At 33.9% G+C, this 115,343-nt stretch carries 106 protein-coding genes and 1 tRNA gene (2 of these 107 running past the window's edge); 65 read left to right on the forward strand and 42 right to left on the reverse strand.

Annotated elements, in window-relative coordinates:
* The 10 genes from EV144_RS09800 to EV144_RS09845 all read right to left on the reverse strand — a co-directional run.
* Positions 1 to 808, reverse strand: partial view of an AraC family transcriptional regulator gene (locus EV144_RS09800; RefSeq protein ID WP_208326846.1) — the 5' portion only. It extends 161 nt beyond the left edge of the window; 808 of the gene's 969 nt are visible here — the first part of the coding sequence; its start codon is at positions 806 to 808; its stop codon lies off the left edge, out of view.
* Between the two features lie 123 nt (positions 809 to 931).
* Positions 932 to 1,510: a DUF4136 domain-containing protein gene (locus EV144_RS09805; RefSeq protein ID WP_134148373.1), complete on the reverse strand. Its 579-nt coding sequence runs from the start codon at positions 1,508 to 1,510 to the stop codon at positions 932 to 934.
* A 260-nt stretch (positions 1,511 to 1,770) separates the two neighbouring features.
* Positions 1,771 to 3,171 (reverse strand): DUF2252 domain-containing protein, encoded by a 1,401-nt coding sequence (locus EV144_RS09810; RefSeq protein ID WP_134148375.1) that lies wholly within the window; start codon positions 3,169 to 3,171, stop codon positions 1,771 to 1,773.
* Between the two features lie 21 nt (positions 3,172 to 3,192).
* On the reverse strand, positions 3,193 to 4,023 hold the full coding sequence (locus tag EV144_RS09815) for a hypothetical protein (RefSeq protein ID WP_134148376.1): 831 nt from the start codon (positions 4,021 to 4,023) through the stop codon (positions 3,193 to 3,195).
* A 273-nt stretch (positions 4,024 to 4,296) separates the two neighbouring features.
* Positions 4,297 to 5,622 carry a DUF1214 domain-containing protein gene (locus tag EV144_RS09820; protein ID WP_134148378.1) on the reverse strand — a complete coding sequence of 442 codons (1,326 nt, stop codon included), beginning with the start codon at positions 5,620 to 5,622 and terminating at the stop codon, positions 4,297 to 4,299.
* A gap of 309 nt (positions 5,623 to 5,931) precedes the next feature.
* Complete coding sequence (pyk, locus tag EV144_RS09825; protein WP_134148379.1) at positions 5,932 to 7,365, reverse strand: pyruvate kinase; 1,434 nt, start codon at positions 7,363 to 7,365, stop codon at positions 5,932 to 5,934.
* A 5-nt stretch (positions 7,366 to 7,370) separates the two neighbouring features.
* Complete coding sequence (locus tag EV144_RS09830; RefSeq protein ID WP_134148381.1) at positions 7,371 to 7,859, reverse strand: IPExxxVDY family protein; 489 nt, start codon at positions 7,857 to 7,859, stop codon at positions 7,371 to 7,373.
* Between the two features lie 125 nt (positions 7,860 to 7,984).
* Positions 7,985 to 8,725 carry a ribonuclease III gene (gene rnc, locus EV144_RS09835; RefSeq protein WP_134148383.1) on the reverse strand — a complete coding sequence of 247 codons (741 nt, stop codon included), beginning with the start codon at positions 8,723 to 8,725 and terminating at the stop codon, positions 7,985 to 7,987.
* 9 nt (positions 8,726 to 8,734) lie between these two features.
* Positions 8,735 to 9,988, reverse strand: coding sequence for a beta-ketoacyl-ACP synthase II (fabF, locus tag EV144_RS09840; RefSeq protein WP_134148385.1), 1,254 nt, complete (start codon positions 9,986 to 9,988; stop codon positions 8,735 to 8,737).
* A gap of 246 nt (positions 9,989 to 10,234) precedes the next feature.
* Positions 10,235 to 10,471 (reverse strand): acyl carrier protein, encoded by a 237-nt coding sequence (locus tag EV144_RS09845; protein WP_007137004.1) that lies wholly within the window; start codon positions 10,469 to 10,471, stop codon positions 10,235 to 10,237.
* Positions 10,472 to 10,646: 175 nt separating this feature from the next.
* On the opposite strand from EV144_RS09845, the gene purN reads away from it, so the two are divergent.
* Together purN and rnhA are read left to right on the forward strand one after the other, a co-directional pair.
* Positions 10,647 to 11,216 (forward strand): phosphoribosylglycinamide formyltransferase, encoded by a 570-nt coding sequence (gene purN / locus EV144_RS09850; protein ID WP_134148386.1) that lies wholly within the window; start codon positions 10,647 to 10,649, stop codon positions 11,214 to 11,216.
* Positions 11,217 to 11,323: 107 nt separating this feature from the next.
* Positions 11,324 to 11,797 carry a ribonuclease HI gene (gene rnhA / locus EV144_RS09855; RefSeq protein WP_134148388.1) on the forward strand — a complete coding sequence of 158 codons (474 nt, stop codon included), beginning with the start codon at positions 11,324 to 11,326 and terminating at the stop codon, positions 11,795 to 11,797.
* Positions 11,798 to 11,858: 61 nt separating this feature from the next.
* Here the strand turns inward: rnhA and EV144_RS09860 are convergent, their stop codons facing one another.
* Positions 11,859 to 12,206 (reverse strand): DUF6249 domain-containing protein, encoded by a 348-nt coding sequence (locus EV144_RS09860; protein ID WP_134148389.1) that lies wholly within the window; start codon positions 12,204 to 12,206, stop codon positions 11,859 to 11,861.
* Positions 12,207 to 12,444: 238 nt separating this feature from the next.
* Between EV144_RS09860 and EV144_RS09865 the strand changes: the two genes are divergently transcribed.
* The 6 genes from EV144_RS09865 (at position 12,445) to EV144_RS09890 (ending at position 17,153) form a co-directional block, all read left to right on the forward strand.
* Positions 12,445 to 13,032, forward strand: a complete 588-nt coding sequence (locus tag EV144_RS09865) for an RNA polymerase sigma factor (RefSeq protein ID WP_134148390.1) — start codon at positions 12,445 to 12,447, stop codon at positions 13,030 to 13,032.
* Positions 13,016 to 13,411: a hypothetical protein gene (locus tag EV144_RS09870; RefSeq protein WP_134148391.1), complete on the forward strand. Its 396-nt coding sequence runs from the start codon at positions 13,016 to 13,018 to the stop codon at positions 13,409 to 13,411. The genes EV144_RS09865 and EV144_RS09870 overlap by 17 nt, the downstream gene beginning before the upstream one ends.
* A gap of 70 nt (positions 13,412 to 13,481) precedes the next feature.
* Complete coding sequence (locus tag EV144_RS09875; protein WP_134148393.1) at positions 13,482 to 13,736, forward strand: hypothetical protein; 255 nt, start codon at positions 13,482 to 13,484, stop codon at positions 13,734 to 13,736.
* A gap of 36 nt (positions 13,737 to 13,772) precedes the next feature.
* Positions 13,773 to 14,036: a type II toxin-antitoxin system RelE/ParE family toxin gene (locus EV144_RS09880; RefSeq protein WP_262712228.1), complete on the forward strand. Its 264-nt coding sequence runs from the start codon at positions 13,773 to 13,775 to the stop codon at positions 14,034 to 14,036.
* A gap of 212 nt (positions 14,037 to 14,248) precedes the next feature.
* Positions 14,249 to 15,172: a PfkB family carbohydrate kinase gene (locus tag EV144_RS09885; RefSeq protein ID WP_134148396.1), complete on the forward strand. Its 924-nt coding sequence runs from the start codon at positions 14,249 to 14,251 to the stop codon at positions 15,170 to 15,172.
* 82 nt (positions 15,173 to 15,254) lie between these two features.
* On the forward strand, positions 15,255 to 17,153 hold the full coding sequence (locus tag EV144_RS09890) for an amidophosphoribosyltransferase (RefSeq protein ID WP_134148398.1): 1,899 nt from the start codon (positions 15,255 to 15,257) through the stop codon (positions 17,151 to 17,153).
* A gap of 657 nt (positions 17,154 to 17,810) precedes the next feature.
* Here EV144_RS09890 and EV144_RS09895 read toward each other — a convergent pair.
* From EV144_RS09895 to EV144_RS09910, 4 genes are all read right to left on the reverse strand, one after another.
* Positions 17,811 to 18,422 carry a superoxide dismutase gene (locus tag EV144_RS09895; protein WP_134148399.1) on the reverse strand — a complete coding sequence of 204 codons (612 nt, stop codon included), beginning with the start codon at positions 18,420 to 18,422 and terminating at the stop codon, positions 17,811 to 17,813.
* Positions 18,423 to 18,559: 137 nt separating this feature from the next.
* Entirely contained in the window at positions 18,560 to 19,186 is a 627-nt protein-coding gene (gene pth, locus EV144_RS09900) for an aminoacyl-tRNA hydrolase (RefSeq protein WP_134148400.1), read from the reverse strand.
* A 323-nt stretch (positions 19,187 to 19,509) separates the two neighbouring features.
* Positions 19,510 to 20,121 carry a 50S ribosomal protein L25/general stress protein Ctc gene (locus EV144_RS09905; protein ID WP_134148401.1) on the reverse strand — a complete coding sequence of 204 codons (612 nt, stop codon included), beginning with the start codon at positions 20,119 to 20,121 and terminating at the stop codon, positions 19,510 to 19,512.
* A gap of 72 nt (positions 20,122 to 20,193) precedes the next feature.
* Positions 20,194 to 21,135 (reverse strand): ribose-phosphate pyrophosphokinase, encoded by a 942-nt coding sequence (locus EV144_RS09910; RefSeq protein WP_134148402.1) that lies wholly within the window; start codon positions 21,133 to 21,135, stop codon positions 20,194 to 20,196.
* 220 nt (positions 21,136 to 21,355) lie between these two features.
* Between EV144_RS09910 and EV144_RS09915 the strand changes: the two genes are divergently transcribed.
* Positions 21,356 to 21,435, forward strand: a tRNA-Leu gene (locus EV144_RS09915).
* Between the two features lie 431 nt (positions 21,436 to 21,866).
* A complete protein-coding gene (locus EV144_RS09920) occupies positions 21,867 to 22,997 on the forward strand; it encodes an acyltransferase family protein (RefSeq protein WP_134148404.1) in 1,131 nt (376 codons plus the stop codon).
* A 55-nt stretch (positions 22,998 to 23,052) separates the two neighbouring features.
* Here the strand turns inward: EV144_RS09920 and EV144_RS09925 are convergent, their stop codons facing one another.
* The 12 genes from EV144_RS09925 to EV144_RS09980 form a co-directional block, all read right to left on the reverse strand.
* A complete protein-coding gene (locus EV144_RS09925) occupies positions 23,053 to 23,511 on the reverse strand; it encodes an OsmC family protein (protein ID WP_134148406.1) in 459 nt (152 codons plus the stop codon).
* A 254-nt stretch (positions 23,512 to 23,765) separates the two neighbouring features.
* Positions 23,766 to 24,953, reverse strand: coding sequence for an aldose epimerase family protein (locus tag EV144_RS09930; protein WP_134148408.1), 1,188 nt, complete (start codon positions 24,951 to 24,953; stop codon positions 23,766 to 23,768).
* 92 nt (positions 24,954 to 25,045) lie between these two features.
* Entirely contained in the window at positions 25,046 to 26,554 is a 1,509-nt protein-coding gene (gene araA / locus EV144_RS09935; RefSeq protein ID WP_134148410.1) for an L-arabinose isomerase, read from the reverse strand.
* 157 nt (positions 26,555 to 26,711) lie between these two features.
* Positions 26,712 to 27,413 (reverse strand): L-ribulose-5-phosphate 4-epimerase, encoded by a 702-nt coding sequence (locus EV144_RS09940; protein ID WP_134148412.1) that lies wholly within the window; start codon positions 27,411 to 27,413, stop codon positions 26,712 to 26,714.
* Positions 27,397 to 29,088, reverse strand: a complete 1,692-nt coding sequence (locus tag EV144_RS09945; protein ID WP_134148414.1) for a ribulokinase — start codon at positions 29,086 to 29,088, stop codon at positions 27,397 to 27,399. The genes EV144_RS09940 and EV144_RS09945 overlap by 17 nt, the downstream gene beginning before the upstream one ends.
* Before the next feature lie 171 nt (positions 29,089 to 29,259).
* A complete protein-coding gene (locus tag EV144_RS09950) occupies positions 29,260 to 31,245 on the reverse strand; it encodes an alpha-L-arabinofuranosidase C-terminal domain-containing protein (RefSeq protein ID WP_134148415.1) in 1,986 nt (661 codons plus the stop codon).
* 160 nt (positions 31,246 to 31,405) lie between these two features.
* A complete protein-coding gene (locus EV144_RS09955; RefSeq protein ID WP_134148417.1) occupies positions 31,406 to 33,385 on the reverse strand; it encodes a glycoside hydrolase family 127 protein in 1,980 nt (659 codons plus the stop codon).
* Positions 33,386 to 33,398: 13 nt separating this feature from the next.
* Complete coding sequence (locus tag EV144_RS09960) at positions 33,399 to 34,379, reverse strand: arabinan endo-1,5-alpha-L-arabinosidase (RefSeq protein ID WP_243854648.1); 981 nt, start codon at positions 34,377 to 34,379, stop codon at positions 33,399 to 33,401.
* 143 nt (positions 34,380 to 34,522) lie between these two features.
* Entirely contained in the window at positions 34,523 to 36,145 is a 1,623-nt protein-coding gene (locus EV144_RS09965; RefSeq protein ID WP_134148418.1) for an arabinan endo-1,5-alpha-L-arabinosidase, read from the reverse strand.
* Between the two features lie 11 nt (positions 36,146 to 36,156).
* Complete coding sequence (locus tag EV144_RS09970) at positions 36,157 to 37,704, reverse strand: alpha-N-arabinofuranosidase (protein WP_134148419.1); 1,548 nt, start codon at positions 37,702 to 37,704, stop codon at positions 36,157 to 36,159.
* Between the two features lie 89 nt (positions 37,705 to 37,793).
* Complete coding sequence (locus EV144_RS09975) at positions 37,794 to 39,353, reverse strand: RagB/SusD family nutrient uptake outer membrane protein (RefSeq protein ID WP_134148421.1); 1,560 nt, start codon at positions 39,351 to 39,353, stop codon at positions 37,794 to 37,796.
* Positions 39,354 to 39,383: 30 nt separating this feature from the next.
* Positions 39,384 to 42,440 carry a SusC/RagA family TonB-linked outer membrane protein gene (locus EV144_RS09980; RefSeq protein WP_134148422.1) on the reverse strand — a complete coding sequence of 1,019 codons (3,057 nt, stop codon included), beginning with the start codon at positions 42,438 to 42,440 and terminating at the stop codon, positions 39,384 to 39,386.
* A 568-nt stretch (positions 42,441 to 43,008) separates the two neighbouring features.
* Between EV144_RS09980 and EV144_RS09985 the strand changes: the two genes are divergently transcribed.
* Positions 43,009 to 43,698: an NUDIX hydrolase gene (locus EV144_RS09985; RefSeq protein ID WP_134148424.1), complete on the forward strand. Its 690-nt coding sequence runs from the start codon at positions 43,009 to 43,011 to the stop codon at positions 43,696 to 43,698.
* Positions 43,699 to 44,167: 469 nt separating this feature from the next.
* Here EV144_RS09985 and EV144_RS09990 read toward each other — a convergent pair whose 3' ends face one another.
* The gene (locus tag EV144_RS09990) at positions 44,168 to 45,166 is read right to left on the reverse strand and encodes a GntR family transcriptional regulator (RefSeq protein WP_134148425.1); all 999 of its coding nucleotides are present in this window, start codon (positions 45,164 to 45,166) and stop codon (positions 44,168 to 44,170) included.
* Between the two features lie 101 nt (positions 45,167 to 45,267).
* Here EV144_RS09990 and EV144_RS09995 point away from each other — a divergent pair, with 101 nt between their 5' ends.
* The 5 genes from EV144_RS09995 to EV144_RS10015 all read left to right on the forward strand — a co-directional run bounded on the left by EV144_RS09995 (position 45,268) and on the right by EV144_RS10015 (position 51,619).
* Positions 45,268 to 46,323: an aldose epimerase family protein gene (locus tag EV144_RS09995; protein WP_134148426.1), complete on the forward strand. Its 1,056-nt coding sequence runs from the start codon at positions 45,268 to 45,270 to the stop codon at positions 46,321 to 46,323.
* Between the two features lie 36 nt (positions 46,324 to 46,359).
* A complete protein-coding gene (gene galK, locus EV144_RS10000) occupies positions 46,360 to 47,520 on the forward strand; it encodes a galactokinase (RefSeq protein WP_134148428.1) in 1,161 nt (386 codons plus the stop codon).
* A 16-nt stretch (positions 47,521 to 47,536) separates the two neighbouring features.
* Entirely contained in the window at positions 47,537 to 48,598 is a 1,062-nt protein-coding gene (locus tag EV144_RS10005; RefSeq protein WP_134148429.1) for a UDP-glucose--hexose-1-phosphate uridylyltransferase, read from the forward strand.
* A gap of 276 nt (positions 48,599 to 48,874) precedes the next feature.
* The gene (locus tag EV144_RS10010; RefSeq protein WP_134148430.1) at positions 48,875 to 50,560 is read left to right on the forward strand and encodes a sodium/sugar symporter; all 1,686 of its coding nucleotides are present in this window, start codon (positions 48,875 to 48,877) and stop codon (positions 50,558 to 50,560) included.
* A 279-nt stretch (positions 50,561 to 50,839) separates the two neighbouring features.
* Positions 50,840 to 51,619 carry an SDR family oxidoreductase gene (locus tag EV144_RS10015; RefSeq protein ID WP_134148431.1) on the forward strand — a complete coding sequence of 260 codons (780 nt, stop codon included), beginning with the start codon at positions 50,840 to 50,842 and terminating at the stop codon, positions 51,617 to 51,619.
* Between the two features lie 212 nt (positions 51,620 to 51,831).
* Here the strand turns inward: EV144_RS10015 and EV144_RS10020 are convergent, their stop codons facing one another.
* The gene (locus EV144_RS10020; protein ID WP_134148432.1) at positions 51,832 to 52,701 is read right to left on the reverse strand and encodes an AraC family transcriptional regulator; all 870 of its coding nucleotides are present in this window, start codon (positions 52,699 to 52,701) and stop codon (positions 51,832 to 51,834) included.
* 170 nt (positions 52,702 to 52,871) lie between these two features.
* On the opposite strand from EV144_RS10020, the gene EV144_RS10025 reads away from it, so the two are divergent.
* From EV144_RS10025 to EV144_RS10090, 14 genes are all read left to right on the forward strand, one after another.
* Positions 52,872 to 54,527, forward strand: coding sequence for a UxaA family hydrolase (locus tag EV144_RS10025; RefSeq protein WP_134148433.1), 1,656 nt, complete (start codon positions 52,872 to 52,874; stop codon positions 54,525 to 54,527).
* A gap of 41 nt (positions 54,528 to 54,568) precedes the next feature.
* On the forward strand, positions 54,569 to 55,333 hold the full coding sequence (locus EV144_RS10030; protein ID WP_134148434.1) for an SDR family NAD(P)-dependent oxidoreductase: 765 nt from the start codon (positions 54,569 to 54,571) through the stop codon (positions 55,331 to 55,333).
* A 106-nt stretch (positions 55,334 to 55,439) separates the two neighbouring features.
* Complete coding sequence (locus EV144_RS10035; RefSeq protein ID WP_134148435.1) at positions 55,440 to 56,300, forward strand: fumarylacetoacetate hydrolase family protein; 861 nt, start codon at positions 55,440 to 55,442, stop codon at positions 56,298 to 56,300.
* Positions 56,301 to 56,313: 13 nt separating this feature from the next.
* Positions 56,314 to 56,649 (forward strand): L-rhamnose mutarotase, encoded by a 336-nt coding sequence (locus EV144_RS10040; RefSeq protein WP_134148436.1) that lies wholly within the window; start codon positions 56,314 to 56,316, stop codon positions 56,647 to 56,649.
* Between the two features lie 193 nt (positions 56,650 to 56,842).
* Positions 56,843 to 58,084 carry a hypothetical protein gene (locus EV144_RS10045; protein WP_134148437.1) on the forward strand — a complete coding sequence of 414 codons (1,242 nt, stop codon included), beginning with the start codon at positions 56,843 to 56,845 and terminating at the stop codon, positions 58,082 to 58,084.
* A 4-nt stretch (positions 58,085 to 58,088) separates the two neighbouring features.
* Positions 58,089 to 58,586, forward strand: a complete 498-nt coding sequence (locus EV144_RS10050; protein WP_134148439.1) for a DUF4280 domain-containing protein — start codon at positions 58,089 to 58,091, stop codon at positions 58,584 to 58,586.
* An 11-nt stretch (positions 58,587 to 58,597) separates the two neighbouring features.
* Positions 58,598 to 60,451 (forward strand): hypothetical protein, encoded by a 1,854-nt coding sequence (locus EV144_RS10055; RefSeq protein ID WP_134148440.1) that lies wholly within the window; start codon positions 58,598 to 58,600, stop codon positions 60,449 to 60,451.
* Complete coding sequence (locus EV144_RS10060; protein WP_134148442.1) at positions 60,357 to 61,184, forward strand: hypothetical protein; 828 nt, start codon at positions 60,357 to 60,359, stop codon at positions 61,182 to 61,184. Before EV144_RS10055 ends, EV144_RS10060 begins: the two co-directional genes overlap by 95 nt.
* Positions 61,153 to 62,193 carry a hypothetical protein gene (locus EV144_RS10065; protein ID WP_134148443.1) on the forward strand — a complete coding sequence of 347 codons (1,041 nt, stop codon included), beginning with the start codon at positions 61,153 to 61,155 and terminating at the stop codon, positions 62,191 to 62,193. Before EV144_RS10060 ends, EV144_RS10065 begins: the two co-directional genes overlap by 32 nt.
* A gap of 138 nt (positions 62,194 to 62,331) precedes the next feature.
* Positions 62,332 to 62,640, forward strand: coding sequence for a hypothetical protein (locus tag EV144_RS10070; RefSeq protein ID WP_134148444.1), 309 nt, complete (start codon positions 62,332 to 62,334; stop codon positions 62,638 to 62,640).
* Positions 62,641 to 62,750: 110 nt separating this feature from the next.
* A complete protein-coding gene (locus tag EV144_RS10075; RefSeq protein ID WP_134148446.1) occupies positions 62,751 to 63,692 on the forward strand; it encodes a hypothetical protein in 942 nt (313 codons plus the stop codon).
* A gap of 2 nt (positions 63,693 to 63,694) precedes the next feature.
* Positions 63,695 to 63,988 carry a hypothetical protein gene (locus tag EV144_RS10080; protein WP_134148448.1) on the forward strand — a complete coding sequence of 98 codons (294 nt, stop codon included), beginning with the start codon at positions 63,695 to 63,697 and terminating at the stop codon, positions 63,986 to 63,988.
* A gap of 11 nt (positions 63,989 to 63,999) precedes the next feature.
* Positions 64,000 to 65,094 carry a hypothetical protein gene (locus tag EV144_RS10085; protein ID WP_134148450.1) on the forward strand — a complete coding sequence of 365 codons (1,095 nt, stop codon included), beginning with the start codon at positions 64,000 to 64,002 and terminating at the stop codon, positions 65,092 to 65,094.
* A gap of 460 nt (positions 65,095 to 65,554) precedes the next feature.
* Positions 65,555 to 66,160 (forward strand): hypothetical protein, encoded by a 606-nt coding sequence (locus EV144_RS10090; protein WP_134148452.1) that lies wholly within the window; start codon positions 65,555 to 65,557, stop codon positions 66,158 to 66,160.
* A 19-nt stretch (positions 66,161 to 66,179) separates the two neighbouring features.
* On the opposite strand, the gene EV144_RS10095 is transcribed toward EV144_RS10090, so the two are convergent.
* Positions 66,180 to 67,430, reverse strand: coding sequence for an NAD(P)/FAD-dependent oxidoreductase (locus EV144_RS10095; RefSeq protein ID WP_134148453.1), 1,251 nt, complete (start codon positions 67,428 to 67,430; stop codon positions 66,180 to 66,182).
* A gap of 101 nt (positions 67,431 to 67,531) precedes the next feature.
* On the opposite strand from EV144_RS10095, the gene hutH reads away from it, so the two are divergent.
* The 34 genes from hutH to dusB all read left to right on the forward strand — a co-directional run bounded on the left by hutH (position 67,532) and on the right by dusB (position 101,754).
* Positions 67,532 to 69,052, forward strand: coding sequence for a histidine ammonia-lyase (hutH, locus tag EV144_RS10100; protein ID WP_134148455.1), 1,521 nt, complete (start codon positions 67,532 to 67,534; stop codon positions 69,050 to 69,052).
* Between the two features lie 94 nt (positions 69,053 to 69,146).
* Positions 69,147 to 70,370 (forward strand): WG repeat-containing protein, encoded by a 1,224-nt coding sequence (locus tag EV144_RS10105; RefSeq protein WP_134148456.1) that lies wholly within the window; start codon positions 69,147 to 69,149, stop codon positions 70,368 to 70,370.
* A 25-nt stretch (positions 70,371 to 70,395) separates the two neighbouring features.
* Complete coding sequence (gene fabG / locus EV144_RS10110) at positions 70,396 to 71,127, forward strand: 3-oxoacyl-ACP reductase FabG (protein ID WP_134148458.1); 732 nt, start codon at positions 70,396 to 70,398, stop codon at positions 71,125 to 71,127.
* A gap of 172 nt (positions 71,128 to 71,299) precedes the next feature.
* Positions 71,300 to 72,523: a beta-ketoacyl-[acyl-carrier-protein] synthase family protein gene (locus EV144_RS10115; RefSeq protein ID WP_134148460.1), complete on the forward strand. Its 1,224-nt coding sequence runs from the start codon at positions 71,300 to 71,302 to the stop codon at positions 72,521 to 72,523.
* A gap of 4 nt (positions 72,524 to 72,527) precedes the next feature.
* Positions 72,528 to 72,782 (forward strand): acyl carrier protein, encoded by a 255-nt coding sequence (locus tag EV144_RS10120; RefSeq protein WP_134148462.1) that lies wholly within the window; start codon positions 72,528 to 72,530, stop codon positions 72,780 to 72,782.
* Positions 72,782 to 73,669, forward strand: coding sequence for a lipid A biosynthesis acyltransferase (locus EV144_RS10125; protein ID WP_134148463.1), 888 nt, complete (start codon positions 72,782 to 72,784; stop codon positions 73,667 to 73,669). Before EV144_RS10120 ends, EV144_RS10125 begins: the two co-directional genes overlap by 1 nt.
* Before the next feature lie 65 nt (positions 73,670 to 73,734).
* Positions 73,735 to 75,417, forward strand: a complete 1,683-nt coding sequence (locus EV144_RS10130; protein WP_134148465.1) for a phytoene desaturase family protein — start codon at positions 73,735 to 73,737, stop codon at positions 75,415 to 75,417.
* A complete protein-coding gene (locus EV144_RS10135; protein ID WP_134148467.1) occupies positions 75,418 to 76,320 on the forward strand; it encodes a dialkylrecorsinol condensing enzyme DarA in 903 nt (300 codons plus the stop codon). It abuts the gene before it with no gap.
* Between the two features lie 14 nt (positions 76,321 to 76,334).
* Positions 76,335 to 77,468: a beta-ketoacyl-ACP synthase III gene (locus EV144_RS10140; protein WP_134148469.1), complete on the forward strand. Its 1,134-nt coding sequence runs from the start codon at positions 76,335 to 76,337 to the stop codon at positions 77,466 to 77,468.
* The gene (locus tag EV144_RS10145; RefSeq protein WP_134148471.1) at positions 77,468 to 77,899 is read left to right on the forward strand and encodes a hypothetical protein; all 432 of its coding nucleotides are present in this window, start codon (positions 77,468 to 77,470) and stop codon (positions 77,897 to 77,899) included. The genes EV144_RS10140 and EV144_RS10145 overlap by 1 nt, the downstream gene beginning before the upstream one ends.
* Before the next feature lie 8 nt (positions 77,900 to 77,907).
* Positions 77,908 to 78,375, forward strand: coding sequence for an ABC transporter permease (locus EV144_RS10150; RefSeq protein ID WP_134148927.1), 468 nt, complete (start codon positions 77,908 to 77,910; stop codon positions 78,373 to 78,375).
* A gap of 22 nt (positions 78,376 to 78,397) precedes the next feature.
* Positions 78,398 to 78,802 (forward strand): hypothetical protein, encoded by a 405-nt coding sequence (locus tag EV144_RS10155; protein ID WP_134148473.1) that lies wholly within the window; start codon positions 78,398 to 78,400, stop codon positions 78,800 to 78,802.
* Positions 78,802 to 79,800 carry a BtrH N-terminal domain-containing protein gene (locus EV144_RS10160; RefSeq protein WP_134148475.1) on the forward strand — a complete coding sequence of 333 codons (999 nt, stop codon included), beginning with the start codon at positions 78,802 to 78,804 and terminating at the stop codon, positions 79,798 to 79,800. Before EV144_RS10155 ends, EV144_RS10160 begins: the two co-directional genes overlap by 1 nt.
* 60 nt (positions 79,801 to 79,860) lie before the next feature.
* Complete coding sequence (locus EV144_RS10165; protein ID WP_166670556.1) at positions 79,861 to 80,559, forward strand: ABC transporter ATP-binding protein; 699 nt, start codon at positions 79,861 to 79,863, stop codon at positions 80,557 to 80,559.
* Complete coding sequence (locus EV144_RS10170; protein ID WP_166670557.1) at positions 80,549 to 81,832, forward strand: ABC transporter permease; 1,284 nt, start codon at positions 80,549 to 80,551, stop codon at positions 81,830 to 81,832. Before EV144_RS10165 ends, EV144_RS10170 begins: the two co-directional genes overlap by 11 nt.
* Positions 81,807 to 82,256 carry an acyl-CoA thioesterase gene (locus EV144_RS10175; RefSeq protein ID WP_134148478.1) on the forward strand — a complete coding sequence of 150 codons (450 nt, stop codon included), beginning with the start codon at positions 81,807 to 81,809 and terminating at the stop codon, positions 82,254 to 82,256. The genes EV144_RS10170 and EV144_RS10175 overlap by 26 nt, the downstream gene beginning before the upstream one ends.
* A 193-nt stretch (positions 82,257 to 82,449) precedes the next feature.
* Positions 82,450 to 83,601: a beta-ketoacyl synthase N-terminal-like domain-containing protein gene (locus tag EV144_RS10180; protein WP_134148931.1), complete on the forward strand. Its 1,152-nt coding sequence runs from the start codon at positions 82,450 to 82,452 to the stop codon at positions 83,599 to 83,601.
* 16 nt (positions 83,602 to 83,617) lie between these two features.
* Complete coding sequence (locus tag EV144_RS10185; protein ID WP_134148480.1) at positions 83,618 to 84,232, forward strand: hypothetical protein; 615 nt, start codon at positions 83,618 to 83,620, stop codon at positions 84,230 to 84,232.
* A gap of 23 nt (positions 84,233 to 84,255) precedes the next feature.
* Positions 84,256 to 84,873 carry a 3-oxoacyl-ACP synthase gene (locus tag EV144_RS10190; RefSeq protein ID WP_134148481.1) on the forward strand — a complete coding sequence of 206 codons (618 nt, stop codon included), beginning with the start codon at positions 84,256 to 84,258 and terminating at the stop codon, positions 84,871 to 84,873.
* A 2-nt stretch (positions 84,874 to 84,875) separates the two neighbouring features.
* Positions 84,876 to 85,133, forward strand: a complete 258-nt coding sequence (locus EV144_RS10195) for a phosphopantetheine-binding protein (RefSeq protein ID WP_134148483.1) — start codon at positions 84,876 to 84,878, stop codon at positions 85,131 to 85,133.
* A gap of 138 nt (positions 85,134 to 85,271) precedes the next feature.
* Complete coding sequence (locus EV144_RS10200; protein ID WP_134148485.1) at positions 85,272 to 86,471, forward strand: beta-ketoacyl-[acyl-carrier-protein] synthase family protein; 1,200 nt, start codon at positions 85,272 to 85,274, stop codon at positions 86,469 to 86,471.
* Positions 86,471 to 87,535, forward strand: coding sequence for a beta-ketoacyl synthase N-terminal-like domain-containing protein (locus EV144_RS10205; RefSeq protein ID WP_134148487.1), 1,065 nt, complete (start codon positions 86,471 to 86,473; stop codon positions 87,533 to 87,535). Before EV144_RS10200 ends, EV144_RS10205 begins: the two co-directional genes overlap by 1 nt.
* Before the next feature lie 92 nt (positions 87,536 to 87,627).
* A complete protein-coding gene (locus EV144_RS10210; protein ID WP_243854649.1) occupies positions 87,628 to 88,308 on the forward strand; it encodes a polysaccharide deacetylase family protein in 681 nt (226 codons plus the stop codon).
* Positions 88,298 to 88,927 (forward strand): outer membrane lipoprotein carrier protein LolA, encoded by a 630-nt coding sequence (locus EV144_RS10215; protein WP_134148490.1) that lies wholly within the window; start codon positions 88,298 to 88,300, stop codon positions 88,925 to 88,927. Before EV144_RS10210 ends, EV144_RS10215 begins: the two co-directional genes overlap by 11 nt.
* Positions 88,893 to 89,528 carry a hypothetical protein gene (locus EV144_RS10220; RefSeq protein ID WP_134148492.1) on the forward strand — a complete coding sequence of 212 codons (636 nt, stop codon included), beginning with the start codon at positions 88,893 to 88,895 and terminating at the stop codon, positions 89,526 to 89,528. The genes EV144_RS10215 and EV144_RS10220 overlap by 35 nt, the downstream gene beginning before the upstream one ends.
* A 37-nt stretch (positions 89,529 to 89,565) precedes the next feature.
* Positions 89,566 to 90,177 carry a porin family protein gene (locus EV144_RS10225; RefSeq protein ID WP_134148494.1) on the forward strand — a complete coding sequence of 204 codons (612 nt, stop codon included), beginning with the start codon at positions 89,566 to 89,568 and terminating at the stop codon, positions 90,175 to 90,177.
* Positions 90,178 to 90,183: 6 nt separating this feature from the next.
* Complete coding sequence (locus EV144_RS10230; RefSeq protein ID WP_134148496.1) at positions 90,184 to 90,555, forward strand: 3-hydroxyacyl-ACP dehydratase; 372 nt, start codon at positions 90,184 to 90,186, stop codon at positions 90,553 to 90,555.
* A gap of 2 nt (positions 90,556 to 90,557) precedes the next feature.
* The gene (locus EV144_RS10235) at positions 90,558 to 91,043 is read left to right on the forward strand and encodes a hypothetical protein (RefSeq protein ID WP_134148498.1); all 486 of its coding nucleotides are present in this window, start codon (positions 90,558 to 90,560) and stop codon (positions 91,041 to 91,043) included.
* Positions 91,044 to 91,062: 19 nt separating this feature from the next.
* Positions 91,063 to 92,253, forward strand: coding sequence for a DUF2062 domain-containing protein (locus EV144_RS10240; RefSeq protein ID WP_134148500.1), 1,191 nt, complete (start codon positions 91,063 to 91,065; stop codon positions 92,251 to 92,253).
* 187 nt (positions 92,254 to 92,440) lie between these two features.
* Entirely contained in the window at positions 92,441 to 96,121 is a 3,681-nt protein-coding gene (locus tag EV144_RS10245) for a 1-acyl-sn-glycerol-3-phosphate acyltransferase (RefSeq protein ID WP_134148502.1), read from the forward strand.
* Positions 96,122 to 97,639, forward strand: coding sequence for a phytoene desaturase family protein (locus EV144_RS10250; protein WP_134148504.1), 1,518 nt, complete (start codon positions 96,122 to 96,124; stop codon positions 97,637 to 97,639). It abuts the gene before it with no gap.
* A 6-nt stretch (positions 97,640 to 97,645) separates the two neighbouring features.
* Positions 97,646 to 99,307, forward strand: coding sequence for a C45 family autoproteolytic acyltransferase/hydolase (locus EV144_RS10255; protein WP_134148933.1), 1,662 nt, complete (start codon positions 97,646 to 97,648; stop codon positions 99,305 to 99,307).
* 2 nt (positions 99,308 to 99,309) lie between these two features.
* The gene (locus tag EV144_RS10260) at positions 99,310 to 100,596 is read left to right on the forward strand and encodes a phenylacetate--CoA ligase family protein (protein ID WP_134148935.1); all 1,287 of its coding nucleotides are present in this window, start codon (positions 99,310 to 99,312) and stop codon (positions 100,594 to 100,596) included.
* A gap of 165 nt (positions 100,597 to 100,761) precedes the next feature.
* Positions 100,762 to 101,754, forward strand: a complete 993-nt coding sequence (gene dusB / locus EV144_RS10265) for a tRNA dihydrouridine synthase DusB (RefSeq protein WP_134148506.1) — start codon at positions 100,762 to 100,764, stop codon at positions 101,752 to 101,754.
* Positions 101,755 to 101,863: 109 nt separating this feature from the next.
* Here the strand turns inward: dusB and EV144_RS10270 are convergent, their stop codons facing one another.
* The 4 genes from EV144_RS10270 to rbfA all read right to left on the reverse strand — a co-directional run bounded on the left by EV144_RS10270 (position 101,864) and on the right by rbfA (position 105,824).
* Positions 101,864 to 102,466, reverse strand: a complete 603-nt coding sequence (locus EV144_RS10270; protein WP_134148508.1) for an N-acetylmuramoyl-L-alanine amidase — start codon at positions 102,464 to 102,466, stop codon at positions 101,864 to 101,866.
* A gap of 167 nt (positions 102,467 to 102,633) precedes the next feature.
* Positions 102,634 to 104,061, reverse strand: a complete 1,428-nt coding sequence (locus EV144_RS10275) for an MATE family efflux transporter (RefSeq protein ID WP_134148510.1) — start codon at positions 104,059 to 104,061, stop codon at positions 102,634 to 102,636.
* Positions 104,062 to 104,230: 169 nt separating this feature from the next.
* Positions 104,231 to 105,430, reverse strand: coding sequence for an ABC transporter permease (locus tag EV144_RS10280; protein ID WP_134148512.1), 1,200 nt, complete (start codon positions 105,428 to 105,430; stop codon positions 104,231 to 104,233).
* A 1-nt stretch (position 105,431) separates the two neighbouring features.
* Positions 105,432 to 105,824 (reverse strand): 30S ribosome-binding factor RbfA, encoded by a 393-nt coding sequence (gene rbfA, locus EV144_RS10285; protein WP_035686980.1) that lies wholly within the window; start codon positions 105,822 to 105,824, stop codon positions 105,432 to 105,434.
* 229 nt (positions 105,825 to 106,053) lie between these two features.
* Between rbfA and EV144_RS10290 the strand changes: the two genes are divergently transcribed.
* The gene (locus tag EV144_RS10290; protein ID WP_134148514.1) at positions 106,054 to 106,473 is read left to right on the forward strand and encodes a CBS domain-containing protein; all 420 of its coding nucleotides are present in this window, start codon (positions 106,054 to 106,056) and stop codon (positions 106,471 to 106,473) included.
* Between the two features lie 42 nt (positions 106,474 to 106,515).
* On the opposite strand, the gene EV144_RS10295 is transcribed toward EV144_RS10290, so the two are convergent.
* From EV144_RS10295 to EV144_RS10330, 8 genes are all read right to left on the reverse strand, one after another.
* On the reverse strand, positions 106,516 to 107,769 hold the full coding sequence (locus tag EV144_RS10295) for a murein hydrolase activator EnvC family protein (protein WP_134148516.1): 1,254 nt from the start codon (positions 107,767 to 107,769) through the stop codon (positions 106,516 to 106,518).
* Between the two features lie 23 nt (positions 107,770 to 107,792).
* Positions 107,793 to 108,575 (reverse strand): DUF4292 domain-containing protein, encoded by a 783-nt coding sequence (locus tag EV144_RS10300; RefSeq protein WP_134148518.1) that lies wholly within the window; start codon positions 108,573 to 108,575, stop codon positions 107,793 to 107,795.
* 14 nt (positions 108,576 to 108,589) lie between these two features.
* On the reverse strand, positions 108,590 to 109,942 hold the full coding sequence (locus tag EV144_RS10305; protein WP_134148520.1) for a tetratricopeptide repeat protein: 1,353 nt from the start codon (positions 109,940 to 109,942) through the stop codon (positions 108,590 to 108,592).
* A gap of 45 nt (positions 109,943 to 109,987) precedes the next feature.
* The gene (locus EV144_RS10310) at positions 109,988 to 111,004 is read right to left on the reverse strand and encodes a sugar phosphate nucleotidyltransferase (protein ID WP_134148522.1); all 1,017 of its coding nucleotides are present in this window, start codon (positions 111,002 to 111,004) and stop codon (positions 109,988 to 109,990) included.
* A gap of 86 nt (positions 111,005 to 111,090) precedes the next feature.
* Positions 111,091 to 111,525 (reverse strand): dUTP diphosphatase, encoded by a 435-nt coding sequence (gene dut, locus EV144_RS10315; protein ID WP_134148524.1) that lies wholly within the window; start codon positions 111,523 to 111,525, stop codon positions 111,091 to 111,093.
* A gap of 31 nt (positions 111,526 to 111,556) precedes the next feature.
* The gene (locus EV144_RS10320; RefSeq protein ID WP_134148525.1) at positions 111,557 to 113,017 is read right to left on the reverse strand and encodes a lipopolysaccharide biosynthesis protein; all 1,461 of its coding nucleotides are present in this window, start codon (positions 113,015 to 113,017) and stop codon (positions 111,557 to 111,559) included.
* 92 nt (positions 113,018 to 113,109) lie between these two features.
* Entirely contained in the window at positions 113,110 to 114,627 is a 1,518-nt protein-coding gene (locus tag EV144_RS10325) for an AAA family ATPase (RefSeq protein ID WP_134148527.1), read from the reverse strand.
* Positions 114,628 to 114,636: 9 nt separating this feature from the next.
* Positions 114,637 to 115,343, reverse strand: partial view of an ATP-binding cassette domain-containing protein gene (locus EV144_RS10330; protein ID WP_134148529.1) — the 3' portion only. The gene runs 124 nt beyond the window's last position; only the last 707 of its 831 coding nucleotides appear in the window; its start codon lies off the right edge, out of view; its stop codon occupies positions 114,637 to 114,639.

Below are 115,343 nucleotides of genomic sequence, written 5' to 3' on the forward strand. Positions count from 1 at the left end.
GATAATCTTCTTTTTTCTCTGCTCTAATTTCATTTACGAGAGGCTGATTATTTTTAATTTCATTAATCTGAATGGTAGCATCCTGAAGAAAATCAAAAGTTTCTTCTTCGTCATGAAAAATCTGAGGCTTGAAATAAAGCCATCCTACAGCAAAAAACAAGACAAAGGAAATTAGGAAATAACACGAAAGATCTACAATATCTGTTTCCCTCAATAAAAAATGATAAACGAATAAGGCTGAAAACAAAAACAGCACCATCAAATTGTAAACCTTTATCCAGTTTATTACTTTCATTCTATGAAACTGACTTCCTTTAAATTTTTTTAAATCATAGTTTAAAATCAGCATTGTCTGGCAGAAGATGTAAAACAGCCAGATTGTAAGCATTAAAATTGAAAAAGGATTTTTCGTTTTGGTTTCTATATAAGATATCAATTCAATATTTACATAACGGCCTGCATATACAATCAAGGTCATTATAAAATAAACAGCAAAAGGCAGAAAATGCAGTCTGTCGTATTTTCTGATTTTATTTTCTGAAGATAAAATGTCCCGTACATACAAATAAGAACAAGGTGCCGCTAAAAAAATAAAGGATTTTGTTATGATAAAAAAATCAGGGAAGTTTTTGACAATTTTTGATGCCAAATAAAAGTTATAGAGACTCACAATGGAAAGACTCATTAAAAACAATCCTAAAAAAAAGCTCTTAGAATAATTTTTCCTTGAAAACACTACTCTAAATGAAGCTGCAAAGCCAGCAATTGCTGCTACAAAAAAGAAAAACGAAAGTAGTATAGCCATCATGTTCTACGTTTAATTCATTTGTACTATCTCTTAAAGTGATTTAGAAAGGGGGGCTTTCTTTATTTTAAAGCACTGTTTGTCTCTGATTAAAACAAACAGGCTTTTTTGTAAGTGAGTTAAATGCTATTTTTTGGCCATGCCAGGCGGAAAGCCTTCCAGAATTTTTTTCACAGCGCCATTGATAAATTCATCGGGATTATCTGGTTTGCTATCTATTTGAGAATTACCTATTCCCTGCCAAATCATTTTTTGTGTTTTTGTAGACACAATATCGATTACCAGAGAACCGTCGACATAATCGTAGGTATCAACAGTTGTATTGGCAGTGCCCATCATAGCGCCTCCGCCCCAATAACCATAAGGACGATACATACCACCGTATCCATAAAAATTGGTATTGGCACTTACTGATGTTTTGTTTTTTAGAATAGTAACAGCATTTACTTTTAAATCCGGATTATTGGATTCTGTAAAGCCTTTGGCGATCATTTCGGTACGAATTGCTTTTGTAATTCGATCCGCATTTAATTGACTAATTTGACCTTCCTGAGCTTTTAAATCATAAACAGCAAACGTTTTAAATTCGCTGAAACTAATGCCGTGATCATAGTCGTTTGTAACTTTTACAGTAGGGGAACAACTGTAAAAAAGACCCAATAAAAATATTAGGATAAGGCGAAGATTTGTTTTTTTAATATTCATGTTTTGATATTTAAATTGTTAACTCGAATCTATTAAAATCTTGAAAATCCTGCTTGAACGAAAAGTTATAGAACGGTGCTTGTAGAATGCCAATGTGTTAAATAACAAACATTTAGTATTACACCAAAGATAAAATAATTTCTTTAATTATTTTGCTAAAGTGCAAAAATTCTTACTTATGCTTTATGCGCTATTATTTTTGTTAATTATTACGTTTGATTGTAAACTACTTAACTATTTTATCCTTCTTTTGTAAAAAATCAGATTTCGTTTGAAACAGGTATTCTTTGTTCTTTCACAGCTTTAAGCATTTTATTATAATCTTCTTCATTTTGGTCGGCATATAAAAGAGAAAATTTAGCAATGGCATCTGCAAATTCATCTCCTTTTCCTATATATCCGGATAAAACAGAAGCATCGCCCGTGCGTGCGTGGGCTCGTGCCAATGCCCAGCCGCATGCTTTTGCGTAATCTTTAAGGTTTTCTTCTTTCATTATTTCCAGAACTGGTTTTACTTTGGCATCACGAAGCTGACGCATATAAAAGAATTTATCTGTTCTGCCGTCTGTCCAGCCTAAAAGCATATCAGAAGCCGACTGCATTAGTTTTTGTCCCATAACAATACGTTCGCCCTGATGTTTGTATTTGCTTTTTGTTTTTACAAAAGGTTCTAAAACACTATGTCTGGCTTCTTTAAACTGTAAAAAAATTGGCTCTCCCGTTGCCGACATTAACAAGCTGATACCGCATAATGTACCTACGCTTCCTACTCCTACAACTTTCATAACTAAATCATGAAGCGAATACCGCTGTAGTAAAATCTGCTTGTCTTCTGATAATGATTTGATGTAACGCTGGTGCACAATTTCTGCTTCTTTCATTAATTCTTCTCCTTCAGTTCCTAAGGGATGATAAATTAATGGTGGTTCATCTTTTATGCGGGCGCGTTTTCCTTCCTGATACGTTAATTTGGCAAACTCCTTTTCGTGTGCCGTATATTCTGCTGCTTTTTTTAATCGTTTTTGTTGAAATTCTTTTAGCTCTTCGTCTGAGCCTAGTTCTATCAATTGGGCTAAATCAATATGGGCATACCAAATTTGAAGTGCAGATAGTTTGCTATATTCGTATAAATGTCTTTTATAACTGTCTGCTGCATGCCAGGCCAATTCTTTACAGATTTTTTCGGAAAAATTTCTCCATTTTCCGGCAATGGCAAAACTAGCGGCAAGTCTTTTTAAATCCCATTCCCATGGTCCGGGAAATGTTTCATCAAAATCATTAATATCAAAAACTAATTTTCTTTCTGGTGTGGCAAAACCTCCAAAATTCATTAAATGACAATCGCCGCAAATCTGAATTTCAAGTCCCGTACTTGGCGTTTCTGCCAAATCCGAAGCCATTATAGATGCTGCTCCTCTAAAAAAAGCAAAAGGCGATTCCATCATTCTGCTGTAGCGGATAGGCAGTAAACTTTCGACTCTGCCAACACTGGTTTCTATCAAAATTTCTATCGGATCTTGTCGGTCTTCTTTTGGTTTCCATTCACAATGACTAAAACGCGAAGTTGTTTTACGTAATGCTTTTCCTTTGGCATATCGTTCTTCTTTTGACGTGTGAGAGTCAAATATATTTTCGTTTTTTTCTGTGAAGGATTCAGCCATGATTTTATTTATTGTTGAAAATCATTTTTCTGGAAAAACAAAAGCAACTGTAGCCCGTAATCCCCAATCTGGTTTTAATTGATCTGGACCGACTATCGGTATAAGCGGTGATAATGAAAGCTGTACCACTTGTTTTCCTAATTTTGTAATACCTCCGATAGAAGGATTTAAAGAGATCATTGTCGTTCTGCCTTCCCAGTTTTGAGTTATTTCTGCATTTATTCCTAAACTCGCGCCGCTTTTGTAACTATGAGAAAGAAAGATCTGTGTGTAAAACTGGTTAAAATCTGCACGATCTTCATTTCCTGCTATCGACCAAATCTGATTGGCAATAAAACCTATCGTTAATCCTTTTCCCTGATGCATTACTATTGCACTCGGACCAATTCCGAATTTTTCGGTTCCTAAAAACTTCTCTGTAGCCGTAGGAACTAAAAACGCCGGACCAATTCCTAAAATTATTTTTTTTGTTTTGGGTGCAAAAAAGGCTGTAATTGTAGCATCACTTAAACCAAATTCGTGTGTATTGTCACCTGTAATATCTCTTTGATCTACAATTGGAATAACATATCTGGTAATTAGGTTGAGATTGTCTGTTAATTTAAAAGGAATTACCGGTTGAAAATTGATGGTATATTTTGAGCCGTTAAACAGTCCGATGCCATAATTTATATTATTCTGAAATGGCACACTAATAAGAGTTGCAACAGGATTGGCGAGTTTATCTGCAAGCTCTTGTGCACTTGCCCCAGATTTTGCTGGTTCTTCCTGAGCCACAGCAAAAAAACTGAAAAGAAAACAAATTATGCTGCAAAACAATTTAATTCCGGCATATCGTTTTTTGTTTTTCATGATCGTTTAATTTAAGGATTCTGCAGTCTTGAAATCAAAATGCAACAGTTCTCAAAAAATTGAAAAACTGTTACATTTCAATCCTTACTAATTCAAAATTATTTGTCTGCGAAAACTTTTTCAATCGTTGCTATTTAAACATACTATAGTTTTTAGAAGCCTTGTTTGATGAAGCATTATAGTTTACTGATAGCTAAATTCCAAAATAGTTGGTATGATTTACAAGTGATTGAAGAATTATCTTTTTAAGATGAGAATTTGTTTTAAAATGAATTATTTCTCTACAATTTCCGGAGGAAAATATTCCCCGCTCGAAACATCAGCTGTTGGTCCGTAAAACCGAAGCGTAAGATTATATTTTACATTTTCTATTGTCGGTAACCAATTCGATTTTGAATATTCAGCTAAAGGTTTTGGTGCAAATACCAATGTTAATGATCCGTCAGTGTTATATTTTAAGCCCGATTGATTGTTTAATAAATAACGTTTCATAGGATTCGGCAGAACCTGATATTTGGTTCCATCAACAGCAATAATAGACCAGAAATATTTTGATTTCTCTTTTGGAAGTGCTTCTTTCGGAAAAGTTAAGACATATGTTTTATTTCCGTCAAGACCAACTTTTGCATAGTAAATCGCCTCTTTTCCACTATTTGCCCAAATACCTACAATGTTTACAACGGTTCGCAATTGATAATCATTTCCATAATTACCAACTACAGGCGGACGCGTCCATCCATTTTTTGTCAATCCCAAATTTTGTATTCTTTTAAAAATTGCAGGCTGTGCAATTTCTTTAATGGCTTTGTCTATTTCAACTTTTCCTTTGTCGTCACTTTTCAGTAAATTTTCTACGGCTTTTACTTTTTCCTGCAAAGGTTCCATTCCTTCGTTAATATCAGTTTCAGAATTTAGTAAAGCCGTTGCATTTTCAAATAGTTCGGCACCTGGAAATTTTAAACTTTCAAAAAGCGGTACTTTTATTGGGGTTTCAATTTTTGGCTGTCCTTGCAGCGTTAACTTAAATTGTTTTTGAATTTTTATCGCTTCCTGAATATTTGCTCCTAATTCTACACGAGCCAAAACACGCGAAAGTTTACAAGGCAGATCAATTCTTAAAGCTCCTTCGGGAATTTTCGGGTTACTGCCTTTTAAACATAAAGCAAACTTACCGTAAGGTTGTTGCGGATAGTTTCGTTCGTTAATATTTAAGATCGTTTCTCCCCAGCCATTGAGCATGTGCCACGTATAATACCGCCCTGTAATTTTCGGAATTTCCAACAAAACACAAGTATTTTCATCAACGGCAACCCAGGCTTCGGTGTAGGCAACATCCAGATTAGGATTTGCCCATGCAACCCCGCCCGGAGTACGATAAATTAATTTATTCCACTGAAAACCTTCTTTTTCGAAATCAAGACGTAATTGTTTTAACACTAAGTCACGGCCTAGTAAATACGTATAAGCATCTGCGATATCTTTTTGAGTAACCGTTGCTGTTGTGTCTGCTTTAACCGTCGAATTATTTTCTTTTTGTTTTTCTTTACCTCCGCAGGCTGTAAGAAGTAAAAAAGAGAATATTAAAATCTTTGTTTTCATATTATTACTTTTTATGGTTTTGAATTGAAATTAGTTTAGATAACATCAATATTTTTACGGGATCTGAAAGAAGAATTTTCTTGTTTTTTTAGTAAATTGTTTCAAAATTAGCCAATAAATAAATGGTCATTTGCATTTATTGGTCTTTATATGGTTTCATTTTATAAAATGAAACATTAAAAAATATAATTTTTAATGTTTTAAACTACATTCTTTAAAGTTTGGGATGATGTTAAAAAAAATAATCAAATCGAGCCATAAAAAAAGCCATTCTTTCGAATGGCTTTAAAATATTGTTTTTTTGAAAAACTACTCTATTTCAGAAACTCTCATGGTATTTACCATTCCTTTCTCTTTAATTGGCATTGCAGCAAGGTTGATTAAGTAATCACCTTTTACAGCATATCCTTTTTCTACAGCAATTTTATTTACATCTGTTACAGTATCGTCTGTACTATTTTCATTATCATAGAAGAAAGATTTAACTCCCCATAATAAATTCAATTGTGTTAAGATTCTTCTGTTTGAAGTAAATACTAAAATATGTGCAGAAGATGGTCTCCAAGCCGAAATCTGGAAAGCAGTATAACCACTGTTTGTTAAAGTACAGATAGCTTTTGCGCTGATTTCATTTGCCAATAAAGCGGCTTGGTGACAAACTGTTTTAGTAACAAAACGTTTTGTTTTAATTTGTGGCGTGTTTTGAGGCACTTGAATAAGCGGAGAATCTTCTACAGCTTCGCAAATTTGTGTCATTCTCTGAATAACTTGTACCGGATAATTTCCTGTTGCAGTTTCTCCAGACAACATTACAGCATCAGCTCCATCCATTACTGAGTTAGCAACGTCATTTACTTCTGCTCTTGTTGGAGTTAAGCTAGTGATCATTGTTTCCATCATTTGTGTTGCAACGATAACCGGGATTCTAGCAATTTTTGCTCTGCGAATTAAGTCTTTTTGAACCAATGGTACTTCGTGTGCAGGAAGTTCAACTCCTAAATCTCCACGTGCAACCATTAATGCGTCACAATATGCTATAATTTTATCCATGTTCTCAAGAGCTTCCGGCATTTCAATTTTAGCAACGATTGGAATTTTATATTCAGAATGTTTAGCGATCAATTCTTGTAAATCTTGTAAATCGCGAGGTGTTTTTACAAACGAAAGTGCGATCCAGTCTACTTTTTGCTCAATTGCAAAAATTGCATCAGCAATATCTTTTTCAGTCAAAGCTGGTAAAGAAATTTTAGTGTTCGGAAGATTAACCCCTTTTTTAGATTTTAATTCTCCACCTTGAATTACTTTAGCAACAACTTCTGTTTTTTTATCTGTCGAAACAATTTCGAAAATCAATTTACCATCATCAAGCAAAATACGCTCTCCCGGATTAACATCATTTGGAAAATTTTGATATTTCATGAATACTTTTTGAGCATTTCCGATAATATCTTCAGCAGTTGTAAAAGTGATTTCGTCACCGTCATGCACTACTGTTCCTTCTTCCATTACACCAACTCTAAGTTTTGGTCCCTGCAAATCTCCTAAAATTGCTGTTGTGTAACCAAACTCTTCGTTTAGACCTCTAATGATATTGATTTTTTCTTTTACGCCTTCGTAATCTGCATGAGAAAAATTTACTCTAAATACATTAACTCCGGCCTCGATCATATCCTTGATAATCTCTCTTGTACCACATGCAGGCCCAAGTGTAGCTACAATTTTGGTTTTTTTGTTTGTTAACATTTTTTTTAAAAAATTAGATTGTTTTTTGATTTTATTTTATCAGTATCAACAGCATAAATAGCTGCAATACTCTCTATGGTATTTAATTTTTGTTGAATTTCTGAAAACCCAAAAGCCTCGTCGCCATTGTCAATTTTCAGGAAAAAATCTACTTTTTTGAATTCAGGCAGTAAATGAATTGTTGTAGAAACCTCACTTGTTCCATTAGAAAACAAATTCTGAGAATCATTCTTACTCACAGAAATGATTTCGTTTTTATTCTGAATTAAATTCCATGAAATTGCCTTTTCGGAATCATAATAATAGAATCTTGAAAAATTTGCCTCGCCTTCTTTAGTTTGAGCATGGATCTCGTTTTTGCTCTTACTTAAGTTTATCGGAAGGTTTTTATTGATAAAATAGGCCAGTCTATAATCTTCTAATGAAGTATGAATTGCCATTAAATAATAATCAATTTCGTCAAATTCGTCTAAATCCAATCTATGAATAGCCATTTCATGAAAAATCAAGGTGTAAATATAGTATTTCTAACGGAGCATCAATATATATGATAGGGTTGTTTTTGTTAACTTATAAACGAAAACGTTATAGCTTTAAGTTAGTTACAGCATTTTTGTAGCTATTTCTTGTCTATTTTCTCCTGAAATGCAAAATAAGCTCTTTGAGATGCTTTCTCTTCGGCCTTCTTTTTTGAAGTTGCTCTTGCTCTTGCAATTACTTTATCGTCTATACTTAGTTTTACACCAAATAAACGCTGCCCGTCAATTCCGTTATCTTCAAAAATATCATAATGGAAAACTCTTTTTTCCTTCTGACACCATTCGATAACCAAACTTTTATAACTAATTACTTTTCCCTCAAGTCTTGCTATATCAACATAAGGTGTAATTACTCTTTTTTGAATAAATCTTTCGCAGAATGGGTAGCCTTTATCTAAATAAATTGCCCCAATAAGTGATTCGAAAATATTTCCATGAATGTTTTCTCCAAAATGCTGAATTGGCACTTTGCTCTCTACAAAACGAACTAAATTTAGGTCTTTACCTAATTCGTTCAAATGTTCACGGCTTACAATTTTAGAACGCATTTTGGTTAAATAACCTTCATCGCCATTTGGTGCTTTGTTAAATAAATGTGCTGCAATTACGGCACTTAACATTGCATCTCCTAAAAATTCTAATCTTTCGTAGTTAATTGGATGCCCGTCCTGATCTAGTTTATTAGAAGAACGATGCGTAAATGCTTTCTTATAAAAACTAATATTTACAGGCTGAAAACCAAGTATTTTCTGAATAGTGTCAAAAAAAATCCCGTCTTCTAGAGAACGGGATTTAGAAAATATTTTTTTGATAATATTCATATACAGAAATTAGTCAACTAATTTTTTGAACAATACGCAGGCATTGTGTCCACCAAAACCAAAAGTGTTACTCATAGCAACATTTACCTCTCTTTTCTGAGGTTTGTTTAAGGTAAGATTTAATGCTGGATCGATGTTTTCATCTACTACACTATGGTTAATCGTTGGAGGAACAATACCGTGCTTCATCGCTAAAATCGAAGCAATAGCTTCAATAGCTCCAGCTGCACCAAGTAAGTGTCCTGTCATTGATTTTGTAGAATTGATGTTTATATTTTTTGCGTGATCTCCAAAAACTGCACTAATTGCTTTTAATTCTGCTACGTCTCCTAATGGAGTAGAAGTTCCGTGAGTATTGATATGATCAATATCTTCCGGATTCATTCCTGCATCTCTTAATGTATTTTTCATTACTGCAATAACTCCAATTCCTTCCGGATGTGGTGCAGTTAGGTGGTAAGCATCAGACGACATTCCGCCACCGCCAATTTCGCAGTAAATTTTTGCGCCACGGGCTTTAGCATGTTCGTAATCTTCAAGAACCAAAGCTCCTGCTCCTTCTCCTAAAACGAAACCATCTCTGGTTGCATCAAAAGGTCTTGAAGCTGTTTCTGGACTGTCGTTTCTTGTAGACAAAGCATGCATAGAGTTAAAACCTCCCATACCCGCAATTGTAATTGCTGCTTCTGAACCACCAGATACGATAACATCACACATTCCTAAACGAATGTAGTTGAAAGCATCAATTAAAGCATTTGCAGAAGATGCACATGCAGAAACCGTAGTATAATTTGGACCCATATAACCATTACGCATCGAAATGTGCGCAGGTGCTATATCGGCAATCATTTTAGGGATAAAAAACGGATTGAATTTTGGAGTTCCGTCACCTTTAGCATAATAAATTACTTCTTCCTGAAAAGTTTCTAAACCTCCAATTCCAGCGCCCCAGATAACACCAACTCTTTGTTTATCGATATTATCATCTGTAAGTCCGGCATCTTTAATAGCCTCATCACTTGCAGCAACTGCGTATTGAGCGAATTTATCTAATCTTCGAGACTCTTTACGATCCATAAAATCTTCAATATTGAAGTTTTTTACTTCACAGGCAAACTTCGTTTTATGCTTCTCTGTATCATAATACGTGATAGGAGCGGCTCCGCTAACCCCATTCACAAGTGCATCCCAATATTCCTGGATATTATTCCCGATAGGAGTAAGTGCACCTAATCCTGTTACAACAACTCGCCTTAATGCCATAAATGTGTATTTTGTACTTTAAACAAATAAAACCCACGCTTTCTTAAATTGTATTGTTTACTTAAGAGCTATGGGCATTACAATATAAATATATCTTTTTGATTGAATGTCAATCTAAATTTAAATTTTAAAAAAATAATAACACCCAGTTTTTAATAAATTCAAATTTCAAAAAACAAATTCCAAAAAAATTGGAGTTTGGAATTTCAAAAAATTGGGATTTTTTAAAAACCGGGTGTGATATTATTATTTTTTAGCTTCTTCGATATAAGAAATAGCTTGACCAACAGTAGCAATGTTTTCTGCTTGATCGTCTGGAATTTGAATATCAAATTCTTTTTCGAATTCCATAATAAGCTCAACAGTGTCTAATGAGTCAGCTCCTAAATCATTAGTGAAGCTTGCTTCTGTTACAACTTCGTTTTCGTCAACACCTAATTTGTCTACGATAATCGCTTTTACTCTTGATGCAATGTCTGACATAATCTTTAATTTTAGAATTTAATTTGTTGGCAAAAATAAAAAACTTTATTTTAAAACCATGATTTAGTTTATAAATGTGACACTAATTTATAAAATTAATTTCAAGAAAGCCCTTTTAATACTATTTATTTTCGATTTTTATTCCGTTTTTTGCATTCTAAAAATAACCTCTATTATGAAAAAAATTATTGTTTTTGCCTCAGGATCAGGAACTAATGCAGAAAACATTATAAAATATTTTGCCCAAACAAAAATTGCAAACGTCGTTTCTGTTTTTACCAATAATGCTTCGGCAAAAGTTATCGAAAGAGCAAAAAATCATCAAATTTCAGTTGAAATCTTCTCAAAAAATGAACTTTTAGAGCGAAACGTATTACAAAAAATAGAAAAAATCGACCCGGATCTGATTGTACTGGCTGGTTTCTTACTCAAATTTCCAGATAACATAATTGAAAAATACCCTAATAAGATCATTAACATCCATCCTGCCCTTTTACCAAATTATGGAGGTAAAGGAATGTATGGCATGCACATACATAGAGCGATAGTAAATAATAAAGAGAAGGAAACCGGAATCTCTATTCATTATGTAAACGAACATTATGATGAAGGTGGTATTATTTTCCAGAAAAATATAGCGCTTACAGAAGAAGACACGCCGGAAACAGTGGCTGAAAAGATTCATGAATTGGAACAAAAGTACTTTCCGGAGATTATTGAGAAATTATTAGAAGGCAAACTTTAAATTCCGATTACAAACTCAATTGCAAAAATTAATTGCAATATCAAAAAATCAATTTTAGATAAAGTTTGACTAATCTAAAATCTAAAGTCTTAAATCTAAAATAAAAAATGCACGAAGTACATATATATACAGATGGTGCTGCAAAAGGAAATCCTGGAAACGGTGGTTATGGTGTAGTGATGGAATTGGTTGGAACGCCGCATAAAAAAGAATTTTACGAAGGATTCCGCCTTACTACTAATAATAGAATGGAACTTCTGGCTGTAATTGTAGGTCTGGAAAAACTTAAAAATCCAAATATGAAGGTTTTGGTTATTTCGGATTCTAAATATGTTGTTGATTCTGTTCTAAAAAAATGGGTTTTCGGATGGGAGAAAAAAGGCTACACCGGCAAAAAAAATCCCGATTTATGGAAACGCTTTTTAATCACTTACAGAAAACATCAAGTCGATTTTAAATGGATTAAAGGCCATAATAATCATCCTCAAAATGAGCGTTGCGATCAGCTTGCTGTTATGGCGTCTCAACAGCCTAAGCTTTCTGTTGATGTTTATTACGAAACCGTAGCTTCTAAAGAATAAAAAAAACGCATCCAAAAATATATTTTTGGATGCGTTTTCAATTATTAACTCAAGTTTTTATTTACTGTTTGTCTAAATCTTTTGCTTTGTGAAATCCTGCAAGTAAACCAACTCCAGACATTGTAATGATTGTTGCCGGATAAATTACATCTGAATTCATACTTGTGTAAGTCGAAAGAAATAAAGCGATAAAAAATCCAAGTCCGATTCCGATTAAAAGAAAAGCGAAGTTCAAAACGAATATTTTCCATGCCGGAACTGCATTATCTCTTCCTTTTAAAAAGATACTGGCATCAACACCTTTTTCTATAAGGGCCAAACGCTCTCTGTTTCTTGTTGAATAAATAAGGTAAACGATCCCGAAGATCATTAGAAATAAACTAATTGGTATTAAAATTTCTACACTCATAATATTGTATTTTTAATTGATTGATACTCCATATGACGAGAGGAGTTTGATTTAGGTTACAAGTAAATAGAAAAATTTCAAAAAAAAATAAAATTCCAAATTTCAAGTGCGAATTAAACCATATAAGTAATGTAAGTTCTATTTATATTCCTTTGGAATTTGGAATTTCAAAAAATTGGAATTTTATTTTTTTTAATTTAGTTGTAACCTAATTAAATAAACTGTCGTCTTATATAATATGAGTACTTTAGAAGATCAACATTATATCGATTTAATTATACAAGGCGACAGCAAGGCTTTTGCCGTGTTGGTTGATCGTTATAAGAATATGATTTTTACTTTGGCGCTCAAAATGGTCAAAAACAGAGAAGAAGCAGAAGAGGTTGCACAAGATACCTTTATTAAAATGTACAACTCGTTGAGTAAGTTTAAGGGGGATTCTAAATTCTCAACCTGGACTTATAAGATTGCTTATAATACGTGTTTGGACAGTTTGAAGAAAAATAAAAAAGAAGAAAACAATATTTCGATAGATGAATTCTCGGCACATTTAATCAAAACGATGGATAACGCTTTGAGTGCTTTAGAAGAAAAAGAACGAAAGCAGACGATTCAAAATTGCTTAAATTTGTTACCAAGAGAAGAAAATTTTCTGTTGACTTTATTTTATTTTGATGATCAGAGTTTAGAGGAAATCGGAAAAATTATGGATATTTCGGCCAACAACGCCAAAGTGAAATTATTTAGAAGCCGACAGAAATTAGCCGCGATTTTAAAAAAGCAGTTAGAACCAGAAATAGTAGAATATTATGAAAGAGAGCGATAAAAATATAGAACAACTTATAGATAAAATGATGGCCGAAAATACTTTGGATTCGCCATCTTTTGACTTTACTTCAAAAATAATGTCTGAAGTTTTAATCTTGGAACAGAAAAAACTGAAAACCTATAAGCCTTTGATTTCACAATCGGTTTGGATTTTTATTGGATTGGTTTTAACAGGTTTGATTATCTATGCTTCTCTGTTTTCTGAAACTTCTCAAAATTTAGAAATCGGAAAAATATATACGGATAAAATTTCAAATCTGTTTTCTGGAATTCATTTATCAAAAACTATAATATATGCTATATTAATTGTTCCATTTATGGTTTTGCTTCAGATTGGAGTTTTAAAAAATTATTTTGACAAGAAATACAATCTGTAAGAAATTTTGTAATATCCATTTCAAGTCTACTATTTTTCATAACTTTGTATCGTTCATTAAATTTAAAAAGATGATACGTAAAACAATTACTCCTAAGAATAATATTATTGACCTTTCTTATGAAATTCCAAATAATCAAATTGGAAAATCATTGAAAGTATCGATCGATTTCGAAAATGAAATGGATCAAATTGAAAGTAATTTATCTAAAGAGGACTTTGTAAAATGGATTAAAACTGCAGAGCAATCTCCAACAATGTCTCTTGAGCAGTTTAATCAGAAATGGGAAGAAAAGAAGTTAAAGATTCTAAACAATATACGCTAAATATTACTAATAATTACTTTTACAATTTTACAAGAAATTGTTGATTACATTGCATTTGAAAAACATCAGCCGCTAAATGCAATAAAAATTGGTAACGGAATAAATAAAACAATGAGTAAAATCATTGAAAATCCTTTAATTTATTCTGAATGTGAAAACCTCCCTACAAAATCTAAAATTTACAGAGAAGCAACTTATAAAACGTGGTTAATTGTTTTTAAAATCAAAAATTATATTATTATCATTCTTGGCGTTTTAAGCGGAAAAAGAAAATCTTCATCATTTAAAAAACTTATATAAAAAAGAGAGACGTATTTTTTACAATATATTAGTTGCATTTTAAATTCAAAAAATATATTTTAATCCTTCAAAAGACTCGAATATAATTTACTCATTTACAATAGTTTTACTCCGAAATCGTTGTCATTATTTTATGAAAATTTTGAGAGTGCAAACCGTTGCAATATTGTAACTTATGAAGTATCTTTGCACCCTAATTCGAAATTCATAAAATGAATAAACTATTGATTGTTGGAACGGTTGCTTTCGACGCGATTGAAACTCCTTTCGGAAAAACAGATAAAATATTAGGTGGTGCTGCAACGTACATTGGTTTGTCTGCATCTTTTTTTAACTTACAATCGGCCATTGTTTCTGTAGTTGGCGACGATTTTCCACAAGAACATTTAGATTTATTAACTTCAAAAAATATTGATATCTCTGGTATCGAAATTGTAAAAGGCGGTAAAACCTTTTTCTGGAGTGGTTTATATCATAACGATTTAAATTCTAGAGATACTTTAGTAACAGAATTAAACGTTTTGGCAGATTTTCAGCCAAAAGTTCCTCAAAATTTTAAAGATTCAGATGTTGTAATGTTAGGAAACTTACATCCTCTAGTACAAAGCAGCGTTTTAGATCAATTAGAGAAAAAACCAAAATTAGTAGTTTTAGATACTATGAACTTTTGGATGGACTGTGCGCTTCCTGAATTATTGGATGTTATTAAACGTGTAGACGTTATTACAATCAATGACGAAGAAGCAAGACAACTTTCTGGTGAATATTCATTAGTAAAAGCAGCAAGCAAAATTCAGGACATGGGACCTAAATATGTTGTAATTAAAAAAGGAGAACACGGCGCATTGATCTTCCATAACAGAGAAGTGTTTTTTGCACCAGCTTTACCTCTTGAAGATGTTTACGATCCAACAGGAGCGGGAGACACTTTTGCAGGTGGTTTCTCAGGATTTATTACGCAAAGCGAAAACATTTCGTTTAACAACATGAAAAATGCAATTATTTACGGTTCAAATTTAGCTTCATTCTGTGTAGAGAAATTTGGAACCGAAAGGATGGAAACATTAAGTAAAGCAGAAGTAGCGATTCGATTACAGCAATTTAAGTCGTTAACTCAATTTGACATAGAAATATAATGCCGAAGAGCCTCGATAAAACGGGGCTTTTTTATTACGTTAATACACACAACTTACAACAACACACAAAATACAAAAAACAATGAGCGACGCTTTAAAACACGAATGTGGTATAGCCTTAGTTAGACTTCTTAAACCGCTTGAATATTACAAAGAAAAATACGGAACGGCTTTTTATGGGATGCAAAAAATGTATCTTATGATGGAAAAACAGCACAACCGTGGTCAGGATGGTGCTGGTTTTGCAAGCATCAAACTAGATGTAGAACCTGGACAACGCTATATTAGCCGTGTACGTTCTAATCACGCACAACCGATACAAGATGTTTTTAAGCAAATCAATGATCGCATCAATGAAGAATTGAGCGCACGTCCTGAACTTGCAGACGACATGACAAAACTAAAAGCTGAAATTCCTTATATTGGAGAATTGTTTTTAGGACATGTTCGTTACGGAACTTTCGGAAAAAACAGCATCGAGAGTGTTCACCCATTTTTACGTCAAAGTAACTGGATGCACCGCAACTTGATTTTGGCGGGTAACTTTAACATGACGAATGTTAAAGAACTTTTCGAAAATCTGGTTGAACTTGGACAACATCCGAAAGAAATGGCAGATACGGTTACGGTAATGGAAAAAATTGGTCACTTTTTGGATAAAGAAGTAATGCAATTATACCAAGACTGTAAAGCCGAAGGTTATTCTAAAAGAGAAGCTTCGCCAGTAATTGCAGAAAGATTGGATATTGCAAAAATATTAACCCGTTCTGCTAAAAATTTAGATGGAGGTTATGCAATGGCTGGATTATTAGGTCATGGTGATGCTTTTGTCTTTAGAGATCCAGCCGGAATTCGTCCAGCTTATTTCTATCAGGATGACGAAGTAGTTGTAGTGGCTTCTGAACGTCCTGTAATACAAACTGTATTTAATGTAGCTTTTGAAGATGTTAAAGAAATTGACCCGGGAAATGCTTTGATTATCAAAAAAAGCGGCAAAGTTTCGATGGAGCAAATTCTTGAACCTACTGTAAAAAAAGCTTGTTCTTTTGAAAGAATTTATTTCTCTAGAGGAAGTGACGCAGAAATTTATCAAGAACGTAAAGATTTAGGAAAACTAATTTTACCTGCAGTTCTTAAATCAATTGATAGTGATACAGACAATACTGTTTTCTCTTATATTCCGAATACTGCGGAAACTTCATTTTATGGTTTGGTTGAAGCGGCTCAGGATTTCCTGAATCAGCGTAAAAACAATTATATCTTAGAAAACAGAAATACACTTACTGCCGAAACTTTACAGGAATTATTAGCAGTAAAAATTCGTACTGAGAAAGTTGCTATTAAAGATGCTAAACTTAGAACTTTTATTACAGAAGACAGTAGCCGTGACGATTTAGTTGCTCACGTTTATGATGTTACTTATGGAGTAATCAAACCAACAGATAACTTAGTTATTATTGACGATAGTATTGTTCGTGGTACAACTCTTAAAATGAGCATTATAAAAATGATGGATCGTTTAAAACCTAAACGTATTGTAATCGTTTCATCGGCGCCACAAATTCGTTATCCTGATTGCTACGGAATCGATATGGCAAAATTAGAAGGTCTTGTTGCTTTTAGAGCAGCTTTGGCTTTATTAAAAGAAAGAAACTTATATCATATAGTAGACGAAGTTTATGCAAAATGTAAAGCACAGGAAAATTTCCAAGACAGCGATGTTGTGAATTATGTTACTGCAATCTACGATCAGTTTACTCCAGAAGAGATTTCAGATAAAATTGCAGAAATGCTTAGCTCACCAGAAATTAACGCCGAAGTAAAAATCATTTTCCAAAAAGTAGAAGATTTGCATATCGCATGTCCGAAAAATTTAGGTGATTGGTATTTTACGGGCGATTATCCTACACCAGGTGGAAATCGTGTCGTAAATAGAGCATTTATGAACTTTTATGAAGGAAAAGACGCTCGAGCTTATTAAAAAAGTATTAACAAAAGGTTAATTTGTGCATTTCATCGGTTTTTTTTACCGTTCATCCTATATGTTTGGTAAAAATGAAAAGCTATGATACTTTTGGAAAACCATAACATTAGTAGGTTAAGTTTATGGTAGATTTGGGGCAAAAAGGGTGGAAGAAATTCCACCTTTTTTATTGGAATAAACTCAAGTATTTCTAAAGCAACAAATTATAATCTCTTCGTCGGATATATTTGCAATTCGTCTATAAAGTTTTTTTAATAATTATAACTGCCATACATTTACTAAACCATAACATTAGTAGGTTAAGTTTATGGTAGATTTGGGGCAAAAAAGGTGGAAGAGATTTCACCTTTTTTATTGGAATAAATCCAAATAATTCTATCTCGATAATTTATCTTCTCTTTGTCGAATATATTTACCATTCATCTAAAAAGTTTTTTTGCTAATTATATCTATCGTACATTTACTAAACCATAACATTAGTAGGTTAAGTTTATGGTAGATTTGGGGCAAAAAAGGTGGAAGAGATTCCGCCTTTTTTATTTTCTTTAAAGAGAAAAGAACATAGATTATAGAATATAGACAAAATATAAAGGCACAAAAAAAGACGAGCACTTTAGGCACTCGTCTTTATTCTATTTTCTTTACTCTATTTTCTTATTTGTCTAAAGCAAATCTTCTTGCAACTTCTGTCCAGTTAATTACACTAAAGAAAGCTTCAATATAATCTGGTCTTCTGTTTTGGTAGTTTAAGTAGTAAGCGTGTTCCCAAACATCCATTCCTAAGATTGGAGTTCCACCATTACCAGCAACTTCTGGCATTAATGGATTATCTTGATTTGGAGTTCCTACAACTTCTAATTTTCCACCTTTTTGAACAACTAACCAAGCCCATCCAGAACCGAATTGTGTTGCACCAGCTTTAGCAAATTTTGCTTTAAACTCTTCAAAAGTTCCAAAAGAAGACTCAATTGCTGCCAACAAATCTCCTGTTGGTAATCCTCCACCGTTTGGAGACATTACTGTCCAGAATAAGTTGTGGTTGTAAAAACCACCACCATTGTTACGAACTGCTGCGTTTGATTTATCTAAGTTTATTAAGATGTTTTCGATTGTTTTACCTTCTAAATCTGTTCCTGCAATCGCTGCATTTAGATTTGTCGTGTAAGCATTATGATGTTTTGTATGGTGGATTTCCATTGTACGTGCATCAATATGTGGTTCTAATGCATCATATGCATAAGGTAATTGTGGTAATTCAAAAGCCATGATATATAATTTTATGGTTTATAATAATTTATCCCAAATTTAAACATTTAACTTTGGAATAGAAAATACTATTTCGTTATAATTCAATTTAATTAATTGATAATTTAGCTTTTTAAGATTTAAATACTTGTAAATCTTTATTTTCCGTTAAAAGTTGTCATTGTATTTTCTAATCCTGCAGTACCAAAATTTCTGATAATTTCTGCTGAGACTTCTAAACGTTCCGGCAATTTTGCTTTTTCTTCTTCATCCCAATCACCTAAAACATAATCTACTTGCTGTCCTTTTTTAAACTGATCGCTGATTCCGAATCTAAAACGGGTATAGTTTTGTGTATTTAAAATCAGATTAATGTTTTTTAATCCGTTGTGTCCGCCATCGCTTCCTTTTGGTTTAATACGGATAGTTCCAAACGAAAGATTCAAATCGTCTGTAATTACCAAAATATTTTCTAATGGAATATTTTCTTTATCCATCCAATATTTTACAGCTTTACCGCTTAAATTCATGTAGGTGTTTGGTTTTAAAAGAAAAAAAGTTCTTCCTTTAAATTTATATTCAGCAAGCGCACCTAGTTTTACGGTTTCAAAAGAAAGGCTTTCTTTTTTGGCTAAAAAATCTAAAACCTTAAAACCTATGTTATGTCTTGTGTTTACGTATTCTGCACCAATGTTACCTAATCCTACAATTAAATATTTTTTCATATAATCTGTGTTCTCTTCTTTTTCTGTTGATGAAAACAGTTTAGTTATCCATTTTATCATATCGCAAAAATAAGGTTAATTAGGTAATTTGGCAATTGGATAATTAGATAATTTGAAAATGTGACAATTAGACAATTGTTACTGGTCTTGGCTTAACCGCAATCCCGAAGTCTCGGGACGTAAGGATTTACGCATGGGACGTAAAAAAATCTCCCGCGGATTTTGGAGATTGAGCAGATTTTAATTTTATTATTTAGACGAGGACAGATATCCACAAGAAACTCCACAAAGAAAATAAACTTTAGCACCTCAGAAACTTAGAACCTTAAAAAAAAAGCCCCAATCGTAAGATTGAGGCTTTTTGTATTGTGTTTTGAAAAAAATTATTTTTTCTTTCCTTTTGCAGGAGCTTTTGCAGCTTTTGCAGCTTCTTGAGCAGCTTTCATAGCAGCACGAGAAATTCTTACTTGAGCAACAACAGTGTTGTCTGGGTGCATGATTTTGTACTCTGGTTTACCAACTTTAGTAACGTACAATTTGTTACCCATTTCAAGTGGAGTAATGTCAGCTTCAACGAAATCAGGAAGATTTGCTGGTAAAGCTTTAACTTTTAATTTACGTGTGTTAAGACGTAAAACACCACCTGCAAGAACACCTTTAGATGTACCAACAACTTTTACTGGAACTTCCATAGTGATTTCTTTGTCATCAAATAATTGAAAGAAGTCAATGTGTAAAATTTTGTCTGAAACTGGGTGTACTTGGATATCTTGCAAAATTGCATTGAATGATTTTCCTTTTCCAAGCTCAATCACAACTGTGTGTGCGTTTGGAGTGTAAACTAAGCTTTTGAACGCTGCTGCGTCTGCCGAGAAGTGTACTGCTTGATTTCCTCCGTATAACACGCAAGGAACCGCTCCAGCATTACGTAAGGCTTTAGTTGACACTTTGCCCACGCTTTCTCTTTCTGATCCTTTAATTGTAATCGATTTCATTGTAAAAAAATATAGTTATTAATAAATATTCTAATTCTTATTGTAGTGAGATTGCTTCGTTTCTCGCAATTACTACATTATAAATTTTCCACTAATGGAATTGTTGTGGTGCACCATGTGCATAACTTCTGCAAAAAGAGGCGCACAACTCACCACTTTTATTTTCTTAGATTCTCTCTTTAACGGGATAGAATCTGTTACGATTAATTCGCTTAATTTCGAATTCTCGATTTTTTCGTAGGCTCCACCAGAAAGTATAGCGTGTGTACAAATTGCTCTCACACTTAACGCTCCTTTTTCGATCATTAAGTCTGCCGCTTTTGCTAACGTTCCTCCTGTATCGATCATGTCGTCTACTAATATTACGTTACGGCCTTTTACTTCACCAATCAGCTCCATAGTATCGATAACGTTGGCTGCTTTTCTTTGTTTGTAACAGATTACTACATCTGATTCTAAAAACTTCGAGTAAGCATATGCTCTTTTTGAACCTCCCATATCTGGAGATGCAATTGTCAAATTGTCTAATTTTAAACTTTCTACGTATGGTAAAAAGATTGTAGATGCAAATAAATGATCTACCGGTTTTTCGAAAAACCCCTGGATTTGATCTGCGTGTAAATCCATTGTCATAACTCTTGTCGCTCCGGCAGCATCTAATAAATTAGCTACTAATTTTGCTCCAATCGGAACTCTTGGTTTGTCTTTTCTATCCTGTCTTGCCCAACCGAAGTATGGCATAACAGCTGTAATATGTCTTGCTGATGCGCGTTTTGCTGCATCAATCATTAACAACAATTCCATCAAATTATCTGCTGTTGGAAAAGTTGAACATACGATAAAAACACGTAATCCTCTAATTGACTCTTCATATGACGGCTGGAATTCTCCATCGCTATATGTTGACATTGTTACTTTCCCTAACGGAATTCCGTAATCTGCAGCGATTTTCTCTGCAAGATAAACACTTTGTGAACACGCAAAAATTTTAGCTTCTGGTTCTAGGTGCGACATTATAATTTGTTGTTTTGTAGTTAGTTGTGTGTGCGCCGTTTTAACGAGCTGCAAATTTAGAAAATTTATCCAACACTGAAAGGAAAAATTTAAGTATTTTTAGTAGAATTTTTAATTTTATTTTTTACATTTGCACCGTGTTAAAGGAATGACGCCATTTATGACATCATTCTATTGCGTTAAAATAATTGATTCAATCATTTATTTTTTCGTCTGCTAAGCCCGGATGGCGGAATTGGTAGACGCGCTGGTCTCAAACACCTGTGGGAAACCGTGCCGGTTCGACTCCGGCTCCGGGTACAAAACCTCTTCTTAACGGAAGAGGTTTTTTTGGTTTTACAACATAATTACCAAACTCTAAACTAATCCTTGACATGTGAATGTGTGGTTTTAAAATAGGATGTTTTGGCTGATTTGATGGTGCAACACGTCTTCTTTCATCTGTTGTGCCATTTGGTGTTTTACATTTTGGAACTGGTTCAATTACTTTAAGTTTTCCATACTAAAATGTTTTACGGAAAACCATATTCATACTTTAATTACAATTCCAATAATGAATTTACCACAGCCAATAACCCGCACATGAGCTTTCATTTATAATTCATTTTGCTAAGATTTTATTTTAATTCTTAAATTTCAATTTATATTTGTTTTTTTAATCAACCATATCAATTTACATTACACAAAGTAATTATTCCTTGAATAGACATAATAATACTCATTAAAAATTAATGAATCAAAAAAAAAATTATTTCCCGAATCTTAACGGCTTACGATTTATTGCCGCTTTTCTTGTAATTATTCATCACATTGAGCAATTTAAATTTATTTCAAATTTAGATAGTTTTTGGAATCTACCATTTATTAAAATAACAGGAAAACTTGGAGTAATTTTATTTTTTGTTTTAAGTGGTTTTTTAATAACCTATCTTTTATTAGCTGAGGAAAATTCTATTAAAACAATAAGTATTCGAAAGTTTTATATTAGACGAATTCTACGAATTTGGCCTTTATATTTTTTAATAATAATTTTAGCTTTTCTAGTTCTTCCTAATATTACTTTATTTACTTTACCCGGTTTTGGAAAAGAAGTTATTTATAATCATTTGCTATTAAAATTATTTCTGTATGCCATCTTTTTTCCAAATTTAGTACTATCTATGTTAGGAGTTGTGCCATATGCCTCGCATACATGGTCAATTGGAACTGAGGAACAATTTTATTTAGTATGGCCAGTGCTAATAAAGTATTTGAAAAAATACCGAATTTATTTAATGCTTTTAATAATAAGTTGTTATCTACTTATTGATAAATTTTTGAATACTACCTATTCAGATTTTTTACCATATAAAGTAGTAATTAGGGATTTTTGGTTAACTTTCAATATTGATTGTATGGCCATAGGTGGTTTTTTTGCTGTTTTATTAAGTCAAAACAATCGTTTACTTTCTATCTTATTAAATAGAAATCTTTTCTATTTAATCACGATAACTACGCTTATACTTATAGCTAAAGGCGTGTATCTTCCTTATTTGCACTATGAATTCTATTCTTTATTATTTGGCACAATTATTTTAAATTTTGCAGCCAATGATAAAATAAAGATTTCACTTGAGAATAATTTTTTAAACTATCTGGGAAATATTTCTTATGGCTTATATATGTATCATCCGATGATTATTATACTAACATTAGCGATTTGTAAATCTTTGAATTTAATAACAAACTGGTATATATATCCTTTAACTTTTGTTTTGACTTTTCTCTTGGCTCATATTTCATATAAATATTATGAAAAATATTTTCTTAAATATAAAATTAAATTTTCTAATATTTTAAGTGGTAGTAAAATTACCGAATAACAAATATTCACTTGTTTTCAATATTTCAAATCATTATCATAATTCTTGTCATTTTTTAAATTTCACAACTCGCATTATGCAAAACAGGAAAATTACAAGAATTAGCAATAAAACACAATTGATTTGCTTTTGTATGCAATTCCAAAGCCAATTCAATTTTATCTGAATCCGCAATTACAACTTTTGGATTTAATCGGACTTCTGTAAAACGACCGCTTCCGTCTGAATTTACTTCTAATGTTGCTTCAGCATCATCAGAATATTCTAAAACTTCAATTCCGTTTTGAGAACATACATATAAATACGACATCATGTGGCAGGAAACTATACTACTCAACAATAAATCTTCAGGATTATACAATTCTGGATCGCCTTTGAAAGCTTTTGCTGCGGAAATATTTAAAAGTGGTTTTCCTTCAATTTTGATTTGATGGGTTTTGCTGTAGAATCTTTTTGTTGATTCTATCTGACTTTTGGAAGTCCAGTTTAATTGTGTTTTGAATAAGTGCTTCATTTCGCTAAGTTAAGATTTATACTGAAACGAGTTGATCTCGCAAAGTCGCAGAGACGCAAAGTTTATTCTATTTATTGTCATTCTGAGGAACGAAGAATCTTCATTCTTCGTTCCTCAGAATGACAAACTTTATGGCTAATTAAAAAACTTTGCGACTTTGCGAACAATTTTACCCATAAAAAAACCTCAAAAGCATTACACTTTCGAGGTTTCTTCAGAGAATTAGAACTAACTAAACAAAGTTCTAAAAGAATTTATTTTTGAACCGAAAATTTAAAAGTAGTTTTCGTTTTATACTTTTCTCCCGGGTTTAAAACCGTTGTTGGGAAATTTTTCTGGTTTGGAGAATCCGGATAATGCTCAGTTTCTAAACAAAGTCCTGTTCTGTGAGCGTATGTTTTTCCATCACGTGTTGGTAAAGTTCCGTCAAGGAAATTTCCAGAATAGAACTGAATTCCAGGTTCGTCTGTAGTCATTTCCATAACTCTTCCGCTGGCTGCGTGGTACACTTTTGCGATAATAGTTTTTCCTTTTTCAGGATTGTTCAATACCCAGCAGTGATCGTAACCTTTTCCTCTTTCTAACTGTTCGTTTTTAACTTCGATATCTTTTCCGATTAATTTTGGTTTTCTGAAATCGAAAGGCGTATTGGCAACATCTTCTAATTTTCCTGTTGGAATCAAAGTTGCATCTACGGGAACCAATTTATCTGCATTTAAAGTCAATTCGTGATCTAAGATTGTTTTTGTAAAATCTCCAGATAAATTGAAGTAAGAATGCTGCGTTAAATTCACAACCGTTTTCTTATCTGTCGAAGCTTCATACAAAACTTCCAATTGATTGTCATTTGTCAAAGTATAAGTCACAAAAACTTGTAGATTTCCAGGATAACCTTCTTCCATATCTTTACTCAAATACGATAATTTTAAAGTAGCAGTGTCACCAGATTTTACCTCATCTGCTTTCCAAACTACGTTAAAATATCCCTTAGGTCCGCCATGCAAAGCATTTGGTGCATTGTTGATCGCTAATTGATAGTCTTTTCCGTCAAGCGAAAATTTTCCTTTAGCAATTCTGTTTCCGTATCTTCCGATTAAAGCTCCAAAAAATGGATTCTCTTTTTCGTATTGAGCCAAAGAATTAAAACCAATTACTACATTTTCAGAAACACCTGCTTTATTTGGCACTTTCAAATCTGTAATTCTACCACCAAAAGTGATGATATCCACTTCCATCCCATTTTGGTTTTTCAATTTATAACTATCGACTTTTTCTCCTTTTGCAGTTGTTCCATATTCCGATTTTTCAATCGTCACCAAAGCTTTTGTATCAGCAGTTTCAGTTTTTTCTGTATCTGCTTTTTTATCGCTTTTACATTGAACCGAAAGCGTCGCCAAACCTAAAAGCGTAATTCCAAAAATGTAACGTTTTAATCCTTTCATAAATTGATATTTTTAATTTTTGTAAATGGTTAGATGTTAAAAGTAAGAAAAAATCTTAGAATCTTAGTAACTTAAAACCTCAGCAACTTAGATTACAATCCATGCTGAAACAAATGAAAATAAGCTTCATTCGCATTGATTTTATCTTTAAAGTCTCTTACTGTAGTTCTTTCATCAATTACCAATAATTCGATTCCAGCGATGTCTGCTAAATCTTCCATATATTCAGTTGTGATTGACTGGCTGTAAACGGTATGATGCGCTCCTCCGGCTAAAATCCATGCTGTAGCTGCAACTTCTAAATTTGGTTTACAATCCCAAAGAACGCGTGCAACAGGAAGTTTTGGTAATTCAGCCATTGGTTTAACCGCTGTAACTTCGTTCACGATTAAACGGAAACGAGTTCCCATATCAACCAAAGAAACGTTGATCGCGTCTCCTGCTGGAGAATTGAATACCAAACGAGCCGGATCTTCTTTTCCTCCAATTCCTAATGGATGTACTTCACAAGAAGGTTTTCCGTCGGCAATTGATGGACAAATTTCCAACATGTGAGAACCTAAAACGTATGATTTTTGTGGTGTAAAATGGTACGTGTAATCTTCCATAAAAGAAGTTCCGCCTTCTAAACCGATACACATTACTTTTAAAGCTCTTACCATTGCAGCTGTTTTCCAGTCTCCTTCACCGCCAAAACCATAACCATCTGCCATTAATCTTTGTGTAGCGATTCCTGGTAATTGTTTCCAAACTCCAAGGTTTTCAAACGTATCTGTAAAAGCGCCGAATCCTCCTTCTTCAAGGAAAGCTCTTAAACCTAATTCTATTTTTGCTGCTTCTACTAATGAACCTCTTTGTGCTCCGCCTTCTTTTAAAGCATCAGTTAAATTATAAGAAGAAGCGTAAACTGCCAATAAATCGTTTAATTGCTGGTCTGTTACTTTCTCAATATGTTTGGTAACGTCTGATGAATCATATCCGTTTACCGACATTCCGAAACGAATCTGAGCCTCAACTTTATCACCTTCTGTAACAGCAACTTCACGCATATTGTCTCCAATACGAGCTACTTTTAGGTTTTGCAATTCATCCCAACCTAAAACGACTCTTGACCAGATTCCTAATTGTTTTTGAACTCTCTGGTCTTCCCAGTGTCCAACCACAACTTTACGTTTTTTACGCAATCTTGACATGATGAAACCGAATTCACGATCTCCGTGAGCTGATTGGTTCAAGTTCATGAAATCCATATCGATGCTTCCCCACGGAATTTCAGCATTATATTGTGTATGTAAATGACATAATGGTTTTTTAAGGATATTTAAGCCACCAATCCACATTTTTGCTGGCGAAAAAGTATGCATCCAAGCAATAATTCCGATACAATTTTTAGCCGAATTTGCTGCTAAACAAACGTCTAAAATCTGAGAAGGCGATTTTACTACATCTTTATAAACCACTTTTACCGGAATTGAAGACGAAGCGTCTAATCCTTTTGCAATAATCTGAGAATGTTCTGCTACTTTTCTTAGTGTTTCTTCACCGTATAATTCCTGGCTTCCTACTACAAACCATACTTCTTTTTGAGAAATGTCTATCATTTTTATTGTTTATTTTGTTTCAAGTTTCAGGTTTCATGTTTTTGAAAACCTGACAACTAAAATTGTTAGTTTATTGTTTTGTTATTTTTGTTTCACATTTACATTTCACGTTCCAACAACTTGAAACTTGAAACAAAGAAAACCTGAAACAAAACTCCTATTGTCCGTAATACGAATCTTTTCCGTGTTTACGGTTGTAATGTTTTTTTATTAATGAATCTTTTAATCTTGGTGCGTTCGGGTTTATTTGTAAAGTCAGGTAGGCCATTTCTGCCACAACTTCCAGAACTTTACTATTGTAAACCGCTTTTGCTGCGTTTTTTCCCCAGGCAAACGGACCGTGATTTCCAATTAAAACCATTTCAACTTCTTCATACGAAAGATTTTTTTCTTTGAAACAATCCAAAATCTGGATTCCGGTATTGTGTTCGTAGTTTCCTTCAATTAAATGATCTGCCATTGGCGGTGCGCACGGAATATCAGCTGTTAAATGGTCTGCGTGCGTCGTTCCGAAAATCGGAATATCTTGTTGTGATTGGGCCCAAGCCACAGAATAGGTTGCATGTGTATGTGCAACGCCACCAATATTTGGCCAGTTTTTATACAAATAAGCATGCGTTTTAGTATCTGATGACGGACGCATTGTTCCTTCGATAACATTATTGTCAAAATCGACAATTACGATATCTTCAGGTTTTAAATCCTCGTACGGAACACCGCTTGGTTTAATGGCAAAAACACCATTTTTTCTGTCCACGGCGCTTACGTTTCCGAAAGTATATACTACGAGGTTCAATGCATTTAACTGCATGTTTGCTTCGTAGCATTCTTGTTTTAAATCTTTATAAAGAGAACTCATTTTGAGAAATTTTAATAGTTGGATCTGCGAAAGCGCTTAATTGTTCGTAAGCTAAAAGCAGTTTATGATAAGCCTCTACTTTGTCTGTTTGAGGGAAATATTCTCCGTCAAAATCACTTCCTATTTTCTGGCTTGCCTCGATTACGTTTGGATAAATTTCTGCTGCAACCGCTGCGTAAATTGCTGCACCTAAAGCTGGCGTTTGGTCTGAAGCTGCAATTTTAATTGGCTTGTTTAAAACATTCGCCAAAGTCTGCATGATAAAAGGTGATTTTCTTGCAACGCCGCCAATTCCGATTACGCTGTCGATTTTTACACCTTCTTCTTCAAAACGATCTACAATTTTCTTCGCTCCAAAACAAATTGCGTTTACTAAAGCTTTAAAAATATGAGGTGCTTTTGTTCCTAATGATAAATTAGAAATTGCGCTTTTTACTTCCTGATTGGCGTCTGGAGTTCTACGTCCGTTGATCCAGTCTAAAGCAATTGGAAGACTTTCTGAAACTGGAATTTTCTCTGCTTCTTTTGTCAATTCAACAATTAATTTATCGCTGAATTCTTCTCTCAATTGTTCTTTTTGAGTTTCATTTAAAAGAGATGAAGACCCTAATAAATGTTCTGTCGGCCACATCAATAATTCTTTGTACCAGGCCAATAAATCTCCAAAAGCAGATTGTCCCGCTTCTAAGCCAATAAAGCCCGGAATTACAGAACCATCAACTTGTCCGCAGATACCGCGAACCGTTTTTGTTCCCACTTCATCATAAGAACCAACTAGAATATCACAAGTTGAAGTTCCCATAACGCGAACCAAAGTATTCTCTTCGATTTTTGCTCCAACAGCTCCAGAATGCGCATCGAAAGTTCCAACAGCAATAATAGTGTCTGTAGAAAGTCCTAAACGGTCTGCCCATTCTTGGCTTAATTTTCCTGCTGACAAATCAGAAGTATAGGTTTCATCGTATAAATTACCACGAAGCTGTGCTAAATACGGATGTAATTTTTCTAAGAATTCAACCGGAGGAAGTCCATTCCAGTCTGCGTGCCACATTGCTTTGTGTCCTGCTGCGCAACGACTTCTTTTGAAGGTTTTTAAATCTTTATCGTCGATCAACAAATACGTCATTAAATCGCAGTGTTCCATCCAGGTATGTGCTGCATTTCTAACTGCTTCGTCTTGTCTTGCAATATGAAGGATTTTTGCCCAGAACCATTCAGAAGAATAAATTCCTCCAACGTATTTTGTTACGTCTTCTCCGCCCCAGCTTACTGCCAGTTCGTTGATTTCGTTTGCTTCATTTATTGCCGTGTGATCTTTCCATAAAACCATCATCGCATTTGGGTTTTCTTCAAAACCTTTTGTCAATGCCAATGGCGTTCCGTCTTTTGTAACCGGAACCGGAGAAGATCCAGTTGTATCAATACAAATCCCTTTTATTAGTGAAGGATCAACTTTACTTTCTTTTACAACATTTTGAATTGTAATTTCCAGTCCTTCAATATGATCCAAAGGATGCTGGCGAAATTGATTTATCGATGCGTCACAATATTGTTTGTTTTTCCATCTTTTGTAATGAGAAACATTTGATGCCAACTCCTGTCCATTTTCAGCGTCAATAAGCACCGCTCGAACAGAATCTGTTCCGTAGTCCAATCCTATTACGTAATTTTTCATTTCTAAATTCATTGGTTAATTAATTGACAAATATAAAAATAATTAATTTATAAGTGTACAATAAACACTTAATAAAAATAAGCTTCTTAATTTTTACAGATAATGCATCAAATCAAGTATTTCGTCGAAAATCAAAATATAAATGTTGCATTTACATTTATAATGTTGCGATTATTTCATCTTAATTTTCAAAACCGTTACAGAGTAAGCAGGAAAATCATATTGAACTTTGTTTCCGATTACTTTAAATTCGCTTTCTTTCGGGCTGATTTTGGTCGGCGATGCAAAAGAATTTTCGTCATTTAAACCGTCTCCTTTTAAGGTTTCAGCAATTCCTTTTGAATCTAACCTTGCTCCTTTTAAATCAATTGAAACATTTTGTGGAGCCGAAGAAGTATTCACAATTTTTAAGATTACCTCCTTAGAATTCACATCTTTTACTGCAGAAGCAAACAAATCGTTTTGTCCAATTACAGCTTTTCCGTCTTTTGTAATGTTAATTAAATCGGTTCCTTTATTGTTTGAAAATAATTTCTGTACATAATAATTTGGAGTTCCGTAAGACTGCAAGTTGTTGAACCAAATCATGTCCGGCGTCCATTGCCAGCCTTCTTCATGCGCTAATAATGGCGCGTAAGAAGTCAATTGAACAACTTCTGCATTGCGTTCCATTCCTGTCATAAATGCGGCTTCAGAAAAAGCACATTCCCAGTTGTTTTTATTGTCCGGACTTGCAATTGCCACACTTTGTGCAGCATATTCTCCGGCAAAAATCTTTGGCCCTTTACGATCGTAATTGTCGTAACGCGTTACATTTTTACGAAACCATTCTGGATTTTTATAATAATGTTCATCAACGATTTCTGCATTGAGTTTTTTCAATTCTTTCATACCGTAATCGTAAAAATCTCCATCAGGAAATGGTCCCGTTCCTGAAACAATCGTGATGTTTGGATATTTGGTTTTGATGGCTTTTTGAAACACTTTAAAACGCTCGATATAGTCGGGTCCCCATTGTTCATTTCCAACTCCAATCATTTTTAAATTGAAAGGTTTTGGATGCCCCATTTCGGTTCTCAATTTCCCCCATTTTGTTTCTTCTCCGCCATTGGCGAATTCAATTAAATCTAAAGCATCCTGAACATAAGGATCAATTTGATCCATCGGAACTAATTCTCCGGTATTAAATTGACACGCCATTCCGCAACTTAAAATCGGAAGTGGTGAAGCACCAATATCTTCTGAAAGCTGGAAATATTCAAAGAATCCCAATCCGAAACTTTGGAAATAATCCGGCGCTGGACGGTGCGCAAATTCCATGTTCCAACGGTTTACTGCCGTTTCTCTGTCTTCTACTTTTCCAACCGATTTTTTCCATTGATAACGTTCTGCCAAAGTTCTTCCTTCCACAATACAACCGCCAGGGAAACGCAAAAATCCCGGTTTTAAATCGTATAATAATTGTACTAAATCTTTACGCAAACCGTTTTTTCTTCCTGCCCAGGTATCTTCTGGAAACAACGAAATATTGTCTAAATCAATTACGCCATTTCCTTCAAAAGTGATTTTTAATTTTGCTTTTGCTTCTGTTGCAGACGCTATTAATTGTGCGGAATAATCGGACCAATCTTTTGATGTTGGAACAACCGAAGTTTCTCCTAAAACTTTATTGTCTTTATCTATAAATTGAAATTTTATCTTCGAAATATTTCCAGATAATTTTGATGCTTTTAAGGTCAGATTGTATTTCAAATCTTTCTTGATTCCCATTCCTCTAAAACCGTCGTTGATTAATTCATAACCCGAAGCGTCGTTAATTGTTACTCGACAATAATTATGATTGGTTCCTTGTTGCGAATACTGAATAACATTAGCAATTCCGGATTGTTGATTTAGTTTGTGACGATCGCTGTTTGGCTCGTTCCAGCCCATCATCGGAAACAAAAATTCGAATGATCTGTTTTTGATCATTTCAGCGTATAATCCTCCGTCGGCCGCAAAGTTGATGTCTTCAAAAAACACCCCGTACATCGTTGGCTGTATTTTGGTTACAGTTTTTGAAACCTCAACTTGAAGATTATTTTTTTGTGCCGATGCTACAATGCTGCTAAATAATAGTCCGCAGATTGTCGCTTTTTTGATTAAATTTTGATTCATTCTGTTTTATTGTTTTGTGGTTTTTTGCCACGAATTACACTAATTTCTCGAATTTTTATGCTTTCCTGCAAGGTTTCCAAAACCTTGTAGGTATTATTATGTTTATAAAGTCTAAAAAATTAAACCTACAAGGTTTTGAAAACCTTGCAGGAATGAAATCCTACTTATAATCCAGCCAAACTTTCATTTTATTTACGCCTCGGTTTGACCATGAATAATATGGTATCGCTTTGAATTTTTCGTTTTCAATAACATTTACTCCGTTCAATAGATTTTCTTCTTTTTTTACTTTGAATGTATCTTTTGCACTGATATCTATTTTGTCGAAATTGTTTTTATTGTCTACTTCTTCAACCGCATAAACAATTGGTCCGTATTCTAAAGAAACTTTGTTTTTATTGGTTTCTACTTTTGAATTGGTTTCCACTTCCTGAACTTCCATTGGGAAATTAAGCGCGATTTTGTCTCCTTTTTTCCAAGTTCTTGTTAGGTTGAAATAACCATTTTCTGGTTGCATTGCGACAATTTCTCCATTAATAGTTATAGTTGGTTTTTGAGTTGAAGCTTTTTTATACGTATATAAATCTCCCGGCAAAACTTCATTTCTTGCCCAGCCCGGCACGCGAAGTTTTATGGTGAATTGGCTTTCTTTTTTTGGATTAACTGAAATTGCAATTTTTCCGTTCCAAGGATAAGAAGTTTGTTGCGAAATCTGTAAATCGGTTTTTCCTAAAGTGAAAGACGCGTTATTTGAAGCATATAAATTGACATACAAAACATCATTGGTTTTGGAATAAATCAATCCCGGAATCGATGGAATAAAACGAATCAAATTCGTCGGACAACAAGAGCAATCAAACCAAGCCTGACGCGTGCAAGAACCTCTGTTCGATTTAAAAACACCATCAGATTCTAAGGCGTTTGGATAAAAAAATTGTTTTCCGTCAAGCGAAATTCCCGAAATTAATCCGTTGTACATGGTTCTTTCTATAACATCAAAATATTCTGATTTCCCGTATAAATTATGCAGTCTATGGTTCCAATATACATCGCCGATTGCAGCACAGGTTTCGTTGTATGCGGTAAGATTTGGTAATTCGTAATTGGCTCCAAAAGCTTCTCCGTCGTGTCTTGATCCGATACCGCCTGTGATGTACATTTTTTTGTTCACCATATTATTCCATAAATTATTTACGGCATTTTCATAGGCTTTGTCTTTTGTTAAAGCCACAATATCGGTCATTCCAGCGTACATATAAACGGCTCTCACGGCGTGACCAACGACTTCGTTTTGCTGAATTACTGGAATATGATCTTGTGCATATTCGCCATATAATTTGTGATTTGCCGGATTTCCGCGATTGTCCAGGTAATATTTTGCGAGTTTTAGATACTCTTTGTTTCCGGTAATTTGATACAATTTCATCAAACCGGTTTCTACAATTTGATGCCCAGGAACTCCTTTTACCTGACCTGGATTATCACCAAAAGTTCGCACTAATAAATCGGCATTTTTGATGGCGATATCAAGGAAATTTCTTTTTCCTGTAGCTTCAAAATGTACAACCGCAGCTTCGATTAAATGTCCTGCATTATAACATTCGTGACTAATTTGTAACGATTCCCAGCGTCTTCCTTCAATTACTGGAACCCATTTTGCAGGCGGTTTTGCCGGATTTATAGTTCTCCATGTGGTTAAATAACCGTCTTTTTCCTGACCAATTTTTACAATCGCAATTAACGAATCTAAAACTCTTTCTAATTTCGGATTTGGTGCGCTGATTAAAGTGTTTGATGCGCCTTCGATTATTTTGTAAACGTCGGTATCGTCAAAAGGCATTTCACCTCTTACGGTTCCTGTTTTTTGTTTTCCTGCAATTAAGAAATTCTCAAAACGGCCTTCTTCATTACATTTCTGAATCGCGTATTGAATCGTAATTTCCTGCACTCTTTTAATAATCGGAAGCCAGAACGAATCATTCAATTTTACATTCTGAATGTTTACGGGTTCGATTTCATAACCCACTTTTATCGCCGAAGTTTTAGACGATTGTACGACATCATTTTTGGTCTCTTTACAGGAAATAAAGATCAAAAATGACAGGAAAATGGTAATAATATGGAAAGTATATTTTTTCATTATTTTGAATATTCTATTTTAAAACGGGCCATAAATCGGCATCCCAAGTCATTTCTTTTACTACCAATTTTGGCGTTCCGTTGGTTTTCTTTTCGTAGGCGTGATAAAAAATATAATCTTTTCCATCAAAAGTATAAGCGCTGTTATGGCCTACGCCAAAGTAATTTTCGTCGCCTTGAACTACAATGCTTCCACCACCTTCTGCTAACGATTTTCCTTCTTTATCCAAATAAGGTTCGGTTACATTTTTAGCTCTTCCTACGACCACTTTATAGGTGCTTTTTTCTCCGCGACAGCATAAATCCCAAGAAAGAAATTGATAATAATAGCCGTTTTTCTTAAAGATAAATGGAGCCTCAAGCGCGCCATCACCCGGATCTGAATCTGCTAATTCGAAAGTTCTTTTGCGTTTGGCAATCGTGTGCCATTCCTGTGGTTCTGCAATCGATTTTAAATCTGGATTTAATTTTACCAGTTTTAATCCTTCCCAAAAAGAACCGAATGATAACCACGGTGTATTGTTTTCATCAAAAACTAAATTCGGATCTATGGCGTTCCACATATCACGATTTGGATGTGACTGAATCACAATTCCCTGATCGACCCATTTGAAGTTTTTATCTTTTGGATCTAATGTTTTATTGATCGCAACGCCAATCGCCGATGTATTTTTCGCGAAAGCGGAAACGGAATAATACAGATAATATTGATTGTTATGAAATGAGATATCCGGCGCCCAAATATGATTTTTAAAATCGGCCGCAACGCCATCTGCCCAAACGGGTTTGTCTTTGAAAACGGGTGCTTCTTTATCCCATTTTTTTAAATCTTTAGAACTAAAAACACTGATTCCGTGACCTGTGCAAAACAGATAATACGTGTCTTTTTGTTTGATGACAACGGGATCGTGAACGACAATATCCTGCGCAAATGTTGTTGAAGCTATCAACATCATTAAAGTAGAAATGGCATATTTTATGTTTTTGTAAACCATATAAGTGATATAAGAAATTTAAGTTTGACCTTCGATTTCGGTGAGGCTGAAATTGTTCTGAATTTCTATTTGTTATTTTTTGCCACAGATTAAAAGGATTAAATTGATTTCTTTCTTTTCTAATCCTTTAATCTGACTTTATTTTAATTCACTTTTTTACCCCAGACTGGTAATCCTGCTGCATTAATTCCTGTGTAGCTTAAGGTTACTTTTCTGGTTGCTGTTTCCCAATCCCAAGCATCTGTTACGTTGCATTTTACTCCGTTTATAGTTGCTATTTTTTTGGTGGCATCGTACGACCAAACCCCGTTTACATCACCGCTTACTTTCTTGTCTGCTGTTAAATAAATGGTTACAGATTTCTGCATGGTTTTGTATTGATAATTCATCGTAATTTGTTCCCAGGTTCCTACCAAACTTCCTTCTGCAATTGTCGTCGCTGGAACTCCAGCATAACGTTCTGGTTCTACAACCGGCCAGCCGTCTTCTGTCCATTGAATGCCGTGAACATGTCCCATCATAACTGCGTTTGAAACTGCGATTCCGGCTACGCCTTCCGGTAAACGCGCTTGTGATGCGTAATACCATTGTTTGGTTGTTGGATTCTGAAAAACGGCACAATGCGAAAATCCAACCCAGCCTGTATGATTTTTAAACTGATACGGATGCGTTATCATCGGGAAACATTCTGCTCCTGTTGTAATGCTCATTCCTGTATTCGTTAGATAAGGGCCTAAAATACTTTTTGACCTCGCAACACGAGTATTGTACGCCACCGATAATTCATCATAAGCCAAAAACAAATAATAATATTGTGTGTCTGGATTGTAGATAATTTCAGGGCCTTCAAGTGCCTGCCAGCGGTTTGTGTTTACGTTACCGCGTCCTGCAATTCTAACTCCGTAATCGTCAATTGTTTTTAATTTGTCTGGTTTTCCGGTTGTCGGATTTAGTTTCAAAGCTGCAATTCCGGAATGCCAGGAACCGTAAATTAAATATTGTTCGCCTTCCGTAGTTTCTATAAAACTTGGATCTATGGCGTTGAATTTAAAATACGCGTCCCAATCGTTGCCTCCGTTTCGAATATAACTTTTTACACCGTCTGGTTCAGAACAAACCACCATTCCTTTGTCTGTCCAATTGTTTGAAGCTAAATCATCTGTTTCGGCTAAACCAATAAAGGCACGTTCTGACCAAGAAGTATTGGTGTCTGTTCCTGTAATTGGGTTTGTTACTACGATGCTGTAATACATTCTAAATTTATTGCCGACTTTACGCACACACGGCGCCCAATAGCCATAACTTGGATTTGTTATTGGAGGAAGAGCCGGATTCATTCTGGCTCTTTTATTGTTTAATGAATCTTTTACCCAAGCCGGAGCTGTTGTCATAGAAGATCCCATAAATTCCCAATTGATTAAATCTTTTGATCTTCTGTAGAAAAAATGTCCGTTGCCTTCGTGCGCATTTCCGTACGATGCATCGGTTTGATACATATAATAATAGTCTCCGGATTTTTCTACCGTTGGATCATGCACGTTGGCCAGATTCCATTGTGTTCTGTTTCCCCAGCTTGATATTGCTGTGTAATTATCGGCATACGTTGGCCCGGGAAAAGTTGGCACGACTACAACTGGCGGCGTAACTACAGGCGGTTCTGTTTCGTCCTTTGCTGGATCGTCACTGGAACAGCTGAGAACCGTAAGTGCTGTAAAAAACAGACTTATGTAAGTGGTTATTTTTAAAATCGAATTGGATCTTTTCATCTTTTTGCCTTTTATTTTCCTTCTAAAACAACCACTGAGAAAGGAGGAATGGTGATTTCAAGTTTTCCTTTTTTGTTTTCGAAACCTTTAAAAACTGTTGGCACAATTTTGTTTGGATTATCGAATGAATTGTAATCTTGTAATTTGGCCGATGTGATTATTGTTGCTGTGAAGTTTTTAACACCAAGTTCGTTTACATCAATTTCGATTTTATTTTTATTTTTTGCATCGATGTTTACTAACGAAATATGAACTGCGCCGCTTTTGTCTTTTGATGCTGATGCTGAAACTGCAGGAAGTGTTTCTCCATTAAAAGTATATAATGGCGATTGAAAACTTACCGGTAATAATTTAGCATCCTGATGTACAGCATACATTTTCATTACAGAATAGGTTGGCGTTGTAATCATTTTTGCTTTGTCTGTTAAGATTACAGCTTGCAAAACGTTTACACATTGCGCTAAGTTTGCCATTCTAACGCGTTCTGCATGGTTATTGAAAATGTTTAAAGTTGCTCCGGCCAAAACGGCATCTCTCATGGTGTTTTGCTGATATAAAAATCCCGGATTTGTTCCTTTTTCTACATCGTACCATCCGCCCCATTCGTCTACAATCATGGCAACTTTTTTCTCAGGATCGTATTTGTCCATAATAGCGGAATGTTTGGTAACCAATTCTTCCATTTTTAGGGCAGACTGCATAGTTTTGAAATATCCTTCTTCAGAAAAATCTCTGTCGCTTCCTTTTTTCTCCCAGTTAATAACAGCATAATGATGCACTCCAAGTCCGCCTAACATATTTAACGGAATGTTTTTCATCAAAACTTCTGTCCAATTATAATCGGAACTGTTTGATCCAGATGCAATTCGTGTAATGCCGCCGGTATTTTCCCAATCCGACATAAATGTGGCAAACTTGCGGTATTCTCCAGCATAATATTCTGCCGTCATATTGCCGCCGCAACCCCAGGCTTCGTTTCCGATTCCCCAGAATTTAACTTTCCACGGTTCTGTTCTTCCGTTCTTTTTACGAAGATCACTCATCGGACTTTTTCCACTGAAATTCGTGTACTGAACCCAGTCAGCCAATTCTTGAACGGTTCCGCTTCCTACGTTTCCAGATAAATAAGGTTCTGCGCCAAGAAGTTCGCACATATTAAGGAAATCGTGTGTTCCAAAACTGTTGTCTTCTGTTACGCCTCCCCACCATTTGTTTACAATAGTTGGTCTTTCTTGTTGCGGTCCAATTCCGTCTTTCCAATGGTACGTATCGGCGAAACATCCGCCCGGCCATCTTAGGTTTGGAATTTTTAATTCTTTTAAAGCTTTAACAATATCATTTCTAACTCCTTTTGTGTTTGGAATTTTCGAAGTATCTCCAACAAAAAATCCGCCGTAAATACAGCGTCCCAAATGTTCGGCAAAATGTCCGTAGATATTTTTGTTGATTGTTGGAGCATCAGCATTGTTTTTTACAGCAATAACTGTGGTCTGATTTTGAGCAAAATTCGCTTGATTACAAAGGGCAAATAGAAATGTGATTAAGAGTGTTTTTTTCATAGTGGTTTTATGTTACAATATCATGTGAAGATTTTTAAGCCTCCACATGATATCAGGTATTCTAACTAACTCAAATAAATATTTTATTTTTAATAACTGTCGTTTTGTTTGGTTCCGGGATTATTGTCCATTTCTAATTGCGGAATTGGATAATATTCTCTTCCTGCTGTATAAGAATTAAATTCTGCATCTCTTGTTTTTAACCAAGCCAATTTGGCTGCATCCTGAAGCCATCCCCAACGACGGATATCATCAAAACGGTGTCCTTCAAGCGGGAATTCTAAGAATCTTTCGTGACCAATTTGTTCTCTCATTTGTGCTTGTGTCATTCCCGGTTTTGTAACTGCCAAATCTGGAAGTCCAACTCTGTTTCTTACCATTTGAATATAAGTGTAAGCTCCCGGAGTATCTCCTGTTTCGTTTAAAGTTTCTGCATACATTAACAGAATGTCGGCGTAACGTAATAAACGCTCGTTGATTCCAGAACGCCAATCGTATTCGTCTGCAAATTCTCCATCAGAATTTTGGTATTTTCTACAGAAAATATCATTTAAATCTGCCGGACTTGAGGCGTAGAATGTGGCAAAATCTTTACCGTATAATTTGGTTCCCGGTTTGTTATAGAACATTGTGGCGTCTAAACGAGGATCAAGATCTCCTGTTTTTGTTTTTTCGTCATGAAATTCATTAAACAATGTCCAAGACGGCTGCACGTCTGTCCATCCAAAAGCTCTTGGTGCATAGGTGATTGCTCTCGCAGATGTTTTTCCCCAGCCAGAAGCAGGCGCACCGCCCCAGCCTAAATCAACTCCGCCGGCATCTCTGCTAAATTGAACTTCAAAAAGAGATTCCAGATTATTTTCATTTGCTGTTGTAAAGTTGTCACGGTAATTGGGTACTAAAGAATAAACTCCAAGATCTATTACTTGTTTAAAAGTCGTTTTAGCATTTGCAAAATCTTTAGTAAATAAATACGCTTTTCCTAAATATCCTAAAGCTGCACCTTTTGTAGCACGGCCTTTTTGGCCTGCATCTAATCCTGTTACGCCAGCATAAGAAGTTGGTAATAATTCTGCTGCGGTTTTAAAATCAGAGATAACTTGTGCCCATCCTTCTTCATTTGTTTTTTGAGGATAATAAACAGCAAGTTCTGTTGGCAATGGTACACTTTTGAACAAGTTTACAGCGTGAAAAAAGTATAATCCTCTTAGAAAATACGCTTGTCCTAAAATTCTATTTTTAAGTGCAGTATCTGCCATTGCGATATCCGGAACTTTTTCTAAAACCTGATTGGCACGATAAATTCCCTGATAATACGTTTCATAAGCCCAGCCGTATATAGCGGCATCTGCCACATTAGAGTTAAAATGACCCGCATTGTACATAGATCCCCAAGGGCTGTTTGTACGCGCATCGTCTGCTCTGGCATCTAATAATAATGGTGTACTTCTCATGTAAGTTCCATCTGTTAGTAAACTTCCGTAAGCTGCGTTTACACCCTGAATTGCATCTGCATCTGTTTTCCAGAAAGAATCTACTGCATTATTATTAGGATCCAGTTGTTCTAAGTCTTCGTTCTCCACACAGCTTGTTGTTACCAAAGCCACAGAAAAGAAAACTGTTATATAGTTAAATATTTTATATTTCATTTTAATACTTTTTTAATGGGTTAAACCAGTTTAGAAATTTACTTCTACTCCTAAAGAAATTGTTCTTGGATTAGGAAGAGATCCTGCATCATATCCTCTTGAGATCAATCCTTCGCTGTTAAAGTCTGGATCGTAACCTTTATACTTTGAAATAATCAATAGGTTTTGACCGTTTAGATAAACTTTTGCTTTTTGAATGAATTTATCTTTTAAAGGAATGTTATAACCAATTTCCATGGTTTGTAACTTAACATAATCACCGCTTTCGATGAATCTGTTAGAATCTCTGCTGTTTCCATTAGGATCACCAATAACTGGCGCTGGAACATTTGTATTTGTGTTTGTAGGTGTCCAATAATTCAATTCGTCTGTGTGATGATTTGTATATTGTCCAATCATCAAATTACGATACATAGCATTAAACACTTTATTGCCTCCGGCTCCCTGCCAAAACATAGAGAAATCAAAGTTTGAATACGAAGCGCTAAAATTTAACCCAAAACCGTATTTAGGAATTGTTACACCCTGAAAAGTTCTGTCGGCATCTGTAATTTTGCCATCATTATTTACATCTCTAAATTTAACATCACCCGGAGCTGCACCAGTTTGGGTTGGAGAAGAAGCTACCTCAGCCGCGTTTTGAAAAATACCAATAGCTTCCCAAGCAAACATTTCGCCTACAGATCTTCCTACTTCGGTTTTAGAAACGGCTCCATAAATTGGGTTACCGTTTATTCCGATTTTTGTAACCTCATTTTTTAAAGTTCCAAAGTTCCCAGAAATATCATATTTAAATTTGTTGTGGTGATTGCTGTAAGATGCTGTAAATTCAACACCTGAGTTTTGCATCGATCCTGCATTGGTTGTGATATTGGCCGGAAAAGCTCCTGTAGAATACGGAATTGGCACTCCCAATAATAAATCAGTTGATTTCTTCATGAAATATTCTGCCGTAAATTGTAAATCATTATTTAAGAATCCTAATTCCAATCCCACATTTGTACTAGATGTTTTTTCCCAGTGCACATTTGGATCTACTGCACTTACTACAGTTGTTCCCGGAGCTAATGCATTATTAAAATCATAACCTGCAAAGCTGTTTACTGTTGATGCAAAAAAGTATTGCGGAATTGTATTGTTACCAATTGTTCCGTAACCTCCTCTAAGTTTAATGTTGCTAACCCAAGATGGTAAGTGTATAAATTTCTCGTTGCTGATTTTCCATCCTCCAGAAAAAGAATAGAAATTTGCTGAGTTATTTATTTTGCTAAAAAGTGAGGTTTTGTCTTGTCTAAAATTTGCCTGAACTAAATAGCGGTCATCAAAAGAATAATTTAATCTGCTGATGTATGAGATTCCCGTAATAGTAAATTTATATTCTGAAGCATTTCTTGCGTCTGCATACTGGAGCATGCTGATTTCGCCCGGTTCATAACCAACACCTCTTGTTGTAATACTATGATTGTCTCGTCTTTCCTGAATCCATCCGGCTAAAGCGTCAAATTTATGTTTGCCAAGAGAAACTTCATAAGTTAGAATATTATTCAAAAATGTTCTTAGTTCATTTCCGGTTGTAATATCTAATGATGCTTCGTCATTTGTCGTAATGTAATACCAGCCTAAATCACTTGGCGGAATAAACTTTCTGTTTTCCCAGTCGGTTCTGTCGTAACTTATATCAAGTTTATATTTAAGACCTTTTACGATCTCAATTTCTCCCCAGACATCACCTAGGAAACGATTTCTTTTACCGCTGTTTTCTATAAGATTATTGTATCCGATTGGATTCATCGAAATGGCTCTCTGCGTCAAATTGTCTGTTCCTCCGTAACCGCCAAGTCTATTAGCATCATAAACGGGCATTGTTGGAACTGCTCCTAAAATATCACTGATAACCGTTTGACCAACATTGTATTCATTAAAAATTTCTTTATCAGATTGGGTATAACCCATTTTTACGCCGTATTTGAATTTTCCTTTTTTTCCATTCAAATTCAAATTTGTCGACAATCTCTCATAATCCTGAGGTGTTCTAATGTAGCTGGTGTTTTTAAAATAATCAACATTAAAATTATATGCGATATTATCTGCGCCTCCTGTAAAAGTCAGTGCTTGATTTTGAACAACTCCTGTCTGTAGCGCTTCTTTCTGCCAGTCTGTGTTAACATTAGAAATATACGAAGGACTTGTAGGATCATTTCCCGGTGCAATACTTACCGCAACTCCAGCACGAATATCTCTGTTACGTTCTGCTTCGCTTGTAATTTTCTGATAACCCGCACGGTCTGTTACATCCCATTTTTTTGCTACGTTCTGAAGACCAACAATAGACTTAAATTTAACTTCCATTTTGCCCGCTTTTCCTTTTTTAGTCGTAATAATTACAACTCCATTGGCACCGCGAACTCCATAAATTGCGGCAGAAGATGCATCTTTAAGCACCTGCATAGATTCAATTTCTCCCGGAGCAAAATCGTAAGGAGCATCCACCATAATTCCATCAATAATAAAAAGAGGGTTGTTGTTTGTAAAAGAAGTTATCCCTCTAATTTTGATGTTTACAAAACCTCCCGGTTCTCCAGACGACTGCACGGTAACGCCCGGAACTTGTCCCTGAAGCATTTTTGCAGCATCATACGTTACTGTCTTTTTAGCAGATTCCATGTTTACAACACTTACAGATCCAGTCAAATCTGCTTTCTTTTGCGTTCCGTAACCAATAACAACTACCTCGTTTAGTTTGTTAGTGTCTTCGTTTAATGCGACATCCACTTTAGATTGATTTCCTAGTGTTATTTCTTTATTTTGAAATCCTATAAATGAAAAAACTAAAACATCGTTTGGTGATGCTTTAATCGAATATTCTCCATCAAAACCTGTTGTAGAAACAGTTTTGGTTCCTTTGATCATAATGTTAACACCCGGCAATGGTAATTGGTCTTGTGCCGAGGTAACAACTCCGGTAATTACTCTGCCTTGAGCCGACATTTCATTAACAGAAAATAATAGCATAAAGAATGCTATAAGCCATTCTTTTTTAGGCAATAAAAAATTGCAATAAAAAGATAATCTTTGGTTTGTTATCATATTGGTTGGTTTAAGGTTGGTTAGTCTGTGGTTATAAGTGTTGTTTTCACATTTGTAAATTTAAATAAAAAAAAAAGTGCTAAACAAATTAATATCACAAAAAAAGTGAAGAAAAAAAACGCATATCGTAATTTAAGTGTGTTTTTGACATTTAAAAATTTAGCGTTATTTTCAAAAAGCGAGGACTTTTTTGAAAGTTAATTGTGTAAAATTTACACTTTTTATCTAAACACCACTTTTTAATCAAAAAAATGCAACTAAAAATTGTTAAGAAAAATTTGTCTTTTTTTTATAATTTTAAAAGAAATAAAATTATTTTTTTGTAGTAAAATACTTTGTTTTTGTTTTAGATTTATTAATTTCGAATAATTTTTTTAAAAATAGTGTCCTGTAACTGTCCTGTTTTTGTCTTAAAAAGATCATAAAAAAATTTCGGCGTCACTTTTTATTAAAAATTATTTTTTTTAACTGTATTTTTGAATATCTAATTAATGTAAGTGTAAAATCTACATTAATAAATTATGAAACATATTAGGAAGTTTATATATTTACAAACAAAAAACAGAATATGCTAAACAGTTATAGCTCTGCCGATAAGGTTTTATTAGCGGTAGATTGTATCATTTTTGGGTTCGACCACCAAGGATTGAAAATACTTTTGATTAAAAGAGATTTTGCCCCAGAAAAGGGAAAATGGTCTTTGATCGGAGGGTTTTTAAAGCGTGATGAAGTGCTAGACAATGCTGCCATTAGAATTTTAAATACATATACAGGTTTAAACGATATATATATGGAGCAGTTGTATGCTTACAGTGATATTGATCGTGACCCTGTAGAAAGAACCATTTCGGTTTCGTATTATGCCTTGATTAATATTGAGAACCACAATGCCGAAATGATCCAGAATTACCACGCAGAATGGTTTAGTATAAACGATATGCCAAAATTAATTTTTGACCACGACGAAATGGTGCATTACGCCGTGAGAAGACTTCGTTACAGAACTTCTATAAAACCAATTGGTTTTGAATTACTGCCGGAAAAATTTACAATGCGTCAGTTATTAGAATTATACGAAGCGATTTTGAGTAAAGAATTAGACAAACGAAACTTTATCAGTAAAATCAATTCTTTAGAAATCTTAAATAAGCTGGATGAAAAAGATATGCAGTCTTCCAGAAAAGGATCTTATCTGTATACTTTTAATAAAGAAAAATACGAAGAAAAATTACTCAACGATTTTGTGTTGAATTTATAATTTTTTTTTGGCCACAGATTGTACGGATTAAAGGGATTTTCGCTGATAATTTTTTTTAAAATAAAACCCTCGCAGATTTTGCAGATTAAGCGGATTAAAAAAATCTCCTAAATCTGCAAAATCTGCGAGAAAAGAAAACTCTCTAAAAAAATCTCCTAAGTCTGCGGGAAAAGAAAACTCTCTTAAAAAAATAAAACCCTGAAAGTGTACAGCTTTTAGGGTTTTTTTTCTTCAATAAACTACTAATTAAATAACTAAATCTTTCCTTATTTAAGCCGTTTTATAAAATTTGGAAACCAAACAAATAAAATAAGTGTAAAATTTACATTTGCAAATGTAAGCAAAATTGTTTTACAAAACCAAAAAATGTATTCTTATTTTTTTTACAAATAATGTATTGATTTACCCGATAAAAATAATTTTACTTGTGATATAAACAATCATAAGCAAAAAACACTAATTAAAAATTTTAAAGAGAACGCCGCATTGTTAATGACGATTTGTTTTCTATTTGCTCTTTTGTACCGTTTAAAACCATGTCGGCAAGGATCTTTCCCATCAATTCAAAATGAGTAGAAATAGTTGTAATTCCGTTGGCGACAATCTTCTTTAGCGGCGTTTCGTTGTAGGAGATAATTCCAAAATCGCTTCCTAGTTTTAAATTCTGATTTCCGGCATTTTCAATCACGCGAACCAAATCCCGATCATTCGGAATCACATACAAATCTCCTTGCGTTATTTCGCGATTGGTAAATTCTGTGATAATTTCATTTTCAAAATTATATTTCTCACAAAAAGCCTCAAAACCCAGTTTCATACCAAGTGGTTCTCTAAAACCAGGGAAAATCAAAATCAGTTTTTTGTATTTATTCAATCCTTTTTTTGCTTTAAGCAGTCCTTCAAAAATATCTTTTTGATGATTTTGATAAATCGCAGGATACATATTTAGCTCCGGATTGGTCTGATCTAGTATAATTACATCATTTACTGGTAGGGTTTTTATCAAATCTGTCACATCATTTAAGTCCGTCGGCATAATTATATATTTCGTATAATTTCCGTTACTGTCATTTACGAGTTTTTTGAAAACCTGAATATTAAAATGGTGAAAGAAAATATCAACCTGGACATCTTTTCCGATGTGTTTTAAAAACGAATTATAAATGTCTTCTTTAAAAATATTTAATTCATCAAATAATAAGAAAACCTTCTGTCTTATAGTGATTTCAATGCTTTTCACGTAATAACCCTTTCCGGGAATGGCATAAATAATCCCTCTTTTTTTGAGTTCTTCGTACGCCAGCAAAACCGTATCGCGCGATATAGAATACGCCAGACAGACTTTATTAACCGACGGAAGCCGATCGCCTTTTATTAACTTTTCTTCTTCGATTGCTTTCTCTATTGAAAGAATTATCTGCCTATATTTTGGAAGTCCTATATTATTTTGTACAGAAATTACATTCATAAAAATTAAATTTTTTGTGCAAGATACAAAAACTGGTGGGTACTGGTATGTCTTTATAACAAATGTTTCTATTTTTGGATTTCATTTTTGGTAAAAATATTATGAAATTAAAACACATATCGCATTTACAGAACCAATCTAGTTCTAAATTGTTTGGTTTAATGCCTGATAATGAAGAAATTTATTCTTTTGAATTGGCGAACAAAAACGGAATGAAACTTAAGGTTATCAATTATGGCGCAACGGTAACTTCTTTGCAAGTACCGCTTTCTGATGGTAAACTGGTAGATGTTGTTTTAGGTTTTGATAATCTTCAGTCTTATTTAGATTCTTATAATCTGCCAAGCGCTCCTTATTTTGGAACTACAGTTGGCCGTTATGCCGGAAGAATTCATAATGCTTCTTTTACTTTAAATAATAAAACGTTTCAACTTACCGGAAATAATAACGGAAATACCCTGCACGGCGGTCCTTTTGGTTTTGGAAGAAAAGCATGGCAGGTTACAGATATAACAACTGGCGAAAATCCGTCTATTACTTTTGGTCTTTTAAGCGAAGATTTAGACGAAAATTTCCCAGGCGAAATGCACGTTTACTTAACGTATACGGTAACGGAACAAAACGAATTAAAATTAGAATACAAAGCGACCTCTACAGAAGATACGGTTATTAACTTAACGCATCACAGTTATTTTAATTTAAATGGTCATGATTCTACGGTTTTAGATCAGGAAATGTTTATCAAAGCCGCTAAAATGCTGGAAACAGATGCAAACAATATTCCGACAGGAAATTTTACAGATTTAACCAATCATGAATTCGATTTTAGAACAGCAAAAAAATGTCCGTTCCCGATTGACAATTCTTTTGTAATTAACTCTAAAAATGAAATTGCTGCAAAATTAATCAGTTCAAAAAACAATTTGCAGATGAATGTTTACACCGATCAGCCAAGCGTTCATATATATGTTGGAGGAAATTGTTTTAATACTTTAAAAGGAAAAGAAAACATTGATTACAATGCTCAAAGCGGGATTTGTTTTGAAACTCAAAATTTTCCAGATGCACCAAATCAAGAACATTTTCCGAATGCTGTTCTGAAAAAAGGAGAGCAGTATTCTCAAAAAACGATTTACAAATTTGAAAATATCGCTTAATAAACTCACCAAAAATACTATCACAACTATACTATAATGAATGCTATTTTAATACAAAATACAACTGCTTTTTTTGAAAAATCTTTTGGAGCTGCTCCTCAAAAAGTGGTTCTTTCTCCGGGAAGAATTAATATTATCGGCGAACATATTGACTACAATGATGGTTATGTTTTACCGGCTGCAATTGACAAAGTAATTTGTTTTGCTTTCGAAAAAAGCAATTCAAAAAAATCTAAAATCATTGCTATTGATTTAAATGAAGAATTTGAAATTGATTTAACGCAGGAAATAAAATTGAGCGATGCTGTCTGGACGAATTACATTCGCGGCGTAATCAAACAATTACAGGACAATGGTTTTTCTTTTGAAGGTTTTAATTGTGTTTTCAGCAGTAATATTCCGGTTGGATCTGGATTATCATCTTCTGCAGCGTTAGAATGCGGTACGATTTTCGGAATTGCATCTCTTTTTGATTTAGAAATTGGTAAAAAAGAAATTTCATTATTAGGACAAAAAGCAGAGCACTGGGTTGGTATTAACTGCGGTATTATGGATCAGTTTTCGAGCGTACATGGTCTTGAAAATAAAGTAATCAAATTAGACTGCAATACTTTAGAATACGAATATCACAATGCAGATTTCAAAGATTATTCTTTGATCTTGATGGACAGTAATGTAAAACATTCGCTTTTTACATCAGAATATAATACAAGAAGAATTGAATGCGAAGAAGGTTTAGCAATCATTAAATCTCATTTCCCAGCTGTAAAAAGTTTTAGGGATTGTACTGAAGAACAAGTAGTAAGCCTTCAGGACAAAATGAGCGAAAAAGTTTTTAGCCGAGTACATTTTGTTGTGAAAGAAATTAACCGGGTTATTAAAGCTTGTGATGCTTTGGACAAAGGAAATATAGAACTTTTAGGACAATTACTTTTTGAAACGCATTATGGTTTATCGCAAGAATATGAAGTGAGCTGCGAAGAGCTAGACATGCTTGTAGATACCGCAAAAGCTGATAATGCGATAATTGGTTCTCGTTTAATGGGCGGCGGTTTTGGCGGCTGCACAATTAATTTAATCAAAAAAGGACATGAAAATGAGGTTAAAAGTAAGTTTTCAAATCTTTATTTAGATACATTTGGGATCGAGTTAAAATTTTATGATGTAAAAATCTCAAACGGAACAACATTACTTTAATACCACTACCATTACAATGAAAAACTTTGACATTAACGAAGATCCGCACAGACGTTTCAATCCATTAATAAACGAATGGGTTTTGGTGTCACCGCATCGTGCAAAACGTCCTTGGCAGGGACAAAACGAAACTATTTCTACCGAGACTTTACCAAAGTACGACCCAACCTGTTATTTATGTCCGGGAAATGTTCGTGCAAACGGAGTAAATAATCCGGCTTACGAAAACAGTTTTGTATTCGAAAATGATTTTGCTGCTATGAAGCAGGACGAAATTATTTTTGAAGAAGATATCAAACATACTTTTTTTAAAGCAAAACCCGAACAGGGAATTTCGCGAGTAGTTTGTTTTTCGCCAAGACACGATCTTACTTTACCAGAAATGGAAATTGAAGGAATCGAAAATATCATTAAAACCTGGCAGAAAGAATATACCGATTTAGGAAATATAAAATACATCAACCACGTTCAGATTTTTGAAAATAAAGGAAGTGTAATGGGTTGCAGTAACCCGCACCCGCACGGACAAATCTGGGCACAGTCTTCTTTACCAACTCAGGTTGAGAAAACACAAAACAGCTTAAAATCTTATTACGACAAAAACAAAAGAACACTTTTGGAAGATTATGTTCAGGCCGAATTAAAATCTGGAGAACGTATCGTAATCGAAAACGATCATTTTGTGGCGCTTGTTCCGTTTTGGGCAATCTGGCCTTACGAAACTATGATTGTGAGCAAAAGAGCGGTTAACAAAATTACCAGTTTTACTGACGAAGAAAGTACCGCTTTCGCGAAAATTCTAAAGCAGTTAACTACAAAATACGACAATTTATTCAGCACTTCATTTCCGTATTCTTCTGGAATTCATCAATCGCCAACAGACGGTTTTGAGCATCCGGAATGGCATTTTCACATGCATTTTTATCCGCCATTGTTAAGATCGGCAACGGTTAAAAAATTCATGGTTGGTTATGAAATGTTAGGAGAATCGCAGCGTGATATTACACCTGAAAAAAGTGCCGAAATTTTAAGACAACAATCTGAAGTACATTATAAGAGTTTAGTAAAAATGGGTTAAATTTTATTTTTTTGAAAATGAAGGTCAAAATTTAACAGAATAATTAAACTACAAATGTAAAAAACACATTTGTAAAGCGCGGATTTATAATTTTTTATTATACTTTTGGCTTTCGCTCTTATTTTCATAAAAAAATAACAGAATAAAAACACATATCTCATTTTAAATCAACATAAACGATAAAATTATAGTTTTGAAATTTTTAAAATAAATATTTATTAAACCAAATTTTAAACAAACAATCACCTATACTAATTTTTTAAAATATTACTAACAATGAACCAGAACCTCGCTTTCGCAGATTATGCGGTTTTTATTATTTATTTCATCGTAGTCTCGGTCTACGGTTACACTGTTTATCGCAAACGAAAACAAGACGAACAAGATGCCAAAGCTTATTTCCTTGCTGAAGGAAATCTAACTTGGTGGGCTATTGGAGCTTCTTTAATCGCATCTAATATATCAGCAGAACAATTCATCGGAATGAGTGGTGAAGGTTTCTTTTTAGGAATTGCTGTTGCGGCTTACGAATGGCTTGCAGCTATTGCTCTTATTATTGTTGCAGTTTGGTTTATTCCGGTATATCTTAAAAATAAGATTTATACCATGCCTCAATTCTTAAAAACACGTTATAACGAATCTACTGCGTTGATTATGGCAGTATTCTGGTTGTTTTTATACGTTTTTGTAAACTTAACTTCTATCCTTTATTTAGGAGCAGTTGCTATTAACGGTCTTGCGGGAGGACAATATCTTCACATAATTATGGTTGGTTTAGCTGTTTTTGCTTTATTTATTTCTCTTGGAGGAATGAAAGTTGTAGCTTATACAGACGTTATTCAGGTTGCGGTTTTAATTATCGGAGGTTTAGTAACTTCTTATATCGCCCTAACAACTGTTGGACAATATTTTGGAGTGGGAGAAAATGCAATCGAAGGCTTCAAAGTTTTAATGAGAGAAGCTCCAGAGCATTTCAAAATGATTATTCCAAAACCTACAGCAACTTCTTCTCAATTGGATATCGATAAATATTTAACTTTCCCTGGATTGTTATCTTACCTTGCTGGTATCTGGATTATCAACTTAAACTATTGGGGTTGTAACCAATACATTACGCAAAGAGCACTTGGAGCAGATTTACAAACCGCTCGTACAGGTATCTTATTTGCTGGTATGCTAAAATTATTAATGCCACTTATCGTAATGCTTCCTGGTATTGCTGCTTATGTTTTATACACAAACGGACATTTACCTCAACTAGTTGGAGGAAAAGATGGTGCTTATTCTGCAGTATTAACTTTCTTGCCAACAGGTTTAAAAGGACTTTCTGTTGCTGCTCTTACAGCTGCAATTGTAGCTTCTTTGGCCGGAAAAGTAAACAGTATTTCTACAATCTACACATTAGATATTCATAAAAAATACATCCAAAAAGAAGCGGGTGAAAAACAACAAGTAAACATTGGTCGTATCGCAGTTTTTGCTGCAATGCTTTTGGCTGTTTTATTTACTTGGAATGACATCTTAGGCATTGGTGGTGTTGGTGGTTTCACTTACATTCAGAAATACACAGGATTTATTAGCCCGGGAGTTTTCGCAATGTTCTTCTTAGGTATGTTCTGGAAAAGAACTACTGGAGCAGCTGCTATCGTGGGTGTAATTTTAGGATTTGCATTATCAGTTTTATTCAATGAATATGCTCCAATGTTATTTGGAAACGACACACTTTTATACACCGCTTACCCTAACGGAAAAGGAGCTTTCGAGATTCCGTTCCACATTTGTATGGGATTATCATTCTTCTTTACAATGCTTGTAATGATCTTGATGAGTTTTGCTGGACCAAAAGTAAATCCAAAAGCATTTGAAACAGAACCGGGAATGTTTACCGTAAAACCACAAACAACAGTTTTAATCGTAATTACATTATTGGTTATTATTGCACTTTACGTGAAATTCTGGTAATTAATTTAGTTCAATTCTCTCTACTTTACAGCTGTTGTTTGATAAAAACAACAGCTGTAAAAATTTTAAAGAGTATCTGAGTTTATTTTTTTGCCACTAATTACACTAATTAGCACAAATTTTTACAATCATGGTAGAAAATAAATTCGTGAAAATTAGTGTAATTCGTGGCAACATTTTTTACTCTCGCAGATTTGGCAGATTTAGCGTGATTTTCTTAATCCTTTAAATCGGTTGCACAAAAAAACATCAGCTTAAACAATTTCAAATTATAATATCATGCAGTTATCATTAACCCAAAAAATCATTATCGTTACCGGAGGCGCAAAAGGAATTGGTTTAGGAATTTGCAAAGTTCTTGCCGAAGAAAATGCAATTCCGTTTATCGTTGGCCGTAACGAAAATGATAATCTTAAAGCTGTCGAAGAAATAAAAGCAAGCGGAAAAGAAGCTTTTCAAACCGTAGCCGATTTAACAAAACCCGAAGATTGCAAAAAAGCAATCGACGCCATTATTGCAAAATGCGGCAGAATCGACGGATTGGTAAACAACGCAGGCGTAAATGACGGCGTTGGTTTAGAAAACGGAAATTATGAAGACTTTGCAGCATCATTACATAAAAATTTGGTTCATTATTATTTAATGGCGCAGTACGCTCTTCCATATCTAAAAGAATCAAAAGGCGCAATTGTAAACATCGGTTCTAAAACTGCAGAAACTGGACAGGGCGGTACTTCTGCTTATGCTGCGTCAAATGGTGGAAGAAATGCTTTAACCAGAGAATGGGCGGTTGAATTATTAAAATACAGCATTCGTGTAAATGCCGTAATTGTGGCAGAATGTTTTACACCGCTTTACGAAACCTGGATTAATACTTTTGAAAACCGTGACGAAAAATTAGCTTCGATCACACAAAATATTCCATTAGAAAACAGAATGACAACTGCGGAAGAAATTGCCAATATGGTTGTTTTTCTTCTTTCAGAAAAATCAAGCCATACAACCGGACAACTTATTTATGTTGATGGCGGTTACACGCATTTGGATCGTTCTATTTAATTTTTTTTTGCCGCGAATTACACTAATTTCTCGAATTTTTTTTCTTTTTTGAATTAAAAAATTTGTGTGAATTTGCGTAATTCGTGGTAACTTTTTTCCTCACATTTGTCACCCTGAGCGAAGTCGAAGGGCGCCCCAATTGGACGTGAGCTTCGACTTCGCTCAGCCTGACAGGACTAGGTATAAAAAATCTTTTTAATCTGTGGCAAAAATTAATTTATCTGCGCATTATTCTTAAAATCAGTCGGCGTAATTCCTTTACATTTTTTAAAAAGCTTATTAAAATTCGAAGCCGTTTTATACCCGCATTCATAAGCAATCTCAGACATACTTTTGTCGGTTTCTAGTAAAAGTCGGCAAGCGTTGGAAACTCGGATTTCGTGGAGATAATCTACAAAGTTTTTTTTGGTTTTAAGTTTAAACATTCTGCAGAAAGATGTTGGTGTCATATTCGCGACAGCGGCAATTTCGATTAATGAAATATTCTTCTTGTAATTTTTATTTACATATTGAAAAACCTCCGAAAGTCTGTCGGCTTTTGGTTCTTCGTGCATTAAAGAATAAACCTCATCATTAATGTAAACCTTATCCTGACTTTCAGAAAGAATCGATAAAATTTCGAAAAGCCCAACAATTACTTCAAAGTCTTTTTTAAGAACTAACTTCTCTAATTTTTTTGCCAGCTGTTTATTGGTTTTTCCAGTAATGGAAATTCCTTTTCCTGCCTGAAAAAAAAGTTCGTTGATTTTCTGCGTTTCCTTTAAATCATAAAAGGCCGGTCCAAAAATATCTTTACTAAAATAAGCAACAATAGAATTGGCTTTTAGATCTGAAATTCCCTGATAATACATTTCGTCATTCAGCCAGACGTGCGGAATATCGGCACCCAAAAAAACCATATCACCCGGCTCAAAAGGCATAACTGAATTGCCGATAATTCGTTTACCAAAACTCTCTTTTACATAGACCAATTCCAATTCGGGATGCGAATGAAACGGCGCCTGAAAAAAGGGTTCAACCCGATTTAAAACCGAAACCGTTGTGTTTAAGTACGATGTTATTTTAGTTTGCTGCAATTTCATAAATGCAAAGATAATTAAAGATTAGACACGGATAATATTAGACTATTAACCAATTTATATATTGTTTAATTTTATTCTTCGTTTATTGCCCAAATTGTAGAGAAAATCAACGAATTAAATCGTTTGTAAAATCACAAAATGGAATAAAAAGAATGATAAAATAACACCATATGTTAGAGAATAAAACAAAAAAGTTAGTTGTAAAACTGCATCCGGATGACAATGTTTTGGTTGCCTTAACCGATTTACCAAAAGGCGAAACCATTTCTTTTGAATCTGAAGCTTACATTTTGCAAGACCTCATCAAAGCAAAACACAAGTTTTACATGCAGGATATGAAGCAGGGAGAAGAAGTAAATATGTACGGTGTTTTGGTTGGAAAAGTGCAGTGCGATGTGGCAAAAGGAAGTTTAATGACAACCGAAAATCTAAAACACGCAGCAGATCCGTACGCGTATAGAAATGCTTCTTACGAATGGAATGCGCCGGATGTTTCTAAATTTGAAAACAGAACTTTTAAAGGTTATAAAAGAAAAGACGGACGCGTTGGTACGGCCAATTACTGGCTTTTTGTTCCGACTGTTTTTTGTGAAAACAGAAATCTTGACGTTATCAAAGAAGCTTTGCACAAACAATTGGGTTATGCAGTAACCGACAAATACAATCAATTTACACACGAATTGTTGGAAGGTTATTTGAACGGAAATGACATCAACGATATTAATATTGAATTGAATCCGACACCAAAAAACAAACGTGTTTTTGAAAATGTGGACGGAATTAAATTCTTAAATCATCAAGGCGGTTGTGGCGGAACACGTCAGGACGCTTCTACTTTGAGCGCTTTATTGGCTTCTTATGCCAATCATCCAAATGTGGGTGGAATTACTTTATTGAGTTTGGGATGCCAGCATTTACAAGTTCAGGATTTTGTAAATGATGTAAAAAGACAAAATCCTGAATTCGACAAACCGTTGTTTATTTTTGAACAGCAGCAAACGGAAAGCGAAGAAGTTTTGATTACAAATGCCATCAAAAAAACTTTTGAAGGTTTAATCGAAATCAATAAATACGAAAGAACAGACGCGCCATTAAGCGATTTATGCATTGGTGTAAAATGCGGCGGAAGCGATGGTTTCAGCGGTGTTTCTGCAAATCCTGCTGTAGGTTATACTTCTGATTTGGTGGTTGCTTTAGGCGGAAAAATTCTTCTGGCTGAATTTCCGGAATTATGCGGTGCAGAACAAAATCTAATTGATCGTTGTGTTACCGAAGATAAAGCGAGAAAGTTTATTGATTTAATGGAATCTTATGATGAACTGGCGCATAAAGTAGGATCAGGTTTTCACATGAATCCGTCTCCGGGAAATATAAAAGACGGCTTAATTACCGATGCTATAAAAAGTGCAGGAGCTGCCAAAAAAGGCGGTACTTCTCCTGTAATTGATGTTTTAGATTATACCGAATTGGTTACAAAACCGGGATTAAGTTTGGTTTGTACACCAGGAAATGACGTGGAAGCTACAACAGGAAAAGCAGCTTCTGGCGCAACACTTATTTTGTTTACAACAGGATTAGGAACGCCAACAGGAAACCCAGTTTGTCCGGTTATTAAAGTAGCGACGAATTCTGTTTTGGCAAAAAGAATGAGCGATATTATTGATATTGACTGCGGACCAATTATCAGCGGTGAAAAATCTATTGAAGAAATGGGCGAGGAAATTTTAGAATATTGCATCAAAGCGGCCAGCGGCGAAATTATTCCGAAAGCGGTACAATTAAATCAGGACGATTTTATTCCGTGGAAACGCGGCGTATCTTTATAGCATCATTTCAAACTAAAAATAAATTATTAAATACATATAGTATGTTTTCATTACAAAATAAAAAAGCAATTATTACTGGCGGCGGAAGCGGAATTGGAAGAGCGATTTCGGTTTTATTTGCTAAGCAGGGAGCAGAAGTTCATATTTTAGAACTTACAGAAGAATCTGCAAAAGAAACTGTTGAAGAAATAAAATCAGCTGGCGGAAGCGTTTTTGCTCACGCCTGCGACGTTTCGAATCACGAAAATGTAAAAGCTGCTTTTGATAAAATCGGAAACATTCATATTCTGGTAAACAATGCAGGAATCGCACACGTTGGTAAAGTTGACACAACTTCTGAATCTGACTTTGACCGTATTATGAATGTAAATGTAAAAGGTGTTTACAATTGCCTTCATGCTGCTGTTCCGGCTTTAAAAAATGCTGGCGGTGGTGTAATTTTAAATTTAGCTTCAATTGCTTGCTGGGTTGGAATTCCAGATCGTTTTGCTTATTCTACTGCAAAAGGCGCGGTTATGGCAATGACATTATCGGTTGCGAGAGATTATCTTCATGATAAAATCAGATGTAATTCTATTTCTCCGGCGCGAGTTCATACGCCGTTTGTAGACGGATTTATTTCTAAAAATTATCCAGGAAAAGAAGAAGAAATCTTCGAAAAATTATCACAGTCACAGCCAATCGGCCGTATGGGAAAACCAGAAGAAATTGCTACTTTGGCCTTGTTCCTTTGCAGCGACGAATCGTCTTTCATTACAGGGTCTGATTACCCAATTGACGGCGGATTTATTAAATTGAATAATTAAAAAAATAATATAGCCACGAATTTCCACAAATTTTTTAATTAAGAATGAGAAGAAAAATTCGAGCAATTAGTGCAATTCGTGGCCAAAAAAACTAAAAAGAAAGAATATGAAACTTATTAGATTCGGAGAAGAAGGAAAAGAAAAACCAGGAATTCTTCTAAATGATAAAAGATATGACGTTTCGTCTATCGTAACAACAGATTACAACGAAGCATTTTTTGAAAATGACGGATTAAAGAAATTAGAAGAAGCATTAAAAAGCAATCCATCTTTACCAGAAGTAAGCGATTCAGTTCGTCTAGGTTCTGCGGTTGCAAGGCCTTCAAAAATTATTTGTATTGGTCTTAATTATGTAGATCACTGTGAAGAAACTGGCGCGCCAATTCCAGCTGAGCCAATTATTTTCTTTAAATCTACAACTTCATTGTGCGGACCAAATGACAATTTGATTATCCCAAAAAACAGTGAAAAAACAGACTGGGAAGTAGAATTGGCCTTTGTTGTGGGTAAAAAAGCAAGTTACGTTTCTGAAGAAGATGCTCCAAACTACATCGCTGGATATTGTTTATTGAATGATTACAGCGAAAGAGCATTCCAAATTGAGCGTGGCGGACAATGGGCAAAAGGAAAAGGAAGCGACACTTTTGCGCCTCTTGGACCAACAATGGTTACACCAGACGAAGCTGGAGATGTAAACAATCTTAAAATGTGGTTAACTGTAAACGGAAAAACATTCCAAAACAGTAATACTTCAAACTTGATTTTCAAGATTCCGTTTTTAGTACATTATTTAAGTCAATTTATGACGTTGCTTCCTGGCGATGTTATCAGTACAGGAACGCCTCCGGGAGTTGGATTAGGAATTAAACCAGATCCGATTTACATTAAAGCAGGTGACGTAATCGAATTAGGAATCGAAGGTTTAGGCACAAGTAAACAAACTGCTGTAGCTTATTCTCAAAAATAATAAAACCATTAATATGTCTACTCAAAAATTCTGTTTAGCCCTAGATTTAATAGACGACCAAGATCTTATTGCTGAATACAAAAAACTGCACGAAAATATCTGGCCGGAAATTAAAAAAAGCATTCAAGATTCTGGAATCGAGGTTTTGGATATTTATTGTACAGGAAACAGATTGTTTATGATTATAGAAGGTGATGAAAATTTTTCATTCGAGAAAAAAGACAAAGCCGATGCAGCAAACGAAAAAGTTCAGGAATGGGAAACTTTAATGTGGAAATTTCAACAAGCTTTACCGTGGGCAAAACCAGGACAAAAATGGATTTTGATGGAAAAAATATTTCAACTTTAAGTTATTAGTTAAGAGTTAATTCATAACTAATAATTAAAAAAGCGAGAATGCCGATTGGTGTTCTCGCTTTTTTATTTGTTCTTGAATAAAAAAAGCACAAATCATTTCTAAAATTTTAACAACAAAATTAAAGAAAAAACTTATATTTACATTTTTGTAGTAATATACTTATATTATTTATAATTTGTAAATTATGACACAATTATACATTCCAGATTTTTCGTATAATGATTATTTGACTTATCCGATAAAAAAAGAAGATACATTAGAAAGTGTTGCTCTCAAATTTGGTATCGAGTCAAGTCAACTCCGAAGTTATCACAACTTTCGTGCACCGTTAGAAGATGCCATTCGGGAATCTTTTCCTTCACATCTTAAACTTCTTATTATTGAACCCGAAAAGGTTGAATTAAACGAAGAAGAAAAAGAGCAAAACCGAAAAAATGTAGTTTTTAATGACGGACCTCGTAGACTATCTCTAAACTATTCGCATGGCGACAGAACTTATGGTGTAATTTCTACCATTCAAAGCGGTGATGCTATTAATACACTGAAAGAAGAGATCCGTGTACAATGGAAAGCTCAAGATCAAGGTTATCATTTTTTTGACCTAAACCGAACACAACCTATTTATGTCAATGACACTGCCGCCAGCACAATGGCAGAAGATATTGCCGAAAAAGCAGCGAAATCTTTATACCCATTGGTAGTTGTAGTAAATGAAAGTGGAAAATGGGTTCATATCAACAATATAAATCAAATTCAGGAACGATGGCTTGAGACCAAAAAACAGCTAAGAAAAAACTATAAAGGCAGTATAATCGAAAAATATTTTGCTCTTTATAATAAAAATCTCGAAAGCAGTGATACATTGCTTTTGGCACTTTCTAAAGATTGGTTTCTTAATGCCTTCTTTAACGGAATTCATACCGAATATCCTGAAAATTTATCCATCTTAAAAGAGATAAAATTTCCTTTTTTAGCTAAAAATGATTCTTTAAAATATAACGTAGAACAGAAACTCGACCATCAGCTAGATGTAGACAATTTAATAGTTCTGGATATAAATGGCGAGCTCAGTGATGACCGAAGTAAAACCGATTTTGAAAACGCCTTAAATATTCCTGTAAAAGAATATACCGAAGAAAAAGCAACAGGCTTTTATCGTGCCAAATATTTTTTAAACCCAAACAGTTACATGCCCGAAGCACTTTCTGTAAGCTGTACTTTGGCGATAAATGTTCCTCAAAAATACAGCATTACAATTTCTAATATCAAGGACAAAAAAGAATTTGTAATAGCCTCTCGAACACCAACGTTTGTAGGTATCTATAAAAAACCCAAAAAAGACTATACAGAATTCTGGTTGATCCTGATAATCATTATGACTGTAGCTATATTGATTGGCCTGGTAATATTCTTAAAACAACTTTAGCAAAATGAGTGAAAAACATTATGTAGTTCAAGGCGCCGTATGTCAGTGCAGCCTGAGCGTAGCCCCAGAGACAGATAAAATTGTTGTAAAAACCCAAGGCAAACATTTTGGAAATGAAAAAGAAACTTCTAAAAAACTACTTGCAACAACAAAAGAAATTGGTCAGACTCTCGAAAAAAATACTTTCGGAAAATGCAAAAAACAACCCACAGGAAATGACTTTAAACCTTGTCAGGCAGTAATAACAAAGTGGACTGGATTTTATGAAAAAGTTACGCTGAGCAACCAAGGCAAAATTCTATTAGAAGACAGCAAAGCAACCTGCCCGCTCGGTGCACCAGATTGCATTAAAATTATAGATCATGGCCAGATCGCAGAACCGTCTGAACAGAATTTTAAGACCATAAACCCAATGCTGCATAACATGATAAATCCTATGGTTGATGTTAGGGATTTATATACACAAGAGGCAAAACATGAGGGAATCATTTTTAATCAATAATTATTTTCAAAATGGCAAAAGGTGTTAAAAAAATAAAATGGGCACGAACAGGGCGAGTAATTAGCAACATGTCTGTTCCTAATAAAAAAGTGGTCATATATCCAGACCAAGAAGTTTCTTTTGAAATAGAATCATGGTACAATGACACAACCGAAGAAGAGAAGAAAAAGAATGTTACCTGGATATTACAAGAAGCTAAAACAAAAAAAGAAATTGCTAAAAAGCTAATGCTTTCAAGTGCACCAAAATTTGTAAGCATTCCTAAAAACTTATGTGGCCCTTATGAATATTATCTAGAAGCAAGTCTTTCTGGAAAAAGAGATTTTTATAACGAAACAGGATTAATCATTCGCGGTGACTGTCCTCCAAAAATCATCAGCAGTAAATGGTGCAGTACAAACAATGGAGATGACGTTCGGAAAACTAACTTTTTTTCTTATGGAGAAAAAATATATCTCAATTTAAAAACCGAAGGACTTAATGGTCATTTAAATTTATCTATTGATGTCTTTAGACGTATAACACTTGGTACTAATGTAAGCATACGAAGATATGTTAATGTTGCTGTTATTGATGGCGAAATAAATTTAGAAATAAATAATTCTTATAACTGGTATTCAGCCATTAAAAACAAAAAAGAAGTAGAAGAATTTTATGTACAGGTTTTTGATCCTGTTAATCGTACTTATATAACAGATAATAATAACGATACAGAACATGCTCGTTTTTTACGTGTAAAAAATAATATTGCTTCTATGGAAGTTAAACCTCCTGTAAATCTTTCGCCTCTAAAAGTGGGCGAACCAGATAAAAATTACATGAGTTATAAATATTGTAAGTATACAACAATAAAAATGAATGATAAACTTCTCTTTGATGAATCAAAATTGGTTAAAGGTCAAAGTTTAAGCAGATATATAAACATTCATTTATTTGCAGGCGGTAATGAAAAAAACAAAAACATAAAAATTGAATTAGGAGAAAAAATTCCGGGTAAATGTGAAAACCATAAAGGACAAGTTTTTGATATCACCGACTTGCAGAAACAAGGAATTCAAAATCCTCAAAAAATTTCACGTAATGCTTTTTCATTCGAAAACAATTTCAAATATAAATATGAAAACGATTATATTGAATTTTTCAAGAATTATATTTTACCTGTGCCTGCTGCCGAGGCTTTGGTACCACTTGCAACCTGTGGATATCAGCATATTTTAGATATTAAAATAAATCCTGATGTAGCTTGGGCATACCATTTTCAATATGATAAACCAGACGGCGGTTATTTTAGAGACATAAAAGTAACCCTGCAAAATGGTCTTAAAGAAGAACTGGACTATTCAAAAAAATATATCGCACAATTTATAAAGTACGCTTTTAATATTCAGATAGATTTTATTAACCAAGCAATTGCAGATTTGATCGTATTTTACTTAGAAAGCTCTGCAGACCATTTTGGTTTTGGTATTCATGCCTATCATACTTTTGATGAAAACCAACGAAAACCTGCTGTAATAATGGATTATACAGAAAAATATAAGTGGATTGCCAGAACCATAATTTTAACCTGTGTTATTCTCTCCGTTTTAGTAGATGCATTAATAATCTATTTAACCCGAGGTAAAGGTTCATTAACAAAAATAGGAAAAGTCGTTAGCGCAGTTGACAAATATGGTAACAAAATAGCCATAATGGGTAAAAGAAAAGGGTTTGAATTAATTGCGCCAAAAATAACAAGCTACCGAGCACAGTATTTTGAAAAACAGCCTGATGGCAGAATTGCCTTTATTTGGTTTACAATACGAAGACAAACATACTTTGGGAACTATAACTACAAAAGTAACAGGAATCGCTACAGTATTTGATTATGCCCGAAAAGCAATGTCTATTTTTGGAAAAATCACCCTCTTGAAAAAAATTCAGGATAAAATAAATAAAGTTCCAATCGACCCAAATAAAATGCCAAGCCCAATTAATACAAACGATGTTAACAAAACTATTGACTGGTTAGAAGAAGCTATAGAAAATGGTGCTGAGCGTATTTTTAAGGAACTTGGTCAGGAACTCAATTTCACACTTACTATCAAAGGAAAATATATAATTGATTACCAGGTTATTATAAACCATTTGACAGAAGCCATTAATATAAAAGACTTATTAGAAAACTATGTAGACAATAGCAAAGGTCTTATCGGTCGGAAAAAAGGTATAGACGCTGTTGCCTCCTGTGAACTTAAAACAGGTTATCATATAAAGACTGATTGGATAATTCGGTATGCCCCAAATTTTATAAAAGGTGTAATTCCGATAGTAGATAAAGAAGCTGAAGCAGAAGGAAAAGCCGAGATACACGGGAGTTTATTTTACGAACGTAAATATTTTTTCGAAAAACCGAAAGCCTATTATGTAGACAATGTTCTGTTTTCTGGGATTGCTGGGAGTTTTTCAGGGAGTACAAAAATGAAGGATAATGGAAAAGTTCCGAAAAATACTAATAACACAATTCCTGTAACCACATTTGTACTGATGGAGCCAAATGTTACTAAAGGAGAAAAAATATATTTATTTGAAAAAGATACAATCAATGAACCGAAATAAATTAAAAAAAATAATTGCATCATTAATGTTCGTTACATTATTTACAGCCTGTGGACAAGAAAAAAAGAAAAACATAAATGCTATGAAAACACAATACCCTGATATTACCGCTACTAATTTTGAGCAAAGATTATCTAATGCTGTAAAACATTATGAGATAGAACCAATGTATTATATGCGAATTAATAAAATAAATTGTCTTTTGGAAATACTAATAAATGATTTTCCTGTTCATAAAGATTATGAACTCTCCAATTATGCAACTCCACTGGAAATTAATCAAGCAATATTGAAAAGTGGAGAGCAAAAACTGACCTATCGTTTATATCCTGTAGGCGATTTAATAAAAGAAGAATACGGCGAAGGCGATACTGTAAGGACACTAACAGACAATACTTCTATTTCTATATCAATTATTCAGATGGATAATAATGGTCAAAAAAGGCTTGAAGATGAGGAAGTGGTTATGAAGCATAATAGTTTAAAAGATATCAAAGGGAATTTTATTGCTTCTGGAAAACCTTACTATGAATTTACTTTTACTTTTAATGCAAATGTACCTTATAAAAATGAAGGCTGGAGCAATGGTCAAAATCTAAATAAATTAGATCAAAAACTATTAGAACAAAAAGCTATAGAATTTTATAAAGAATATGGAGAAACTTACCTAAATAAAGATGCAAGTTTACAAGCAAAAATAAATTTTGGAAAAGAAAAAAGAACGGCAATCGCACTCTATAGAAGATCAAATGATATAGCAGATTTATGGAAAGAGTATCAATCTGATATAAATGAAAAGAACTTAAAAATACTTCCTCTAGAAAATTATCGAATGGTTTTTTTTGGTAATAATCGCATTCTTTTTTTAAAATCAAATTCTTTAAAGTTAGGATACAGAGGATATAGTGCCTTATTAGTTGAAAGCGACGATTCAACAACAATGCCTGGAATATACCTATACTTACCAGAAGAAAAAAAACTTGAAGATGGTTTATATATGATAAATTAACATAAAAAACCCATCAGCGTAAAAGACCAACTCGAAAACTACGTAGACAACAGTAAAGGACTTATAAGCCGTAAAAAAGGTATTGACGCTGTAGCTTCCTGCGAACTTCAAACAGGCTACCATATAACCACAGATTGGATGATACGTTACGCTCCCAATTTTATACAGGGCGTAATACCCGTAATAGACAAAAAAGCAGAAGTAGAAGGAAAAGCCGAAATACACGGCAGTCTATTTTTTGAACGCCAATATTTTTACGAAAAACCAAAATCGTATTATGTAGATAATGTTTTGTTTTCTGGGATTGCTGGGAGCTTTTCGGGGAGCTTAGAAATGGAAGATAATCAACCTAAAGGCAAAAAAAAATCATCCCAAAAAATTCCTCCAAACCTCATTTGTTTTAATGGAACCGTATGTTGTAAAAGGAGAAAAAATATATCTTTTTGAAAAAGAAACAATTAATAAACCTAAATAATATGAGAAAATTATTTCTATTACTAATATTTCCAATAGTATTCAATTCCTGTGGACAAGAAAAAAAACAAAACAAAAAAACAATGAACACACAATATTCAGAAATTAACGCTAACAATTTCGAACAAAGATTATTAAATGCTGCAAAACATTACGAAAAAGAACCGATTTACTATTTGCGAATTAATAAAATCAATTGTCTAATTGAAATCCTTGTAAACGGTTATTATGTTCACAACGATTATGAACTATCTAATTATGCGACTCCTCTATCTATAAACCGTGCCATTCTAAAAAGCGGAGAACAAAAACTAACCTATCGTTTATATCCTATCGGAGATTTAATCAAAGAAGAATATGGCGAAGGAGATACTGTAACAACATTAACAGAAAATACTGCTATTTCAGTATCTATAATTAAAATGGATAATAACGGTCAAAAAAGATTGGAAGATGAAGAAGTTGTAATGAAACATATTAGTTTAACCGATGCTAAAGGAAATTTTATAGCGGCAGGAAAACCTTATTATGAATTTACTTTTTCTTTTAATGCACAAGTCCCTTATGTAAATGAAGGTTGGAATAACGGCCAGGACTTAACAAAACTAGATGAGAAATTGTTAGAGCAGAAAGCTATTGAATTTTATAAAATGTATGGAGAAATATACAAAACAAAAAATATTGATTTATTAGCAAAACAAAAATTTGGCACAGAAAAAAGAAATACTGTTGCAAGTTATAAAAGCTCGTCGCAAATTAATACTCTTTGGAAAGAATATTTATCTGACATTAATGAGAAAAATATAAATCCACAACCAATAGAAAACTACAAAATAGAATATCTCGGAAATAACAGAATAATTTTTTTAAAATATAAATCATTAGAATATCCTTATCGAGGAGGTGGAGCTTTACGAGTTGACTATACTGATAAAGATGGAGATGAAGCTGTTTTTATGCCCAATATATGTCTTTATCTGCCTGAAGGAAAAAAACTTGAAGATGGTTTATACATGATAGATTAATTATGAAAAAAATATTAGCCTTATTAAATCTTATGTTATTTATTTCTTCTTGTGGCCAGGAAAAGAAACAATCAGAACCTATTTCTATAAAAATTAATACAGCATATCCAGAAGTTAATGCAAAAAATTTTGAGCAGAAATTATTGGAAAGTGTTAAGCATTACGAAAAAGAACCGATTTACTATTTACGAATTAATAAAATCAATTGTCTAATTGAAATCCTTATTAAAACTTCTACTTATTATGCTGGCAATAAACTACCTGAAGTAAAAAACAGAAAAATTATCTATTATTAAGTCAATTAAAAATGAAATCAATAAATGTAAGTCTATATTTTTTATCCTTTGTTAGTCTTGTTTCCTGCCAAGAAAAATTATCTGAAAAAACAAAAAAAGAAATACAAGAGAAACAAACCTTTTGGCAAACACGAACTAATTTAATCAATAAAAATAAAACTACTATGGAATATCCTATAAAAAAAGACACAACGATTGGTAATGAAACAAGATTTAACTATATATATTTTCATAGTAGTTATTGGCAGTTTGAAGTTTATATAGACGATGTCTTTTTAATGAATTTTAAAGGTGAGATTACAAAAGGACATGGTGGCATTAATGGAGGTTATCAAACTAATCCATTACTACTAACCAGCGGAATTCATGAAATAAAAATAAGAATATATCCCGCTTATGGTGATGCTTTTTTTGATGAAGGAGCAATTGGATTAACATTTCAACATTACCGAGACGGAGATTTAAGAACAATGGTTTACGACGAAAAAATGCGTGGGATAGATGGTATTCGTCTTGATATTAGTAATGAACAATGGGTAGGCGACAAAGGTGAATATGGAACTTCCTCTTGGGTAAAAGCTCACTACGAACCAAAAACTCCACTTCCTTTAAAAGGACTACCTATTTACGAATGGAGAAGTACTTTTGAAGCTGAAGTACCCTACGATTTAATAGGCTGGAGAAATTCTATAAACTTGAAAAAAGAACAAGAAGACGAGAAGAAAAATATTAAAGAAGAACTAATTACAGAATATAAAAAAATATACGAAATTATAAAAAATAGAGATGTAGAAAGTTATTTAAAATTAATAAAACAAAGAGAAGAATTACTAGGAAAAACGATGTATTATACTGAAAAAGATCGTCAAGAAAAAATAAAAATGGCCGGAGATTTGCTTAACAATAGTGGTTATGAAGTAGAACCTATATTTCCCGAAACTTTTCAGTTAGAATACCAAGGCTATGGAAAATTAGCAGCTTTACTTCATAAAGCTGATGGCGAAGGCATTATTAGATTTCGAAATAAAAAAAATCCTGATGAAAACATTTATTTAGAATTTCTTTTCCAGCGAAAAGAAAAGGGAGGGCAACTAACCGTTATATAATCTACCAATTAAATCTTTTTTAATGAAAATTAATGACCTGAACAAATTACAAAGACCTTTATACACAATTGATCCTCACATATATTGTTCAGGAACCGTGTTAGTAAATGACGTTCCTGTTATAAATTGGTTTGGCAACGAAACAGAAGATGGATGTTATCTTGGCGCAATAGACATAAATCATGTTTTATTATAGAGTGGCAAATACAAAGTAGTTGGAAAAATGTTTCCGAGAAAAGGAAAAAAGACATTAACATAAAAATCGTCAAAATATAAAATTAAGCTACAACGATTATCAAAACATTCCTAAACTATCTTTTTTGAGTGAGTTTTTAGATAAATATGATTTGATTGTTTAATTCATTTTATACCTAATATGAATTAGTAATCTAAGAAATAGTGTTTTGCAAAATTATTTTAAATATATTTATCCTAAATTTTAAACCACTAAACCAAAAACATGAAAAAATTAGTATTAGCATTATTACTTGTTTCTGCTGCAGTTTCAGCACAAGATATGGAAGTAAAATCTGGAGATTTTGCCTTTCTAAAAGATCAAAAAGAAGTCAACGTTGTATTTGATTATAGCAATTTTACAATGATGAAAGAAAAAAAATCGGAAGCGCAATATGTTCAGGAACGTAAAGCCGAGCTGGATCAGAAAGCAAAAGGAAACGGAAGCATCTGGGAGAAAAAATGGATTGCTGCAAAAGAACAAATCTGGACTCCTAAATTTTTAGAGATTGCTAATATTGTATTGACTAAAGAACATAAAGATTTAAGTTTTCAGGAAAACTTAAAAACACCTTATACTTTAATCGTACAAACGGTATGGGTTTATCCAGGATGGGATGCTGGAATTATGAAACAGCAGGCAAAAGTTACTACAAATTTAAAATTTGTTGATTCTGCCGATAAATCAAAGGTGTTATTGGAAATCACCAGCGAAGAAGCTCCTGGAGATCAATGGGGAAATAATTATAGCAATGAAAGCAGAATTGGAGAAGGCTTTGCAAAAACAGCAAAATCGATGTCAAAACTTATAGCTAAGAAAGCTTATAAATAAAATCAAAAAAAAGCCCTGATTATTCAGGGCTTTGTTCTTTTTGCATATTCAATAAATACGCCATATTCTGAATCACATGATCATGTTTCTTTACAAAAGGATTTTCTTCGTTCCAGACATACCCTGCCAAAACGGAACAAATTTTTTCTTTTACATCCGGGTTTTCAGGTTGATGAAAAAATAAAGTCTGAAGATTTCCAGTGTACCATTCTTTCACGTAAGTGGTAAAAACAGCAATACCGCGTTTCATATATTCTGTAAACTCTACTTCCCAATCAACATCAATTCCCTGCGATTCCTTAATATATAATTTCGCTGCTAACATTCCAGATTCTGTTGCAAAAGCAACGCCGGAAGAGAAAACAGGATCTAAAAATTCTGAACTGTTTCCGGTTAAGGCAAAACCATCACCATACATTCTTTTTACTGCTCTCGAATAATTTTCCAATTTTACAGGTTGAAATAAAAATTCTGTTCCCTTAAATCTTTTTATATAATAATCAGAAAGCTGAATGGCGTTTCTTAAAGCTTCGGCGTTGTCTTTATTTTCAGAAAGCGAATTAATAAATTCTGTCGGTCCAACAACTCCTAAACTCGTATTTCCGTTAGAAAACGGAATTACCCATAACCAAACTTCCGTTTCCAGAATATCAAAAGAAATCATCGTTCCTTCCTCTCCTTCTGGTCTGTTGATATCTTTTACATGCGCAAATATAGACGAATGCGGATCTAAATGCGACGGTGTGTCAAGATCTAAAAGTCTTGGTAAAACACGTCCGTATCCGCTAGAATCGATAATAAATTTAGCATGGATTTCTTTTAGATTTCCATCTTTGTCTTTTACAATCGTTTTAGAATTTTTCCCTTCAAAAGAAACTTCCAAAACTTCTGTTTCAAATTCCAGATCAATTCCTTTTCTAATTACTTCCTCTGCCATTGTATTGTCAAAGTCCGCGCGAGGTACCTGCCAGGTCCAGTCCCAGCCTTCTCCGAATTTCTTACTAAAATCAAAAACACAGATTTCTTCGCCTCTTATAAAGCGCGCTCCGAGTTTTTTTTCAAAGTTCATCGCATCAAGGCTCTCAAAAAGTTCTGCTTCTGCAAAATGGTCCATAACTCTTGGGATAAGGCTTTCGCCCACAACAAGTCTCGGAAACTTTGTTTTCTCGACTACCTTTATCTTAATGTTATTTTTATGGAGATACGATGCAGACACACATCCAGAAGGTCCTGCACCAATCACTAAAACATCAACAAACTCCTTTATCATAATAGAAATGTTATCATTAATTAACTTACATTTGCCATCATCAAAATAACTACATTTATTTTGATTAATAAAATTAAATTAGCACAACCAAAAACGATTTAATGAATACAATTAATGAATATTTAAGTTTAGCAGAATTTGAGTCTATTATCTTTGGGAATAACAAGGTTACAATCAGCGATCTAGTTCTGAACAGAGTAAATGAAAGTTTCGATTTTTTAAAAGAATTTTCTGGAAATAAAGTAATCTACGGAGTAAATACTGGTTTTGGGCCAATGGCACAATACAGAATTAAAGAATCAGATCAGATTCAGCTGCAGTATAATTTAATCAGAAGCCACTCTTCTGGAACAGGAAAACCATTGAGCCCTGTTTGTGCAAAAGCAGCAATTTTAGCAAGATTAAATACGCTATCATTAGGAAATTCTGGAGTTCACCCTTCTGTAATTCACTTAATGGCAGAATTAATCAATAGAGATATTACGCCTCTAATTTTCGAACACGGTGGTGTTGGAGCCAGCGGCGATTTAGTACAATTATCACATTTAGCTTTAGTCTTAATTGGCGAAGGTGAAGTTTTTTATAAAGGAGAAAGAAGACCAACTCCGGAAGTTTTTGAAATTGAAGGATTAAAACCAATTCAGGTAGAAATCAGAGAGGGCTTGGCATTGATCAACGGAACTTCTGTAATGACAGGAATTGGTGTTGTAAATGTGCATTATGCAAATAAACTATTAGACTGGTCATTAAAATGTTCTTGCGCTATCAACGAATTAGTTCAGGCGTATGATGATCATTTTTCTGAAGAATTAAATCAAACAAAACGTCATAAAGGACAACAGGAAATTGCGTCAAGAATGAGACAAAATCTTTCTGACAGTACTTTAATCCGTAAAAGAGAAGACCATTTATATTCTGGCGAAAACACCGAAGAAATCTTCAAAGAAAAAGTTCAGGAATATTATTCACTAAGATGTGTGCCTCAAATTCTTGGGCCGGTTCTTGAAACTATCAATAATGTAGCTTCTATTTTAGAAGGCGAATTTAACTCTGCAAACGATAACCCAATTATCGACGTAAAAAACAAACACGTTTATCACGGAGGAAATTTCCACGGAGATTATATTTCGTTGGAAATGGACAAATTAAAAATCGTTATTACCAAATTAACGATGCTGGCAGAACGTCAATTGAATTATTTATTAAATTCAAAAATCAACGAACTTTTACCTCCATTTGTAAATTTAGGAACATTAGGTTTTAATTTCGGAATGCAGGGCGTTCAGTTCGTAGCAACTTCTACAACTGCAGAAAATCAGATGCTATCAAATCCAATGTACGTACACAGTATCCCGAACAACAATGACAATCAAGACATTGTAAGTATGGGGACAAATGCTGCGGTTATTACCTCAAAAGTGATCGAAAATTCTTTTGAAGTTTTGGCTATCGAAATGATTACAATTGTACAGGCAATTGATTATTTAGAACAAAAAAATAAAATTTCATCGGTTACCAAAAAATGGTACGATGATATTAGAAATATAATTCCAACATTTAAGGAAGATCAGGTAATGTATCCTTTTGTACAAAACGTAAAAGATTATTTGATCAACAGTTAGTATTGATCGCATAGATTTTCTATGTGTGTTTTAAAATTTTATGCCCCAAACGAATTTTAACTTTTATATCATTAAACATTGAATTTTAAAAATCATGAAAAAGACATTTATTTTTTTATTACTGGCAGGTATTCAATTTGTTAATAGTCAGGAACTGGCATTAGTTAAGAAAAATTCGAAAATTGGGTATATTTCCAAAGATGGATCTTTTAAAATCGAGCCTCAATACAAATCAGCCAAAAGTTTTTCTGAAGGTTTAGCCGCAGTAGAAGACAACGGAAAATGGGGATTTATTGATGCTAAAGGAAGCTGGGTAATTCCGGCCTCTTTTAATAATGCCAAAGAATTTAACAACGGTATTGCAGTAGTACAAAAAGAAAAAGACTGGGTATATATCAATACTAAGGGAGAAATTCTAAAAGCGCCTGCAACAGAAAAAATATTTGATTTTAATGATGGCGTTGCTTTTATAAGACAAGGCGACAAAATTGGATTAATCAATACTAAAATGACGGTTGTTTTAGAACCAAAATACGATCAGATCAAACCTTTTGAAAATGGTTTTGCCAGAGTTGAAAGCAATAAAAAATGGGGAATTATTAATACTTCTGGTAAAGAATTAATAACACCTGCTTACGACGAAATTGGTAATTATTTTAAAAGTACAACCTGGGCAAGAAAAGATAAAACGTTTGGAATTGTAAGCTCGGGAAATTTTATTGCCGTTGATGGTGCAGAAAAAATCTGGGATTTTGAAACTCAGGATTTAACGTATGCTAAAAAGAACGGAAAAATTGGTTTTATTGACTTAAAAGGAAACTGGACAATTCTTCCTATTTATGATAAAGCAAAAGCATTCTCAAAAAATTTAGCTCCGGTTTGCGTCGGATCAAAATGGGGATATATTAACCCAAAAGCAGAATTTGTTATTCCGCCAACTTACAGCGATGCAGAAGTTTTCAGCTCAAACGGGCTTGCTCCTGTAAAAGAAAAAAACTGGGGATTTATCAACGAATCAGGAAAATTAGTAATCCCGACTCAATACGGCATCACTTCAAACGGATTTGTTATTGCGTTATTTGTACAGCAGGACAAAGGATTTATGAATGGACTTGCCAGAGTAAAAAACGAAGGAAAATGGGGATTTCTGAGACCAGACGGAACTGTTTTAGGTAACCAATGGTTTGAAAACGCTGAAGTATTTTCTAAAGGAGCAGAAAAAACAATCGTAAATGAAGTCGCTGCCGAAAGTCCGAAACCTGCGGTAAAACCTGCAGCTAAACCGACCGCAAAACCAGCAGCTAAGAAAAAGAAATAACCAATAAAAAAATAAAGTTTAGAATATGAAATGTGTACTAGTAACAGGCGGTTCAAGAGGAATTGGAAGTGCTATTTGTAAAAAATTAGCCGTTGAATCTAGTTATCATATTTTGATTAATTATCATTCTAACAAAACTGCCGCCGAAGAAACACTTCATGAAATACAAAAATTAGGAGCAACCGGAGAAATTTTAGGTTTTGATGTTTCTAATTTTCAAGAAGTACAAGATACGTTAACAAAATGGCAGGAAGCCAATCCTGAAGCTATTGTTGAAGCCATTGTAAATAATGCCGGAATTACAAAAGATGGTCTTTTTATGTGGATGACTCCAGAAGACTGGAACGGCGTTATGAATACAAGTGTAAACGGATTTTTTAATGTAACACAGTTTTTCATTCAAAAAATGCTTCGCAATAAATATGGCCGAATAGTAAATGTGGTTTCGGTTTCGGGAGTAAAAGGAACTGCCGGACAAACCAATTATTCTGCTGCAAAAGGCGCCATTGTTGCTGCTACAAAAGCTTTGGCTCAGGAAGTGGCAAAACGTAATATTACGGTAAATGCTGTTGCGCCGGGTTTTATTAGAACCGACATGACGAGCGAACTGGACGAGAAAGAATTATTAAAAATGATTCCGGTAAATCGTTTTGGTGAAGCCGAAGAAGTAGCGGATTTGGTAAGCTTTTTGATTTCAAAAAAATCGAGCTATATTACAGGAGAAATTATCAATATAAATGGAGGAATTTATTCTTAGAATTAAAACTGAAAATTGCCACAAAGACACAAAGTCGCAAAGTTATATTAAAAAAACTTTGCGATTTCGCTCCCGATAGCTATCGGGATTGCGAGATTAAAAAACTTTGTCACTTTGAACCTTTGAACCTTTAAACCTTTGTTTCTATAAAAAAAATTACATATAAAAGACGATGAATAGAAGAGTTGTAATTACTGGAATGGGAATTTATTCTTGTATCGGAACTTCTTTAGACGAAGTAAAAAATTCTTTGTATGAAGGAAAATCCGGTATTCAGTTTGATGCTGAAAGAAAAGAATTCGGTTTTCAATCGGCCTTAACGGGAATGGTTCCGAAAGCAGATTTAAAAAACTTATTGACCCGCAGACAGCGTATGAGTATTGGTGAAGAAACCGAATATGCTTATATGGCTACAATTGAAGCATTGAAAAATGCCAATATTGATGACGCTTTTTTTGACGAACGCGAAGTAGGAATCATGTACGGAAACGACAGTGTTTCTAAAGCTATTATTGATGCTACCGATATTGTAAGAGAGAAAAAAGACACCGCTTTAATTGGTTCTGGAGCCATTTTTAAGTCGATGAATTCTACGGTAACAATGAATCTTTCTACCATTTTTAAACTTAGAGGAATCAATCTTACAGTAAGTGCGGCCTGCGCGAGCGGTTCACACTCTATTGGTTTAGCTTATTTTTTAATCAAAAGCGGTTTTCAGGATATTATTATTACCGGAGGCGCACAGGAAATTAACAAATATGCGATGAGCAGTTTTGACGGTTTGGGCGTTTTTTCGGGAAGAGAAAACGAACCAACAAAAGCGTCAAGACCTTTTGATGCCGATCGCGACGGATTAATTCCGAGTGGTGGCGGTGCAACGTTAATTTTAGAAAGTTATGAATCTGCTATTGCAAGAGGCGCGACTATTATTGCCGAAGTTTCGGGTTACGGATTTTCTTCAAACGGTGGTCATATTTCGACACCAAATGTAGAAGGACCAGCAACTGCAATGCAAAGAGCACTTGACGATGCACAACTAAAAGCATCGGATATTGAGTATATAAATGCACATGCAACCTCAACTCCAGTTGGCGACGGAAACGAAGCAAAAGCAATCTTTGAAGTTTTTGGTGAGAAAAATCCTTACGTAAGTTCTACAAAATCTATGACCGGCCACGAATGCTGGATGGCAGGAGCAAGTGAAGTAATCTACTCTATTATAATGATGCAGCACGATTTTATTGCGCCAAACATCAATTTAGAGAATCCAGACGAAGATGCGTTAAAATTAAATTTAGTTAAAACAACGTTAAATAAAAAATTTGACATATTTTTGTCCAATTCTTTCGGGTTCGGAGGAACCAACTCTGCGTTGGTGGTTAAAAAGTTTAAATGAAGCAATGAATAAAGAAGATATAATAGCACGGATTAATGGTTTTTTGGTTGATGAATTTGAAGTAGACAATGAAGACATTGAACCAGATGCTAATTTAAAAGATACACTTGGGTTAGACAGTTTAGACTACGTAGATCTTGTAGTTTCTATTGAAGCTAATTTTGGTGTAAAACTTGTTGAGGCTGATTTTGTTGGAATTGCTTCCTTTCAAAGTTTCTATGACCTTATAGAAGCTAAACTAAAAGCTAAAACTGCTTAATGAGCGAATGGGATGGCAAATCAAAAGGAACAGTTTTAGGCTATAGAATATTCGTTTTTTTAATACAAAAAGCGGGTGTTAAAGCAGCTTATGGCTTACTCTATTTTGTCGCTTCTTATTACTTTTTATTTTTAAAGAAAAGCAACAAAGCAATTTCTTATTATTTTAAAGAGCGCCTTCAATATTCCAATTTTAAATCTAAAAAAATGGTTTTCAAAAGTTACTATACTTTTGGACAAACTATTATTGATAAAATTGCGATTTCGGCAGGAATGCGAAATAGATTTACATACGAGTTTGACGGAATCGAAATCCTTAAAAATCTTTTAGCAGAAAAAAAAGGTGGTGTACTTATTAGTGCGCACGTTGGTAATTTTGAAATTGCCGAACACTTTCTGGGCGATATCGATCTTGAGTTTCAAATCAATTTGGTCACTACAGATTTAGAACATTCAGACATTAAAAAATATCTGGAAACCGTTACGCAAAAACCTACCGTAAAGTTTATCATAATCAAAGACGATTTGTCTCATATTTTTGAGATCAATGCGGCGCTTGCTAATAATGAATTGGTTTGTTTTACCGGCGATCGTTATTTTGAAGGCACAAAATCGCTGTCAGAAAAAATTCTGGGTCAGGAAGCCAACTTTCCTGCGGGCCCATTCTTAATCGCTTCCCGATTAAAAGTTCCTGTTGTATTTGTATATGTAATGAAAGAAGCCAACTTGCATTATCATTTGTACGCCAGAGAAGCGGTTGTAAAACATCGTGACGAAAAAGGACTACTCAAAGAATACGTAAAAAGCGTAGAAAGCATTCTGCAAAAATACCCTCTGCAATGGTTTAATTATTTCGATTTTTGGAACCAATTAAAAAATAAACAATAAACTAACACCCGTTATTATCTTTAATACGTATTCTTTTATACTTTTAAGAAATCTTAAAACAAGGTATGGAAGAATTCGACACGGTTATTATTGGTTCTGGAGTTGGCGGTTTAGCTACAGGTATTTGTCTGGCAAGAGCCGGTCAGAAAGTTTTAATTCTGGAACAGCATTATGTTCCCGGAGGCTGGAGCCACAGCTTTACCTTAAATGGCCAGCGTTTTAGTCCCGGCGTACATTATGTCGGACTGCTCGAAGAAGGATCTTCTACCAATGAATTGTATCGTGGTTTAGGAATTGCCAACGATCTGGTTTTTTTCCGAATGAATAAAAATGCGTACGAACATTGCTTAATTGGCGACGAAACTTTTGATCTTCCAGCGGGAGTTGAAAACCTCAAAAAAACACTTTCTGCCCGTTTTCCATCCGAAGAAAAAAACATTCACGAATATCTTACCTTAGTGGAGAGAGTAAGTTACGAGCTGCAGTTAATTCCAAAATTAAAAGGCTGGTGGCAAAAAATAACCGTTCCGTTTAGAACCAAACACTTTGGGAAATTTGCTTTATTTCCGCTAAAAAAAGTTGTCGGCTGGCACGTAAAAGATCCGATGCTGAAATCTGTACTTAATATTCAGTGCGGCGATCACGGACTTCCGCCAAACAGAGCTTGCTTTCCGGTACACTGTTCGGTAATGAGTCATTATTTTGATGGCGGTTTTTATCCAATGGGCGGTGGCGGCGGTATTGTAAAAGCCATGACAAACGGAATTAAAAAACATGGCGGCGAAGTTCGCGTAAAACAAAACGTCAAAAAAATTATTATCGAAAACAAAAAAGCCGTTGGAATTGAATTGGAAAATGGCGAAAAAATTCGAGCAAAAAATATTGTTTCAAATGCCGATCCTTCTATTACCTATTTAAATTTAATTGGAAAAGAACATTTAAGCAATTCGTTGATCAAGAAACTTCAAAACACAAAATATTCGGTTACGTCTTTAATTTTATTTCTAACATTAGATATTGATGTAACACAATTTAATATTGATTCTGGAAATATCTGGATGATGAAAGATGAAAACGATGATGACAATTTTGAAGATTTAATGACTAGCAGTATTGAAAACGGAGATTCATTTCCTGCCGTTTTTATAAGTTGTACAACACTTAAAGATCCGGCAAGTTTTAACGGACGATATCATAATTTTGAAATTGTGACGTATGTAAATTATGACCATCTAAAAGATTTTAACGGTTTAGACGATTATCACAATGAAGACTATAAAATCTTCAAAGAAAAAGTAACCAATAAACTGATGAACAATGTAGAGCGGATAATTCCAAATGCCAAACAGCACATTATTCAGGCAGAATTAGGAACTCCAAAAACCAATGAATTTTATATTAATTCAACCAAAGGAAATGTTTACGGAACCGAAAAAACACTCAATCAGGTTGGACCTTTTTCTTATAAAAACAAAACAGAAATAGAAAATTTATTCCTGTGCGGTGCATGTACATTATCACACGGAGTTTCTGGTGCAACGTATTCTGGAATTGCGGCGGCAGCTGTAATTTTAAACTGTACCTCAGATGATTTATTAATTGAAGATCCCGATCAGAAAATACGAATTTATGATGCCGAAGATGCTTCAACATGGCCCGAATGGATTCACACCAAACGATCGGATAAAATCCGAAAATTCATTCCAAAAAATTTAATTACTTTTGCGACAACCAAAGCCAAAAACTAAATGAAAAATGTTCTCGTTATTTATTACACCCAATCTGGACAACTAGAATCGATTGCGCAAAACATTGCAAAACCATTCTTGAATGACACAGAAATAAAGGTAACTTTTCACGAAATTCAATTAGAAAAACCATTTCCTTTTCCGTGGGACAAAAGCTCTTTTTTTGATGCTTTTCCAGAATCGTTTCTGCAGATTCCAAGAGAATTAAAACCCGTTTCAGAAGAAATCTTAAACACAAAATTCGACTTAGTACTTTTCCATTATCAAGTTTGGTATTTATCGCCATCAATTCCGATAAATTCATTTTTGAAAAGTGCCGACGCAAAAAAAATCCTAAACAACACGCCAGTAGTTACCATAAGCGGTTCCCGCAATATGTGGGTTATGGCGCAGGAAAAAATCAAAGTTTTACTAAAAGAAGCCAATGCACAATTGGTAGGTAATGTAGCGCTTGTTGACCGTGTTGGAAATTTAATCAGTGTAATTACTATTGTAGAATGGATGTTTTCTGGAGTAAAGAAAAAATATTTAGGTATTTTTCCGCTTCCGGGAGTTTCAGAAAAAGATATTCAGGAATCAGATAAGTTTGGAGAAGTTATTCTTTCTCAATTTAACCAGAATAAATTGCAGGATTTACAGCCAAAATTAGTCGAAATTGGAGCTGTTAAGATCAGTTCATATTTGGTTACAGTTGACAAAACTGCCAATAAAATTTTCAATAAATGGTCAAATTTGATTTATAAACATCAAAAAAATAGAAAAACGCTTCTTAAAGTATTTAATGTTTATTTATTCCTCGCTATATGGTTAATCTCACCAATAGTGTATATATTGCACCTTATTACTTACCCCATTAAGTTAAAATCAATAAAAAAAGAAACTCAATATTATCAAGGAGTTTAGAAGGAAATTAGATTATGTTTGAAGTATATATTACAAAAGCTGCAAAATATTTGCCAAATGAGCCCGTTTCAAATGATGAAATGGAAGAGTATTTAGGTCTTATCAACGATACTGCTTCTAAAGCAAGACGTATTATTTTGCGCAATAATAGAATTACAAGCCGTTATTACGCTGTTGATAAAACAGGAAAAAGCACTCACAATAATGCTGAAATGACGCGTAATGCTGTCGTGCAGTTATTTGATGAAGATTTTACACCTCAGGATTTAGAAGTACTTTCCTGCGGCACCTCAACACCGGATATTTTCCTTCCTTCGCATGCTGCAATGGTTCACGGATTATTACAAAATAAATCGGTAGAATTAAATTCTTCTACGGGAGTTTGCTGTGCGGGAATGAATTCGCTGAAATTTGGTTTTCTTTCTGTAAAATCAGGAAATTCAAAAAATGCGGTTTGTACAGGATCAGAAAAAGTATCTTCATGGCTTATCGCTCAAAAATACAATCACGAAACTACTAATTTAAAAAACCTTGAAGAGCAGCCAATTATTGCTTTCAAAAAAGATTTCTTACGTTGGATGCTGTCTGATGGCGCTGGTGCTTTTTTATTAGAAAATAAACCAAAAGGCGATATTTCTCTAAAAATAGAATGGATGGAAGCTTTTTCGTATGCTTACGAATTAGAAACCTGTATGTACGCCGGCGGAGATAAATTAGAAAACGGCGACATTAAACCGTGGAGCGATTATGCTCCGGAACAATGGCTGAACGAATCTGTTTTTGCTATTAAACAAGATGTAAAATTATTGGATGAATTTATACTTTCTAAAGGAGCAGAAAGTATGAAAGATGCCATGGATAAAAATAATATTACGTCTGATCATATTGATTATTTTATTCCTCACGTTTCTTCTAACTTTTTTGTGGAAGGATTGAAAAAAGGATTAAGTGAAAAAGGAATCGGAATGGCAGACGAAAAATGGTTTATGAATCTTTCGAGAGTTGGAAATGTGGGCTCTGCCTCTATTTATCTGGCATTGGAAGAATTGATGAATGCTGGTAATTTGAAAAAAGGAGACCGCATACTTTTATCTGTTCCGGAAAGTGGAAGATTCTCTTTTGCGTATGCATATTTAACCGTTTGTTAATGGAAACGACTTTACTTTTAGAAAAAGAAGCTGTCGAGAATTTATTGCCGCAAAAGTTTCCTTTTGTAATGGTCGATAAAATGTTTTCTTATACCGAAACTTCGTTGGTTTCTGGTTTTAAGATTGAAAGCGACAATATTTTTTCTAATAATAATACATTTCTTGAAGCAGGACTAATAGAACACATGGCGCAGTCTGTAGCATTGCATACAGGATATCAGTTTTTTTTGAAAAACGAAATTGCACCAACAGGTTATATTGGTTCTATAAAAGAAATTGAAATTAAAAGATTACCAAAAATCAACGACACAATACAATCTACAGTAACTATTCTGCAGGAATTTGCAGGGATTACTTTGGTAGATATTGTAACGACTTTAAACAATGAAGAAATTGCAAACGGACAAATGAAAACCGTTTTAGCTAAATAATGGAAACTATGAGAACTGCTGTTGATATTCAAAATTATTTACCACACCGGGCACCTTTGCTTATGGTAGATTTAATTTTGAATATAGAAGCCGATTTTGTAGAAACCGTCTTTTTAATCAAAGAAGACAATATTTTTGTAAGTAATGGTGTTTTTATTGAAGCTGGTTTGATAGAAAATACAGCTCAAACCTGTTCTTCTATTGTAGGCAAAAAGTATTTTTTTGACGAAAACGGAACAGAAAATGAAGATGTAAATCTAATTGGTTTTATCAGTGCGATAAAAAACCTAAAAATACACGAACTGCCAAAAGTCTACGATACGATTATAACCAGAGCAAGTTTGGTTTCGAAATTTGACGGCGGCGATTATACTTTATGCACCATGAGCTGCGAAAGCTTTCGTGATGACAAAAAACTTTTAGAGTGCGAAATTAATTTGTTCATTCAAAAAACGATTTCCGCTGTATTAAAATAATTCCAATCGAAAATAAACCGTTATGGAAAAAGAAAAAGTACCCCAGGATAGCAGTAATTTAACGAAAAACAACGTCAAAGAACTTTTGTACGCAACAGATGAAAATGGCGAATATACCACAACATTAAGTACAGGCTGGGAACCAAAAGCAATTGCACTTTCAAATTCTATCGATGAAATCAATGAACGAATTGCCGATGCCAAAAATCAGGTTGAAAATGGCGAAGCAAGTCCGATCTTGTATTTTATGGAATTGAATAAAATGGATTTAACCATTTTATCAAGCTATGTTGGTTTATGGAAATGGCGCGTAAAAAGACATTTTAAACCCAATGTTTTTGCGAAACTAAATGATAATACTTTAAAAAAATACGCTGACACTTTTGAGATTTCTGTTGAAGAATTAAAAAACAGCATTACCAAATAATGGAGTTAACTTTTACACATCACCAATCTGCGCACTGCGAAAACGGAGTGGCTTCGAACCTGCTTAAAAACAGCGGACTCAACATCAGCGAACCGATGGTTTTTGGTATTGGTTCAGGTTTGTTTTTTGTATATCTGCCTTTTATAAAAGTCAATCATGCGCCGGCAATTAGTTATAGAACACTGCCGGGACAGATTTTTAATAAAGTAGCGAATCGCTTAAATTTAAAAATAAAAAGACAAAAATTTTCTTCTGTTTCTAATGCCAATAAAGCCTTAGACGAAAATTTAAAAAACAATATTCCAACCGGATTACAAGTTGGTGTTTATCATTTAAGTTATTTTCCAGATGAATACCGTTTCCATTTTAACGCGCACAATTTGGTCGTTTACGGCAAAACCGAAACTGATTATTTAGTAAGCGATCCCGTTATGGAAACCGTTACAACTCTTACACACGACGAATTAGATAAAGTACGTTTTGCCAAAGGAGCTTTTGCGCCGCGCGGCCAAATGTATTATCCAATTCAAATTCCAAAAGATGTAGATCTGAAAAGTGCTATAATAAAAGGAATCAAAAATACCTGTCGTGATATGCTGGCGCCAATGCCAATTGTCGGTGTACGCGGCATCAAATTTGTGTCCAAACAAATTAGAAAATGGCCGATAAAATACGGCACTAAAAAAGCCAATCATTATCTGGCGCAAATGGTAAGAATGCAGGAAGAAATAGGAACTGGAGGCGGTGGTTTCCGTTTTATTTATGCAGCATTTTTACAAGAAGCTTCGGTTATTTTAAATAATGAAGAACTAAAAGTGCTTTCTAAAGAAATGACTCAGATTGGAGATTCATGGCGTGATTTTGCTGTAGAAGCTTCTCGAATTTACAAAAACAGAAGCGCCAAAGAAGATGCTTACAACACGATTGCCGATGAACTTTTGGACATTGCTAACAGAGAAGAAGTGTTTTTTAAGAAACTAAAAAAAGCAATCAGCTAGCATATTTTGAATCCCATTATTAAAATAGAATCCCTTTCGAAAAAGTACAAAAATGCAGAAATGTATTCTTTGAATGATTTTTCGCTAAACATATACGAAGGCCAGATTTTTGGTTTACTGGGTCCAAACGGAGCCGGAAAAACAACTTTAATTTCTATGCTTTGTGGTTTGGTAAAACCAACTTCGGGGCATTTTACCATTTATGATTTGAACTACGCAAATCATTCCTCAAAAATCAAAAAAATTATTGGCGTTGTTCCTCAGGAATATGCTTTATATCCAACATTAACTGCAAGAGAAAATCTGCATTATTTTGGAAGTATGTACGGCTTAAAAGGAACTGATCTAAAAGACAAAGTAGTCGAAACTTTAGATCTTTTAGGGCTTTTAAAATTTGCCGACAAACGCATCGAAACTTTTTCGGGCGGTATGAAACGAAGAGTAAATCTTATTGCCGGAATCCTGCACAATCCGAAAGTTTTGTTTTTGGATGAACCAACTGTTGGTGTTGATGTGCAATCTAAAAATGCCATTATTGATTATTTAAAAGTGTTGAACCAAAAAGGAACCACTATAATATATACTTCTCATCATTTGGCAGAAGCCGAAGATTTTTGTTCGAATATTGCTATTCTGGACCGAGGCAGAATTTTTGCGCAAGGATCACCAGAAGGATTAATTCATGCCACCGAAGAAGCCAGAAATCTCGAAGATGTTTTTATTTCATTAACCGGTAAAGACTTTAGAGATGGTGCATAAAATTTGGATGTCGGTAGTAAAAGAATTTCTTTTACTCAAAAGAGATTTAGGCGGATTGATCATTTTATTTATCATGCCTTTGGTTTTGGTTATTACCGTAACCTTAATTCAAGACAGTACTTTTAAAACCATCAGCGAAAATAAAATTCAGATTTTATTGGTTGATCAGGATCAGGGTTCTGTTTCTAAAACCGTTTTTGATAATCTGGAAAAAAGCAATTTGTTTACCGTAGTTACTCAAATTGACAATAAACCTATTACCGAAGAAACAGCAAAAGAAGCCGTCTACAAAGGAAAATTTCAATTGGCAATTGTAATTCCGAAAAATTTAAGTACCGATTTACAAACCAAGATTGATCAGAATGTAGCCAAAATTGTCAGCAGCATGGGTTTAGCCGACAGCACGGCAACGGCAGCACCTTCTAAAGTAATTAAAGAAAAAGAAGTAAAACTGTATTTTGATCCGGCGGTTCAGATGAGTTTTAAAAATGCGGTGATGAATTCGATTGATAAAATGATTTCACAAATCGAAACTAAATCTATTTACACTACTTTTCAAAATCAATTAGGCGAAGGAACAACTTCATTTGAACAAAAAAGTTTTATTACTTTCAAAGAAATAATTCCAAAAATCAACAACAAAGAAGTACTGCCAAATTCGGTACAGCACAACGTTCCTGCCTGGACACTTTTTGCTATATTTTTTATTGTAATTCCGTTGTCTATCAATATCGTAAAAGAAAAATCACAAGGAACATTTGTTCGGTTATTAACCAATCCGGTTTCTAATTTAATTGTCATTATCGGAAAAACTATCACCTATTCTGCAATCTGTATGATTCAGTTTTACATGATGGTTGCCGTTGCCATTTTTCTGTTTCCACATATTGGACTTCCTCCATTAAATATCGAAGGACATTTGTTTTTAATGAGTATCGTTGCTTTATTTTCTGGTTTTGCCGCAATAGGATTCGGAATTTTATTAGGAACTGTTGCCAGCACACAAGAACAGTCTGCTCCTTTTGGCGCAACAAGCGTTATCATTTTAGCTGCCGTTGGCGGTGTTTGGGTTCCGGTTTTTGCCATGCCAAAAATCATGCAGATTATTGCAAAATCATCTCCTATGAATTGGGCATTAGAAGCTTTTTACGACGTTTTATTGCGCAACGTATCTTTATTAGAAATCATTCCAAAAATAAGTTTATTGTTTTTGTTTTTTATAATCACAACCTCGATCGCACTATTTTATGACAAAAAGAAAAGAACAGTTTAACGAGGCTAGTGACCTAACCGTAACCCACGAAATCAGAATTCGTTTTAACGAAACTGATCCGCTTGGCATCGTTTGGCACGGAAACTATATTACTTATTTTGAAGACGGAAGAGAAGCATTCGGACGCCAGCACGGACTTACATATTTGGATATTGCAGCAACAGGTTATACAACGCCAATTGTAAAATCAAAATGCGAACATAAATTATCACTTCGTTACGGCGATGTGGTCACAATAGAAACAACAGTTGTTGATACTCCTGCCGCCAAAATGATTTACCGCTTTAAAATTATTGATGCCAAAGGCGAAGTTGCCTGCACCGGCGAAACTGTTCAGGTATTTTTAGACAAAGAAGGAAATTTAATGCTGACCAATCCTCCTTTCTATGAAGAATGGAAACGAAAAGTTGGGTTATTAAAATAAAACACAGATTTCACGAATTAGCACAAATTTTAAAATAGAAAATCTGTGCAAATCTGCTTTAATCTGTATAATCTGCGTGAAACCTTTAGACAAAATAAATCCGCTTAATCTGCAAGATCTGCGAGAGATTAAACACAGAATACCTACAAGGTTTTGAAAACCTTGCAGGAAAGAATAAAAACAGAATATAATGATTATTAAAGAAGTATATATTACAGAAACCAATTGTATCACGCCATTAGGATTTGATGTCGAGTCAAACATTGATGCTATTGTGAACAGTAAATCTGGAATTGCACAACACGAAGATCTTTCTTTGATGCCGATGCCGTTTTATGCTTCAATCATAAATAATGAGAAATTAAACAGTGCTTTTGAAAAAATAAGCACCAAAACAAAATATTCTCGTTTAGAGAAAATGATGATTTTGGCTTTAGAGCCGATTATCAAAAATTCCGGAGTTACATTAAATTCAAAAACGGGTTTTATCCTTTCTACAACAAAAGGAAATGTTACCGCTTTGAAAAGCGATTCTGAAGAAAGCTTTCAAAACGCACATTTAGATGTTTTAGCAAAAAACGTTTCCCATTTCTTCGGATTTACGACACAGCCAATTGTAGTTTCAAATGCATGTGTTTCTGGGATTTTAGCTATTTCAATTGCCAAAAGATTAATTCAGTCAGCGCTTTACGATCATGTTTTTGTTATTGCCGGCGATGAAGTTTCAGAATTTGTTTTATCTGGTTTTAATGCTTTTCAGGCAATGAGTGATCTGCCTTGCAAACCGTATTCTAAAAATAGAACCGGCGTAAGTTTAGGCGAAGCAACAGCAGCCGTTTTAGTTTCGGCGAATCCGGCAACCGCTAAAATAAAAGTTATCGGCGACAGTTCGATAAACGACGCGAATCATATTTCTGGCCCTTCAAGAACGGGTGAAGGTTTGTTTTTAAGTATTCAGAATGCTTTGAAAGAAGCTCAAATCGAAGCTCAAAAAATAGATTATATTTCAGCGCACGGAACAGCAACGCCTTTCAATGACGAAATGGAAGCGATTGCACTAAATCGTTTGGGTTTACAAAATGTTCCTATAAATAGTTTAAAAGGTTTTTACGGACATACATTAGGCGCTTCGGGATTATTAGAAACGGTTATTGCAATTGAATCTGCAAACCAAAATATGCTTTTTGAATCGAAAGGTTTTGATGAAATTGGCGTAAGCGAACCAATTAACGTAATTGAGAAAAACGAAGAAAAGAAGATTGATTTCTTTTTGAAAACGGCTTCTGGATTTGGAGGTTGTAATACGGCTGTAGTTTTTGAAAAAGTAAAACACGAATTGCACTAATTTTCACGAATTGAAAATGAAACTATCAAAATTCATATTTATAACTCTAATTCTTCTTTCATCATTTGGATGTAAAAAGAAAGAAGTGTCTGAATCTGATTTTGAAAAAAATGTAATTAACAATGTATTCATTGAAATTGTAGATTCTATTTATATGGATAGAAGAACTGTTCTACCACCACCACCTCCTCCAAGATTAGACCCTAAAACAAATGAGCGTGATACGATTGCACACAAAGAAATATTAAAAAAATATTGGCACGAACAAGACAGTATTAAAAAGGATAAAAATAGAATCTTAATAGCCGTTTATGATTTTATTGAAAACAATAAAATTAAGGATGATAAATTTGATTTAACGCCTTTTAAAAAGAATAAAAAATACGATTTTCAATATATGTCCAAATTTCCTGAAGAGCGATTTTGGGATATAAATGACAAAAAAAGTTCACTTCCTGTAGGCACAATATCAATTTCTAAAATTCATTTTAATAAAACTAAAACATCAGGAACTTTAAAAGCAAGTGCTTCATGTGGCGGTGGGAGATGCGGACGAGGATTTGAAATTACAATTAAAAATAGATCCGGAGAATGGCATATCAGTAAAATTATTGATACTTGGGTTTCTTAAAAAACAAATCTGTATTAAAAAAAATGACTCAAAACAAAACCTACATACAATCCTACATCAAAATAGAAAACAACGAAATTGTTCTCAACGGAACTTCTGTATTCAAAATTGAACCAACTGATTTCGCTGATTTCGCCAAACAAGCTTTACGTCATTTTGAGATTCAATATCCAAAGTTTTTCAAAATGGATGCTTTGAGCAAACTGGCTTTTTTGGGTTCTGAATTGCTTTTGAGCCCGATAACTTCTGCAGAGCAGGAAAATAATATTGCTTTGGTTTTGGCGAATAAATCGTCGAGTTTAGATACTGATGTAAAATATCAGGAATCAATTTCAGACAAAGAAAATTATTTTCCGAGTCCGGCGGTGTTCGTTTATACGCTTCCAAATATATGTTTGGGCGAAATAAGTATTCGTCATCAGCTGAAAAGTGAAAATTCTTTCTTTATATTTGATGCCTTTAACACAGAATTTATGTCGAATTATTCTAATATTCTTTTGAATACGAATAAAGCAGATACCGTTTTGTGTGGCTGGGTTGAATTTTTTAATGACAATTATAAAGCTTTTCTTTGTACCATAAGTGCACAGGAAAACACGAAATATATTAACGAAACGATCAATACTTTATACAATAAATAATCATGGAAGCATTAAAAGCAGAATTAAAAAACAAAATCATTACAACTTTAAACCTTGAAGATATCGCTGTTGAAGATATTGCAGATAACGATGCTTTGTTTGGTGACGGTTTAGGTTTAGACTCGATTGATGCTCTGGAGTTAATCGTGATTTTAGATAAAGATTACGGAATTAAATTAGTAGATCCGAAAGAAGGAAAAACTATTTTTCAGTCTATCGAAACTATGGCAGCTTATATTGACGCTAACAGAACGAAGTAATTTTAGATTTCAGACTTTAGATTTTAGATCTCTTAAACAGAAATATTAAAATCTAATTCAGATAATATGTCAACTTTGTCAAAGTTTAAACTTTGACAAAGTTCGAGCAAATCTAAAATCATAAATCTAAAATCTAAAATGACAAAAGGTGTTGCCATAACAGGAATGGGAATTATCTCCGCGATCGGGAATTCTGTCGAGGAGAATTATATTTCGTTAATCGAAAATAAAATCGGCGTTTCTAAAATTCAGAATATTTCTACTGTTCACGAAAATGTAATTAAAGTTGGAGAAATCAAAAAAACCAATTCAGAAATGATTGGCGAATTGAATCTTCCTGAAACTAATAACTTTTCGAGAACGGCTATGATTGGTACTTTAGCAGCAAAACAAGCTGTTGAAAATGCCGGCATTACCAATATAAACGAATTTAGAACCGGACTAATTTCGGCAACAAGCGTTGGCGGAATGGACATGACCGAAAAACATTATTACGATTATTTCGAAAAACCAGAACTGGTAAAATACATTACGTGTCATGACGGCGGTGATGTTGCAGATAAAATCGCAGAAGAATTAGGTCTTAAAGGAATGGTTACTACAATAAGTACCGCCTGTTCTTCGGCAGCAAATTCGATTATGCTTGGCGCACGACTTATTAAAACCGGAAAATTAGATCGTGTAATTGTAGGAGGTGCCGATGCTTTGGCAAAATTTACCATCAACGGATTTAAGACTTTAATGATTTTAACTGACGATTACAACAAACCTTTTGACAACAATCGTAAGGGATTAAATCTTGGCGAAGCGGCAGCATATTTGGTTTTAGAATCGGATGAAGTTGTGGCAAAACAAAACAAAAAAGTCCTGGCAAGAGTTTCGGGTTACGGAAATGCAAACGACGCTTTTCATCAAACCGCTTCTTCAGAAAATGGAGACGGCGCTTATTTGGCAATGAAAAAAGCGTTTGAAGTTTCGGGTTTAAAACCTTCTCAGATTGATTATATCAACGTACACGGAACGGCAACTCCAAACAATGATTTATCTGAAGGAAGAGCTTTGCGCCGTATCTACGAAGATGAAAAAGTGCCTGATTTTAGTTCGACAAAACCTTTTACAGGACACACTTTAGCGGCGGCGGCGGCGATTGAAGCTGTTTACAGCGTTTTGGCCATTCAGAATAATGCCGTTTATCCGAATTTGAATTTTGAAACTCAAATGGAAGAATTCGATTTGACGCCGCAAACTACTTTAAAAAACAAAAATATCGAACACGTTTTATCCAATTCTTTTGGTTTTGGAGGAAATTGTTCAACCCTTATATTTTCAAAAAGCTAATGACAAAAAAAACATATATAAATGGAGTAGGCTGTATTTCGACTCAAAAAACATTTGATACTGTTTTTTTGGAAGAAGCCGTTGTAAATCACGATCAAAATGTACTCGCAATTGTACCGCCAGTTTATAAAGAATACATTTCGCCTGCAGCAATTCGAAGAATGGCAAAAGGAGTAAAAAACGGAATTGTGGCTTCATCACTAGCAATGAAAGATGCTAATGTAGAAAATGTTGACGCCATAATTACCGGAACTGGTTTAGGATGTATCGAAGATTCTGAAAAATTCCTAAAAAGCATTCTGGATAATAATGAAGAATTTTTAACGCCGACTTCTTTTATTCAATCAACGCATAATACTGTTGGCGCGCAGATTGCTCTTTTACAGCAATGCAAAGGCTATAATTTTACGTATGTAAACGGCGCTGTTTCTTTTGAATCGGCACTTATAGACGCTAAAATGCAAATTGAAGAAGACGAAGCCAATTCTATTTTAGTGGGCGGTGTTGATGAAAATGGGGATTATACTACTGCCCTTTTCAAATTAAACGGACGCATTAAAAAAGATAATTCCGGGCCTTATGATCTTTTGACTTCTGCAACAAGCGGTGCAGTTTACGGAGAAGGCACTAGTTTTTTTGTTTTACAAAATGAAAGAAAAGACAATACATACGCCGAACTTCTTGATGTTGCGATTGTAAATACATTGGAAGAAAATGAAATTGAATCTGAAATCAAGTCTTTTCTAAAATCAAATAATCTGGAGATTTCTGATATCGATGCCCTGGTTTTAGGTTTTGACGGAAATGCTGCTTTTGAAAATTATTATAAAAATATTGCCGAAAATGCTTTTGCACAAACACCTGTTTTATATTACAAACATTTGAGCGGCGAATACGATACGGCTTCCGCTTTTGCTTTTTGGATGGCAGCAAAAATCATCAAAACGCAGGAAGTTCCGGAAATTATCAAAGTAAATTCGTTTACAAAACCAGCTTACAACACTATTTTATTGTACAACCAATTAAACGGAAAAAATCATAGTTTTACGTTACTTTCAAAATGATAACGCATAAAAACATAACGATATTTTTTATTTTTTTGCTTTTTCTTTTAAATCTGCTGAATCTTTATATAACAATAAATTTTCTTTGGTTTTTGGGAATAATTGTAATTTGGATTGCAATAAACGCAATTGGTTCTTCGAGAATTTCTTCTAATTATCATGTAAAAGCATTCTGTAATAATCCATTAATTACGGAAAAAAAAATTGCGCTCACTTTTGATGACGGACCTAGTTCTTATACTTTAGAAGTTTTAGCGCTTTTAAAAAAATACAACGCCAAAGCAACTTTTTTCTGCATTGGAAAAAATATTAAAGCGCATCCTGAAATTGTAAAACAAATTATTGCCGAAGGTCATTTGATTGGAAATCACTCGTACAGTCATTCTAAATTTTTTGATTTTTATAATGCCGAAATGATAGCCGAAGAAATCAGGAAAACAGATAGGCTTCTTGAAAAATTAACTTCAAAAAAAATAAACTTTTTTCGTCCGCCTTACGGAGTTACAACACCTTCGATTCGAAGAGCTTTGCAAGCAACCGGACATAAAGTAATTGGCTGGAATATTCGTTCGCTTGACGGAGGAACAAAAAATAAGGATTTAATTTTCAATCGAATTATAAAACGTATTTCTCCCGGCGGAATTGTACTTTTGCATGATACTGCACCACACTCGGTTTTTGTGTTGGAACAGTTTTTGCAATTTTTACAGGAAAATAATTATACTGTAATTTCTATTGAAGAACTTTTGAATCTTAAAGCTTATGAAAACTAAAATATATCTATTCCTTTTATTATTAAACATTAGTGCTGTTTTTGCTCAGGAACAAAAAATGACGGATGCCGAAATTGCTTCTTTTAAACAAGATGTAAATGTAGTTTCGAAAAAAATCAAAACATTGAGCACTGATTTTGTTCAGTACAAACACATGGATTTTTTATCGAAAGACATTGAAACTTCCGGGAAAATGATTTTTAAAGAACCTAGTTTACTGCAATGGCAATACAAAAAACCATACAATTACAGCATCGTTTTTAAAAACGGAAAAATCCTGATTAACGACGAAGGAAAGAAAAGTGCGGTTGATATTGGCAACAGCAAAATTTTTGCCCGAATCAATAAATTAATTGTGGGCAGCGTGAGCGGGAATATGTTTGATGACAAAGAATTTACGATTTCGTATTTTAAATTAAAAGGACAAAATCTGGCGAAATTTATTCCGAAAGATGCAACGCTTAAAAAATACATCAAACAAATTGAACTGACTTTTGACAAAGAAGAAGCAACTGTCGTTCAGGTAAAATTATTAGAATCTTCTGAAGATTATACCCGAATTGTACTTAAAAATAAAGTGATCAATGCAAAAATCGACGATTCAGTTTTTACTAATTAATTGCTTTCTGGCAATTGTTTTAATTTCTTGCGGCTCGGTCACAAAAAATTATTCGCCTAAAAAATTAGATAAAACATCTTACGAAGCTCCCTATTTTTCAGACGCAAAAACCGATTATGTTTATAAAGCAAACATTACGGTTTACGGACATGAAATAAGCAGTATCTTTATTACTAAAAAAATCAACGACACAACGCACCGTGTTGTTTTTACGACCGAATTTGGCAATAAATTAATGGATTTTGAAATCTCTGAAAATGATTTTAAAGTCAATTCTATTGTTTCAGAATTAGACCGAAAAATATTGATTAATACTTTAAAAGAAGATTTTCGTCTTTTGCTGAAAAAACAATATTTGATTGCCGAACAATTTGAAAACGATTCTTTTGACATTTATAAATCAATAGACGGCAGCCGCGACAATTATCTTTTTATTTCGAAGAAAGATCAAAAACTGGAAAAAGTAGTTCGTGCGTCTAAAACAAAAGAAAAAATAACCGTTCTTTTTAATTCAGAAAACAATATTTTTGCTGAGAAGATTCAGATTATTCATCAAAATATTAAGCTTAAAATCGAGTTGAATTATTTTAAATCAGAGTAGAAAATTAAACTAATAATAAACTTAAAATCAATTCAAAATGAGAAAATCTTTCGTAATTGCATTTGTTTTATTTATCGGTATAGCATCTCAGGCACAAGTAACTGTAAGCCCGGGTTTAAGAGGTGGTTTGAATCTTGCGAGATTAACCAACATAGATTATAATAACACTAAATCTGATTTTTATATTGGTGGTTTAGTAGATATAAGATTTAATAAATATTTTTCGCTGCAGCCAGAATTGACGTATTCAAGACAAGGTTCTGAAGGCAGAGAATACAGTTTGACAGATAATTCGTATCGTAATGTAAATTACGATCTAAATTATGTAACAGTTGGAGCCGTTGCAAAGTTTAATTTTAAGGGAAGTGGATTTCACATTTTAGCGGGGCCTTCTTTTGATTTTAAAACAGATGACAATTTTGGCGATTTTGGTTACAGACCTGTCGATTTTGATTTAGCTTTTGTAGGTGGTCTTGGGTATACATTACCAAACGGATTAACTTTTGAAGCAAGAATTAAACAAGGCTTAATTGACATTTATGGTTATGATGGTCTGGATTATGATGACAACGGGGATTATTATTATGATGATATTATCCTTAATCAGGTTTTCCAGATTGGTATCAGCTATACATTTAAAATGAAATAACAACAGATGGTTTTAAAAGATTTTTACAACGTTCTTTCACAAGAAAAAACAGGAGATTCTAAATACAATTTTACGATTTTGGTCAATGAAAAACACGATGTTTTCAAGGGTCATTTTCCTGGAAATCCGATTATGCCGGGTGTCTGCATGATTCAGATTATTAAAGAATTAACAGAATCTGTTACCAACTCTTCGTTGATTATTCAAACGCTTGCCAATGTAAAATTTATGGCGCTTATTAATCCTGAGCTTACTCCGGAACTGCGTCTGGAATTGGACATTACGACCACAGATGATGATCTCGTTAAAGTGAAAAATACCACTTATTTTAACGATACTGTTGCTTTAAAATTAAGCAATAGTTATAAAAAGATATAATTATGAAACTATTATTGACATTATTTTTATTGGTAAATTTTGCTGCCACTCCAGATTTGGCCAGCATTAGAAAAATGTATTCCGATGTTGCTAAATCAGAAGCAAATGCAAAAGACTTTGTAGAAAAACTTTCGGGCGTTGCAAACACAGATGATAAAATTATGGTGGCTTACAAAGCGGCTTCGATTTTGTTAGATTCTAAATTTGAAAAAAAATTAGGCGAAAAAATAAGCCGTTTTAAAGAAGGCGCAAAACTGCTTGAATCTGTTATTGCAACCGAACAAAACAATATTGAAATTAGAATGATCCGTTTGAGCATTCAGGAAGATGTACCTGGAATTACGGGTTACAAAAAAAATATTAAAGAAGATAAAAAGTTTATTACAGCGCATTATGCCGAGCAAAATGACGCTTTAAAAAACTACTTAAAAGACTTTGTTTTACAATCTAAAAGTTTCTCTGCAAAAGAGAAGAAATTTGTGAAGTAAATACAAGAAAAAATCCCTCATGAAATCTATTCTGTCCCAGCAAGAACTGCTTAATTCTGTTAACTTTTGTGTTATTGTACCCACTTACAATAATCAAAAAACACTGCAAAGAGTGCTGGATTCTGTTTTAGGTTTTACATCAAATATTATTATTGTCAACGACGGTTCTACAGATGGAACGGCTGACATTTTAAAACAATATTCGCAGCTGACTCAAATTCATCATCCTAAAAATTTAGGAAAAGGAAGGGCGCTGCGAAATGGTTTTAGAAAAGCAATTGAAATGGATTTTGAATATGCCATTACAATTGATTCTGACGGACAGCATTTTGCATCTGACATCCCTGTTTTTTTGGAAGAAATTCTAAACGAACCCAATGCTCTTTTGATTGGAAGCCGAAACATGACAACGGAAAATGTGCCAAAGAAAAGCAGTTTCGGGAATAAGTTTTCTAATTTTTGGTTCAAATTCGAAACCGGAATTAAACTCGACGATACACAGTCGGGATTTAGATTGTATCCTTTAAAATTAATTCCAAAAGTATTTTATACCAATAAATTTGAGTTGGAAATCGAAGTTATTGTTCGCTCGGCATGGAAAGGAATTGTCGTTAAAAATATTCCGATTCAGATTTTGTACGATCCGGCAGAACGCGTTTCTCATTTTCGTCCTTTTCAGGATTTTACGAGAATCAGTATTCTAAATACTGTTTTGGTAATCAATGCTCTTTTGTACATAAAACCAAGAGATTTTTTTAGAAGAGCAAAAAAAAAAGGCTTTAAAAAATTCTTTCTCGAAGACATTTTAGAAAGCAGTGATTCTAATTTTAAGAAATCTGCTGCGATTGCTTTAGGCATTTTTATTGGTCTTTCTCCATTTTGGGGTTTTCAAACTATACTCCTTTTTACTTTTGCCGCCTTATTCAGGCTTAATAAAGTTATAGCGTACTTATCGTCAAACGTGAGTTTTCCTCCGTTTATTCCGTTTATTATTTATGGCTCTTTAAAGACCGGAAGTCTTTTTGTGTCTAATGATGTTCCTTTAGTTTTAGATAGTTCGTTAACGTTAGATGATATTCAAAAAAATGCTGCACAATATATCATTGGAAGTCTTATTTTAGCAACCGTTTTAGCGCTGGTTTCTGGTCTTATAAGTTATTTACTTTTAACCGCTTTTAGCTCTAAGAACAAAACAAATATTAAAGTATAGTTTTGCCACAGATTATACAGATTAAAAAGATTTTTTTGCCACGAATTACACGAATGTACACGAATTATAATTTACTTTTTTAAGAAAAAAATTAGTGTACATTCGTGTAATTCGTGGCAAAACTGTCAAAGATTGGAATCATTTTAATCCTTTAAATCCGTGGCAAAAAAACAAACAATAAACAACCATGCATCGATATTTTTACGCCATTCATTTATTTGTAAACCGAAACAAATCACTTTCGGTTGTTTTGGCTTTTTTGATGCTTTTAGCTTTCGGATTTTTTGCTTCGCAGCTTAAGTTTGAAGAAGACATTACCAAGCTTATCCCAACAAACGACAAAGCAGATGTTACGGCAAAAGTTTTGAAACAACTTAATTTTGCCGACAAAACAACCGTTATTTTTAAATTGGAAAAAAACGGTTCCAATGAAGATTTAAAAGAAATGGCGGCGGCTTTTTCAGACAGCGTTTCTAATTCCTGCAAACCTTATATTACCGGAATTCAGGGAAAAATCGACGAAGAAAATATTCAGGAAACTATAGATTTTGTTTACAATAATCTGCCTCTTTTTCTTAATGATAAAGATTACGAAAACATACAGCAAAAACTGCAAAAAGACAGCATTGCAGCAACTGTAGAGGGAAATTATAAATCTATCATTTCACCTTCGGGCTTTATTACTAAAGATTTTATTCTGCAGGATCCGTTTGGGATTTCTTTTATCGCCTTAAAAAAATTACAACAGTTAAATATTGGCGACGATTTTACACTCGACAATGGTTTTGTAATGACCAAAGACAAAAAGAAATTATTGCTTTTTATTACGTCCAATCTTCCGTCTAGCGAAACAGAAAAAAACACCATTCTTGCCGATAAACTAAAATCGATTCAGGAAAATTTAAACACAAAATTCAAAGGAAAAACTTCCGTAAGTTATTTTGGTTCAGCTTTGATTGCTGTTGCCAACGCCAAACAAATCAAAAGTGACATTATCTTAACCACATCAATCGCGATGTTTACGCTAATGCTGATTTTGATTTTGTTTTACCGCAAAGTTTTAATCCCGTTTATCATTTTTCTTCCAACGGTTTTTGGAGCATTGTTTGCGGTTGCTTTTTTATATTTCGTAAGAGAACAAATTTCAGCAATTTCACTGGGAATTGGTTCTATTTTATTGGGAATCACAATCGATTATTCCATACATATTCTTACGCATTACAAACACAACAGCGATGTAAAAACGTTGTACAAAGACATTACAATGCCGGTTATTATGAGCAGTTCTACAACTGCTGTTGCCTTTTTGTGTCTGCTTTTTGTAAAATCGGATGCGTTGAATGATCTCGGAATTTTTGCTGCCGTAATTGTTATGGCGTCGGCATTTTTCTCGCTTTTGATTGTTCCTCATTTATACAAACCGAAAGATAATCCGGAAGATCATAAAAAAAATGCGATCGATAAACTAGCACATTTCTCCTTTCACAATAATAAAATCCTAATCGGACTTTGTGTTTTAATTACCATTGTCTGCTGTTTTACATATAATAATGTTGGCTTCAATAACGATTTATCGCAATTAAATTTTGTTCCGAAGGAAATAAAAGCTGCCGAAAAAGATTTGGAAGAAAGCACGAGTTTAACTTCAAAAACCATTTATCTGGCTTCGTACGGAAAAAGTATGGAAGAAGTTTTGCGAAACAACAGCCAGCTTTTTTCTGATTTGTCTAAAGAAAAAAACCAAAACAAGATTTTAAATTTTAGTTCTGTTGGCGGGATTATGCTTTCGCAGCAAGAACAGCAAAAGAAAATTGAGAAATGGAACTCATTTTGGGATGCTAATAAAAAACAAATTGTAACATCTCAATTGATTTCTGAAGGTTCAAAATTGGGTTTTAAACCGACAACTTATACTGCTTTTTTTGAGCATTTAAATTTTAATTTCAAACCCATTTCTGCAGCAGATTATTTAAAAATTCAAGCTTTACAATTACACGAATTTGTTACAGAAAAAAATGGCTTTTTCACGATTTCAACATTAGTAAAGGTTGCTCCAAATCAACGTGATGCTTTTGTAAAATCGGCTTCCGCCAAAAATAATCTGATTGCGATTGACCGCCAGCAGATGAATGAAACTTTTTTCAGCACTTTAAAAACCGATTTTAATTCGCTGGTAAATTATTCGTTTGTTGCTGTAATTCTAATTTTGTTTTTCTTTTTCAGAAGAGTAGAATTGGTAATTGTAAGCTGTATTCCGATTGCTTTAACCGGAATTGTAACGGCAGGAATTATGGGCATTTTTGGCATTCAGATGAATATTTTCAGTATGATTGTCTGCACACTGATTTTCGGTCACGGTGTCGATTTTAGTATCTTCATGACAAGCGCACTCCAGAAAGAATTTACGAATGGCAAAAACGAAATTGCCATTTACAGAACTTCAATCATTTTGGCGGTTATAACTACTATTTTAGGAATTGGTGCCATGATTTTTGCACAACATCCGGCACTCCGTTCTATTTCTTCTGTTTCGTTGATTGGGGTATTTGCGGCCTTAATTATTACGTTTATTTTTTACCCGATTTTGTTCAAAGTATTTTTATCAAACCGAACAAAAAAAGGAAATGCGCCGTTTGAATTGCGAAGTTTAATTCACGGAATTATTTCATTTGCCTATTACGGATTGGGCGGTATTTTGATGTCGCTTTTCAGCATCACGATTATGCCGATTCTTCCGATTAAGGAAAAAACAAAAATGAAAGCGTTTCGATATGTGATTTCAAAATTCATGAAATCCGTTCTTTATTCAAGTCCGTTTTTACATAAAAAAGTTATCAATAACTTTAATGAAACATTCGAAAAACCAGCCATAATTATTGCGAACCATTCATCGTTTATCGATATTCTGGCAATGGGAATGCTGAGTCCTAAAATTATATTTTTGGTAAATGACTGGGTTTATAACTCTCCTATTTTTGGCGGTACGGTTAGAAAAGCCGGTTTTTATCCGGTTTCTGAAGGAATCGAAGGCGGTGTCGAACATCTGCGTCAAAAAGTAAACGAAGGTTATTCGCTTATGATTTTTCCCGAAGGAACACGTTCAGAAAGCAATCAGATTAAACGTTTTCATAAAGGTGCTTTTTATCTTGCCGAAGAATTTAATCTGGACATACTTCCGGTTTTAATTCACGGTGCATCAGAAGCAATTCCTAAAGGAGATTTTGTCATTCATCATAGTTATTTAACCCTTTCTATTTTAGAAAGAATTACACCTGAGAATCTTTCTTTCGGAAAAAATTATGCCGAAAGAACCAAACAAATTGGTGCTTTCTTTAAAGAAGAATTTCATAAAATCCGTCAGCAATTAGAAGGCGCAGATTATTGGAAAAAAATGCTCATTCACAGTTATGATTATAAAGAAATTGAAATCATACACAGTGTAAAAAATAATCTAAAAACGCATTTAGAAACGTATTATAAGCTGAATAAACATCTTTCGGCGAAAGCCAGAATTATGCATTTTGGAAATGATTACGGACAGCTGGATGTTCTTTTAACATTGCAGGAACCGCTGCGAAAAATAGATTCTTATAATGCTGACGAAGAAAAACTAGCGATTGCGAAAACCAATTATATTGTTACGAAAAGAAAAATCTCGTATTTAGAAAATCTGGAAACAGCTTTCGAAAACCAATACGACGCTGTTATTATTTCTGATGAAAATTACAAAACTGATCTCGAAAATATTATGACGCTAACACCGTTGATTATTCTTATTGACAGTTCGGGTTTAAAAGACACTTTGGTTAACTTTGGTTTTGAATGTATTTTAGAAGAAAATGCATTGCAATTGTTTAAGAAAAAATAGATGAAAGAGCATTACGATGTAGTTATTATTGGAAGTGGCCTGGGCGGATTAGTCTCGGCTATTATTCTGGCTAAAGAAGGCTACAGCGTTTGTGTGCTCGAAAAAAACAATCAGTTTGGTGGAAATCTCCAGACTTTTGTTCGTGATAAAACCATTTTTGATACCGGAATCCATTACATCGGAGGTTTAAGTGAAGGCGAAAATCTTTATAAATATTTTAAATATTTAGGGATTATGGATCATTTAAATTTAAAAAAATTAGACGAAAATGGTTTTGATATTATCTCTTTTGAAGACGATGAAAATGAATATCCGCACGCACAGGGTTATGAAAATTTTATTGATCAGCTGACTCATTTTTTTCCTGAAGAAAAGAAAAACTTAGAGGAATACTGCGAAAAAGTAAAAGACATTTGCAACTCTTTTCCGTTGTACAATTTGCAGTCGGAAGGTAAATACGACAGTGAAATTCTGGCGCTGAATGCCAAACAAACTATAGAAGAATTTACGCAAAATGAAAAATTAAAAGCCGTTTTGGCGGGCACTAATTTCTTATATGCAGGAATTGCAGACAAATCGCCTTTTTACGTTCATGCGCTTTCTGTCAACTCTTACATTCAGAGTTCATGGCGTTGTATCAATGGCGGTAGTCAGATTACGAAACAGCTTTTGAAACAGCTTAAAAAATACGGCGGCGAATTTTATAAATACAAAGAAGTTGTCCGTTTAAATATTGAAAACAACAAAGTGGTTTCGGCAGACATGAAAGACGGAACTCAGGTTTTCGGATCTCATTTTATTTCTAATATTGAATTGAAAACGACGCTGAAAATGGCGGGCGAAGAAAATTTTAGAAAATCATTTTACAATCGTGTTCAAAGTCTCGAAGGCGTAATTTCTGCCTTTAGTCTTTACATTGTTTTTAAACCGGAAACATTCCCGTATCTCAATCATAATCATTATCATTTTAAAAATAGTGCCGAAGTCTGGACAGCGCATGAATATGACGAAGATTCCTGGCCAAAAGCTTTTATGGCTTCCATGAATGCTTCTAAAAAACAAGAAATCTGGGCCGAAGGAATGACTTTTATCACTTATATGAAATATGAGGATGTACAAGAATGGGCAGAAACTTTTAATACGACTGTAGAAGACAATCATCGCGGTGAAAGTTATGATGAATTTAAGGCTAGAAAAACGGCTAAATTCTTAGTAGAAATTGAGTTGAAATTTCCGGGAATTACAGAATGTATAAAATCAATACATACTTCTACGCCACTTTCTTATCGCGATTATATTGGCGGCGACAGCGGTAATATGTACGGTTATGTAAAGGATTCTAATAACCCGATGAAAACTTTAATTCCGACAAAAACAAAACTGGATAATTTATATCTTACCGGCCAAAGCATAAGCATGCACGGTGTTTTGGGCGTAACAATTGGCGCTGTTGTAACCTGTTCTGAAATTGTTGGAAAAGAATATTTGGTAGCAAAAATTAATCAGACAGCTGAATAAAAAATGATGAGAAACCGAATTACATACTTTTTTTATGTCGGTTTTCTAATGATGCTGGCGTCCTGCGGTATATCAAAATCACAAAAACATCAGCCCGATCTTTCTGCTTATAATAATACAAAACCAGTTGTAACTAAATTATCTGACAGCGTTTTTATTGCTGGAAAAAATTCACTTCTAAAAAACAAACAAGGCATTTGGGAATTGTACGCAGAAGGCGATCCACTAGAAATTGGCTTAAACACCGGCGCGCTGACCGACTCGCTTTTGAAAAAACAACAACAGATATTTTTCTCTAAAATTGGCGATATCGTTCCCTCAAAATTCCAGCAGAAACTTCTTCGTTTTTTTCTGAAATGGTACAACCGAAAATTATACTTAAATGTTCCTGACGAATATCAGGCAGAAATTTATGGCGTTTCTCAATACACATCTCATGATTTAGACAATATTGCACCGCCTTATCAAAGAGGTTTATACCTGCACGCCGCGCACGATATTGGTCATGCTTTACAAGATTTGGCTTTAGTTGGTTGTTCTTCTTTTGCGGCTTGGGGCGACAAATCTGAAGACGGAAATTTAATTCTCGGACGTAATTTTGATTTTTATGTCAATGACGCTTTCGCGGAAAATAAAATCGTGGCGTTTATCAAACCAAAAGAAGGACATCCGTTTATGATGGTTACCTGGCCGGGCATGATCGGTGCCGTTTCCGGAATGAATTTAGAAGGTTTGACCATAACGATAAATGCCGGAAAATCGGAAATTCCGCTGAGTGCAAAAACACCAATTTCTATTCTGACCCGAGAAATTTTACAGCACGCCGCAACTATTGACGAAGCAATTGCGATTGCTAAAAAGAGAAAAGTTTTTGTTTCAGAATCTATAATGATCGGAAGTGCGCATGATAATAAAGCTATCTTGATTGAAGTTTCTCCCGAAAAAATGGACGTTTACGATGTTCCAAATACCGATCAATTATTTTGTTCGAATCATTTTCAGAGTGATGCTTACAAAAATGATAAGCGAAATATGTCGCAGATTGCCAACAGTCATTCAGAATATCGCTTTGAAAAATTGCAGGAACTTTTTAGTCAAAACCCAAAAATCAATCCTAAAATTGCTTCGGATATTTTAAGAAACAAAGACGGTTTGCAAAATAAAGCTTTGGGTTATGGAAACGAAAAAGCACTCAATCAATTTATAGCACATCACGGAATTATTTTTAAACCGGCATCAAAACAAGTTTGGGTTTCGGCAAATCCGTATCAAATGGGAGAATTTGTTTGTTACAATTTAGATTCCATTTTCATGGAAAGAAAAACAAAAACCCTTAATTCATTCGAAGAGGAAAATTTGAATATTGCTAAAGATCCGTTTTTAAAAACAACGGCATTTTTAAACTTTCAAAAATTTAAAATTGAAGACGATAAAATAGATTTATATTTAAAAAATAAAACAGAAATCTCTTCTGAGCTTATTCAAAACTACCAATCTTTAAATCCTGATTATTGGGTTGTGTATTATAAAGCAGGATTGTATTTTTACCAAAAGAAATCCTTTAAGCTTGCTCGGGAAAACTTTGAAAAAGCATTAACCAAAGAAATTACAACTGTTGCTGATAAAGAAGCAATTGAAAAATATTTAAAAAAAATCAGAAGAAAATGACCATGATTCCAGAAATAGAAAAGGATTCTTTAGGAAAGATTAAAATTTTTCAAGAGCAAAAATTAGCCGAACTTTTAGAGTATATCAGCAAAAATTCTCCTTTTTATAAAAGGCTTTTTGCCGGACAAAATATTGATATTTCGAAGGTTAAAACTCTCGAAGATTTACAGCATTTACCCGTAACTACAAAAGAAGATTTACAACAATACAATGATGATTTTGTTTGCGTTCCGCAGCATAAAATTATCGATTACGCTTCGACTTCCGGAACTTTAGGAGATCCTGTAACTTTTGGTTTAACCGATTCTGATCTGGATCGATTGGCTTACAACGAAGCCATTTCGTTTGCTTGTGCCGGAATTGCAGAAGGCGACGTTGTACAATTGATGACCACTATCGACCGTAAATTTATGGCAGGTCTGGCTTATTTTTTAGGTTTAAGAAAACTAAAAGTAGGTGTCATTCGCGTAGGCGCAGGAATTCCGGAATTGCAGTGGGATTCGATTTTAAAATATAAACCTTCTTACGTAATTACGGTTCCTTCTTTTTTATTGAAGTTAATTGAATACGCCGAAATTCACGGAATTGATTATAATAATTCGAGCATAAAAGGTGCAATTTGCATTGGAGAATCGCTAAGAAATGAGGATTTTTCGATGAATACTTTGTCTAAAAAAATTACTGAAAAGTGGGATATTAAGTTGTTTTCAACTTATGCATCGACTGAAATGAGTACGGCTTTTACAGAATGTGAACACGGAATTGGAGGTCATCATCATCCGGAATTAATTATTGCGGAGGTTTTGGATGAAAATAATAATCCGGTAAAAAATGGCGAAGCGGGCGAATTGACTTTTACTACTTTAGGTATTGAGGCGATGCCGTTGCTGCGTTTTAAAACTGGAGATATTGTACAGCTTCATGATGAACCTTGTTCTTGTGGGAGAAATACTTTCCGTGTCGGCCCGGTTATCGGACGTAAAAAACAAATGATAAAATACAAAGGAACAACACTTTATCCACCAGCGATGAATGATGTTCTGAGCGATTTTGATAATATCGAAAATCATATAATAGAGATTTCAACCAATGATTTAGGAACGGATGAAATCCTGATAAAAATTGCAGTAAAAAATCAAACTCCTGAATTTTTACAGGAAATAAAAGATCACTTTAGAGCAAAATTGAGAGTTACTCCAAAGATTGAATTTGCTTCAAAAGAAGTTTTAAATCCTTTGGTTTTTAACCCAATGAGCAGAAAACCAATTCGCTTTTTTGATTACCGTTAGAAAATCTTTTTAAAACCATATAAGTTATATAAGTTCATTTAAACAGCATGTAGACTGGAATGAACTTATATAACTTATATGGTTAAATTTTAGCCCTTTACCTTGACTTTGAATCTTTTGCCGTGAATTGAACTAAATGTTGTAATTTTGCAAAAAATATTGAAGATGGTCAAGATTGGCAACATAGAATTACCCGAATTTCCTTTATTACTCGCACCGATGGAAGACGTGAGCGATCCGCCGTTTCGCAGATTATGCAAAACGCACGGAGCAGACTTAATGTATTCTGAATTTATTTCGTCGGAAGGATTGATTCGTGATGCTATAAAAAGTAGAATGAAGCTGGATATTTTTGATTACGAACGTCCGGTTGGAATCCAGATTTTTGGAGGTGATGAAGAGGCAATGGCACTTTCGTCTAAAATTGTTACGACTGTAAAACCCGATTTAGTAGATATTAATTTTGGATGTCCTGTAAAAAAAGTAGTTTGCAAAGGTGCTGGCGCAGGAGTTCTAAAAGATGTTGATTTGATGGTTCGTTTAACCAAAGCTGTTATTAGAAGTACCGATCTTCCTGTTACGGTAAAAACACGTTTGGGCTGGGATGACAATTCGATTAACATTGATGAAGTTGCCGAAAGACTTCAGGATATTGGTGTTCAGGCTTTGACGATTCACGCCAGAACCCGCGCGCAAATGTATAAAGGCCACGCCGATTGGTCGCACATTGCACGTGTAAAAAACAATCCTAGAATTACAATGCCTATTTTTGGAAACGGCGATATCGACAGTCCGGAAAAATCTTTAAAATATAAAAACGAATACGGTATTGACGGAATTATGATTGGTCGCGCTGCGATTGGTTATCCGTGGATTTTTAACGAAATTAAACACTTCTTTAAAACAGGTGAACACTTACCTGCTCCAACTGTAAGCGATCGCGTTGAAGCGGCCAGAAATCATTTGCAATGGTCTATGGATTGGAAAGGCGAGCGTTTGGGAATTGTAGAAATGCGTCGCCATTATACCAATTATTTTAAAGGTATCCACTCTTTTAAAGAATACAAACAAAAACTGGTTACAACTGACGAACCTGAAATTTTATTCGCTATTATGGATGAAATTAAAAGGGTTTATGCAGATTATGAGTTTGCTTAAATATAATTTTTGCGAAATCTTTGTCAAAGTTTAAAACTTTGACAAAGATGTTTTAGTCATAAAAAAAGACCTTCATTTCTGAAGGTCTTTTCTATTATATAATTGTCTTTTATTTTACTGATTCTAAAATCTTAGTCGCAATCTCATTTTGTCCGCTTTCGCTAAGAAGGTAAACTCTGTCTTTATTGTTAGACAAATATCCTATTTCTAGAGTTATTGCGGGACAATTAGAATTTTTCAAAATGTAGAAATTAGCTTCTGCTATTTTTCCTTTTAAAAGATTTTCTCCAGAAACTTCATTAATTATCTTTTCTGCATTTTCTTTTGATTTCTCATAAAACTCTTTCTTTGCCGAAACGAATGCCTGAACTCCATTTGCATCCATATTTTCAGAAGAATTTATGTGCAATGAAATTACCAAATCAGGATTTAGTTTATTTATGATAGAAACTCTTTCGCTCAATTCCATAAAATGATCTCCTTCACGAAGCAAAACAATCTCTACATTTGAATCTTTGTTCAAAGCTTTGATTTTTTTAGAAATAGTTTCTAAAATCGTCTTTTCCTGAACACCATTGGCAACTGCGCCAAGATCCTGACCACCGTGCCCGGCATCAATAACAATGACTTTTTTTTCTAATGGCTTAAAAGCTAAAAGGGCAAATAAGATAACTGCACTAAAAATTCCTAAGATTTTGATGTTGGTTTTCATACTAAATAGTTTTTGGTTTAGTTTATTTAAACGAAAATATTTAAGAAAAATTGTATCAAATTAAAGATTTTATCTTTTCTAAACTTCGCAAAATCTTTGTCAAAGTTTAAAACTTTGACAAAGATCTAGAACACAAAACAGACTTTCAATCAAGGTCTTTTATTAAACTAAACTTGAGTACGTTTCCATTTTCCTCTTTTGTAAAAGAAAATTCCAGCAAGTGTTATCGCAGTTTCAGCAACGGGAATTGCGATAAAAACTCCTTTTGGTCCCATATTAAAATGTTTTGCCAATAGATATGCCAAAGGAATTTGAAACAGCCAGAAACCGAAAAAATTAATTCCGGTCGGTGTCCAAGTATCTCCTGCTCCGTTGAAAGTATTGATTAAAACCATTCCTATTCCGTAGAAAATAAAACCGATACTCATAATCTGCAATGCTTCAACTGCAATGTTTTTTACCATTTCATCATTAGTGAAAAATGAAATAATATATTGACCAAAAACTAATGTAATAACCATGATCGATGCCATGAAAATCACATTGTATTTTGCCGTTGTGTAAACCGATTTTTCGGCACGCTCAATTTCTTTTGCTCCCAAATTCTGGCCTACTAAAGTTGCTGCTGCATTACTCAATCCCCAAGCCGGAAGAATGAAAAACATCATAATCCTTAATGCGGTTTGGTATCCGGCAGAACCGTGATCGCCACCTGTTGTCGCCACTAATTGCGCCAGAAAAATCCAGCTGCAAGATGCAATTACAAATTGCAGAACACCTGGAGCGGCAATCTTAATCAGGGCTTTTATTTGTTTAAAATTCGGGATAAAATAAGATGGAAATATTTTGAGAACACCTTTTCCGAAAAACAAATGATACAGCTGATACAAAACCCCCATGCTTCTTCCTAAAGTCGTTGCCATTGCAGCACCCGTTAATCCGAAAGCGGGAATTGGGCCTAAACCATTAATTAAAATGGGACATAAAATAATATTACAAATGTTGGCTAACCAAAGACTTTTCATGGCAATTGCAGCATTTCCTGCACCGCGAAAAATTCCGTTAATTAAGAACAGAAGCATGATACACAAACTTCCGCCAATCATAATTTGGGTAAATCTAAAACCGTGTTCGGCAGCATCCTGAGACGCGCCCATCAACAATAAAATGTCTTTGGCATAAATAAAACCCAGAATACTCATTATGCTGTTTATTACAAAAGCAATAATAATAGCCTGCATTCCTGCTTTTGCTGCTTTTACAGGATTTTTTTCTCCTATACGCCTCGCGACAACAGCGGTTGCCGCCATACTTATTCCGATTGCGACTGAATATACGATTGTAATTACAGATTCTGTTAAACCAACAGTTTGTATCGCAAAACTGCTGTTTTCTAAATGCCCTACGAAATATAAATCGACTAAGGCAAAAACCGATTCCATCATCATTTCTAAAACCATCGGAATGGCTAGAAGAATAACTGCTTTTTTGATGCTTCCGGCTGTATAGTCAAAAGATTCGTCGCCTTTTAAGGCTGTTTGTAAAGTGGTAAAAATTTTAGAAAATAAACTCTTTTTTATAGTTGTTTCTGTCATGATATTATTTAGGATAAATGAAAAATTGGTTCAGATTCAAAACCTGAACAGAAGTAAAACGTAAGTATCCTAATTATTCAAAAAATAAAATAGGATTAGGCAGAAACAATCATAGACTTGATTTTTAAGACGATAAATATAGGTAATATTTTTTTTACGAAGAAATATTTTAATTCAACAGCTTTTTGCTTACTCTGCTGCTGGCAATTAAAGAAGCCACAAAACCAAGTGAAATAATGGTTCCTAAAACTATCAACACATTTTCTAAAGTAAAAACAACAGGATAAGCTAACGTCGCTGTAATCATTATCAGCTCGTATTTTTGCTGTAATAAAACTAAAATCACACCAAGAATAAGCCCAATTATACCGCCTAAAATACTTAATAAAGTTCCTTGAAGTAAAAATATTTTTCGCAGATGATTGATATCTGTTCCAAGATTGAAAAGGGTTTTTAGATTTCCTTTCTTTTCCAAAATCATCATAATCAAAGCACCGATCAGGTTAAAGAGTGCTACGATAATTACTAGAGTAAAAATCAGATACACCACAATGTTTTCGGTATTAAGCATTTTGTACAGCGATTCATTTAGCTGTGCTCTGTTTTTGAAAGTCATCTTATTTTTAAAAATGGCCGCCAATTTAGATTTCACTAAATTTTCGTCTGCGTTTTCTTTTAATTTAAATTCAATTCCAGAAATCTGATTGGGTTTGTACATCAATAATTCTTGCGCTAAACCCAAATCGGCAAACACATATTTAGAATCTAAATCTTCGCTGATAGAATAAATTCCAACAGGAAGAACATCTGTTTTATTAAAAGCTTCTTCCGGATTTTCAAACGCACCTTTTCCAGGTTTTGGAGCAAATACCTGCAGTGGATTTTCGAAATCTAAAATTCCCATCGAAAAATCCTGTGCAATTCCGTATCCAATCACAACCTGATAACTGTCTGGTTTGATCCATTGTCCGTTAAAAAGTTTTTTCTTGATATCGTTTACAACCGGATAAAGACTGTCTACGCCTTTTAAGTAAGTAACCTGCTGTTTGTTTTTAAACAAAAACAAAACGCGTTCTTCTATAATTTTGGTGTACGAAGCAACGCCTTCAATATTTTTTATTTGATGCTGCTGATCGTGTGTAATATAAAATGATTTTCCAAGTGTACTTGTCATTTTTAAATCAGGATCAATTTCGTTTGTAAACGAAAGACTAAAAACTTTTAGTCCGCTAAAAACCGATAAAACCACAAACAAAGCCATTGTACCAACAATAATTCCCATGCTTGCAATGAGATTTATAATATTAATAGCATTGTTTTTGCTTTTGCTAAAAATGTAACGTTTGGCTATGTAAAATGGGAAATTCAATTTATGATTTTCTTCTTTTTTCTAAAAGATCACGGTTTTCTATTGGGTTTTCTCTGTTTGATAATGCGTTGTCGATTTTCTCGATATAATCTAAAGAATCATCGATAAAGAATACTAAATTTGGTACACGACGCAATTGCAAACGTACACGCTGTGATAAATCGTGTTTTATTAAAGTCGAATTAGATTTTATTCCGTCTAAAGTTTCTTGTGCTTTCTCTTGAGGAAAAATACTTAAATACACGGTTGCCACAGATAAATCTGTAGTAACACTAACTTTGGATACTGAAATTACTAAATTACTAATTCCGTTTTTTCTCACTTCACCTTGCAAAATATCAACCAAATCTTTTTGGATGACACCGCCTATTTTTTTCTGTCTATTTGTTTCCATAGTGCAAAAATACTATTTTAAATTTCAATCAATACTATTTCAAATAAACAATAGGATGATTTTTACCTACTTCTTTGTTTAAACTTTGTTTTTGATATATTTTCTTTTAGAAAAATTCAAAAAACGATTTAATTAATATAGTGAAAATTCTGGTTTTAAAGATGATAAAAATCATAACAATTGTAAGTATTGTTCTATAATTTTAATAGAAAATCTAACAATCTATATTATGAAAAAAAGAGAACCAATCAGTCATATTATGACCAAAAGTGTCGTTACCGTAAATCAAAATGATGATTTAAAAGATGTAGTCGAAAAATTAAAATCAAATTCTATACGGCATATTCCTGTTGTTAATGGCAAAGAAGTTGTGGGTATAATAAGTCGAACAGACATAAACCGATTGACTTTTGGCGCTTTGTTTGAAGGTCAGGAAGGAGCTGATGAAGCGATTCTGGATATGCTTACTATTTCGCAAGTAATGACTTCAAAACCTAAAACAGTTTCGCCAGATGCTATTATTAGAGATTTAGCTGAGATTTTTGTGAAAGAAGAATTTCATGCACTTCCTGTAGTGGATAATGGTAATCTAAAAGGCATTGTAACAACAACCGATGTTTTGAGGTATTTTTTAGAACAATACGATTAATTATTATGCATAAAAAAGGGAGCTGATTTAGCTCCCTTTCTATTATCTATTTTGTAACCATCCTTCCGGATTGTTGTTTGTTGTGTTTTGAAGAATTAAAAACTTAATTACCGTTTTTCCTGTATCTCCGCTGGTTCTAATTTTTCCAATATTTTGTTTGATGGTTACCTTCTCTCCTTTGCTTACGTAAACTTTACTTAAGTTTTGGTAAACACTGAAGTAATCTCCGTGTTGAATCATAACTACGGTATTTACAGGTGATAAAACCATGATACTAAATACTTCTCCGGCAAAAACAGATCTTGCGTTAGCACCATCTTCTGTTGTAATCTCCACTCCCGAATTATGCACCGAAATTGACGGATATAACGGGTGTGGCTGATCTCCATATCCTAACGAAATAAATCCTTTTTCTACGGGCCAAGGCAGTCTTCCGCGATTGGCTTTAAAATCAGCAGCTAAAACTTTATCTTCCGGAGTCATCGCAATTTTAGACGAAGAAACTGGTGCTTTTGGTGCAGTTGATCCAGGATTTTCTTTTGCTTTTTCTAAGGCTGCTTTTCTATTTGCTTCTGCAATGGCTTCACGAATTAAACGATCAATTTGTCTGTCGATTCTTTTAGACTCGCTTTGTTTTGATTTGATATCAGATGCAATTTTGTTTTTGTCTTTTTTAAGCGCGTTTACCAGTTTTTGCTGTTCTTTCTTTTCTGCTTCTAGTGTTACGCGTTCTTTCTGGTTTTCAACAATTATCTTTTTCTTGATCTGTCTTTGTCCGTCTAGTTTTGCATTAAAATCTACTAATTGAGCTGATTTTGATTGAATTTCTAAACCTTGATTTTTTCTAAAATTGGTATATTGTTTTAGATATTGTGCTCTTTTATAAGCTTGAAGAAAACTTTCTGAAGACAAAATAAACATGGCACGACTTTGCTCAGAACGGCTTTTGTATGATTTTAAAATCATTTTAGCGTAATCTTCCTTAAGAATTGTTAATTCTTTTTTAAGTTTATTTACCTGAACCTGATTGATGTACATATCGTTACTAATCAATCTTTCCTGCTTTGCTGTGGTATTAATTAATTTCTCTTTTAGCTTAATTTTATTCGCCTGAATTAAATATTCGTTTACTGCCGATTTTTCTTTTTTTCGTACAGACTGAAGCATTTTTTCATTGTCTTTTATTTCCTGCTGAATTTGAGCTTTTCGCTGTTCAAGTTTTTCTTGTTGCGAATCCTGCGCCCACATAAAAGTAGTGGCACATATAAAAATTAGGCTTAGGAGAAATTTTGGCATGTTTCTGTTTTCTTTTTGCAAATTTACTTAATTAAAACTTTCTTATAACCGCTTGGGACGCTGTAAGGAAAATTAAGTTCTTCATTAAATGAAATATTGTTGTAATTTAAATTAATATTTGTTTTCCCTTTTGGCTGCAACGCATTAATTTCAATCCCGGTTGGAAGTGTTCCCTGATCAAAAGTTTTGCTGTCAGAATATTTGATCTCTAACATTCTGTTTTCTGCCGGCTGCGAAATCTCTTCTTTCTGTACTAAGAATTTTTCAGAATCTAAATAAAATGCTTTTTTAATATTAGCATCTTTTTCATCTTCTAAACGGAATAGGTTTTCTACAATTGTCTGTGTGTATTTTCCTTTTCTTAAATCATCAAAAGCTTCACCAACTAATAGATTTTGTACTTTATTATAATCTAATTCTGTTCCTAGCCAAGTACTTAGACTTGTAAAATCACCGTCGTAATATGTACTGTTTATTTTTTCGTAATAACTTACTGAGCTTGGTGTAATCAAGGCTTTTGCCATTGTAATCCCCAAGAAACGAACGCTTATTAAGATTTGTTTGTCTTTTTCTATTCTAATTTCGGCGGTAACGTTTTGACTTTGTTTTTCATCAACATATCTGGCGCTTGCTTTTATGTATAATGTTTTGAAGTCTAGTTTGTTGTTATAATGTTTGTCTATAACTTTTTTATCTTCTTTTACCGGAGCAACTTCTGCCGTATTATTGCTTTGTACTGCAACAGCTTTAGATTTACATGAAATCATAAAAACTGCTATTATAAGGGCTAATATATATTTTTTCATCAGCATTTAATCTTTTACTTTTTGTTTTTTAATAACGCATTAGCCTTCAAAAAGTATTCCTCTTTTTTCTTTGCGTCGCCTAAACCATCATAAGCTTCTCCTAATTGAATGTTAAAGTTTCCTTCAAGCGTTTTATCATCCACCACATAATCAAGTCCCATTTCTAAAACGGTTTTTGCATTTTTAAATTGTTTTAACTGATTGTTTCCCAGACCTGCATAGTAATAAAACTGTGGCTGGCTTGGGTAAACTTCAATCATATACATTGCTCTTTTTGTCAATGGCTCAAATTGTTTTGCTTCTCTATACGCTTCTAGCAAAAGCAAATTGGTTTCGCGATCGGTATCAGAATTTGTTTTTAAGTCTCTTTCGTAATACTTAATTGCGTTTTCGAATTGGTTTTTACTGTGATAAAATTTTCCAATTTCTTTGGCAACATCTACTTCTTTATCATTGTCAAAATAGGCAATTGCTTTTTCTAAATCTGGCGCGTACTGCGGATTTTTATTCACATAAATCAAAAACTCATTTAAAGTTCTGTGTTTGATTTTAGAATCAATTTTTGAACTTGACAAAATGGTATTCATCGATTTAATTGCTTTATCAGCTTGGTTTGCATCGAGATATACTTTAAACAAACTTACCTGCGCCCATTCTGATGTTGGAATTTCTTTGGCTAATTGTTTTGCAACTTCTAAAGCTTTGTCTGTTTGTTCTGCTTTTGAATATAGAAAAATCAGATCTACATAATTGGATTCTTCTTTCGGATTCTTTTTGATCTGATCGATTAAATTATCAATTCCTGCACTTTGATATTTTCCTTGTGATAAAATCTGGTTTTTATAAATTTCACGATCAGATGATTTTCCGAACTTTTCATCCATTTCGTTAATCGCAACAAGTGCTTTGTCGAATTGGTTTGTAATCATATAAATAGAAATCAAATCGTCTTTGTATTCTTCATCAAAAACAATAATTTTCTGAATGGTTTCTATTGCCAGATTATAGTTTTTGGTTTCAAAACTTACATCGTAAATTCCGAGCCAAAACCATTTGTTTTTAGGATCTAACTGTGTGGCTTTTTCAAATGCATCTTGTGCATTTCTATAATTTTTAAGCGCTAGATAATTTTTTCCCAATTCAAAATAAGCTACCGCGTCATTAGGTTTTAGCTTGATACATTTCTCTAAAGACACGATTGCTTTATCGTAATTTTCGATTCCTTTTTGTTTTAATGATTCATAAAATGAGTCTTGATATTCATCAGAAGCCATAGCAATATCTTCGGGTTCGACTTGCGCCATAACCGAAGCTGCATTGCCAAGCAAAACGAAAAATAAAATTATCAGAACTCTTTTTTGTATCATTTTTTAAATTTCATTTAAAACAAAATGAATCTTTTGAATCGTTTTTTATTCTAAAACCGAATAATCTCCAATGCTGATGTTTGTAAACTTCCCGTCATAACTTACGTGATTTCCAATCATTGCATTATCTAAGTTAGCATTTTTTATCTGAGAATACGTCTGTACTAAACTATTTTTAATGGTACTGTCAGAAACATGAGTTCCTTTTCCTAAAGAAACATTAGGACCAACTGTTGCGTTTTTCAACACTACATTTTCGCCAATATAACAAGGAGGAATTATCGTTGAATTTTCTAATTTTACATCATAATCAACCAAATGTTCTCCGTCGTTGTGCAAAAATCCTAACATTCTAGAATTGGTTTCAACAGTAACATCTTTATTACCGCAATCCATCCATTCGTCAACGCTTCCGGTTTTAAAAACTTTTCCGTTGGCCATCATGGCTTTAATTCCGTCGTTGATTTGATATTCTCCTCCGTTCTGAATGTTGTTATCTAAAACCGTTTGAAGTTCATTTCTTAAAACTCCAACTTCTTTAAAATAGTAAATTCCGATAACGGCTAAGTCACTTACGAATTCTTTTGGTTTTTCTACCAACTCGATAATTTCGTTGTTGGCATTTAATTTTACAACTCCAAAAGCTTCTGGCTGATCTACTTGTTTTACCCAAATTACAGCATCTGCTTCTGGGTCAAGTTCAAAATCTGCACGTATTAAAGTATCCGCGTAAGCGATTACTGCCGGCCCAGAAAGTGAATCTTTTGCACACATAATAGCGTGTCCTGTTCCTAGTGGCTGATCCTGACGATATATTGAGGCTTTTGCTCCTAATCCTTTTGCAAGATTTTCTAAACTTTCAACAACATCTGCTCCAAAAAAAGCTTCATCTCCTAAAATAAAAGCTACTTCTTCGATTGGTTCTTTTAATATTTTAGCAATATCTTCTACTAAACGATGAACGATTGATTTTCCTGCAACTGGAATTAATGGTTTTGGAACTGTTAAAGTATGTGGTCTAAGTCGCGATCCGCGGCCTGCCATTGGAACAATTATTTTCATTCGATTTTAATTTTTATTGAAGGTTAAAAATCCTTCATTGGGTTTGGTCATTTTTTGTATCTGAATTTTGAAAACCGAAAATGAAATTATTTCACTCCCGTGCTTCCAAAACCGCCTTCACCTCTTGATGTTTCAGAAAGTTCTTCAACCTGAATCCATTCGGCTCTTTCGTGTTTGGCGATAATCAATTGTGCAATTCTTTCTCCGTTTTCGATTACAAAATCTTCATTAGATAAATTTACTAAAATTACACCTATTTCTCCTCTGTAATCGGCATCAACAGTTCCCGGCGAATTTAAAACTGTAACTCCTTTTTTAGCCGCAAGACCGCTTCTTGGTCTTACCTGCGCTTCGTAACCAATTGGTAATTCTATAAAAAGTCCTGTTTTTACGATCGCTCTTTCTAAAGGTTTTAACGTAATAGATTCTGTAATATTGGCACGTAAATCCATTCCTGCAGAAGCAATTGTTTCGTAGTTTGGTAAATCGTGTTGTGATTTATTGATTATTTGTATTTTCATTTTTATATTTAAAATTGATCCAAAAGTAGTCTTACTTTCTTTTCATTATTCCTTTAATAGTGTCTTGTTCGTAGTGATAAACCAAATACATAAATGCGATAAGCAATGGAATTCCAACATAATATTTCTCTCTAAATCCGTAAAAAGAAATTACAGAGAACAAAATTGAAACGCCTAAATAAGCGCCAATTTTTTTCATGTCGTAAGGTATTGGGTAATATTTATTTCCTAAAATATAAGAGATCAACATCATGCTTCCGTATGCCGAAATTGTCGCAATTGCTGAACCGTAATAGCTGTATCTTGGAATTAAAAAATAGTTTAAAACTAACGTTATGATCGCGCCTACAATAGAAATGTAAGCTCCAATTTTTGTCTGGTCTGTAAGTTTATACCAAACCGAAAGGTTGTTGTAAATTCCTAAAAAGAAGTTTGCCAAAATAATAAGCGGCACCACTTTCATGGCTTCCCAATAAGATTTATTGTCTAGCAATAACAGTTTTAAAACGTCTGCAAAAACAATTACTCCAAGAAGAATCAGCGAACCAAGAATTACAAAATATTTCGTGATTACGGCATAAGTCTGTGGTGCATTTTCGTTTTTAGCATGGCTGAAAAAGAAAGGTTCGATTCCTAATCTAAAAGCTGTTGCAAACAAAACCATAAATAATCCTAATTTGTAACAAGCAGAATAGGCTCCAACTTCAGATTTTGCAATATTTTCGGGAAGTAAATATCCTAAAAGAATTTTATCAAAATGTTCGTTAACCGCAAATGCAAGTCCGGCAACCAAAATTGGTAAACCGTATTTCATCATTCTTTTCCAAAGAACCGAATCGAATTTTCTTCCGAGTCCCAGATAGTTTGGAGAAAGCACCACAAATGTGGCTAAACTTGCCAACAGGTTTGCAATGAAAATATAAGCAATCTGGAAATTCTCAACATATAAATTATCCCAAACTGAATTAGGATGTGAAGCTGCAAGTTTTGGTAAATACAATAGGAAAAATATATTCAGCAATAAATTGATGATTACGTTTCCAATTTTAATCGCGGCGTAAACCATTGGTCTTTGGTTGGCTCTTAATTTAGAGAAAGGTACTAAAACCAAAGCATCTAAAACTAAAATCCAAACGGTGTAGGTAACATACTGAACGTCTACTTCGGCTAAACTTGCCAATGTATTTCTGAAAATTAATGCTACAAAAAGGAAAAGGATTGATGACCAAAAAATAGAAATTGTAGAAGTAGCAATTACGTTTTTCTTGTCTTCTTCGGCACTGTAAAATCTAAAAAAAGCCGTTTCCATTCCGTAAGAAAGTACCACATTAAAGAAAACCATCCATGATAAAACGATAGAAACTTCGCCGTATTCTGCGGTTGGTAAAATACCAGTGTACAATCTCACCAATAAAAAACTCAGCATTCTCGGTAAAACCGTTGCTAGTCCGTAAATAGCCGTTTGTTTGAACAGATTTTTATATAATCCCAAAATATAATTCTAATAAAGTTTGTAAAGCAAAAATAACCTTTTCTTTGAGATAATTGCCTAATTCTACAAGGTATTAAAGGATTGTTCCGATTTTATGAAGTTTCGTCGGCTGCAGTAAATTTTACATTTTTCTGCGTTTCTTTAGGTTCCGGAATGTCTTCTTCGGTAAATGTTTTTAGAATTTTTTGATTTAATTTTTTCAATTTTACAATTCTGTTTGCCTGATTTTGAACACATTTCTCAAATAAATTTCTGACAACTCTGGCGTTTCCAAAACTTTCGTCTTTCTCAGAAAACAATAATTCAAACGTGTCTGTCAGTTTTTCTTTTGCTTCTTCAGAAACTATAAAATCAGATTTTTTACAAAACGATTCAAAAATTTGAAATAATTCGTCTGGAGAAAAATGTTTAAAATGAAAGAATCTATTAAAACGAGATCTTAATCCTGGATTCGATTCTATAAAAATCTGCATCGGTTCTGTGTAGCCGGCAACAACAACAGCAAGATCATCGCGGTGATCTTCCATTCTTTTTATTAAGGTATTGACAGCTTCTGTTCCGTAATCGTTTCCAGTTAGATTTTGGGTTAATGCGTAAGCCTCATCAATAAACAAAACGCCGCCAAGACTTGATTCTACAGCGCTGTTTACCTTTGTCGCCGTTTGTCCGACGTAACCCGCAACCAAACCTTCTCTGTCGGTTTCGAACATTTGGCCTTTGGATAAAAATCCTAAATGCTTAAAAATTCGGCTCAGCAATCTTGCGACCGATGTTTTTCCTGTTCCCGGAGGGCCGAGGAAAACGGTATGCAAAGTAATTTCCACATTTTTTAATCCTTGCTTTGATCTCTTTTTTTGAATTTCTAATAAATTAATAAGCTCGGCAACATCTTGTTTTACTTCTTTTAAACCTATTAAAAGATTTAGTTCTTCCAGCACCTTTTCCAGCGTATCTTCTTCTGGTAAATCTGCTGTGTTTTTGTCTGTACTTTTTGATTTTTTCAAACCAAAAAAATCATTCAAAGCATCATTACTTTCAAATTTTTTATTAAAAGCAAATTGAATAAAATTTTGATATTTAGTTGTAATTTCTTCTAGTTTAGAATGCTTACTTTCAGATAAAACTTCTGGCAGTAAATATTGATTTTGCTGTTCGTTTTTAAATGTGATTTTATTTTCCTGCTTGATTTTTAAAAGTAGATTTTTAAAATCATTCGAAAAAACTAACTGATTTAATTGACTCACAGAATTGGCGTCTGCAAAATGTTTGTTTCGCAAAGCGTCATAATAATAGGCGAGAACAAATTGTGCTTTTTCGTTTTTTGTTTCAGGCAGTTTTTCGAAAAGCTCGATAATGTCCGAAAGAAAAAAATGTTCTGCTTTGAGCAGTAATCCCGATGAAGGAGAAACGCGATTGTTTATTTTCTGAATAAAATCTGAATCTTGATTTAACAGATTACAGGTTTCAAGAATACTGACCGTTTCTCTGTGTAAATCATTAATAAACGAAGCCGTAAAAACGGCTTCATTGGTATTTGTATTTGAATCTAAATATTTTTTCAGAGACAAAAATGATTCTTCAATAATCGATATTGGGTTTTTTTTTGACATATAAATTGTTTAAGAAATCATCATTTGATGTATAATTTCTTTTGATAATTCTAAGTGATCTCCACAATAATCTTTCCACGCCAGTCCCATTTCTCTCAAATCGTATTTGGCAACGATGGTTCCGTAGCTTTGTAATTTTCCGTCGATTGTCGGATAACCGATAACGTAAATTGTTTGCGCTAATTCCAAAGCCAATTCAATATCGTGAGTGGAGAAAATAACCGTGTTTACTTCCGAAGATTTTCCTAATAAGTCGAAGGCTTTTTTTACTTCCTGAATGTTACCAACGTCTAATCCTGAGAATGGTTCGTCTAAAACTATAAAATTATCAGACGAAAACAACTGTTCAATAATCGCAGTTCTTTGTCTTTGTCCTCCAGAAAGTTCGTTAGGATATTTGTCTTTGCAATTCTCTAAACCCCATTCTTTTAGGTATTGTTTTATTTTAGTTTCTTTTTCAGATTCTGAAAGTTTTGTTTTTCTCAGCGAAAACTTTAAGGCCTCGGTAACGGTTTTATGTCTAAATAAAGTGTACTTCTGATCTACCAAACCAATGTCGCCTTCCTTAACTGGTTTGGCCGCATTTGGTTCGCTGTTGTCAAAATCCCTAATTAAAACTTTTCCGGTATTTGAAGGAACCAATCCTGTCAATGCTTTAAAAAATGTTGATTTTCCTCTGCCCGATCTACCTAAAAAAGCAATAACCTGACCTGTAC

This window comes from Flavobacterium sp. 270, assembly GCF_004368785.1.
In the GTDB taxonomy this organism is placed as follows: Bacteria; Bacteroidota; Bacteroidia; order Flavobacteriales; family Flavobacteriaceae; genus Flavobacterium.

What these genes read in the sequence shown, in the direction of transcription:
- EV144_RS09990 (WP_134148425.1), bottom strand. Translation starts at nt 45,166, where the DNA reads ATGAATGTAATTTCTGTACAAAATAATATAGGACTTCCAAAATATAGG.
- EV144_RS10125 (WP_134148463.1), top strand. Translation starts at nt 72,782, where the DNA reads ATGAGCGAATGGGATGGCAAATCAAAAGGAACAGTTTTAGGCTATAGA.
- EV144_RS09830 (WP_134148381.1), bottom strand. Translation starts at nt 7,859, where the DNA reads ATGGCTATTCATAGATTGGATTTAGACGAATTTGACGAAATTGATTAT.
- EV144_RS10030 (WP_134148434.1), top strand. Translation starts at nt 54,569, where the DNA reads ATGTTTTCATTACAAAATAAAAAAGCAATTATTACTGGCGGCGGAAGC.
- EV144_RS09810 (WP_134148375.1), bottom strand. Translation starts at nt 3,171, where the DNA reads ATGGCTGAATCCTTCACAGAAAAAAACGAAAATATATTTGACTCTCAC.
- pyk (WP_134148379.1), bottom strand. Translation starts at nt 7,365, where the DNA reads ATGTTAACAAACAAAAAAACCAAAATTGTAGCTACACTTGGGCCTGCA.
- EV144_RS10275 (WP_134148510.1), bottom strand. Translation starts at nt 104,061, where the DNA reads ATGACAGAAACAACTATAAAAAAGAGTTTATTTTCTAAAATTTTTACC.
- EV144_RS10055 (WP_134148440.1), top strand. Translation starts at nt 58,598, where the DNA reads ATGGCAAAAGGTGTTAAAAAAATAAAATGGGCACGAACAGGGCGAGTA.
- rbfA (WP_035686980.1), bottom strand. Translation starts at nt 105,824, where the DNA reads ATGGAAACAAATAGACAGAAAAAAATAGGCGGTGTCATCCAAAAAGAT.
- EV144_RS10095 (WP_134148453.1), bottom strand. Translation starts at nt 67,430, where the DNA reads ATGATAAAGGAGTTTGTTGATGTTTTAGTGATTGGTGCAGGACCTTCT.
- EV144_RS10020 (WP_134148432.1), bottom strand. Translation starts at nt 52,701, where the DNA reads ATGAAATTGCAGCAAACTAAAATAACATCGTACTTAAACACAACGGTT.
- EV144_RS09955 (WP_134148417.1), bottom strand. Translation starts at nt 33,385, where the DNA reads ATGAAAAAATATACTTTCCATATTATTACCATTTTCCTGTCATTTTTG.
- rnc (WP_134148383.1), bottom strand. Translation starts at nt 8,725, where the DNA reads ATGAATATTATCAAAAAAATATTTTCTAAATCCCGTTCTCTAGAAGAC.
- EV144_RS09910 (WP_134148402.1), bottom strand. Translation starts at nt 21,135, where the DNA reads ATGTCGCACCTAGAACCAGAAGCTAAAATTTTTGCGTGTTCACAAAGT.
- EV144_RS10185 (WP_134148480.1), top strand. Translation starts at nt 83,618, where the DNA reads ATGAAACTATCAAAATTCATATTTATAACTCTAATTCTTCTTTCATCA.
- EV144_RS10145 (WP_134148471.1), top strand. Translation starts at nt 77,468, where the DNA reads ATGGAAACGACTTTACTTTTAGAAAAAGAAGCTGTCGAGAATTTATTG.
- EV144_RS10040 (WP_134148436.1), top strand. Translation starts at nt 56,314, where the DNA reads ATGTCTACTCAAAAATTCTGTTTAGCCCTAGATTTAATAGACGACCAA.
- EV144_RS10010 (WP_134148430.1), top strand. Translation starts at nt 48,875, where the DNA reads ATGAACCAGAACCTCGCTTTCGCAGATTATGCGGTTTTTATTATTTAT.
- EV144_RS10230 (WP_134148496.1), top strand. Translation starts at nt 90,184, where the DNA reads ATGGTTTTAAAAGATTTTTACAACGTTCTTTCACAAGAAAAAACAGGA.
- EV144_RS10260 (WP_134148935.1), top strand. Translation starts at nt 99,310, where the DNA reads ATGATTCCAGAAATAGAAAAGGATTCTTTAGGAAAGATTAAAATTTTT.
- EV144_RS10250 (WP_134148504.1), top strand. Translation starts at nt 96,122, where the DNA reads ATGAAAGAGCATTACGATGTAGTTATTATTGGAAGTGGCCTGGGCGGA.
- EV144_RS10170 (WP_166670557.1), top strand. Translation starts at nt 80,549, where the DNA reads ATGGTGCATAAAATTTGGATGTCGGTAGTAAAAGAATTTCTTTTACTC.
- EV144_RS09980 (WP_134148422.1), bottom strand. Translation starts at nt 42,440, where the DNA reads ATGATAACAAACCAAAGATTATCTTTTTATTGCAATTTTTTATTGCCT.
- EV144_RS10015 (WP_134148431.1), top strand. Translation starts at nt 50,840, where the DNA reads ATGCAGTTATCATTAACCCAAAAAATCATTATCGTTACCGGAGGCGCA.
- purN (WP_134148386.1), top strand. Translation starts at nt 10,647, where the DNA reads ATGAAAAAAATTATTGTTTTTGCCTCAGGATCAGGAACTAATGCAGAA.
- EV144_RS10305 (WP_134148520.1), bottom strand. Translation starts at nt 109,942, where the DNA reads ATGATACAAAAAAGAGTTCTGATAATTTTATTTTTCGTTTTGCTTGGC.
- EV144_RS10080 (WP_134148448.1), top strand. Translation starts at nt 63,695, where the DNA reads ATGAAAAAAATATTAGCCTTATTAAATCTTATGTTATTTATTTCTTCT.
- EV144_RS10150 (WP_134148927.1), top strand. Translation starts at nt 77,908, where the DNA reads ATGAGAACTGCTGTTGATATTCAAAATTATTTACCACACCGGGCACCT.
- EV144_RS10295 (WP_134148516.1), bottom strand. Translation starts at nt 107,769, where the DNA reads ATGCCAAAATTTCTCCTAAGCCTAATTTTTATATGTGCCACTACTTTT.
- fabG (WP_134148458.1), top strand. Translation starts at nt 70,396, where the DNA reads ATGAAATGTGTACTAGTAACAGGCGGTTCAAGAGGAATTGGAAGTGCT.
- EV144_RS10200 (WP_134148485.1), top strand. Translation starts at nt 85,272, where the DNA reads ATGACAAAAGGTGTTGCCATAACAGGAATGGGAATTATCTCCGCGATC.
- EV144_RS10325 (WP_134148527.1), bottom strand. Translation starts at nt 114,627, where the DNA reads ATGTCAAAAAAAAACCCAATATCGATTATTGAAGAATCATTTTTGTCT.
- araA (WP_134148410.1), bottom strand. Translation starts at nt 26,554, where the DNA reads ATGATAGACATTTCTCAAAAAGAAGTATGGTTTGTAGTAGGAAGCCAG.
- EV144_RS10290 (WP_134148514.1), top strand. Translation starts at nt 106,054, where the DNA reads ATGAAAAAAAGAGAACCAATCAGTCATATTATGACCAAAAGTGTCGTT.
- EV144_RS10135 (WP_134148467.1), top strand. Translation starts at nt 75,418, where the DNA reads ATGAAAAATGTTCTCGTTATTTATTACACCCAATCTGGACAACTAGAA.
- EV144_RS10300 (WP_134148518.1), bottom strand. Translation starts at nt 108,575, where the DNA reads ATGAAAAAATATATATTAGCCCTTATAATAGCAGTTTTTATGATTTCA.
- EV144_RS10245 (WP_134148502.1), top strand. Translation starts at nt 92,441, where the DNA reads ATGCATCGATATTTTTACGCCATTCATTTATTTGTAAACCGAAACAAA.
- EV144_RS09820 (WP_134148378.1), bottom strand. Translation starts at nt 5,622, where the DNA reads ATGAAAACAAAGATTTTAATATTCTCTTTTTTACTTCTTACAGCCTGC.
- EV144_RS10215 (WP_134148490.1), top strand. Translation starts at nt 88,298, where the DNA reads ATGAAAACTAAAATATATCTATTCCTTTTATTATTAAACATTAGTGCT.
- EV144_RS10070 (WP_134148444.1), top strand. Translation starts at nt 62,332, where the DNA reads ATGATACGTTACGCTCCCAATTTTATACAGGGCGTAATACCCGTAATA.
- EV144_RS09885 (WP_134148396.1), top strand. Translation starts at nt 14,249, where the DNA reads ATGAATAAACTATTGATTGTTGGAACGGTTGCTTTCGACGCGATTGAA.
- EV144_RS10075 (WP_134148446.1), top strand. Translation starts at nt 62,751, where the DNA reads ATGAACACACAATATTCAGAAATTAACGCTAACAATTTCGAACAAAGA.
- EV144_RS10165 (WP_166670556.1), top strand. Translation starts at nt 79,861, where the DNA reads ATGTATTCTTTGAATGATTTTTCGCTAAACATATACGAAGGCCAGATT.
- EV144_RS09960 (WP_243854648.1), bottom strand. Translation starts at nt 34,379, where the DNA reads ATGGTTTACAAAAACATAAAATATGCCATTTCTACTTTAATGATGTTG.
- dut (WP_134148524.1), bottom strand. Translation starts at nt 111,525, where the DNA reads ATGAAAATACAAATAATCAATAAATCACAACACGATTTACCAAACTAC.
- hutH (WP_134148455.1), top strand. Translation starts at nt 67,532, where the DNA reads ATGAATACAATTAATGAATATTTAAGTTTAGCAGAATTTGAGTCTATT.
- EV144_RS09905 (WP_134148401.1), bottom strand. Translation starts at nt 20,121, where the DNA reads ATGAAATCGATTACAATTAAAGGATCAGAAAGAGAAAGCGTGGGCAAA.
- EV144_RS10205 (WP_134148487.1), top strand. Translation starts at nt 86,471, where the DNA reads ATGACAAAAAAAACATATATAAATGGAGTAGGCTGTATTTCGACTCAA.
- EV144_RS09950 (WP_134148415.1), bottom strand. Translation starts at nt 31,245, where the DNA reads ATGAATCAAAATTTAATCAAAAAAGCGACAATCTGCGGACTATTATTT.
- EV144_RS10220 (WP_134148492.1), top strand. Translation starts at nt 88,893, where the DNA reads ATGCAAAAATCGACGATTCAGTTTTTACTAATTAATTGCTTTCTGGCA.
- EV144_RS10115 (WP_134148460.1), top strand. Translation starts at nt 71,300, where the DNA reads ATGAATAGAAGAGTTGTAATTACTGGAATGGGAATTTATTCTTGTATC.
- rnhA (WP_134148388.1), top strand. Translation starts at nt 11,324, where the DNA reads ATGCACGAAGTACATATATATACAGATGGTGCTGCAAAAGGAAATCCT.
- EV144_RS10060 (WP_134148442.1), top strand. Translation starts at nt 60,357, where the DNA reads ATGGCAGAATTGCCTTTATTTGGTTTACAATACGAAGACAAACATACT.
- EV144_RS10155 (WP_134148473.1), top strand. Translation starts at nt 78,398, where the DNA reads ATGGAAAAAGAAAAAGTACCCCAGGATAGCAGTAATTTAACGAAAAAC.
- EV144_RS10045 (WP_134148437.1), top strand. Translation starts at nt 56,843, where the DNA reads ATGACACAATTATACATTCCAGATTTTTCGTATAATGATTATTTGACT.
- EV144_RS09995 (WP_134148426.1), top strand. Translation starts at nt 45,268, where the DNA reads ATGAAATTAAAACACATATCGCATTTACAGAACCAATCTAGTTCTAAA.
- EV144_RS10105 (WP_134148456.1), top strand. Translation starts at nt 69,147, where the DNA reads ATGAAAAAGACATTTATTTTTTTATTACTGGCAGGTATTCAATTTGTT.
- EV144_RS09920 (WP_134148404.1), top strand. Translation starts at nt 21,867, where the DNA reads ATGAATCAAAAAAAAAATTATTTCCCGAATCTTAACGGCTTACGATTT.
- EV144_RS09860 (WP_134148389.1), bottom strand. Translation starts at nt 12,206, where the DNA reads ATGAGTGTAGAAATTTTAATACCAATTAGTTTATTTCTAATGATCTTC.
- EV144_RS10225 (WP_134148494.1), top strand. Translation starts at nt 89,566, where the DNA reads ATGAGAAAATCTTTCGTAATTGCATTTGTTTTATTTATCGGTATAGCA.
- pth (WP_134148400.1), bottom strand. Translation starts at nt 19,186, where the DNA reads ATGATAAAATGGATAACTAAACTGTTTTCATCAACAGAAAAAGAAGAG.
- EV144_RS09965 (WP_134148418.1), bottom strand. Translation starts at nt 36,145, where the DNA reads ATGAAAAGATCCAATTCGATTTTAAAAATAACCACTTACATAAGTCTG.
- EV144_RS10130 (WP_134148465.1), top strand. Translation starts at nt 73,735, where the DNA reads ATGGAAGAATTCGACACGGTTATTATTGGTTCTGGAGTTGGCGGTTTA.
- EV144_RS09945 (WP_134148414.1), bottom strand. Translation starts at nt 29,088, where the DNA reads ATGAAAAATTACGTAATAGGATTGGACTACGGAACAGATTCTGTTCGA.
- EV144_RS09985 (WP_134148424.1), top strand. Translation starts at nt 43,009, where the DNA reads ATGCTAAACAGTTATAGCTCTGCCGATAAGGTTTTATTAGCGGTAGAT.
- EV144_RS10235 (WP_134148498.1), top strand. Translation starts at nt 90,558, where the DNA reads ATGAAACTATTATTGACATTATTTTTATTGGTAAATTTTGCTGCCACT.
- EV144_RS10025 (WP_134148433.1), top strand. Translation starts at nt 52,872, where the DNA reads ATGTTAGAGAATAAAACAAAAAAGTTAGTTGTAAAACTGCATCCGGAT.
- dusB (WP_134148506.1), top strand. Translation starts at nt 100,762, where the DNA reads ATGGTCAAGATTGGCAACATAGAATTACCCGAATTTCCTTTATTACTC.
- EV144_RS10195 (WP_134148483.1), top strand. Translation starts at nt 84,876, where the DNA reads ATGGAAGCATTAAAAGCAGAATTAAAAAACAAAATCATTACAACTTTA.
- EV144_RS09845 (WP_007137004.1), bottom strand. Translation starts at nt 10,471, where the DNA reads ATGTCAGACATTGCATCAAGAGTAAAAGCGATTATCGTAGACAAATTA.
- EV144_RS10035 (WP_134148435.1), top strand. Translation starts at nt 55,440, where the DNA reads ATGAAACTTATTAGATTCGGAGAAGAAGGAAAAGAAAAACCAGGAATT.
- EV144_RS09975 (WP_134148421.1), bottom strand. Translation starts at nt 39,353, where the DNA reads ATGAAATATAAAATATTTAACTATATAACAGTTTTCTTTTCTGTGGCT.
- EV144_RS10270 (WP_134148508.1), bottom strand. Translation starts at nt 102,466, where the DNA reads ATGAAAACCAACATCAAAATCTTAGGAATTTTTAGTGCAGTTATCTTA.
- EV144_RS09970 (WP_134148419.1), bottom strand. Translation starts at nt 37,704, where the DNA reads ATGAAAAAAACACTCTTAATCACATTTCTATTTGCCCTTTGTAATCAA.
- EV144_RS10240 (WP_134148500.1), top strand. Translation starts at nt 91,063, where the DNA reads ATGAAATCTATTCTGTCCCAGCAAGAACTGCTTAATTCTGTTAACTTT.
- EV144_RS10255 (WP_134148933.1), top strand. Translation starts at nt 97,646, where the DNA reads ATGAGAAACCGAATTACATACTTTTTTTATGTCGGTTTTCTAATGATG.
- EV144_RS09940 (WP_134148412.1), bottom strand. Translation starts at nt 27,413, where the DNA reads ATGAGTTCTCTTTATAAAGATTTAAAACAAGAATGCTACGAAGCAAAC.
- EV144_RS10120 (WP_134148462.1), top strand. Translation starts at nt 72,528, where the DNA reads ATGAATAAAGAAGATATAATAGCACGGATTAATGGTTTTTTGGTTGAT.
- EV144_RS10005 (WP_134148429.1), top strand. Translation starts at nt 47,537, where the DNA reads ATGAAAAACTTTGACATTAACGAAGATCCGCACAGACGTTTCAATCCA.
- EV144_RS10140 (WP_134148469.1), top strand. Translation starts at nt 76,335, where the DNA reads ATGTTTGAAGTATATATTACAAAAGCTGCAAAATATTTGCCAAATGAG.
- EV144_RS10175 (WP_134148478.1), top strand. Translation starts at nt 81,807, where the DNA reads ATGACAAAAAGAAAAGAACAGTTTAACGAGGCTAGTGACCTAACCGTA.
- EV144_RS09895 (WP_134148399.1), bottom strand. Translation starts at nt 18,422, where the DNA reads ATGGCTTTTGAATTACCACAATTACCTTATGCATATGATGCATTAGAA.
- EV144_RS10050 (WP_134148439.1), top strand. Translation starts at nt 58,089, where the DNA reads ATGAGTGAAAAACATTATGTAGTTCAAGGCGCCGTATGTCAGTGCAGC.
- EV144_RS09805 (WP_134148373.1), bottom strand. Translation starts at nt 1,510, where the DNA reads ATGAATATTAAAAAAACAAATCTTCGCCTTATCCTAATATTTTTATTG.
- EV144_RS10090 (WP_134148452.1), top strand. Translation starts at nt 65,555, where the DNA reads ATGAAAAAATTAGTATTAGCATTATTACTTGTTTCTGCTGCAGTTTCA.
- EV144_RS10160 (WP_134148475.1), top strand. Translation starts at nt 78,802, where the DNA reads ATGGAGTTAACTTTTACACATCACCAATCTGCGCACTGCGAAAACGGA.
- EV144_RS09870 (WP_134148391.1), top strand. Translation starts at nt 13,016, where the DNA reads ATGAAAGAGAGCGATAAAAATATAGAACAACTTATAGATAAAATGATG.
- EV144_RS09890 (WP_134148398.1), top strand. Translation starts at nt 15,255, where the DNA reads ATGAGCGACGCTTTAAAACACGAATGTGGTATAGCCTTAGTTAGACTT.
- EV144_RS10085 (WP_134148450.1), top strand. Translation starts at nt 64,000, where the DNA reads ATGAAATCAATAAATGTAAGTCTATATTTTTTATCCTTTGTTAGTCTT.
- EV144_RS09875 (WP_134148393.1), top strand. Translation starts at nt 13,482, where the DNA reads ATGATACGTAAAACAATTACTCCTAAGAATAATATTATTGACCTTTCT.
- fabF (WP_134148385.1), bottom strand. Translation starts at nt 9,988, where the DNA reads ATGGCATTAAGGCGAGTTGTTGTAACAGGATTAGGTGCACTTACTCCT.
- EV144_RS10310 (WP_134148522.1), bottom strand. Translation starts at nt 111,004, where the DNA reads ATGAAAATAATTGTTCCAATGGCAGGCCGCGGATCGCGACTTAGACCA.
- EV144_RS09815 (WP_134148376.1), bottom strand. Translation starts at nt 4,023, where the DNA reads ATGAAAAACAAAAAACGATATGCCGGAATTAAATTGTTTTGCAGCATA.
- galK (WP_134148428.1), top strand. Translation starts at nt 46,360, where the DNA reads ATGAATGCTATTTTAATACAAAATACAACTGCTTTTTTTGAAAAATCT.
- EV144_RS10190 (WP_134148481.1), top strand. Translation starts at nt 84,256, where the DNA reads ATGACTCAAAACAAAACCTACATACAATCCTACATCAAAATAGAAAAC.
- EV144_RS09930 (WP_134148408.1), bottom strand. Translation starts at nt 24,953, where the DNA reads ATGAAAGGATTAAAACGTTACATTTTTGGAATTACGCTTTTAGGTTTG.
- EV144_RS09865 (WP_134148390.1), top strand. Translation starts at nt 12,445, where the DNA reads ATGAGTACTTTAGAAGATCAACATTATATCGATTTAATTATACAAGGC.
- EV144_RS09925 (WP_134148406.1), bottom strand. Translation starts at nt 23,511, where the DNA reads ATGAAGCACTTATTCAAAACACAATTAAACTGGACTTCCAAAAGTCAG.